The 106,469-nt window shown below is 33.3% G+C and carries 90 protein-coding genes and 1 pseudogene; 67 read left to right on the top strand and 24 right to left on the bottom strand.

Translation table 11 applies throughout. The annotated features are described in order from the left end of the window. Positions 1 to 230 precede the first annotated feature (230 nt). Complete coding sequence (gene trxB, locus AC13CQ_RS04020) at positions 231 to 1,199, bottom strand: thioredoxin-disulfide reductase (protein ID WP_008616214.1); 969 nt, start codon at positions 1,197 to 1,199, stop codon at positions 231 to 233. 594 nt (positions 1,200 to 1,793) lie between these two features. Between trxB and AC13CQ_RS04015 the strand changes: the two genes are divergently transcribed. Then, on the top strand, positions 1,794 to 2,237 hold the full coding sequence (locus tag AC13CQ_RS04015) for a hypothetical protein (RefSeq protein ID WP_008616212.1): 444 nt from the start codon (positions 1,794 to 1,796) through the stop codon (positions 2,235 to 2,237). A gap of 375 nt (positions 2,238 to 2,612) precedes the next feature. On the opposite strand, the gene AC13CQ_RS04010 is transcribed toward AC13CQ_RS04015, so the two are convergent. Together AC13CQ_RS04010 and galK are read right to left on the bottom strand one after the other, a co-directional pair. Next, positions 2,613 to 3,653, bottom strand: a complete 1,041-nt coding sequence (locus AC13CQ_RS04010; RefSeq protein ID WP_474507354.1) for a UDP-glucose--hexose-1-phosphate uridylyltransferase — start codon at positions 3,651 to 3,653, stop codon at positions 2,613 to 2,615. A 162-nt stretch (positions 3,654 to 3,815) separates the two neighbouring features. After that, positions 3,816 to 4,982 carry a galactokinase gene (galK, locus tag AC13CQ_RS04005; RefSeq protein WP_335588802.1) on the bottom strand — a complete coding sequence of 389 codons (1,167 nt, stop codon included), beginning with the start codon at positions 4,980 to 4,982 and terminating at the stop codon, positions 3,816 to 3,818. A gap of 83 nt (positions 4,983 to 5,065) precedes the next feature. Between galK and AC13CQ_RS04000 the strand changes: the two genes are divergently transcribed. The 21 genes from AC13CQ_RS04000 (at position 5,066) to AC13CQ_RS03900 (ending at position 31,335) form a co-directional block, all read left to right on the top strand. Continuing rightward, positions 5,066 to 5,770 carry an NUDIX hydrolase gene (locus tag AC13CQ_RS04000; RefSeq protein ID WP_474507777.1) on the top strand — a complete coding sequence of 235 codons (705 nt, stop codon included), beginning with the start codon at positions 5,066 to 5,068 and terminating at the stop codon, positions 5,768 to 5,770. 66 nt (positions 5,771 to 5,836) lie between these two features. Continuing rightward, a complete protein-coding gene (locus AC13CQ_RS03995; RefSeq protein ID WP_008616206.1) occupies positions 5,837 to 6,484 on the top strand; it encodes a DUF4159 domain-containing protein in 648 nt (215 codons plus the stop codon). Between the two features lies 1 nt (position 6,485). Further along, positions 6,486 to 6,995 carry a TrmH family RNA methyltransferase gene (locus tag AC13CQ_RS03990; RefSeq protein ID WP_474507355.1) on the top strand — a complete coding sequence of 170 codons (510 nt, stop codon included), beginning with the start codon at positions 6,486 to 6,488 and terminating at the stop codon, positions 6,993 to 6,995. Between the two features lie 129 nt (positions 6,996 to 7,124). Next, complete coding sequence (locus AC13CQ_RS03985) at positions 7,125 to 8,225, top strand: AI-2E family transporter (RefSeq protein WP_008616204.1); 1,101 nt, start codon at positions 7,125 to 7,127, stop codon at positions 8,223 to 8,225. A gap of 7 nt (positions 8,226 to 8,232) precedes the next feature. Continuing rightward, the gene (locus AC13CQ_RS03980; RefSeq protein ID WP_474507776.1) at positions 8,233 to 9,417 is read left to right on the top strand and encodes a THUMP-like domain-containing protein; all 1,185 of its coding nucleotides are present in this window, start codon (positions 8,233 to 8,235) and stop codon (positions 9,415 to 9,417) included. A 75-nt stretch (positions 9,418 to 9,492) separates the two neighbouring features. Next, positions 9,493 to 10,554: a LacI family DNA-binding transcriptional regulator gene (locus tag AC13CQ_RS03975; RefSeq protein ID WP_008616202.1), complete on the top strand. Its 1,062-nt coding sequence runs from the start codon at positions 9,493 to 9,495 to the stop codon at positions 10,552 to 10,554. Positions 10,555 to 10,848: 294 nt separating this feature from the next. Beyond that, complete coding sequence (locus tag AC13CQ_RS03970; protein WP_474507357.1) at positions 10,849 to 13,890, top strand: SusC/RagA family TonB-linked outer membrane protein; 3,042 nt, start codon at positions 10,849 to 10,851, stop codon at positions 13,888 to 13,890. A gap of 20 nt (positions 13,891 to 13,910) precedes the next feature. Continuing rightward, positions 13,911 to 15,518 (top strand): RagB/SusD family nutrient uptake outer membrane protein, encoded by a 1,608-nt coding sequence (locus tag AC13CQ_RS03965; RefSeq protein WP_482882707.1) that lies wholly within the window; start codon positions 13,911 to 13,913, stop codon positions 15,516 to 15,518. Positions 15,519 to 15,620: 102 nt separating this feature from the next. Next, positions 15,621 to 17,003 carry a 3-keto-disaccharide hydrolase gene (locus AC13CQ_RS03960; RefSeq protein WP_474507076.1) on the top strand — a complete coding sequence of 461 codons (1,383 nt, stop codon included), beginning with the start codon at positions 15,621 to 15,623 and terminating at the stop codon, positions 17,001 to 17,003. Between the two features lie 10 nt (positions 17,004 to 17,013). After that, positions 17,014 to 18,354 carry a Gfo/Idh/MocA family protein gene (locus tag AC13CQ_RS03955; protein WP_008616197.1) on the top strand — a complete coding sequence of 447 codons (1,341 nt, stop codon included), beginning with the start codon at positions 17,014 to 17,016 and terminating at the stop codon, positions 18,352 to 18,354. 30 nt (positions 18,355 to 18,384) lie between these two features. Then, the gene (locus tag AC13CQ_RS03950; RefSeq protein WP_008616195.1) at positions 18,385 to 18,717 is read left to right on the top strand and encodes a cupin domain-containing protein; all 333 of its coding nucleotides are present in this window, start codon (positions 18,385 to 18,387) and stop codon (positions 18,715 to 18,717) included. Positions 18,718 to 18,728: 11 nt separating this feature from the next. Continuing rightward, complete coding sequence (locus tag AC13CQ_RS03945) at positions 18,729 to 19,535, top strand: SDR family oxidoreductase (RefSeq protein ID WP_008616193.1); 807 nt, start codon at positions 18,729 to 18,731, stop codon at positions 19,533 to 19,535. Between the two features lie 168 nt (positions 19,536 to 19,703). Further along, the gene (uxuA, locus tag AC13CQ_RS03940) at positions 19,704 to 20,891 is read left to right on the top strand and encodes a mannonate dehydratase (protein WP_008616184.1); all 1,188 of its coding nucleotides are present in this window, start codon (positions 19,704 to 19,706) and stop codon (positions 20,889 to 20,891) included. A 558-nt stretch (positions 20,892 to 21,449) separates the two neighbouring features. Continuing rightward, positions 21,450 to 22,853 carry a glucuronate isomerase gene (gene uxaC, locus AC13CQ_RS03935; protein ID WP_008616182.1) on the top strand — a complete coding sequence of 468 codons (1,404 nt, stop codon included), beginning with the start codon at positions 21,450 to 21,452 and terminating at the stop codon, positions 22,851 to 22,853. Between the two features lie 125 nt (positions 22,854 to 22,978). Beyond that, positions 22,979 to 23,989, top strand: a complete 1,011-nt coding sequence (locus tag AC13CQ_RS03930) for a sugar kinase (protein ID WP_008616175.1) — start codon at positions 22,979 to 22,981, stop codon at positions 23,987 to 23,989. A 155-nt stretch (positions 23,990 to 24,144) separates the two neighbouring features. Next, a complete protein-coding gene (locus AC13CQ_RS03925; RefSeq protein ID WP_008616174.1) occupies positions 24,145 to 24,810 on the top strand; it encodes a bifunctional 4-hydroxy-2-oxoglutarate aldolase/2-dehydro-3-deoxy-phosphogluconate aldolase in 666 nt (221 codons plus the stop codon). A 228-nt stretch (positions 24,811 to 25,038) separates the two neighbouring features. Continuing rightward, a complete protein-coding gene (locus tag AC13CQ_RS03920; protein ID WP_008616173.1) occupies positions 25,039 to 26,019 on the top strand; it encodes a TRAP transporter substrate-binding protein in 981 nt (326 codons plus the stop codon). Between the two features lies 1 nt (position 26,020). Further along, the gene (locus tag AC13CQ_RS03915) at positions 26,021 to 26,479 is read left to right on the top strand and encodes a TRAP transporter small permease (protein ID WP_008616171.1); all 459 of its coding nucleotides are present in this window, start codon (positions 26,021 to 26,023) and stop codon (positions 26,477 to 26,479) included. 5 nt (positions 26,480 to 26,484) lie between these two features. Then, complete coding sequence (locus tag AC13CQ_RS03910) at positions 26,485 to 27,780, top strand: TRAP transporter large permease (protein ID WP_008616169.1); 1,296 nt, start codon at positions 26,485 to 26,487, stop codon at positions 27,778 to 27,780. 460 nt (positions 27,781 to 28,240) lie between these two features. Further along, complete coding sequence (locus AC13CQ_RS03905) at positions 28,241 to 29,686, top strand: tagaturonate reductase (protein ID WP_008616154.1); 1,446 nt, start codon at positions 28,241 to 28,243, stop codon at positions 29,684 to 29,686. Between the two features lie 35 nt (positions 29,687 to 29,721). Further along, positions 29,722 to 31,335, top strand: coding sequence for a UxaA family hydrolase (locus AC13CQ_RS03900; protein WP_008616152.1), 1,614 nt, complete (start codon positions 29,722 to 29,724; stop codon positions 31,333 to 31,335). Positions 31,336 to 31,631: 296 nt separating this feature from the next. On the opposite strand, the gene AC13CQ_RS03895 is transcribed toward AC13CQ_RS03900, so the two are convergent. Further along, a complete protein-coding gene (locus tag AC13CQ_RS03895) occupies positions 31,632 to 32,648 on the bottom strand; it encodes a LacI family DNA-binding transcriptional regulator (RefSeq protein ID WP_008616150.1) in 1,017 nt (338 codons plus the stop codon). A gap of 339 nt (positions 32,649 to 32,987) precedes the next feature. Between AC13CQ_RS03895 and AC13CQ_RS03890 the strand changes: the two genes are divergently transcribed. From AC13CQ_RS03890 to AC13CQ_RS03865, 6 genes are all read left to right on the top strand, one after another. Then, a complete protein-coding gene (locus AC13CQ_RS03890; RefSeq protein WP_008616148.1) occupies positions 32,988 to 36,092 on the top strand; it encodes a SusC/RagA family TonB-linked outer membrane protein in 3,105 nt (1,034 codons plus the stop codon). A 12-nt stretch (positions 36,093 to 36,104) separates the two neighbouring features. Further along, the gene (locus AC13CQ_RS03885; RefSeq protein ID WP_008616146.1) at positions 36,105 to 37,718 is read left to right on the top strand and encodes a RagB/SusD family nutrient uptake outer membrane protein; all 1,614 of its coding nucleotides are present in this window, start codon (positions 36,105 to 36,107) and stop codon (positions 37,716 to 37,718) included. Between the two features lie 117 nt (positions 37,719 to 37,835). Beyond that, a complete protein-coding gene (locus tag AC13CQ_RS03880) occupies positions 37,836 to 38,867 on the top strand; it encodes a DUF4861 family protein (protein ID WP_008616144.1) in 1,032 nt (343 codons plus the stop codon). Positions 38,868 to 38,894: 27 nt separating this feature from the next. Continuing rightward, positions 38,895 to 40,124, top strand: a complete 1,230-nt coding sequence (locus tag AC13CQ_RS03875; protein ID WP_008616143.1) for a glycoside hydrolase family 88/105 protein — start codon at positions 38,895 to 38,897, stop codon at positions 40,122 to 40,124. 1 nt (position 40,125) lies between these two features. Continuing rightward, complete coding sequence (locus AC13CQ_RS03870; RefSeq protein ID WP_008616142.1) at positions 40,126 to 41,127, top strand: pectinesterase family protein; 1,002 nt, start codon at positions 40,126 to 40,128, stop codon at positions 41,125 to 41,127. A 114-nt stretch (positions 41,128 to 41,241) separates the two neighbouring features. Continuing rightward, positions 41,242 to 41,976 carry a rhamnogalacturonan acetylesterase gene (locus AC13CQ_RS03865; protein WP_008616141.1) on the top strand — a complete coding sequence of 245 codons (735 nt, stop codon included), beginning with the start codon at positions 41,242 to 41,244 and terminating at the stop codon, positions 41,974 to 41,976. A gap of 212 nt (positions 41,977 to 42,188) precedes the next feature. Here AC13CQ_RS03865 and AC13CQ_RS03860 read toward each other — a convergent pair whose 3' ends face one another. Beyond that, a complete protein-coding gene (locus AC13CQ_RS03860; protein WP_008616140.1) occupies positions 42,189 to 43,460 on the bottom strand; it encodes a tetratricopeptide repeat protein in 1,272 nt (423 codons plus the stop codon). A 25-nt stretch (positions 43,461 to 43,485) separates the two neighbouring features. After that, positions 43,486 to 46,038 carry a DNA gyrase subunit A gene (gene gyrA, locus AC13CQ_RS03855; RefSeq protein WP_008616139.1) on the bottom strand — a complete coding sequence of 851 codons (2,553 nt, stop codon included), beginning with the start codon at positions 46,036 to 46,038 and terminating at the stop codon, positions 43,486 to 43,488. Positions 46,039 to 46,306: 268 nt separating this feature from the next. Between gyrA and AC13CQ_RS03850 the strand changes: the two genes are divergently transcribed. From AC13CQ_RS03850 to AC13CQ_RS03840, 3 genes are all read left to right on the top strand, one after another. Next, a complete protein-coding gene (locus tag AC13CQ_RS03850; RefSeq protein WP_008616138.1) occupies positions 46,307 to 48,859 on the top strand; it encodes an ATP-dependent Clp protease ATP-binding subunit in 2,553 nt (850 codons plus the stop codon). 459 nt (positions 48,860 to 49,318) lie between these two features. Continuing rightward, complete coding sequence (rimK, locus tag AC13CQ_RS03845) at positions 49,319 to 50,695, top strand: 30S ribosomal protein S6--L-glutamate ligase (protein WP_008616135.1); 1,377 nt, start codon at positions 49,319 to 49,321, stop codon at positions 50,693 to 50,695. Positions 50,696 to 51,033: 338 nt separating this feature from the next. After that, positions 51,034 to 51,417, top strand: a complete 384-nt coding sequence (locus tag AC13CQ_RS03840) for a SpoIIAA family protein (RefSeq protein ID WP_008616133.1) — start codon at positions 51,034 to 51,036, stop codon at positions 51,415 to 51,417. A gap of 89 nt (positions 51,418 to 51,506) precedes the next feature. Here the strand turns inward: AC13CQ_RS03840 and hutH are convergent, their stop codons facing one another. Together hutH and AC13CQ_RS03830 are read right to left on the bottom strand one after the other, a co-directional pair. After that, positions 51,507 to 53,018, bottom strand: coding sequence for a histidine ammonia-lyase (gene hutH, locus AC13CQ_RS03835; RefSeq protein ID WP_008616130.1), 1,512 nt, complete (start codon positions 53,016 to 53,018; stop codon positions 51,507 to 51,509). Positions 53,019 to 53,107: 89 nt separating this feature from the next. Beyond that, complete coding sequence (locus AC13CQ_RS03830) at positions 53,108 to 54,655, bottom strand: bifunctional ADP-dependent NAD(P)H-hydrate dehydratase/NAD(P)H-hydrate epimerase (protein ID WP_008616129.1); 1,548 nt, start codon at positions 54,653 to 54,655, stop codon at positions 53,108 to 53,110. A gap of 478 nt (positions 54,656 to 55,133) precedes the next feature. On the opposite strand from AC13CQ_RS03830, the gene thrA reads away from it, so the two are divergent. From thrA to thrC, 3 genes are all read left to right on the top strand, one after another. Beyond that, entirely contained in the window at positions 55,134 to 57,581 is a 2,448-nt protein-coding gene (gene thrA, locus AC13CQ_RS03825) for a bifunctional aspartate kinase/homoserine dehydrogenase I (RefSeq protein ID WP_008616127.1), read from the top strand. 114 nt (positions 57,582 to 57,695) lie between these two features. After that, a complete protein-coding gene (locus tag AC13CQ_RS03820) occupies positions 57,696 to 58,616 on the top strand; it encodes a homoserine kinase (protein ID WP_008616125.1) in 921 nt (306 codons plus the stop codon). Positions 58,617 to 58,712: 96 nt separating this feature from the next. Further along, positions 58,713 to 60,017: a threonine synthase gene (thrC, locus tag AC13CQ_RS03815; RefSeq protein ID WP_008616123.1), complete on the top strand. Its 1,305-nt coding sequence runs from the start codon at positions 58,713 to 58,715 to the stop codon at positions 60,015 to 60,017. A gap of 91 nt (positions 60,018 to 60,108) precedes the next feature. Here the strand turns inward: thrC and AC13CQ_RS03810 are convergent, their stop codons facing one another. From AC13CQ_RS03810 to AC13CQ_RS03800, 3 genes are all read right to left on the bottom strand, one after another. Further along, positions 60,109 to 62,046, bottom strand: a complete 1,938-nt coding sequence (locus AC13CQ_RS03810; protein WP_008616122.1) for a heavy metal translocating P-type ATPase — start codon at positions 62,044 to 62,046, stop codon at positions 60,109 to 60,111. 213 nt (positions 62,047 to 62,259) lie between these two features. Then, a complete protein-coding gene (locus AC13CQ_RS03805) occupies positions 62,260 to 62,670 on the bottom strand; it encodes a Fur family transcriptional regulator (protein WP_008616121.1) in 411 nt (136 codons plus the stop codon). 30 nt (positions 62,671 to 62,700) lie between these two features. Beyond that, a complete protein-coding gene (locus tag AC13CQ_RS03800) occupies positions 62,701 to 63,780 on the bottom strand; it encodes a Gfo/Idh/MocA family protein (protein WP_008616120.1) in 1,080 nt (359 codons plus the stop codon). A gap of 177 nt (positions 63,781 to 63,957) precedes the next feature. On the opposite strand from AC13CQ_RS03800, the gene gcvT reads away from it, so the two are divergent. Next, positions 63,958 to 65,043: a glycine cleavage system aminomethyltransferase GcvT gene (gene gcvT, locus AC13CQ_RS03795; protein WP_008616119.1), complete on the top strand. Its 1,086-nt coding sequence runs from the start codon at positions 63,958 to 63,960 to the stop codon at positions 65,041 to 65,043. A gap of 137 nt (positions 65,044 to 65,180) precedes the next feature. Further along, positions 65,181 to 65,996 carry a sugar nucleotide-binding protein gene (locus AC13CQ_RS03790; protein ID WP_008616118.1) on the top strand — a complete coding sequence of 272 codons (816 nt, stop codon included), beginning with the start codon at positions 65,181 to 65,183 and terminating at the stop codon, positions 65,994 to 65,996. Positions 65,997 to 66,005: 9 nt separating this feature from the next. On the opposite strand, the gene AC13CQ_RS03785 is transcribed toward AC13CQ_RS03790, so the two are convergent. Both AC13CQ_RS03785 and AC13CQ_RS03780 read right to left on the bottom strand, forming a co-directional pair. Beyond that, positions 66,006 to 66,890, bottom strand: coding sequence for a DMT family transporter (locus AC13CQ_RS03785; protein ID WP_008616117.1), 885 nt, complete (start codon positions 66,888 to 66,890; stop codon positions 66,006 to 66,008). A gap of 2 nt (positions 66,891 to 66,892) precedes the next feature. Beyond that, the gene (locus AC13CQ_RS03780; protein ID WP_008616114.1) at positions 66,893 to 68,437 is read right to left on the bottom strand and encodes a hypothetical protein; all 1,545 of its coding nucleotides are present in this window, start codon (positions 68,435 to 68,437) and stop codon (positions 66,893 to 66,895) included. 153 nt (positions 68,438 to 68,590) lie between these two features. Between AC13CQ_RS03780 and AC13CQ_RS03775 the strand changes: the two genes are divergently transcribed. The 4 genes from AC13CQ_RS03775 (at position 68,591) to leuB (ending at position 73,050) form a co-directional block, all read left to right on the top strand. Next, positions 68,591 to 69,763, top strand: coding sequence for a 2-isopropylmalate synthase (locus AC13CQ_RS03775; RefSeq protein ID WP_008616113.1), 1,173 nt, complete (start codon positions 68,591 to 68,593; stop codon positions 69,761 to 69,763). 5 nt (positions 69,764 to 69,768) lie between these two features. Further along, positions 69,769 to 71,166, top strand: a complete 1,398-nt coding sequence (leuC, locus tag AC13CQ_RS03770; RefSeq protein ID WP_008616112.1) for a 3-isopropylmalate dehydratase large subunit — start codon at positions 69,769 to 69,771, stop codon at positions 71,164 to 71,166. Between the two features lie 163 nt (positions 71,167 to 71,329). After that, on the top strand, positions 71,330 to 71,920 hold the full coding sequence (leuD, locus tag AC13CQ_RS03765) for a 3-isopropylmalate dehydratase small subunit (RefSeq protein WP_008616111.1): 591 nt from the start codon (positions 71,330 to 71,332) through the stop codon (positions 71,918 to 71,920). Positions 71,921 to 71,931: 11 nt separating this feature from the next. Further along, positions 71,932 to 73,050, top strand: a complete 1,119-nt coding sequence (gene leuB, locus AC13CQ_RS03760) for a 3-isopropylmalate dehydrogenase (RefSeq protein ID WP_008616110.1) — start codon at positions 71,932 to 71,934, stop codon at positions 73,048 to 73,050. Positions 73,051 to 73,360: 310 nt separating this feature from the next. Here leuB and AC13CQ_RS03755 read toward each other — a convergent pair whose 3' ends face one another. From AC13CQ_RS03755 to AC13CQ_RS03740, 4 genes are all read right to left on the bottom strand, one after another. Further along, positions 73,361 to 73,561: a hypothetical protein gene (locus AC13CQ_RS03755; protein ID WP_008616109.1), complete on the bottom strand. Its 201-nt coding sequence runs from the start codon at positions 73,559 to 73,561 to the stop codon at positions 73,361 to 73,363. Further along, on the bottom strand, positions 73,554 to 74,060 hold the full coding sequence (locus tag AC13CQ_RS03750; RefSeq protein WP_394359006.1) for an ATPase: 507 nt from the start codon (positions 74,058 to 74,060) through the stop codon (positions 73,554 to 73,556). The genes AC13CQ_RS03755 and AC13CQ_RS03750 overlap by 8 nt, the downstream gene beginning before the upstream one ends. A gap of 317 nt (positions 74,061 to 74,377) precedes the next feature. Then, a complete protein-coding gene (locus AC13CQ_RS03745; RefSeq protein WP_008616107.1) occupies positions 74,378 to 74,716 on the bottom strand; it encodes a gamma-glutamylcyclotransferase family protein in 339 nt (112 codons plus the stop codon). 1 nt (position 74,717) lies between these two features. Then, positions 74,718 to 75,083, bottom strand: a complete 366-nt coding sequence (locus AC13CQ_RS03740) for a hypothetical protein (protein WP_008616105.1) — start codon at positions 75,081 to 75,083, stop codon at positions 74,718 to 74,720. A 221-nt stretch (positions 75,084 to 75,304) separates the two neighbouring features. Here AC13CQ_RS03740 and AC13CQ_RS03735 point away from each other — a divergent pair, with 221 nt between their 5' ends. Continuing rightward, positions 75,305 to 77,518: a S41 family peptidase gene (locus tag AC13CQ_RS03735; protein ID WP_008616103.1), complete on the top strand. Its 2,214-nt coding sequence runs from the start codon at positions 75,305 to 75,307 to the stop codon at positions 77,516 to 77,518. A 141-nt stretch (positions 77,519 to 77,659) separates the two neighbouring features. Here AC13CQ_RS03735 and AC13CQ_RS03730 read toward each other — a convergent pair whose 3' ends face one another. After that, positions 77,660 to 78,037 carry a Fur family transcriptional regulator gene (locus tag AC13CQ_RS03730; protein WP_008616094.1) on the bottom strand — a complete coding sequence of 126 codons (378 nt, stop codon included), beginning with the start codon at positions 78,035 to 78,037 and terminating at the stop codon, positions 77,660 to 77,662. Positions 78,038 to 78,199: 162 nt separating this feature from the next. Here AC13CQ_RS03730 and AC13CQ_RS03725 point away from each other — a divergent pair, with 162 nt between their 5' ends. From AC13CQ_RS03725 to AC13CQ_RS03700, 6 genes are all read left to right on the top strand, one after another. Beyond that, positions 78,200 to 79,105, top strand: coding sequence for an NAD(P)/FAD-dependent oxidoreductase (locus tag AC13CQ_RS03725; RefSeq protein WP_008616093.1), 906 nt, complete (start codon positions 78,200 to 78,202; stop codon positions 79,103 to 79,105). A gap of 1 nt (position 79,106) precedes the next feature. Continuing rightward, positions 79,107 to 79,352, top strand: coding sequence for a hypothetical protein (locus AC13CQ_RS03720; RefSeq protein ID WP_008616092.1), 246 nt, complete (start codon positions 79,107 to 79,109; stop codon positions 79,350 to 79,352). A gap of 238 nt (positions 79,353 to 79,590) precedes the next feature. Beyond that, entirely contained in the window at positions 79,591 to 82,119 is a 2,529-nt protein-coding gene (locus AC13CQ_RS03715) for a PIG-L family deacetylase (RefSeq protein ID WP_008616091.1), read from the top strand. A 108-nt stretch (positions 82,120 to 82,227) separates the two neighbouring features. After that, on the top strand, positions 82,228 to 83,955 hold the full coding sequence (locus AC13CQ_RS03710) for a sodium:solute symporter family protein (protein WP_008616089.1): 1,728 nt from the start codon (positions 82,228 to 82,230) through the stop codon (positions 83,953 to 83,955). Beyond that, positions 83,939 to 84,928 (top strand): Gfo/Idh/MocA family protein, encoded by a 990-nt coding sequence (locus AC13CQ_RS03705; RefSeq protein WP_008616088.1) that lies wholly within the window; start codon positions 83,939 to 83,941, stop codon positions 84,926 to 84,928. The genes AC13CQ_RS03710 and AC13CQ_RS03705 overlap by 17 nt, the downstream gene beginning before the upstream one ends. 62 nt (positions 84,929 to 84,990) lie before the next feature. After that, positions 84,991 to 85,443, top strand: a complete 453-nt coding sequence (locus AC13CQ_RS03700; RefSeq protein ID WP_008616087.1) for a GNAT family N-acetyltransferase — start codon at positions 84,991 to 84,993, stop codon at positions 85,441 to 85,443. Positions 85,444 to 85,605: 162 nt separating this feature from the next. Here AC13CQ_RS03700 and AC13CQ_RS03695 read toward each other — a convergent pair whose 3' ends face one another. Further along, entirely contained in the window at positions 85,606 to 86,562 is a 957-nt protein-coding gene (locus AC13CQ_RS03695; protein WP_008616086.1) for a PhoH family protein, read from the bottom strand. Positions 86,563 to 86,750: 188 nt separating this feature from the next. Between AC13CQ_RS03695 and AC13CQ_RS03690 the strand changes: the two genes are divergently transcribed. The 4 genes from AC13CQ_RS03690 to dnaN all read left to right on the top strand — a co-directional run bounded on the left by AC13CQ_RS03690 (position 86,751) and on the right by dnaN (position 91,324). Next, positions 86,751 to 87,581: an SAM hydrolase/SAM-dependent halogenase family protein gene (locus AC13CQ_RS03690; protein WP_008616084.1), complete on the top strand. Its 831-nt coding sequence runs from the start codon at positions 86,751 to 86,753 to the stop codon at positions 87,579 to 87,581. A gap of 187 nt (positions 87,582 to 87,768) precedes the next feature. Further along, complete coding sequence (gene gldF, locus AC13CQ_RS03685) at positions 87,769 to 88,467, top strand: gliding motility-associated ABC transporter permease subunit GldF (RefSeq protein WP_008616081.1); 699 nt, start codon at positions 87,769 to 87,771, stop codon at positions 88,465 to 88,467. A 1-nt stretch (position 88,468) separates the two neighbouring features. Beyond that, complete coding sequence (gene gldG, locus AC13CQ_RS03680) at positions 88,469 to 90,133, top strand: gliding motility-associated ABC transporter substrate-binding protein GldG (protein WP_008616079.1); 1,665 nt, start codon at positions 88,469 to 88,471, stop codon at positions 90,131 to 90,133. 72 nt (positions 90,134 to 90,205) lie between these two features. Beyond that, positions 90,206 to 91,324: a DNA polymerase III subunit beta gene (gene dnaN / locus AC13CQ_RS03675; RefSeq protein ID WP_008616076.1), complete on the top strand. Its 1,119-nt coding sequence runs from the start codon at positions 90,206 to 90,208 to the stop codon at positions 91,322 to 91,324. 92 nt (positions 91,325 to 91,416) lie between these two features. Here the strand turns inward: dnaN and AC13CQ_RS03670 are convergent, their stop codons facing one another. The 3 genes from AC13CQ_RS03670 to AC13CQ_RS03660 all read right to left on the bottom strand — a co-directional run bounded on the left by AC13CQ_RS03670 (position 91,417) and on the right by AC13CQ_RS03660 (position 93,329). Beyond that, positions 91,417 to 91,758 carry a DUF4870 domain-containing protein gene (locus AC13CQ_RS03670; RefSeq protein WP_008616075.1) on the bottom strand — a complete coding sequence of 114 codons (342 nt, stop codon included), beginning with the start codon at positions 91,756 to 91,758 and terminating at the stop codon, positions 91,417 to 91,419. 118 nt (positions 91,759 to 91,876) lie between these two features. Then, positions 91,877 to 92,815, bottom strand: a complete 939-nt coding sequence (locus AC13CQ_RS03665) for a mechanosensitive ion channel family protein (RefSeq protein WP_008616074.1) — start codon at positions 92,813 to 92,815, stop codon at positions 91,877 to 91,879. A gap of 25 nt (positions 92,816 to 92,840) precedes the next feature. Further along, complete coding sequence (locus AC13CQ_RS03660) at positions 92,841 to 93,329, bottom strand: Dps family protein (protein ID WP_008616073.1); 489 nt, start codon at positions 93,327 to 93,329, stop codon at positions 92,841 to 92,843. A 162-nt stretch (positions 93,330 to 93,491) separates the two neighbouring features. On the opposite strand from AC13CQ_RS03660, the gene mnmE reads away from it, so the two are divergent. The 11 genes from mnmE (at position 93,492) to AC13CQ_RS03605 (ending at position 102,182) form a co-directional block, all read left to right on the top strand. Then, the gene (gene mnmE / locus AC13CQ_RS03655) at positions 93,492 to 94,916 is read left to right on the top strand and encodes a tRNA uridine-5-carboxymethylaminomethyl(34) synthesis GTPase MnmE (RefSeq protein WP_008616072.1); all 1,425 of its coding nucleotides are present in this window, start codon (positions 93,492 to 93,494) and stop codon (positions 94,914 to 94,916) included. Positions 94,917 to 95,194: 278 nt separating this feature from the next. Beyond that, entirely contained in the window at positions 95,195 to 95,575 is a 381-nt protein-coding gene (locus AC13CQ_RS03650) for a helix-turn-helix domain-containing protein (RefSeq protein WP_335587310.1), read from the top strand. 7 nt (positions 95,576 to 95,582) lie between these two features. Then, entirely contained in the window at positions 95,583 to 95,777 is a 195-nt protein-coding gene (locus tag AC13CQ_RS03645) for a helix-turn-helix transcriptional regulator (RefSeq protein ID WP_482882706.1), read from the top strand. 16 nt (positions 95,778 to 95,793) lie between these two features. Continuing rightward, the gene (locus AC13CQ_RS03640) at positions 95,794 to 96,942 is read left to right on the top strand and encodes a tyrosine-type recombinase/integrase (protein ID WP_337900173.1); all 1,149 of its coding nucleotides are present in this window, start codon (positions 95,794 to 95,796) and stop codon (positions 96,940 to 96,942) included. Continuing rightward, positions 96,943 to 97,683: a hypothetical protein gene (locus tag AC13CQ_RS03635; protein WP_337900172.1), complete on the top strand. Its 741-nt coding sequence runs from the start codon at positions 96,943 to 96,945 to the stop codon at positions 97,681 to 97,683. Positions 97,684 to 97,796: 113 nt separating this feature from the next. Beyond that, entirely contained in the window at positions 97,797 to 98,078 is a 282-nt protein-coding gene (locus AC13CQ_RS03630; protein ID WP_474507302.1) for a helix-turn-helix transcriptional regulator, read from the top strand. Between the two features lie 74 nt (positions 98,079 to 98,152). Next, the gene (locus AC13CQ_RS03625) at positions 98,153 to 99,358 is read left to right on the top strand and encodes a primase-helicase family protein (protein WP_474507303.1); all 1,206 of its coding nucleotides are present in this window, start codon (positions 98,153 to 98,155) and stop codon (positions 99,356 to 99,358) included. Positions 99,359 to 99,563: 205 nt separating this feature from the next. Further along, positions 99,564 to 100,418 carry a toprim domain-containing protein gene (locus AC13CQ_RS03620; protein ID WP_474507551.1) on the top strand — a complete coding sequence of 285 codons (855 nt, stop codon included), beginning with the start codon at positions 99,564 to 99,566 and terminating at the stop codon, positions 100,416 to 100,418. Between the two features lie 119 nt (positions 100,419 to 100,537). Further along, on the top strand, positions 100,538 to 100,855 hold the full coding sequence (gene mbpA, locus AC13CQ_RS03615) for a mobilization protein MbpA (protein WP_008616066.1): 318 nt from the start codon (positions 100,538 to 100,540) through the stop codon (positions 100,853 to 100,855). An 11-nt stretch (positions 100,856 to 100,866) separates the two neighbouring features. Next, positions 100,867 to 101,724 (top strand): relaxase/mobilization nuclease domain-containing protein, encoded by an 858-nt coding sequence (locus AC13CQ_RS03610; RefSeq protein WP_474507753.1) that lies wholly within the window; start codon positions 100,867 to 100,869, stop codon positions 101,722 to 101,724. A gap of 11 nt (positions 101,725 to 101,735) precedes the next feature. Next, positions 101,736 to 102,182, top strand: a complete 447-nt coding sequence (locus tag AC13CQ_RS03605) for a DUF6730 family protein (protein WP_474507752.1) — start codon at positions 101,736 to 101,738, stop codon at positions 102,180 to 102,182. A 48-nt stretch (positions 102,183 to 102,230) separates the two neighbouring features. Here the strand turns inward: AC13CQ_RS03605 and AC13CQ_RS03600 are convergent, their stop codons facing one another. After that, a complete protein-coding gene (locus tag AC13CQ_RS03600; protein WP_474507549.1) occupies positions 102,231 to 102,548 on the bottom strand; it encodes a hypothetical protein in 318 nt (105 codons plus the stop codon). A gap of 8 nt (positions 102,549 to 102,556) precedes the next feature. After that, complete coding sequence (locus tag AC13CQ_RS03595; protein WP_337900168.1) at positions 102,557 to 102,787, bottom strand: hypothetical protein; 231 nt, start codon at positions 102,785 to 102,787, stop codon at positions 102,557 to 102,559. On the opposite strand from AC13CQ_RS03595, the pseudogene AC13CQ_RS03590 reads away from it, so the two are divergent. The 5 genes and pseudogenes from AC13CQ_RS03590 to AC13CQ_RS03570 all read left to right on the top strand — a co-directional run. Next, positions 102,786 to 103,045, top strand: a pseudogene (locus AC13CQ_RS03590) (integrase core domain-containing protein); the annotation flags it as partial. The gene AC13CQ_RS03595 and the pseudogene AC13CQ_RS03590 sit on opposite strands and share 2 nt — an antisense overlap. A gap of 374 nt (positions 103,046 to 103,419) precedes the next feature. Next, positions 103,420 to 103,578 (top strand): HTH domain-containing protein, encoded by a 159-nt coding sequence (locus AC13CQ_RS03585; protein WP_474507548.1) that lies wholly within the window; start codon positions 103,420 to 103,422, stop codon positions 103,576 to 103,578. 88 nt (positions 103,579 to 103,666) lie between these two features. Continuing rightward, positions 103,667 to 104,392 (top strand): DUF6088 family protein, encoded by a 726-nt coding sequence (locus AC13CQ_RS03580; RefSeq protein ID WP_008616061.1) that lies wholly within the window; start codon positions 103,667 to 103,669, stop codon positions 104,390 to 104,392. Next, entirely contained in the window at positions 104,389 to 105,372 is a 984-nt protein-coding gene (locus AC13CQ_RS03575; protein ID WP_337900166.1) for a nucleotidyl transferase AbiEii/AbiGii toxin family protein, read from the top strand. The genes AC13CQ_RS03580 and AC13CQ_RS03575 overlap by 4 nt, the downstream gene beginning before the upstream one ends. A gap of 59 nt (positions 105,373 to 105,431) precedes the next feature. Further along, a complete protein-coding gene (locus AC13CQ_RS03570) occupies positions 105,432 to 105,620 on the top strand; it encodes a winged helix-turn-helix domain-containing protein (protein ID WP_040880281.1) in 189 nt (62 codons plus the stop codon). Positions 105,621 to 106,469 lie beyond the last annotated feature (849 nt).

Genomic DNA, 106,469 nt, shown 5'->3' with positions numbered 1-106,469 from the left:
AATCACCAAAAAATGGACGCAACCTATCCATAATTGGGGACTAATTTTAAATCAATTTTTAACTATATTTGAAAATAGGGTTCAACTCTAAATTTGAGCTAAACCCACTTTAAGCGTTTACACAAAATTTTGGATAGTGTCATTCAAAGGAACAGATTTAACTCATTTCTACCCAGAGCCCTCCGATAGACTCAAAACAGGCTCTGGGGAATTAGACCCTCTATGAGGGATTAAGCTTCTACTTCTTCCTTGCTTTCTACAGCAGCCAAGTAACGTTCTGCATCTAAAGCTGCCATACACCCAGTTCCTGCGGCTGTTATTGCTTGTCTATATTCTTTATCTTGAACATCTCCACTTGCAAATACACCAGGTTTATTGGTTTTAGTAGATTTTCCTTGAGTTATTATGTACCCTGTTTCGTCCATATCTAATTGACCTTTAAAAATATCGGTATTAGGTTTATGTCCAATTGCTATAAATAGTCCAGTTACTTCTATTTGTTCTTTTTCTCCTGTTTGATTATTCACCAAACGTAATCCTTCTACTACTTGCTCTCCTAAAACTTCTTCTATTTCTGTAAAGTATTTTACAACAAGATTGGATGTATTGTTTACTCTATGTTGCATTGCTTTAGAAGCTCTCATTTCTCCTTTTCTAACAAGTAAAGTAACTTTCTTACAGATATTTGCTAAATAAGTAGCTTCCTCAGCAGCGGTATCTCCTCCTCCAACTATAGCTACTTCTTGTCCTTTAAAGAAAAAACCATCACAAACAGCACAAGCAGATACTCCACCTCCTCTTAGGCGTTGCTCGCTTGGTAATCCTAAATATTTTGCAGTTGCTCCAGTAGATATAATTACAGATTCTGCCTCAATAGGGGTTACACTATCTACAACTGCTTTATGGATTCCTCCCACTTCTTTACTTAATTCAATAGAAGTAATCATTCCAATTCTTACTTCCGTTCCAAAACGTTCTGCTTGTTGTTGAAGTTGTACCATCATTGATGGACCATCTATTCCTTCTGGATATCCAGGAAAATTATCAACCTCTGTAGTAGTTGTTAACTGCCCACCTGGCTCTAATCCTGTATAAATTACTGGTTTCATATCTGCTCTAGCTGCATAAATAGCCGCAGTATAACCTGCAGGGCCAGAGCCTATGATTAAACATTTTATTCTTTCTACTTTTTCAGACATGGTAAATCCTTTCTATTTAATTACATAACAAAAGTAGTTTTTTTATAAAAAAGCTTACACTTAAACCATGAAAAGTTATTATCAAACAATAAACAAAGCTGATGATGAATAAAATCATTAATGTCCGAGTAAAAATGCAAGATCACTTTGCTATAAAAAAAACAAAGACTAAATCTTAACTATATCAAAATAAGTAGTTTAAAGAAATAACATTACTAAAATCCTATTTTAATAATTTTATTAATAGTAAGGAATCTATTTTGGAAACCTCATTTAAATCTTGATATAAGTGGAACCCAATAAATTTCGCTAACCTTTATCGGATAACAATAAATTAAAATATACATTTTTTAGTTTAAATTTTACTCTTTCTAAAGCTTTACTCTCCTTTTATAAAAACCTATTTTGAAGCAAAATATGAAGCCAAGAGTACTAAATTTTAAACCATTTTTGTCAAAAAATTGAAGCCTTAAAACCTTAATTATCATGCAGAATAAAATTTAATTAAGGATTTGATAATTTATTTTATTAATTGATTGAATATTCGTAACTTAACATAAGTATTATTATTAACCTTTAAAAAAATTAGCTGTTATGAAAACAATTTTATATCCTCTCGTGTTTCTATTAGCATTGACACTTCTCTCTGGAAGCTCAAAAGAAAAGGTTCAGAAAAATTCCCTACAGGGTGTATGGGAACTTGTTAGTAGATATTCTTACGATAACAATACTGTAATTGATACCGTTCAAAATACCGATGGTTACCGTCAAATTAAGATGTACAATAACGATAAAGTGATGTGGACTCGTTTTGTACCAAAAGATTCTGTAGAATGGTTTGGTTATGGTTCCTATCATATAACAGACAGTTCTTTGGTAGAACGTTTAGAATATGGCTCTGAGTCTATGATGCAAATTATAGATACCATGAGAGTTTTTTCTTTTAAATTGGAAATAGACAAAGAATCTTTTAGTCAGATTACTTTAGACGGCGAAGGAAACTCTATGTTTTCTGAGAATTATAAACGTATCGAGTAAAATACCTCGAAGCAAGCTATAAGTATATTAGATAGAATAATGTAAAAAATACTTCTAATACTAACACCTAGTATATTTAAACTTTTTATTAAACTATTGTTGTCCGATAAAAGTTAACAAAATTTATTGGACTCCACTTATATCAAGGTTTAAGTTTTCAAAATAGCCCCTTGCTATTAATAAAAATGAATAAAAAAAAGATTTCACTAAAGCTGTTTCTTCAAGCTATTCATTTTTAGGTAGTTAATATTTAGTCTTTGTTCTTCTCTCTTATAGCGAAGCGGTCTTGTATTTTTACTCGGACATGAATGTTATTAAATAAAAAATCCTCTTACTAAAATTAGAAAGAGGATTTTTTTATACTGAATATCATAACTATTGTTCGCTATAATGTATTTCTGAAAGTTTACGTAAATTTTCAGCAGCAGATTCTGCAGTAATATCTCGCTGTGGATTAGCAAACATTTCGTAACCTACCATAAATTTTTTTACTTCTGCTGAACGTAATAATGGCGGATAAAAAGACATATGAAAATGCCACTCTTCATGGGCTTTTCCATCGGTTGGGCGCTGATGAATTCCTGAAGAATATGGAAACGAAGTCTCAAAAAGGTTATCAAACATAATAGTTAATTTCTTAATTATGGAAGCAAAAGCAATCTCTTCCGTTTCGTTTAACTGACTAATATCTTGATAATGCTTTCTCGGAACTATCATAGCCTCATAAGGCCAAACCGCCCAATACGGAATAAGAGCTACAAAATGCTCATTTTCAACTAAAATTCGTTCCTTTAATTCTAATTCTTGTTTTAAATAATCTTGCAGAAGACTTCTCTTGTTAGTATCCCAATATTCTTTTTGATGTTGTTGTTTTTTTAAAACTTCTTGTGGAATAGACGATTGCGACCATATTTGTCCATGTGGATGCGGATTGCTACATCCCATAATTGCGCCTTTGTTTTCAAAAATCTGCACATGATTAATTGCTGGGTTACCTCCCAATTCTTTATACTCCTGCTTCCAAAGCTTTACTACATTGGTAATTTCTTCAACCTCCATTAAAGGAAGCGTTAATGCGTGGTTTGGAGAAAAACAAACTACTTTACAAATCCCCATTTCTGTTTCCGCTTTTAAGAGTCCGTTGTCATAAGTTTCGCTCTCAACATCTGGTAATAAAGCTGCAAAATCGTTTGTAAAAGCGTAAGTTCCTTTATAGTCAGGGTTAACATCTCCGCTTGCTCTTTCGTTAGTTGGGCACAAATAACAACTAGCATCGTATGTTTCCTTTTGTAATTCACTCTTTTGATCCTTTTTACCTTGCCAAGGACGTTTTGTTCGATGTGGAGAAACTAAAACCCACTCCCCTGTTAATATATTATACCTTCTATGCGGCTTATTATTAATTGTGTTTTTCAAACGAATAAATTTAAGTTAAACATTTAATTTTATATATAACTAAGTAAAGAATCACTCCCTTTTAAAAACATTCTCTTTATTCATTTCCTTTTATGGAGGCGATTATACATTAACTTAGCTCAGCATTTTGCTATGCTTAATCCCTTAATGAGGGTTTCATGCTTATATTTTTGATACCCCATTGCTAATTTTTACTTCAATTGGGCTTAATTCTATCTTGAATTTTTCTTGGTATGCTTTTGCAATGCTTTCAATATATTCAGCTACAAAATCTTGATGTACAATATTTATAGTACAACCTCCAAAACCGCCGCCCATCATTCTAGACCCCAAAACATACTCAAACTTTTTAGAGAAATCCACCATAAAATCTAATTCTGCACAGCTTACTTCATACATTTCACTTAATCCTTGATGCGACTGATATACTAATTTCCCAAATAAATCAAACAAATCATCTTCCAATGCATTGGCAGCCATTAGAGTACGCTTATTTTCTTGGATTACATACAAAGCTCTGTTATATGTTTTCTCCGGAAGTTTCTCTTTGAATTCATTTAAAACTTCTTCAGAAACATCTACTAAATACTTAGATGAAGGGTATTTTTGTTGAATTATTTCCAAAGCTTCTTCACATTCTTTTCTTCTCGTATTGTATTCGCTACTGGCCAAATTATGAGACACATTGGAGTTTAAAAGCACCAATTGATACGGTTCAATATCAGATTGGATTAACTCATACTTTAAATTTTGACAATTCAATAAAAGTAAATGGTTTACTTCCCCTCTAACTACAGCAAACTGATCCATAATTCCACATTTTGTTCCCACAAAATTATGCTCAGCATCTCTAGAAAGAGTTATTATTTCTTCAGAAGTTAAACCTATTCTGAAGAGTTCATTAAGTCCTTTTGCCATTCCACATTCTAATGCTGCGGAAGAACTCAATCCAGACCCCATAGGTAAATCGCTTTCAATAATACAATCAAACCCTTCTATACTACCCTTTTTTATTTCTTCTATAAAATGAACAACTCCTAAAATATAATTTTGCCATTCTACCTTACTAGGATTTACTTCAGATAAATTAAAACTAAACCCTGTATTGTAATTTTGAGACCAAATAGTACACGTATTTGAGGTATTCTTCCTAAAATACATTTTAATTTTTCTGTCAATTGCAGCAGGTAAAACATGTCCGCCATTGTAATCTATATGCTCACCAATTAAATTAATTCTTCCAGGAGAAGCTATTTTTACTTCGCTTTTAAAATCTTTTAAATTCAAAAAGTTTTCTTGCCTATTAACAGATTGCGTTGTATTTTTCAAATCATATATTTTTCTTTAACAAATATAATAAAAGTGATATGCACTTTTATTATATTTAATTAAAAAATTAAAAAAAATTGTAAATGACTTCATCAACTAGTAATTTTTACGCTGAAGAAAACAAAATATTTGTAGCAACAGACTGCATTGTATTTGGTTTTGATGATGGCGAATTAAAACTTTTAATCTTTAAAAGACGTGTAGCACCACATGAAGGCGATTGGTCTTTAATAGGTAGCTTTGTTAAGCCTAGTGAAGATGTAGATGAAGCTGCTCAAAGGGTTTTAAAAGAAATTACTGGACTTGATAATGTGTTCTTTGAACAATCTAAAACCTATGGAAAAGCAGATAGAGATGAAGGTGCTCGTTGCATTTCTGTAGCGCAATTTGCACTTATTCGGATTGATGAATACGATAGAAAACTCACAGAAAAACACGGCGCTTATTGGTATAAACTTGAAGATCTACCAAAGCTTGTTTTAGATCATGACCAAATGGTAACCGATGCGCTTAGCAAATTAAGAAGTCGCGCCAAACACCAACCTATTGGTTTTGAACTACTTCCAGAAAAGTTTACGATTCCACAGTTACAAAGTTTATACGAAGCTATTTTTCAAAGAAAACTAGATCCAGGAAATTTCAGAAAAAAAGTACTCTCTTTTGAAGTTCTAAAAAAACAAGCTGAAAAAGATAAAAGTGCCTCAAAACGTGGCGCATACTATTATATGTTTGATCATCAAAAATATCAAAACCTATTAGAATCTGGTTATAACTTTGAAATTCTATAAAAGATAACTTTTACAGCATACTTCTTTTAATTACTGTAAATTTGCTACTGAAAAAGTAAGTTTAAAATGAACAAGCAACTTCTATTGTCTATTCTATGTCTTAGCTTTAGTGTTTTTTTAAGTGCTCAAGAAATAGCTTTATTAAAGTACAATGGTGGTGGAGACTGGTATGCAAACCCTACAGCGCTTCCAAATTTAATTGCTTTTTGTAATACTAATATTCACACTACCATAAAAAGTAAACCTGCTACTGTAGAAACTGGAAGTATCGATATTTTTCAATATCCTTTTATACATATGACTGGGCATGGAAATGTTTTTTTTTCGGAAGAAGAAGCTATAAACCTTAGAAAATACCTTCTTTCTGGTGGGTTTTTGCACATTGACGACAATTACGGAATGGCTCCTTATTTAAAAAAAGAATTAGTTAAAGTTTTTCCTGATAAAGAACTAACAGAAATTCCTACCTCCCACCCTATCTTTAACGAAACTTATAAATTCCCAAATGGACTCCCTAAAATACATGAGCACGACGGAAAACAGCCACAAGCATTGGGAATATTTGATAACAACAGACTAATTCTTCTTTTTACCTTTGAAAGTGATCTGGGAGATGGATGGGAAGATGAAGAAGTCCATAACGACCCTCAAGAAATCCGACAAAAAGCATTAAAAATGGGGGCTAACATAATACAATACGCTTTTGAACATTAAAATGACAACACAACTGGAGCATACTAATACTAACTTCTCGGAAAAACAATTTCCAATCACCATTATATGCGACCATATTACCAGCGCTGCAAACATAGGTGCTATTTTTAGGCTAGCAGATGCTTTTGGTGTAGAAAAAGTTATATTTGTAGGAAACGAGCCTGTTTTTACAAGACGTATGCAAAAAACAGCTAGAGCAACTCATAAAACCGTTCCTTTTGAGCATCTTACAGAAGAAAATGATTGTATTGAATTTTTAAAAAAAGAAAAATATACCATTATAGCTTTAGAAATAACAAATAATAGCACTTCTATTAATAACCTAAAAATTTCTAATAAGAATAAAACTGCTATTATTATCGGAAATGAAAATTATGGAGTTTCTAAAAACCTCCTTTCTATTGCTAACCATACTACTCATATTGAGATGTTTGGAAAAAATAGCAGTATGAATTTAGCACAAGCTACAGCCATTTGCTTATATGAAGTAACCAATAATTATCAACTATAAATAATAAGACATTTTCCTTAATTTTATATTGAAATTGCTATTGTTTTAACAACTAGCAACACAACTAAAAACTAACCTTTTCGATATTAAATATCGGATAAAACCCTAAAAGGGAACAACGTAATTAAAATGGATTCTAAAACTATTTCTAACGGGATATTAAGAGCCCTAGCAACCATAATAGGAGTTTCGCTATTGCTCTTTTTTATATACAAAATCAAAGCAATAATAGCCTATATTATTATAGCCTTGGTAATTTCTTTAATTGGAAGGCCAATTGTAAGGTTCTTACGAAAGAAATGTAAATTAAACGACAACGTTGCAGTAATTATTACCATGGTTATCATGATTTTATTTACCGTTGGAGTTATAAGCCTATTTGTACCTTTAATTATAGAGCAAGGAAAAAATCTTTCTTTGCTAAATATTGATAATTTAAGAGCTAGTTTACAAGACGTATATAGAGAGATTTCAGATTATTTCTCTGTTAGTAGATACAAAGTTGAGCAATCTATAGAAGAGTCTATAAAAACTTCAGAGTTTATTTCTAATATAGATTTATCTGCTATTCCAAATATGTTTAAATACATTGTTGGAGGAATAGGATCTCTTAGTGTTGCAATTTTTACGGTTATCTTTATATCATTTTTCTTTTTAAAAGATAGTCGCTTATTTCAAAACGGACTCTTAACTTTCATTCCCCCAGAGAACGAACAAAGCGTAATAAATTCCCTAGAAAAAATAAAAAATTTACTCTCACGATATTTCATAGGATTATTACTTCAAATAGCTATATTATTTGTTATTTATACAGCCGTTTTAATCATCTTAGGAATAGACGATGCTATAGTAATTGCATTCCTTTGTGCGCTTTTAAATTTAGTACCATACATAGGTCCTTTAATTGGAGGGGTATTAATGATATCTTTAACGATGTCTAGTAATTTAGGAGCAGATTTTAGCACCGTTATTTTACCAAAATCCATCTATGTTTTAATCGGATTCATGATAGGTCAACTTATAGATAACTTCTTTAGTCAGCCGCTAATTTTTTCAAATAGTGTAAAATCACATCCTCTAGAAATCTTCTTAGTTATTATTATTGCAGGAATGATTTTTGGTGCTTTCGGAATGGTATTAGCTGTACCCATATATACCGCTTTAAAAGTGGTTTTAAAGGAGTTTTTATCCGAAAATAAGATTGTTGGTAAGCTTACAAAAAACTTATAGTTTTACTTTGAATAAAGAAATATTAAATACTGGTACACAATATTTTATAAATAAAAATATTAATACTGACATTTCGTCACTTTTACTAAAAGGTTTCGATTTAGAGGGAGTTGACACAAAAGAGGTTGTAGAACAAATTGAAGCTAAGAAAAAATCAGAAAAAAAACTTCCTACCTGGTTTAAAACTGACAAGATTTACTATCCTAACAAACTAAATATTGAACAAACCTCCTCAGAAATTACTGCTCACTACAAAGCCAGTTTAGTGAACGGAAAAAAACTAGTAGATCTTACTGGAGGATTTGGAGTCGACTCTTATTATTTTTCCAAACGTTTTAAAAAAGTTCTTCATTTTGAAATCAATGAAAATTTATCAAAAATAGCCACTCATAATTTTAAAGTTTTAGGTCAAAAAAACATCTTCACTTTTGCAGAGGACGGCATCTCTTTTCTTGAAAAAACAAAGGATAATTTTGATTGTATTTTTGTGGATCCTTCAAGAAGAGATAATAAAAAAAATAAAGTATTTTTACTACAAGATTGTACACCTAATATGCAGCTTGTTTTACCAGTACTACTAAAAAAATCTCCTACTGTAATTGTAAAAACCTCTCCTCTACTCGATATTTCTAAAGGAATTGAAGAACTAAAAAAGGTAGTGGAAATTCATGTTGTTGCTGTTAATAATGATGTAAAAGAACTTCTTTGGATTATAAAAGACAAGAAAACTACCACCCCTTTGATTAGAACCATCAATTTTTCAAAACATATAACAGAAGAATTTGATTTTCATTTAAATGAAGAAAGTAATACAAATACTGAGTTTTCGCTCCCAAAAAAGTATTTATACGAGCCCAATTCTGCAATTTTAAAAAGTGGCGGTTTTAATTCAATAGCAACAAAACTAAACCTCTCTAAGCTCCACTCAAATACTCATTTATACACTAATGACGAGCTAATTAACTTTCCAGGACGCTCCTTTATAATTAAAGACATTATTCCATACAACAAAAAAGCACTGAAGAAAATTCTTCCAGAAAACAAGGCCAATATTACCACTAGAAATTTCCCTGAAAGCGTTGCTCAAATTCGTAAAAAGACTAAAATTACAGATGGAGGAAACACCTACCTCTTCTTTTGTACTAATATTAATAACGAAAAAATTATTATTCTTTCTGAGAAAACAACATAATTGACTTCAAAATAAACAGCGTTAACGTACCTTATTCAATATTTTTGCTATTTTAGCAGATAAAATAGAAAGAATTTGACAATTAAAGAAATAGCTAAGCTAGCAAATGTTTCTCTAGGAACCGTAGATAGAGTACTGCATAAACGAGGAAAAGTATCTAAAGAGACTGAAAAAAAAGTGCTTGATATTATCGAAAAAGGTAATTATAAGCCAAATATATATGCTCGTGGTTTGGTTTTAAACCGATCTTATAAAATAGCCGCACTTGTACCAAACTATAATAATGGAGAATATTGGGAGATGCCCTCTAAAGGCATTAAAATGGCGGAGAAAAATTTAAGTCAGTTTGGAATAAACCTAAGCATTCTATACTTCGATCAAAACTCAGTTTCCTCATTTACAGAAAAGGCAGAAGAACTTTTAAAACTCAAACCAGATGGGGTTATCCTAGCTCCAGTTATAAATTTTGAAGCAGTAAAGCTTACTAAAAAACTAGACGAAGCTAAAATCCCTTTTAGCCTTATTGATTCTAACATCCCTAACAGTAACGCTTTGAGTTTTATTGGTCAGGATGCATTTCAAAGCGGGAAATTAGCTGCCAAACTATTATGTTCAGAAATTAATTCAAAAGGAACAATATCAATCATTTCCATTAAGAATAATGAAAACCATAATAAAACTTTACAACAACGAATTGAAGGTTTTAAAGATTATATCTACAACAGCAATTTTATAGCAAATATTACTTTAATAGAACACAACATTCATTTAGGAACTGCAAATTGGGAAGAAAACCTCACCCAAGCTTGTGCCCCAACCAATAATACTGTTGGAATATTTGTTCCCAGCTCCATGATACACCATGTTGCTAAATGTATTGAAAGTAATTTTGATACCATGAGCACTATAAAATTAGTAGGAAACGATTTAATTGCTAATAATGTAAAGTACTTAAAAAAGGGTATTATAAATTATCTAATTGGACAAAGACCTGAAAATCAAGGATATTTAGCTCTGGAGAGTTTCTATAAATATTTAGTGTTAGAGAAACAAGTTCCTCAAAAAAAATACCTCCCATTAGATATTATCACGCAAGAGAATTTAATGTATTACAATGATGATGTAGTTTCTAGTTAATTATGGCTCGTTTATCTTTTATATACATTATATGATAATCTCAACTTTTTACCCTTATTTTTAATTAAGTAATAAAATATCTGTCAGTTTATTATATATTAAAAAATGTTGTACGTACCTTATTTTAACATTCAAATTTATTTTTTTTCAAAAAAAACATTAACTTGGTCGATGTTTTCATATTAAAACCTGTATAAATTTCATTTAATCATTAATTTAAATCACATAGAATGAATCCTATTTAAAAAAATGTGCACGTACACATAAAAACTAACTCTAATAAAACTTAAAATTATGAAACACTTAAAACACCATGCATTGCATAATTCTAGTCCCTTTTTTAGGTATAAGAATCTATCTTTGCTATTTTTTATTATTAGTATAGGAATCGCCACACCCCTATCCGCATCTCCGCTTCAAGAGATTGATGTAACAGGAACCGTTATGGATGCTGAGGGCTTCCCGCTTCCTGGTGCTACTATTATTGAAAAAGGAACTCAAAACGGAACTCAAACAGATTTTGATGGTAATTTTCAATTATCTGTTTCCAATAAAAATGCTACGCTAGTTGTATCGTTTGTTGGTTTTTCTACTAAAGAAGTTCCCCTTTCAAACCAAAAAAATCTAACAATTACTTTAGAAACAGATGCAGCAGCTTTAGATGAAGTAGTTGTAATAGGTTACGGAACTCAAAAGAAAACAGATGTAACAGGCGCTATCTCTTCAATTTCTGGAGAAGATATAAATTCTACCAAAGAAGGAAATGCTTTTAACGCCATGGCTGGTAAGGTTGCTGGTTTAGATGTTGGCGTAACAAATGCTTCGCCAGGATCATCGCCAAGCTTATTGATTAGAGGAAGAAGTTCCCTTAATTTTTCTAATGAGCCTCTAATTGTTGTAGATGGAATTCCTATGGAAGGAAGTTTAAACGACATAAACTCTGCTGATATTGCTTCTATGGAAGTATTAAAAGACGCTTCTTCTACTGCTATTTATGGAGCAAGAGGAGCAAATGGGGTTATCTTAATTACAACAAAAAGAGGGAAAACTGGAAAAGCCAAATTTACTTATGATACTTATTACGGTTTTGCAGAAGTACCAGAAAATTACAAACTTCTTGATTCCGATGGTTATGTAAGTCTAAGACGTGAAGCAAGAAGAGCTGGACAAGAAGAAGAGCAAGGACTTATTCCGGGCACATTACCTTTACCCTCTATTGAAAGCTCTCTAGAACCGCTTCAATTAGCTGCATATCAAGATGGGGTTAATACAGATTTCCTTGATTTAGGAACTCGTGCAGGACAACAGGTTAATCACCAATTAGGCGTTTCTGGGGGTTCAGAAAAAATAAGATACAACCTTTCTTTGAGTTATTTTGATCAAAACGGGGTTTATAATTTAGCAGATTATGAGCGTTACACTTTTAGAGCCAATCTCGATATTAATGCTACCGATAAATTAAAAATAGGTTTATCTCAACAGGCAAATTTTTCAAAAACAAACAATTACAATCCTTTAGCAGATTTAATGAGCCAGCCTCCTCTTGTTACTCCTTTTGATGAAGATGGGGTTGCCACACTGGATCCATTAGCTGACGGACTTAATTGGAATCCTTTGAGTAATGAAACTCCTGGAAATTATATTGATGAAACTATAAATTACCGCTACTTTGCAAATATTTTTGCTAGTTATCAAATTCTAGATGGATTAAAATATACCTTAAATGTTCAACCTCAGTTTGAATCGCTTACCGATAATGATTTCCGCGCTTCTCTTTCAGATAGCCGTACAGGCGGACTTTCACAAGCTTCAAAAGCAACAAGGGTAAATACAGCTTATACTATTGAGAATATCTTAAATTATTCAAAAATGATTGGCGACAATCATTCTATTGACGCTACCTTCCTCTACAGTTTTCAAGAAACTAAAAGAGATTATTTATACTTACAGGTTTCTGGACTTGCAAACGACAGTCAGACATTTAACAATTTAAGTGATGGCTCTCAAGTAGACAATCGTGATAGTTCTTTACAGACCGAAGGTTGGGTTTCTTACATGAGTCGTATTAATTATGGTTTTAAAAACAAGTATCTCCTTACACTTACTGGTCGTTATGATGGTTCTTCAAAATTGTCTAAAGGAAAAAAATGGGGCTTCTTCCCTTCTGCTTCTTTTGCATGGAGAATTATTCAAGAGGATTTCCTAAAAAACCAAACTGTTCTAAGCGATCTTAAACTTAGAACTGGTTACGGGCAGGTAGGTCGTAATCCAATTGCTCCCTACGCTACCTTTGGAAGCATTAAAAGATTAGAAAACTCTTTTGGTGGAAATCCTGCTTTTGGTTTTCAACCAGAAGACATTGCAAATCCAGATCTTAAATGGGAAACCACTACCACTTTTGACATCGGTTTAGATTATGCTTTTGCTAAAAATAGAATTGCGGGGAGTATTGATTATTACACAGGAAAAACAACCGATTTATTATTAAATAGAGTTTTACCTTCTACTTCTGGATATTCTTCTATTCTTCAAAATGTTGGAGAAACTAAAAACTCTGGGATTGAATTAACATTAAGTACTGTTAATATTGAAACTGATAAGTTTAGATGGACAACCGATTTTAATTTTTCAGCTAATAAAAGTGAAATCGTAAAACTTTTGGATAGCCAATCGGATGATGTTGGAAATGGATGGTTTATTGGGCAGCCATTAAGTGTTTATTACGACCGAGTTTTTAACGGAATCTGGCAGCTTGATGAAAATGATGTTGCAAACAGCTACGGAAGAAGACCGGGAGATATAAAACTTGCCGATTTAAATAACGATGGAATGCTTAATGATGATGACCGAAAAATATTAGGGCAATTAGACCCAAAATGGATTGGTGGTTTTACCAGTAAAATGGAGTATTCAGGTTTTGATTTTTTAGTAACACTTTATACACGCCAAGGAAACTTAACTCGCTCACGAGCATTAGAAAATGTAACAATTTTTGGTAGAAATAACGATTTAGACCTTAATTATTGGACTCCAGAAAACCCAAGTAACGAATATCCACGTCCTAATATTAACAGAGAAAGACCATTGGATAATGGTGTGTTAAGTTATGTAGATGCTTCATTTGTAAGAATCCGAAACATTACATTTGGTTATACACTTAACAAAGAAGTAAGCGAGATTTTAGGTTTGGAAAGATTGCGTTTGTACGCTTCTGCACAAAACCCATTCCTATTTACAAAATCTGATCTGAAAGGTTTTGATCCTGAACTTGGTAGTGGTGATAATTTTATAGCATCGCCAAGAACCATTTTATTTGGTTTAAACGTTGCTTTTTAAAGAAATTAAATAAAATAGTCATGAAAAAAAATATACTATACATATTCGCATTAATCTCACTCATTTCTTGTAGTGATATTTTAGATGAAGAACTTACAGGCGACCTAACGGGCGATGGAGTTTTTATAGATGAAGAAGGAATCAACTTCGCCTTAAACGGAGCATATGCATCCCTTGGGCTCTTTATAGGAAACAGCCCAGATGGCAGAGACGGCACTAATAGAGAAACCGGATGGACGCTTATTGCCTTTGGAACAGACACCTATACAAACGCATCAGACGGTGGCTTTAAATATTTTAATACCTATGATTCCGACCTTAATGCTAGCTCCCAAATTGTAAGTGAGTCTTGGAATGAATTCTATAAAGGAATTAATGCTGCCAATACAGTTATTAGCAGAGCGCCAGAGGCAATCCCTAATAACCAGCAGAAACTCACAGAAGTTCTTGCTGAAGCTCGCTTTTTAAGAGCCTACTATTATTATTGGTTGGCTCGTATATGGGGACCTGTCCATTATACTGATGAAGAAACCACAACAGCCGAAACAGAAGCTCATAGAATGGCTTTAGATGAATTGTATCCAAAAATAATTGAAGATTTGGAGTACGCAGAAGCAAATCTACCAGGAGTTCAAGACGATTTTGGAAGGGCTACTTCTTGGGCAGCAAAAGCCACTTTAGCCGATTTGTATCTTACACGAAAAAATTACGATCTTGCAGCTAGTTATGCTGAAGATATTATAGATAAAGGACCATTTTCTTTGGTAAGTACGTATGCAGAACTATGGAATCTTGAAAATGAAGAAAATAGTGAAGTAATTTGGTCTACACAATTTGCAGACGAATTAGAGTACGATAACGGCGGAAACCCTGCACATCTTTTCTTTCTAATGGAGTACGACAAATTACCAGGAATGCAAAGAGATGTTGTTAACGGAAGACCATGGAAAAGGTTTAGACCTACAAATTATTTATTAAATTTATACGATATGGAAGATCAAAGGTACGATGGCACATTTACAACGGTATTTTATGCAAATAATCCAGATTCTGCTCCTTCAGGAGTAGCTGTTGGAGATACTGCTGTATACCTACCTCGTGTACCTTTATCTCAAGCTGAAAAAGATACTAAACCTTATGGAGCAAGTATTTATAATCAAGATGAATATACCGAGAAAATATATCCTTCTAGCAAAAAATGGGTACAACCAAACAGAGTCTCTACAAATGAAGAATCTGGAAGTAGAGATTTTATAGCGTATCGTCTAGCGGAGATCTATTTAATTGCTGCTGAAGCATATGCTTTAAAAGCAACTCCCAATCAAACTAAAGCTCTTTACTATCTAGACGAAGTACGCAAAAGAGCTTATGGAGTAGATAACGTATCCGATTTGCCAGTTATTTCTGCAGTAGACCTTAATGTTATTCTTGAAGAAAGAGCAAAAGAGTTGGCTCAAGAAGGAAAAAGATGGTTTGATTTAGTGCGTACCGGAAAACTAGTAGAACGCGTAAAAATGCACAACCCACAGGCCGCTTCTTTTATTCAAGAGTATCATAGTTTACGACCTATACCTTTAACACAAATAGATAGAACCTCTAACGAATTTCCACAAAACCCCGGATATTAATATTCAAAACATGAAAATTTAATGAAACATCCATGATTAACAATAAAACTTACTATAATTTGGATGTTTCATTAAACCATTAAAAACAATAAATACAAACAAATGAAATTAAGAGTTAAAAATTACCAACTTTATGCCTTAGCTATTGGTCTTACCATTGGATTATCAAGCTGCCAAGAGAGCGCCCCAAAAGACAACACTCCTTGGACTCCATTGTTTAATGGAGAAAATCTAAATGGCTGGACTCAAAAAGGAGGGGAAGCTAAATACAGAGTCGAAGACGGAAAAGTTATTGGTAGTACAGTCCATAATACTCCAAACTCGTTTATGACTACCAATAAAATGTATGACGATTTTATATTAGAACTCGATTATAAAGTAGATTCTACTATGAATTCTGGAATTCAAATCCGCAGTAACAGCACTCCTCAATATCAAAACGGACGCGTACATGGGTATCAAATAGAAATTGATCCTTCAGATAGAGCATGGAGCGCTGGTATTTATGACGAAGGTAGACGTGGTTGGCTTTTCCCTATTGAAAATGATAAAAATGCACAACAAGCATTTAAACAAGGAGATTGGAATCATTACCGAATTGAAGCTATTGGAGATACTATAAAAACATGGATTAATGGAGTTCCGGCAGCACATTTAATTGACGGGAAAACACACTCCGGATTCATAGCATTACAAGTGCATTCCATTGGAAAAGATGCTAAAGAAGGTACAGAAATTATGTGGAAAAATGTAAATATTCTTACCGATAGTTTAAGTAAATACAGTACAAAAACTCCTGTAGAACCTGTAGTCACTAAAAATAATTTAACCATAGACGAAAAGAAAAATGGTTGGGAAATGCTTTGGGACGGAAAAACTTCTAATGGATGGAGAGGCGCAAAACTTGAAGAATTTCCAGATAAAGGTTGGGTTATTGAAAACGGTATCTTAACTATAATGGAAAGTGATGGAAAAGAATCTGCTGCAGCAGGAGATATTGTAACAAAAAAACTATATCAAGATTTTGAGCTTAAAGTAGATTTTAAACTTACAAAAGGAGCTAATAGCGGTATTAAATATTATGTTGATACTGAAATTAATAAAGGGCCAGGCTCCTCTATTGGTTTGGAATATCAAATTCTTGACGACGATAATCATCCAGATGCTAAATTAGGAAATCACGACGGAAGTAGAACTGTAGCTTCTTTGTATGATTTAATTCAGGCAGATCCAAACAAACCAATCCACCCTGTTGGAGAATGGAATACTGCTAGAATTGTTTCAAAAGACAATCATGTGGAGCATTGGTTAAACGGAGTAAAAGTGCTTGAATATGAAAGAGGAAGTAAAGAGTATCGTAAACTGGTTTCAGAAAGTAAATATAAAAAATGGAAGAAATTTGGAGAGCTTGAAAAAGGAAGTATTCTTTTACAAGATCATGGAAATCGTGTTTCATATAAAAATATTAAAATTAAATCCTTATAAACCCTAAATAATGACAACTAGAAGAAACTTTATAAAAAACACCGTATTAAGTAGTACTGCTATTGCTGTTGGAAGCTCTGTAATGGGAATGCCTGCAAGTAGTTACAGAAGAATTATTGGATCCAACGACCGCTTAAATGTTGCTATTGCAGGTTTAGGGAGAAGATTAGGCGCTTATTATGATCCGATTGCACAAAAAGAGAGTAATGTAAACTTGATGTATTTGTGTGACGTTATGGAAAGTCAGAGGCTTAGAGCTAAGGAGAATTTTTCTAAAATAATTGACTATACACCAAAACTAGAAAACGACATCCGAAAAGTTATTGACGATAAAAAAGTAGATGTCCTCATAAATGCAACACCAGACCATTGGCATGCACCAGGCTCCATAATGGCGTTAAAAGCTGGAAAAAATGTATATGTTGAAAAACCATGTAGCCATAATATGAATGAGAATGAACTTCTGGTAGAAGCTTCTAAAAAATTCAATAAAGTGGTACAAATGGGGAATCAGCAGCGCTCTTCTCCTCACACCATTGAAATTATTAAAGAAATTCATAATGGAGTTATAGGAAATCCATACAAAGCTGTTGCTTTCTATAACAATTCAAGAGGAGAAGTGCCTCTTCAAACAAAAGCTGCCATTCCACAAGGTTTAGATTGGGAATTATGGCAAGGACCAGCAGTGCATAGAGAATATACAGATAATACATGGGACTATAACTGGCATTGGTACGGATGGAATTACGGAACTGCAGAAACAGGAAATAATGCTACCCATGAGCTAGATGTTGCACGCTGGGCATTACAAGTAGATTTTCCAGAATATGCAGAAGTAGAGGCCGATAAAAGACATTTTGTAAACGACGGTTGGGAAATGTATGATACCATGGAGGCTACTTTTAAATTTTCTGACAATAAAGTTATTCAATGGGATGGTAAAAGTAGAAATGGATATAGCACCTATGGAGGTGGACGTGGAACTCTTATTTACGGAAGTGAAGGAACTGTTTATGTTGACCGTGAAAAATATATGTTAATGGATAGAAGTGGAAAATTAGTTAAAGAAGTTAATTCTAATTCTAATGAAGCTGGAACTGCTCTTGGAGGAGGCGGAAGCATGTCCACTATGCATGTGGTAAACTTCTTTGAAACCATCCGCGGAAAAGAAAAATTGAACGCTCCAATTGACGATGCTAGTATAAGTATGGCTATGGTACATTATGCTAATGTTGCTTATAGAATTGGAAAAGGTTTCAAGATAAACAATAAAAACGGCCGTATGCTCGACGAAAATGCCATGAAATTATGGGGTCGAGAGTATGAAAAAGGCTGGGAACCTACCTTATAATTAGAAATTGCACAAAAATAAAAATTGCTTATGAATGATTTTTTTATAACGAAAGAAAACACTTGGGAGGATGTAGACAAAGGGATTAGTAGACAGATAACCAATTATAATAAAGACTTAATGATGGTAAAAGTTAAGTTTGAAAAAGGAGCTATTGGATACAAACATCACCATATACACTCGCAAGCATCTTACGTAGCTTCAGGAAAATTTGAGGTTACTATAGATAATAACACCAAAACATTAGAAACCGGCGATACTTTCTTTGCCAACCCTAATTTAGTCCACGGTGTAGAATGTATAGAAGCAGGCGTTCTCATTGATGTTTTTAACCCTGTTCGTGAAGATTTTTTATCACAATAAATAATAAATAAATGGATCAACTCAAAAATAAAGTTGCTATAATAACTGGAGGGAATGGAGTTTTAGGAGGCGCAATAGCCAAAGGCCTTGCATTACAAAAAGTAAAAGTTGCAATTCTAGGAAGAACAGAAAAAACAGTTTTAGATAGCGTAAAAGAAATTAAAGAAAACGGTGGAGAAGCCATTGCGCTTATTGCAGATGTTTTAAACCAAAAAGAGTTAGAAATTGCTAAAACAAAAGTTCTTGATACTTGGGGAAGCATAGATATTTTGGTAAATGCTGCTGGTGGAAACCGAAAAGGAGCCACCATAGCGCCAGATGAAAACTTTTTTGATTTATCGTTGGAGGATTTTGACAAAGTAAACGATCTTAATTTTAAAGGAACTGTGCTTCCTAGTTTTGTTTTCGGTAAAATAATGGCAAACAATGGTAGAGGAAGTATTATTAATATTTCATCTATGGCAGCACAACAAGCTATTACCCGTGTGGTAGGTTACAGTGCAAGTAAAGCAGCTGTAGATAATTTTACAAAGTGGCTTGCTGTTGAAATGGCTTTAAAATATGGAGATAAAATTCGGGTAAATGCTATCGCTCCAGGCTTTTTTATTGGAGAACAAAACAGAGCCTTGCTTTTAAATACAGACGGAACTCTTACTCAACGCGGACAAACAATTGTTGCTCAAACTCCTATGAAACGCTTTGGAGAACCCGAAGAATTACAAGGAGTAACAAATTGGTTAGCTGGAGATAATTCTTCCTTTGTAACAGGTGTTGTAATTCCTATTGATGGCGGATTTAGCGCTTTTAGCGGAGTGTAATAAAGTTATTTTGAATGTTGAATGTTGAATTGTTGGGTTTGCATCTTTTTGAAGTCGCAAAACTGTTTTTTGCCAAATCGCTTATTCATTGAACTTTCAACACTAAACTTTAAACCTTCAACATTTAAACTTTTAACTTTTAACTTCTTAACTTTCAACTAACAATAAATGAATACCAAATTAGAACAGACATGGCGTTGGTATGGGCCAAAAGACCCAGTATCGCTATCAGACATAAAGCAAGCAGGGGCAACAGGCATTGTTTCTGCCTTACACCATATTCCCAATGGAGAAGTTTGGACTGTAGATGAAATAATGGCACACAAAAAAACAATTGAAGCTGCAGGTCTTTCTTGGTCTGTGGTAGAAAGTGTTCCTATTCATGAAAGTATAAAAACTCAAAGTGGAGATTATATAGAGTACATCAATAATTACAAGCAAACTATTACAAACCTAGGGGAATGTGGCATAGATACTGTTTGTTATAATTTCATGCCTGTTTTAGATTGGACCCGTACAGATTTGGATTATTTATTAGAAGATGGGGCTACGGCACTTCGGTTTGATAAAACAGCTTTTGCTGCCTTTGAACTTTTTTTATTGAAAAGACCAGACGCTGAAAAAGATTATACCGAAGCCGAAATTGCTGCTGCTAATTCCTGTATAAATAATTTAACTTCAGAAGAAAAAAAACTACTTGTTACTAATATTATTGCAGGACTTCCTGGTGCTGAAGAAGGATATTCACTGGAAGAATTTAATGAAATATTAGCAACTTATAAAGATATTGATGCTGAAAAACTAAAACAACATCTTTTCTTCTTTCTAGAAAATATAATTCCTTCCGCAGAAAAAGCAGGAGTTAATATGTGTATCCATCCAGACGACCCGCCCTACCCTATCCTTGGACTTCCAAGAGTGGTTAGTACAGAACAAGATATTTTAGCTATTTATAAAGCTGTTGACAGTAAGAATAACGGACTCACATTTTGTACCGGATCTTTTGGAGTTAGAGCGGATAATAATTTAGCTGAAATGATAAAAAATCTTGGAGATCGTATTCACTTTACTCATTTAAGAAGTACTAAAAGAGATGAGCAAGGGAATTTTCATGAAGCAAATCATCTAGAGGGAGATGTTGATATGTTTAGTGTAATGAAAGCATTGATTGCGCAACAACAACAAAGAATTTCTGAAGGAAGAAAAGATATTAGAATGCCTTTTCGACCAGATCACGGACATAAAATGTTAGACGATTTAAAGAAACACACAAACCCTGGTTATTCTGCTATTGGAAGACTCCGCGGCTTAGCAGAATTAAGAGGTTTAGAATTAGGAATAAGAAAAACCTCTTAATAGAGTTACTCAAAAAAATCAACTACCTCGAGGCAAGCCTACGAGGTATTCAAAAGGAAAAATATTTTAATCCATTTCGACGTAGAACCCTTCGGTAAACTCTGGACAGGCTTTGGGGAATAAAACCCTCAATGAGGGATTTAATACAAAGAATTATTTATAATTTATTAGCAATATCTCCTTTATAGAACATGATATTAACGAATAACAAAAATTTTGTCAAGGTTTTTTTAATAAAATACAATTTTTAAAAAAATAAATTTATATTTGTGCAATCGATTACACAAATACCTGTTCAAGGTAAAAATATGAATCAAGTTAAAATATAAAAACAAATTAATACAAAGCTAGTTTCTTAAGTAGTTAAGAATAATCATAACTCAGTAAACTCCCTTGGAGCATGCTTAGGAAGCATTAAAAGGAAGGGCTAAAAGTATTTCGACGCAATCCCTTCGGGAAACTCAGGACAGGCTTTGGAGCATTCAAATCTCGATTATCGAGTAACATAAAATAGCTATAAACTCTCTTATGAGAGATTAAAATGAAGATTAAAACATTATGAACACTACTAAATTTATAAACGATAATTTTTTACTTCGTAACAAATATGCAGAAGAGCTTTATCATAACCATGCGAGTAAAATGCCAATTATTGATTACCATTGCCATTTATCTCCAAAAGATATAGCAGAAAATAGAGTTTTTGAAAATATTACGAAAGCATGGCTTGATGGCGACCATTACAAATGGAGAGCAATGAGAACCTTAGGTATTAATGAAAAATACATTACTGGAAATGCTTCCGATGAAGAAAAATTCCAACAATGGGCAAAAACTGTACCTTATACACTTCGTAACCCCCTATTCCATTGGACTCAATTAGAACTTGCTCGTTATTTTGATGTGTATGAGCTTTTAAATGAGAAAAATGCCAAGGAAATTTATAAAATCACTTCTGATAAATTAAATTCATCAGACTATAGTTGTCAACAATTACTTTCTAAAATGAATGTAAAAGTTGTTTGTACTACTGAAGATCCTATTGATACTCTAGAGCATCATCAGCAATTAGCAAAAAGTAATTTCGATACGCATATAAGCACTTCTTTTCGTCCAGATAAAGCTATCATGATTGGAAATGATGGTTTTATTGAATATTTAGGTAAGTTAGAAAAGGCTGCAGATATTAGTATTACGTCTTATCAAGATTTATTGGACGCTCTTGTAAAAAGAGTTCAGTATTTTAATGAGAATGGATGTAAAGTTTCCGACCACGGATTAAATAGCATTCCATTTGCTCCTTATTCTGAAGCTGAAGTAGATCAAATTTTAAAGAAACGTCTTAAAAATGAACAACTTTCATTCCTAGAAATAGAAAAATTTGAAAGTGCTGTTTTACAATTTTTAGCAGAACAATACCATTCGCTCGGTTGGATTCAACAATTCCACTTAGGAGCACTTAGAAATAATAACACCAGAATGTTAGCTAAATTAGGTCCTGACACAGGATGGGATTCTATTTCTGACTATCCACAAGCAGAGAAATTATCTAAATTTTTAAATAGTCTTGACGGAAAAGATAAACTTTCTAAAACTATTATCTACAATCTAAACCCTGCCGATAATGAGGTTATGGCAACTATGATTGGTAATTTCAATGATGGTTCTGTAAAAGGAAAAGTACAGTTTGGTTCTGGATGGTGGTTTCTAGATCAAAAAGACGGAATGACAAAACAAATGAATGCTTTGTCAAACATGGGACTTATAAGTTGCTTTATTGGAATGCTTACAGATTCTAGGAGTTTCTTATCTTACCCACGACACGAATATTTTAGAAGAATTTTGTGTAACCTCTTAGGAGAAGAAATTGAAAACGGTGAGCTTCCAAACGACATGGAATGGATTGGAAAAATTGTTGAAGATATTTCTTACAATAATGCTCAGGAATATTTTGATTTTTAAAAATAAATAACCTCGTTACAAAGTCCGCTGTGGATTTAAACGAAACAACATTAACCTACTTCGACATGAGTTGGAGATAAAAACCCTTTTTTGAGGGATTAAACAAAAAACTAAAACTTTAAATATTGAAAAAAGTAGTAGCCTTAGGAGAAGTTTTATTAAGATTATCAACCAAAGATCATCTTAAATTTTCGCAAGCGATAGAAATGAATGCCGATTATGGCGGAAGTGAATTAAATGTGCTTACGGGTCTGTCTAATTTTGGGATGAAGTCTGAAATGATTACGCGTCTCCCCGCAAACGATATAGCAGAAACTGCACTGATGCAAATGCGTAAATATAATGTTGGTACCAATTTTATCGCAAAAGGTGGCGACCGACTAGGACTTTATTTTCTAGAAAAAGGAGCCTCTGTACGAGGGAGTAAAATTATATACGACCGCGCTTATTCTTCTTTTGCACACATAGAAAAGGGAATGATTGATTGGAAAGCTGCTTTTAAAGACGCTACTTGGTTTCATTGGTCTGGTATTACGCCTGGCGTATCTCAAGGAGCTGCAGATGTTTGTATGGAAGCCATTGAAGTAGCTTCAGAGATGGGACTTACTATTTCTACAGATTTTAACTACCGTGCCAATCTTTGGAATTATGGGAAAACTCCTGGAGAAGTTATGGAAAAAATGGTTGCTAAATGTCAGGTTATTCTAGCAGGAGATTATGCTTCCAAACAATATTTTGATATTGATCCAGAGGGGGCTACAGAAAAAGAGCTCCAACAATCGCTTTGCGAAAAACTAAAAGAACGTTTTCCTTCATCAGAAAAAATAATTATTACCAACCGAAAAAATATAAGTGCTATGCACAACACATGGTCTGCTGTTTTATATGATGGAAAAAATCTTTTAGAGTCGGAATCTTATAATATTACCGATATTGTTGATAGAATTGGTGCTGGAGATAGTTTTATGGGAGCTTTGATATATGGTCTCAATTATTATGAAGATCAGAAAGCATTAGATTTTGCAGTAGCAGCTTCTTGTTTAAAACATACTATTTATGGAGATGCAAACTTGGTTTCAAAAGAAGATGTAGAAGATTTAATGGGAGGGAATGTTTCTGGAAGAGTGAAAAGGTAATTTTATTTTAAAATATACAGATGAAACCCTCATAGAGGAATTTATAATACCTCCACAAAAGGAGCTGAACAAATCAAAGGCTTTTAAAGGGTATTGACTTGTTACTTAATTATATAATGACATAAAAATCAATCGTTTAACTTAAATTTATTCATGTGAAAACATATACAAGAATAGAAGTGGCAACTAAAATGAAAGAAACTGGTTTAGTACCACTTTTCTATCATGAAGATGTAGCTATTGTAAAACAAGTTGTAAAAGCTTGTTATGATGGAGGTGCCCGCTTATTTGAGTTTACTGCTAGAGGAGCTTTTGCCCATGAAGTATTTTCAGAATTAATTAAATTTTGTGCTAAAGAATGTCCAGATTTAATTCTCGGTGTAGGTTCTGTAACAGATGCGGCAGCCGCTTCTTTATATATGCAAATGGGCGCTCAATTTATTGTAACCCCGGTACTTAGAGAAGATATTGCCCTTGTGTGCAATCGTAGAAAAGTATTATGGTCGCCAGGTTGTGCTACCCTTACAGAAATTGCAAAAGCAGAAGAACTTGGTTGTGAAGTAGTAAAATTATTCCCTGGTGGAATTTACGGACCAAAATTTGTTAAAGCAATAAAAGGCCCTTGTCCATGGACAAGCATTATGCCTACAGGTGGTGTTTCTCCAACTAAGGAAAACCTTAGTGAGTGGTTTAAAGCAGGCGTAACCTGTGTAGGAATGGGATCTCAACTTATTTCAAAGGAAATTATAGCAAATAAAGATTATAACCTTTTAAAAGAAACAGTAGCAAATGCCCTACAAATTATAAAAAAACTTAAATAAACGCTCTTTTGGTAAGTCCATAAGGGATTAAGAATAACCAACCAAAACTTAACATATTTTAAAAAAGAGCTTTAGTAAACTACCTCGGGGCAAGCCCTTGAGGCAAGTTCTCGAGGTATACAAACACAACAACCTTAATTCATTTCGATGCAGAGCCCTTCGACAAACTCAGGGCATGCTTCGGAGAATTAAGCCCTCTGTGAGGGATTAAAATATAATTAATAATACATGAAAGCTACCTTAAAAATCTCCCTAACACTGCTTACTTTTTTGATTTGCATTTCTTGCAATCAAATTAGTTCTCACAAAACCATTAAGCTAGCGCATGGTTTGGATGTAAACCATTCCGTACACAAAGCGATGCTCCAAATGGGAAAAGACTTAGAAGAAATTTCTGGCGGAAAAATGAATATCAAGATTTATCCCAATCAGCAATTAGGTTCTGAACGAGAATGTTTAGAACTTCTGCAAATTGGTAGTTTAGATATGACAAAAGTTTCTGTTGGAGTTTTAGAAAATTTTGCTCCTAAAATGAAGGTTTTAGGACTTCCATTTCTATTTAAAAGCAAACAACATTCTTTCAATGTTTTGGATGGTCCAATTGGAAAATCGCTCCTTAATGAAGGAACTCAATTTTGGCTCAAAGGCCTTTGTTATTACGATGCTGGAAGTCGTAGTTTCTACACTAAAGAAAGACCCGTAAATTCTCCTTCAGATTTAGAAGGAATGAAAATTCGAGTTATGGAAAGCGCAACTGCTATGAATATGGTTCGTAGTTTAGGAGGCTCACCTACTCCAATTTCATGGGGAGAATTATACACATCATTACAACAAGGCGTTGTAGATGGAGCAGAAAACAATCCTCCAAGCTTCTATTTATCAAAACATTACGAAGTGTGTAAATACTATTCTTTGGACGAGCATACTGTATTACCAGATGTTTTGGTAGTAGGAACCCATTTATGGAATAGTTTGAATGAACAAGAACAAGAATGGCTTCAAGAAGCAGCCGATAGATCTGTTGTAAATCAGCGTAAACTATGGGCTAAGTCGGAGAAAGAAGCTTTGGAAGCTGTGCAAAAAGAAGGCGTTGAAGTAATCTATCCTGATAAAGAGCCATTTGCAGAAGAAGTTCAAAGTATATATGACGCATATAAAAGCAATAAAGAAATGTATTCCCTAATCCAAGAAATTAGAAACACTAAATAAAATGAATTTTAGAAAGAAAGTAGACTTCGTTTTAAGTAGAGCATTAGTTTTTATAATGAGCCTGATGGTAATTAATGTTTTATGGCAAGTTTTCACACGCTATGTTACTGGTACTCCTAGCTCTTTTACAGACGAATTGGCACGATACTTAATGATTTGGGTTGGTATTTTAGGAGCAGCTTATGTATCTGGAAGAAATATGCATGTTGCCATTGATGTACTTCCTTCAAAATCTAGCGCAAAAACTCAAAAGAAATTAGCAGTAATTGTGAATGCACTCATCATTATATTTTCATTATTAGCTTTTGTTATCGGAGGTATCCGACTTGTATATATCAGCTACATTTTGGGTCAGCATTCTCCTGCTTTAAATATGCCGCTCTTTGCAGTATATCTAGTTATTCCTATTAGCGGATTGCTTATTATTTATTACAAAACCTCAGATATTTTAAAGAAATAATTATTATGGAATATATCCCAGTTCTCGTATTAGTCATAAGTTTTATATGCCTTTTAGCAATTGGTACTCCAGTTGCTTGGAGTATTACCATTTCATCCTTATTAACCATGCTGGTAACCATTCCAGCTATGCCAGCTTTTACCACTGTTTCGCAACGAATGGCTACTGGTCTCGATAGCTTTGCTCTCCTTGCCATTCCGTTTTTTGTCCTCTCTGGAGAGCTCATGAATAAAGGAGGAATAGCCCATCGACTCATTGCATTTGCTAAAACATTGGTAGGATCATTTCCTGGCGGACTAGCATTAATAAATGTAATTGCTGCAATGCTAATGGGAGCTATTGCTGGTTCTGCAATGGCATCTGCATCTGCTATGGGAAGTATTTTAGGACCTGAAATGGAAAAAGAAGGCTATTCAAAAGAATTTGGAGTAGCAGTAAATATTACCTCGGCAACAACTGGACTAATAATCCCTCCAAGTAATGTGCTTATTGTTTACTCGCTAGCTAGTGGTGGAGTTTCTATTGCCGCCCTATTTTTAGCAGGATACATTCCTGGTATTTTAACAGGTTTATTCTTAATGATAGTAGCCGCTATTTGGGCAAAAAAGAAAAAATATAATGTAGGAAAGAGAAGTACATTAAAACAAGTTTTTAGCACTTTTATAGATGCTGTTCCTAGCTTGCTTTTGTTAGTTATAGTTATTGGAGGTATTGTAATTGGAATTTTTACAGCTACAGAAGCTTCTGCAATTGCTGTTTTATACACCCTTATTCTAGGATTTATATACAGAGAGATTTCCTTTAAAAACCTCCCCGAAGTATTGCTTAATTCTGCTTCAACCACAGCTATTGTAATGCTTTTAATTGGCGCTTCTATGAGTATGTCTTGGGTAATGTCTTATGAGAATATTCCTCAAAATATAAGTAGCTTGCTTTTAGGATTAAGCGACAATCCTATTGTTATCTTATTAATTATAAATCTACTCTTACTTTTTGTAGGAATCTTTATGGATATGACGCCAGCAGTGCTCATCTTTACGCCTATCTTTTTACCTGTAGTAACTAAGCTTGGAATGGATCCAGTTCAATTCGGAATTATTATGGTTCTTAATTTATGTATTGGACTTTGTACCCCACCCGTTGGCTCAGTCCTCTTTGTAGGAGTTGGAGTAGCCAAAACGAGTATTCAAAAAGTAATAAAACCATTAATCCCTCTATTTCTAGCTATGATATTCGCCTTATTTTTGGTGACATATTTTCCACAACTTACATTGTGGTTACCTAGTTTGTTTGGGTTTTAATATATACTCTTGAAATTTATATAGTTTTTTTATAGCTATCTAAAAAGTAATTTATAGTTGTCAAAACAGAGCTTGTCAAAGTAGTGTCAAACTGAGCTTGTCAAAATAGTTGTCAAACTGAGCTTGTCGAAGTTTCTCTTAATGTTAGAAACTTCGACAAGCTCAGAACAACACTTACAGTTTAGGTACTTTTAAAAAAACTCTTATATAAAAACTTTGAAAATAAAAAAATAAGGTTCTTACCTTTTTTTTAAAATCGAATGTAATCGATTACCTTTGTTTCAGTGTTGTTTAAAATCAACTACCTCCGGACAAGCCCACAAGGTATTCAAAGGAAACAAATTTAATTAATTTCGACGCAGAGGGTCGGGAATCAGACCCACTATGAGGGATTAAAGGTTTAAGATTTTAGAACAAAAGAAGAACGTATGCTAAATCCGTTAAGAAAACACAATAAAAAATGAAAAATCTAAACAGAGAAAATACAAATTTGAAAGATACTCCCCCTATAAAAATTATACAATTTGGAGAGGGAAACTTTTTAAGAGCTTTTGTAGATTATGCAATCCAAGCGCTTAATAACTCGGCCAATTTTAATGCGGGAGTAGCTGTTGTACAACCTATAGACAGAGGTTTAATCTCACTTTTAAATGATCAAGATGGTCTTTATACATTATTCATGAAAGGAATATATAAAGGCGAAGAAATACAAGAAAAAGAACTTATTAGCAGTATTGTAAAAGGAATTAATCCTTATTCTGATTATGACCAATACAAAGCATTGGCCAAAGAAGAAGAACTCTCTTTTATTATCTCTAATACTACAGAAGCTGGAATTTCTTACAACGAGACTGACACGCCAAATATGCAGCCTCCCTCCTCATTTCCTGCTAAATTAACCATTCTTTTATATGAAAGATATAAGCATTTTAATGGTGCTTCTGATAAAGGATTAACAATCATTCCATGTGAATTGATTAATTACAACGCAGATAATTTAAAGAAAATCATCTTAAAGTATTGTGGTGATTGGAAACTTGAAGACGGCTTTAAAGACTGGTTATTAAACAGTAATAGTTTCCATAACACCTTGGTAGACCGTATCGTTCCTGGTTATCCAAAAGATGAAATTGAAGATTATAACCAACAGCTATCTTACAAAGACAACCTCATTGTTACCGCAGAAAAATTCTTTTTATGGGTTATAGAAGGGAATGATGAGTTGAGAGCAAAACTTCCATTTGATAAAACAGATTTGAATGTTTTAGTGGTTAAAGATATGCAACCTTATCGTACACGTAAAGTTAGAATTTTAAATGGTGCACATACGGTTATGGTTCCATTTTCTCTTCTCTACGGAAATGAAACGGTAAAAGAAACTATTGATACAGATTTTACAGGAAACTTTGTTAAAGACACTGTTTTTAACGAAATTATTCAAACGCTAGAACTCGACAAACAAGAATTAGAAACTTTTGCAAATGAAGTTTTTGATAGGTTTAGAAATCCGTTTATAAAACATCAACTCTCTAGTATTGCTTTAAATTCTGTTTCTAAATTTAAAGTTCGAGTGCTGCCTAGTTTATTAGAATACCAAAAAGGAAATAAGACATTACCGCTACATTTAACTTATGCTTTTGCTTGTTTAATACGGTTTTATAAAGGGAGTTGGAACGGAGTTTCGTTACCTGTTCAAGATGACGAAGCTATTGTTGCTACATTTAAAAAAGCATGGGAATTGAACGATTATGCTGAAACAGCAAGTACAATTCTTTCCAATGCATCCTTTTGGGACGAAGACCTTACCCAAATAGAAGGACTAACAACAGCTATTACTCTTGCTTTAGAAAAAATTGATACGAATGGTGTAGAACAAGGATTCAAAAATTTTAAAGCTGAAATTTAAAACCAATTTCGGTTTAAAATACTAAATTGTTTATTATGGAAAAAGAATTAATAAAAGTACATCCTGAAGATAATGTTGCGGTTGCTTTAAAAAATTTAAAAAGTAATACTACCGTTTCATTTGAAGGGGAAGATATTGTTTTAACTACGGATGTAAAAGCCAAACATAAAATTGCACTTACAACACTACATAAAGACGAAAAAATCTATATGTATGGAGTTCTTGTAGGAAGCGCAAGCGAAACAATTGAAAAAGGCGCTGTTATTACAACAGAAAATGTAAAACATAAAACAGAAAAAGTTACTGGTAAAACAGAAACTGTAAACTGGAATATTCCAGATGTAACTAAATGGAAAGACAGAACTTTTAATGGCTACCACAGAGAAGATGGACAAATAGGAACCCGTAATGTTTGGTTATTTTTTCCACTTGTATTCTGTGAAAACAGAAATATTGAAGTTCTAAAAGAAGTTTTCGAAAAGGAACTTTTAAATGAAGATGTAAACAAACATCGTTTATTATTAAGATCTCTTGTTAATCGGGATGGAACAACCGACAATTCAGATATTACTGGAGATACAGTTCCTGTTTTTGATAATATCGATGTAAAATTTATAACCCATCAAGGAGGCTGTGGAGGGATTCGTCAAGATTCAGAAAGTTTATCACAACTTTTGGCTGGTTACGTAAATAACCCCAATGTTGCTGGAGCAACTGTCTTGAGTTTAGGGTGTCAGAATCTACAAATCCAAATTTTAAAAGACGCTTTAAATAAAGTAGCTCCTAACCTAAATAAGCCTGTTTTAATCTACGAGCAGCAGAAAATGGGTACGGTTGAAGAAATGCTTAATACAATTATTAAGGACTCTTTTGCTGAAATAAAAAAGGCAAACCAAATAAAAAGAAAGCCTGCACCACTTTCAAAATTAAAAATTGGATTAGAATGTGGAGGTTCCGATGGATTTTCAGGAATTTCTGCCAACCCTACTTTAGGACAAGTTTCAGATATTATTACTGCATTAAAAGGGACAGCAATCCTTTCTGAATTCCCCGAGTTATGTGGGGTAGAGCAAGAACTTGTTAACCGTTGTGTAGACGAAAAGCAAAGTAGTAGATTTCTTCAATTAATGCAAGATTTTGAAAAATCTGTAGTAGATGCAGGCTCAGGATTTGATATGAATCCTTCTCCTGGAAATATTAAAGACGGACTTATTACCGATGCAATGAAATCTGCTGGGGCAGCAAAAAAAGGAGGCACATCCCCTATAGTAGAAATTTTAGATTACGGGGAATATGTAACTAAATCGGGGCTCAATCTTTTATGTACTCCCGGAAACGACGTGGAAAGTACCACTGCAATGGCTGGTTCTGGTGCCAATATTATATTGTTCACTACTGGTTTAGGTACTCCAACTGGAAATCCTATTACCCCAGTTATTAAAGTAGCTTCAAATAGTGAACTAGCTCTAAAAATGCCAGATATTATTGATATTGATACAGGTGCAATTATCCGCGGAGAAAAATCAATTGAAGAAATGGCCGATGTTCTAATGGAATATATTGTAGACATTGCTAGTGGGAAGAAAACCAAAGCTATGGAATTAAATCAAAACGATTTTATTCCTTGGAAACGAGGTGTTTCTCTTTAATTACAGTAATATTCTAACATTCTTTGTTTTAAGATTTTTTAAATTTTAGCCACAAATTCACGGATATATGATACTTCCCCTCCCTTCAGGAGATTGTTATTAAACGTAGGAAATAAAAATATATTTGTGAATTTAGTGGTAAACCTACATTAAATCTGTTAGAAATAGCTCTACCCCCTAGAATGGTTTAGATAACAACCATGAAACATTAGAAAACTAAAAATAGGTCGAAACCTATCTTCAGTATATTCAAGATAAACTTAAGTTTATTATAATCTCGTTGAGTAAATAAAATATTATTTTTTTGTAGAAGTAGCTCTAATTTTTAAATTGGGAGCTAAAACTACCTTCTTTTCAATTTTAACATTCGATTCTTTTACCTGCTCTAAAAATACCTTTGCCGACATTTTCCCCATTTCAACCGGTAATTGGTCTACAGTACTCATAGAAAGCTCCATAAACTTAGTAAAAGGCTCATTACTAAAACCTATCACACAAAAATCGTCTGGGATTTTAACTCCCATTTTTTTTAATTGCTGAATTGCGCCAAGTGCCACATAATCACTTGAGGAAAATATTGCATCAGGGGGAGTTTCTAAAGTCATCAATTTCTCAACCGATTTATGACCCGCTTTAATATCACTCTTCGTTTTAATAACATAATCTTTATTAAATGTTATTCCGTTATCCAGCAATGCCTGTTTATATCCTTTATATCTATTTTTATAAATCTCTAAAGCCCAGTCTCCAGAAAGGTGTGCTATTTTACTACACCCCTGCTCTATAAGATGTTTAGTAGCATTGTAACCCGCTTGATAATCGTCTATAGTAACCGTACTAACTCCCTTAACATCTTTTTTTCTATCAAAAAATACTAAAGGAACATTTTTATTTAAAACATGTTCAAAATGAGAGGTTTGTGTAGATAATTTAGAAACCGACATTAATATTCCGTCTACTTGCGCGTTTAAAAGTGCATTGATATTATCTATCTCGGCACTCTCTTGTTCATGCGTTTGGCAAATAATAACATGATAGCCCAATGGATATAACTCTTCTTCTATCCCTCTAATAATAGCAGAAAAGAAATTCCTATCAATATAAGGAACCACAACACCTACATTATTACTCTTCCCACTTTTAAGGGCTAATGCTAATTTATTTTGCTTATAATTCATTTTAGCAGCAGTTTCCATTACTAGTTTCCTAGTAGCTGCGCTAATTTTAGGATTATTATTTAATGCTCTTGATACTGTTGCTGCTGTTACATTTAACGCTTTGGCAATATCATAAATGGTAGTTTTCTCGTTCATTAAACTTTTCTTGGCTGTTGAATATTCTACAAATGTAACTAATTTAAAAAAACCTAAATTTCAAAGTGTTATCGATTACAATAACACTACTTTTCTTCAGATTGAATCCTAAAACCTATTGCAAAATAGTAAAAAATACTATAAACCTATTAAAAATTACGGAAAACAGTACTATTATGTTAAAATTCCTATGCTTAAATTGTCAATTTGGTATTTTTTTATATTAAAAATTTGTTTTTTAATAGTTATTGTTTAGATTCGTGCAATCGATTACAAAAATTAATTTTTAATGATTAAAAGTCAACTAACTGTATTTAAGAATTCAATCTAACAATTATTATGAAAACCAAACTATTGTTTAAAACAAAAAATTATTACTTGCTTTCAGTATTATTTATTTGCTGTTTTGCATTTAGTAACTTTAGTTACGGACAACAAAACACTACAATAACAGGTGTTATTACTGAAGCGGAAACTAGCACTCCGCTACCCGGTGTAAATGTTGTTGAAAAAAATACTTCAAACGGAACTACAACAGATTTTGATGGGAACTTTACTTTAAATGTAGCTTCACCAGATGCTGTATTAGTAATTACTTATATAGGTTTTAAGACTCAAGAGTATAGTCTTAATGGAACTTCCAATATAAATATTACTTTAGAACCAGATACGCAATCGTTAGATGAGGTTGTTGTTATTGGTTATGGAACTCAGAAAAAATCTGATTTAACAGGAGCTGTTGGGAGTTTAGATTCTGAATCGCTTACCGAGAGAAGCATGAATAATCCATTGGAAGCATTGCAAGGAAATGTTCCTGGGGTACAAATATCTCCATCTACAGGACGTATTGGAGATGGTTTTGACATTACCATTAGAGGTAAAAACTCTTTAAGCGGAAATACAAATCCGTTATTTGTTGTAGATGGAGTTCCTACAGACAATATAGATTTCTTAAACCCACAAGATATCCAAAGAATGGATATTTTAAAAGATGCATCTTCTACTGCTATTTATGGTTCTAGAGGATCCAATGGTGTTGTTATTGTAACTACAAAAAGTGGTGCAAATGCACCCTCAAATTTTACTGTAACCTTAGATAGTTATATGGGAGTAAAAGATGTTGCAAGACTTCCTGAAATGATGGGTGGGCAAAAATGGTGGTATTATCATCAATCGGCTTACCTAGCAACTGCAAGTAATGGTCCTAACGGATATGTTACCCCTGAGACATTATACGATGCAGTTATTGGAGACGCTAATTCTGAATTAGAAAGAAGAGCTTTAAACAATGAAACCTTTGATTGGTATGACGCTGTATTAAAAACAGGAATTCAACAAAACAATTATGTAAATGTTTCTGGAAGAACAGACGATGGGATGGGATATAACTTAGGAATAGGTGCCCAAAAGGAAACTGGAAATATTCAAAATGAAGAATTAAAAAAGTATACTTTTAAATCTGGATTGGATAAAAAAATAAACGATAAATTTTCAATTGGAGCAAATTTCACTGTCGCTTTAACAGAACAACAAGATGGTAGTGATAATGCCATGCAACAAGCTTTTAGGTTAAATCCATTCTTAGATCCTTATGGCTTGAACGATAATGAATTATTTCCATTACCAGGGAAACTTACCGATGCAAATGGAGATTTTGTTATTAACAAAACAAGTACCTATAATCCACTTTTAGAAATTGCAAACACTACTAATGAAACCAGAAGATGGACAGGGGTTGGAAATGTATACTTTCAGTATAATATTTTAGATTGGTTATCTTTTAAAACTACCTACTCTGCTGGATATTCTAGCTATAGAAACGGGCAAGCCTGGGGTGCTATGACTAGTGTTGGTGTAGATAATAATGACCTCCCTTCAGCAGAAATGAGTAAAGGAGAAAACTTCAATGGAACTTGGGATAATCAATTTAATATTGATTACACTTTCAATGATGCACATACTTTTAACTTCCTTGCATTACAAAGTTTGTATTACAGTAGAACCGAAACTTCTTTCCAAAGTTCTAGAAATATGCCTTTCGACACTGGTTTCTACAATATTGGCTCTGGAGAACAGGGTACATTTAACCTAGGTTCTAATTATTCAAAGCAGACACTTAGCTCTTATGCGTTACGTCTAAACTATTCTTATAAAGATAAGTATTTACTTACGCTTTCTAACAGATGGGATGGTTCTTCCCTCCTATCTCAAGATAAACAATGGGACACTTTCCCTTCTGCAGCTATTGGTTGGAGAGTTAGTGAAGAAGGTTTCTTAAAAGAATCTAATACCGTTTCTAATTTAAAATTAAGAGCTAGTTACGGTTATACTGGAAACAATAATGTTTCTCCTTATTCTACACAAAACAGTTTAGACAGACAATTATACTACGATTTTAACGGAACTTCTGCCAATGGATGGCTTCCTAGCGCTTTAGCTAATAAATCTTTAGGATGGGAAAAAACACGTGAAATGAACTTTGGTATTGACTACGGATTCTTTAACAACCGATTAAATGGTAGTGTTGATGTTTATGACAGATTATCTGATGATTTAATTCTTGAACAAAGACTTCCAATCGAGTCTGGCTGGTCTTCTATCAATGCAAACGTAGCTTCTGTAAAAAATACAGGAGTTGAGGCAAGTTTAACAGGAATACTTATTAATAACCAAAAAGTTACTTGGTCTACCACACTTACCTTCACTAAAAACAATAATTCTATTGAAGAATTATATGGACAAGATGAAGTTGATGATGTTGGAAACGGATGGTTTATTGGGGAAGATATTGATGCTATTTATAATTATGACTTTGACGGGATCTGGCAAGGAGATGAAGTTGCAGAAGCTACATCGTACAACCAAACAGAAGGTCAGGCTAAAGTTAGAGATATTAATAATGATGGTGTAATTGACCCCGCAGACGACCGTATTATTTTAGGAACTCCAAATCCTGATTGGTCAGGAAGTTTATTTACCAAATTAACCGTTGGAAATATCGATTTATCTGCTTCGCTTATTACCAACCAAGGAGTGTATGTTTATAGTCCTTTTCACGCAAATTTTACAAATACAGAAGATCGTGGGCGTCAAAAGTTAGATATCGATTGGTATGTGCCAGAAAATCAAGCTGGTGTTCCTGCTCAAGCTTCAAACAACTATCCACAACCACGTAATATGGGGACATTTTGGAGAAATGATGGCGTAGGGTATTACAGAGATGCTTCTTTTGTTAAAGTGAAAAACATTTCTTTAGGATACACTTTTGGTCAGAATATAATTGAAAAACTAAATATTAAACATTTTAGAATCTACGCAAATGTTTTAAATCCATTTGTATTTACAGATTATGATGGATACGATCCTGAATGGGCTGGAGCTGGTTTAGGAGTAGGACGAGTAAGTAATATTACGTATCAATTAGGAATCAATTTAAAATTTTAATCAATCATGAAAATGAAAAACATATTATTCGGTTTAGCTATTCTAAGCATCACATTATTTTCATGTGATGATTACTTAGAAGAAGATAATCTATCAAATGTAACTGCAGAAAGTTTTTATAATACTGCGGAAGGGTTTGAAACACTTGTAAATGCAAACTATGCACAATTAAAAGATATATATGGTGGTGATGCTTGGTTATTTGCTGCTGGTACAGATTTATATGCGGAAGGGCGTGACCAAGAACCGCCTGGATTAAGTCAATATACACAACTTACTCCTTCTTCTCAAGGAGTTGGGCAATTGTACAGCACTTGCTATAAAGCTATCCAAAGTGCAAATATGGCAATTTATTATAGTGATCTAACAGAACAAACTTCAGACCTTAGTAAGAGAATTGGAGAAGTTAAATATTTAAGAGCCAATGCTTATTTCTTATTAGTTCAAACTTATGGTGGTGTTGGTTTAGTAACAGACTATATTGATAGTCCTGTGCTAACATTCGACAGAAATTCTGCTGAAGAAGTGTACGCTTTTATTATTTCAGAACTAGAACAATCTCTATCTCTTGTTGATGGAAGTTCTTACAACGGAAGAGTAAACAAAAGAGCTGTACAACACTTATTAGCTAAAGTACACTTAACAAGAGCTTATGAAAGTTTTGCCGCTTCAGACGATTTTAGTAAAGCTGCTAGTTATGCAGATGATGCTATAAACGGACAAGCATTATCTATTCCTTTTGAAGAATTGTGGAGACCTGGAAATGAAATGAATGCTGAAACTATTTTTTCTGTACAGTTTAGTGAAGCAGCCAACAGTACTAATCCTACAGGATTAGGAAGTAAGCAACACTACTATTTTAGTTCTTATTTAGGCGGTTCTGAAGTTGCTGGAGACGCTCCATACCGCTCTTATACCCTATGCCCTACTGCATTTGCTGTAGGTTTATTTGAAGAAGGAGATGAGCGTTGGGAAGGAACTTTTATGACAGAGGTTTTTAATAGATATTATGACTATTTTGATGTTGATGACCATAGTGGCTTAACTGTTGCAGAATATTACGCCCCTAAATGGGCTAGCTCTGATGCAGATTTAGCTGCCTATGCAGCAGCAAATCCAGAAGCTACTATTCATCCATATGGAGAGTATGTACCTTCTCAAAATAGAAACTTTGATTACGAAACTATCCCAGTTAAAAAGTTTGACGATCCTAAAGCTCCATTTAGCAGTAATAGATCTAGTACGAGAGATCTTATTTTATCTAGACTAGCAGATACCTATTTAATTGCTGCGGAAGCTTATTTACAATCAAGTCCAGCAACTGCGCTGCAACGTCTTAATGCCGTAAGAGAAAGAGCTAATGCTACTCCTGCAACAGCAGCAGATTTAGATATTGATTATATTTTAGACGAAAGAGCTCGTGAACTTTTAGGAGAATACCACCGTTGGTTTGATCTTAAACGTACAGGGAAATTAGTAGAAAGAGCTTCTATGTATCATTATTTAATTAATGAAGGAAATTTTGCTGGCGCAAATGGAGAATTAAAAATATTAAGACCGATACCACAAGATGCTATTGACTTAAATCAAAATAAAGATTTTCCACAAAACCCTGCATACAATTAATCCACTTTAATAAAGCAACGAAGGTTGTAGTTAGCAATTATGAACTTGGTATCTTTAACGGTTATCAAGTTCATTTTTTTAAAAAATATCACTAATTAATCTTCAGAAAATAAAACTATGAAAGCAACTAAATTTATTATTCCGTTATGCTGTTTAACTCTTACTTTATCATGTAAAAAAGAAGTAGATAAAGAAAAAACAACCTCAGAAACTGTCATTGAAACATCTAAAGAAGATAAAATTACAGGCACATCTTATGCAGAAATTTCTATTGCTCAAGGTGGTAAATGGATAGATGGTTCTAGAAACCATAAAGAATATAGTAATGGAACTTCTTTTAAAAATGTTTCTGAACTAACTGTTCCTAAAGAACATACAGACCATTCTTGGTATATTAGATATGAAGGCCCAGGATGGGAAAGTAATAAAGTTGGTTATAGACTGTATTTAGATTGGAGAAATGCTATCGATATTTTTGGAAAAACTACAGAAGAAATTATTTTACCAAAAGTAGGGCAAGACAATTTTGATTCTTATCACGAAATGAACGATTGGGGAATGGATATCCTAAAAGCTGGGAAATCTATGGGGATTGGTTCTATTGGAAGGTATCTTGATGGAAAGGTTTTGCATTTTGAAAACGTAGATCAAACCAACGCAAAAATTGAGAATACAAATTCCTCTTCTTCTGTTAACATAGATTACAAAGGATGGAAAACTGGAAATGATAAAATTAACCTTCATTCAAAATTAACTATTACCCCCAACCATAGATATACAAAACATGATGTAACTCCCTCTAAAGCAATTGAAGGTATTGCCACAGGAATTGTAAAGTTTGACAACATTGAATTAACTAAAAAGACTTCAGAAAATAAAAAGTGGGCATATATTTCTACTTATGGGGAACAAACATTAGTTCCAGACAAATTGGGTATGGCTCTTTTTTACAAAACTGATGAGGTAGCACAAGCTGTAGAAGGAACAGATGATCATTTATTAGTATTTAAACCTACTACCAATACAATATCTTATTACTTTTTAGGTGCTTGGGAAAAAGAAAAAGACGGGATTACTAATAAAGAAGATTTTACAAATTATATAAACTCCCTATTAGAGCAGCTTAATAAAAATAACCAGTTAAATTAACTCTACCAAAACTATAATATTTTTAAAATGAAAATTAATAAAGTAAGTATATACACACTTTTTTTGGCAACAACATTTACGTTTACAACGAGTTGTAAAGAGCAAAAAAAGGAAAACACCAATGAAGAAACAACTCAGGAATTAGCTGTAGATAGCACAAAAAAATGGTCGGAACGCATGGCGCTTTCCATTATTCATAGAAATCCTGAAGCTTGGCAAATTGATCATGCTAAAAGGCCAAAATGGGATTATGTGCATGGCTTAGTTTCTCTTTCTATGCAGGCTTTGTATAAAGAAACATCTAATGATATTTATTATAATTATGCCAAGCAATATGCTGACGAATTAATAGATAGCACCGGAAAAATAATAAACTATGATTTGCAGAAGTATAACATAGACATGATTAATGCAGGAAAAATCTTATTCGATTTATATGCTAAAACGGAGGATGAAAGATATCGGATTGCTATGGACACCCTTCGTTTACAACTTAAAGGGCAGCCAAGAACAGAGTCTGGTGGGTTTTGGCACAAAAAAAGATATCCAAACCAAATGTGGCTAGATGGTTTATACATGGGAGCTCCTTTTTATGCTGAATACACTACTACTTTTGAAGATGGAAAAGCATTGGATGATATAGCAAAGCAATTTGAACTCATCCAAAAAAATGCCAAAGACAACGAAACAGGCTTGCTGTACCACGGATGGGATGAAAGTAGGGAAATGGAATGGGCTAACAAAAAAACGGGTACTTCTCCAAACTTTTGGTCGCGCTCCTTAGGATGGTATGGAATGGCGCTGGTAGATGTTTTAGATTTCTACCCAGAAGAACATCCAAAGAAAAAAGAACTTATAGAATACCTAAATGAACTAGCAGTTGCTGTTGTTAAAGTTCAAGATAAAACTGGATTATGGTACCAAGTTACAAACATGGGAGACCGAGAAGGAAACTACTTAGAAGCTTCTGGTACTGCCATGCTTACCTATATGCTTGCAAAAGGTGTTAATAAAGGGTATTTACCTAAAAGCTTCCAAAAAAATGCTGATTTAGGGTTTAACGGACTCACAGAAAAACTAATTAAAGTTGATGAGAAAGGTGTTGTTACTATTACAGAAGTTTGTGCTGTTGCTGGCTTGGGTGGGAACCCGTACAGAGATGGCTCTTATGAATATTATATCAACGAAACAAAAAAAGATAACGACCCTAAAGCCACTGGCCCCTTTATATTGGCGGCAATAGAACTAAATAAATAAAATGAAACAACAAATTCATTATACAATTTTACTCTCATTGTTTTTTTGTTTACTATTAAAAGCACACGCATTACCTAAAAATGATGTGTGCTTTTTTAATGATTTTGATATGATTGTTGCTAAAGATGGGAGCGGAGATTACAATTCCATCCAAGAGGCTATAAACAATACAAAATCGTATCCTTATGATAAAATAACAATTTTTGTCAAAAAAGGAGTTTATAATGAGAAAGTAAAGATTTATCAATGGAATCCAAAGGTTACCTTAATTGGAGAAAATAAGGAAAATACCATTATTAGTTTTAACGATTACTTTGACGGAATTAACCTTGGTAGAAATAGTACTTTTCATACTCCTACCCTACAGATTAATGGAAATGACTGTACTATAAAGAACTTAACTATTGAAAATACTGCGGGGGAAGTTGGGCAAGCTATTGCATTAACGGTTAACGCAAATCGTGTTCTCATTGAAAATTGCAATATAAAAGGGAATCAAGATACCGTATTCCTTTCTGGAGAAGGTTTTAAACAATACTTTAAAAACTGTTATATTGAAGGAACCACCGATTTTATCTTCGGACAAGCAACAGCCGTTTTTGAAGACTGTACTATTCACTCAAAATCCGATTCTTATATTACAGCAGCTTCTACAGACAAAAATACTAAATACGGTTTTGTTTTTATTAATTGTAAACTTACTGCAGATAAAGATGTTACTAAGGTTTATCTAGGAAGACCATGGCGAATCTATGCTAAAACTGTTTTTTTAAATTGTACTATGGGAAGCCACATTTTACCTATAAGATGGCACGATTGGAATAAAAATGAGAGTCACAAAAATAGTTTTTATGCTGAATACCAAACAAAAGGAGCTTCGGCTTCCAGTAAAAATCGTGTTAAATGGTCTCATTTATTAACCTCCTCGGAAGCTAAAAACTATACATTAGAAAGCATTTTAAAGGACAGAAACAGTATTCAGCCTTGGTACACTACTAATTAATAAATAATAGAAATTATAATATGAAACATCCATCCAAGTCTAATTTATAGACACACCACTAAATAATTATTTGGATGTTCCATATGGCTATTAACAAACAATAAAAATAAACATATGAAACTCAAATTATTCCTCATAGCACTTTCTTTTACCTTTAGTATAAACGCACAAGATATTACAATTTATACCATAGGAGATTCTACTATGTCCGATAAAAAAGATCCAGAAAACAATCCAGAACACGGATGGGCACAAGTATTACCCAATTATTTTAAAGATAATGTAACCATAATAAATAAAGCAGTTAATGGGAGAAGTTCTCGTAGTTTTATTACTGAAGGAAGATGGGACTCTATTTACAAAAAACTTGAACCTGGAAACTATGTTTTTATACAATTTGGGCATAACGATCAAAAAGTAAAAGATCCATCTCGTTACACCAACCCACATACAGCTTATAGACATAATTTAATGAAATTTATTAAAGAAAGTAGAGAGAAAGGCGCTATTCCAATTCTTTTCTCTTCTATTGTAAGACGTAATTTTAATGAAGAAGGAACCTTAGTAGACACTCATGGAGAATACCCATTAGAAGCTCGTTTAGTGGCACAGGAGCAAGAAGTTACCTTTATAGACCTTCAATATTTAACAGAACAATTGGAAGAATCTTATGGTTTGGAAGAATCAAAGAAACTACATCTGCATTTTGAACCTCAAGAAATTGCTTACTATCCAAAAGGCAAACACGACGATACCCACCTCTCTAATAAAGGAGCAAATGAAGTATCAAAACTTTTTATAAAAGAGTTACAGAAACAAAATAATGAGTTAGCAACTTATTTAAAGTAAGGAATTTATATTTTAAAAGGCATACAGAAATTGAGTATTTTAACTAAAAGTTTTTAACCACAAATTCAAATACATACCCTTTATTCCATACATAAGATGCTACTAGCGCAGAAAAAAATGAGATTTATATCTCTAATTTGTGACTAGAATTACTAAACCATAAAAAAAGCACCGTAATTACGGTGCTTTTTTATACAGTATTGAAAGATTTTTTATTGCTCTAAAGTAGCAAGTTTATCTTTCATTGCTTTATATTTTTCTGGCTCTCCAATTGTACCATAGATGTTCATAAGTGTTCTTACAGCATCTATATTATCTGGATTTACAGTAAGTAATTTTTCAAGATAAGGAACTGCAGATTTGTATAAACCTTCACGTTGAGCTTTTAACTCATCATAACGTTTGTTATCTGTAGAAGAATTCCCTAATCCATTCATTTCTTCAACAATTGATTTCTCATCAGAAAGAATTAAAGAAGCCATGTTTAAATAAACATTTTCATTTTCTGGATCCAATTCTAAAGCTTTTTCATAATATTCTTTAGCTTTTTCTTTATTTCCTTGTTCAGCAAGAATAACTCCTAAGTTGTAGTATAATGTAGGGTTATTAGGATCTTTTTGAATAGCTTCTTCCATTAAAGATTGGAACTTAGCTTTGTCTCCCATTTTGATATACATATTTGCTTCTGTAAGCAATAAGTTCATATCATCTGGATTAGCAGCACGCGCTTCTTTAATTGCAGCAGCAGCTTTATCTGTTTCTCCTTTTTCGTTATAAATTAAAGCTATATTTTTAACGATTTCTGGCATTCTAGATTCAGTTTTCTCCTCCGTAGGGTCTGAATATCCTCCAGTTTTAATCATTAAATCACGGTTTTGTTCAGAACCAAGATTTTCAACTTCTCCTGTTTCTTTATTTACCGCCAAATAAGAAGTAGATTCTCCTGTATATCCAGAATCTTTTAATTGCTCATAATATGTTAAAGCATTATCAAAATCTCCTCCGTTTACAGCACTAGATGCAGCAAAATAAAGATAATCTTCATTTCCAGTCATTTCATATGCCATATGCAGTTTATTTGCTGCACCAGCAAAATTCTCATTTTTATTATCTTCAACAGCAGCATTAACTACGTCTCCAGATAATTTTTCAAGAATTTCTTTTGCTTCATCGGTATACTTTGTTTTGTACCCTTTTTCAAATTCTATAAGTTCATTTAAAGAACTTACAGCTTTCTCATAATCGCTATCTGCGCCTCCTTTTTTAGCAAGGTCTGCATATGTTTTTCCTGTTAGAAAATAATATTCTGCTTTGTATTTGTCATCAGCAGATTCTATACTAGATGATAAACTTTCTAAAGTACTCTTTGCTTCTGCAGCACTTCCTTTATCTAAGGCTTTTTCAGCATCTCTAAGTTCGCTTTTCTGCCCTATAGCAAAAGAAGATACTAATATTGCAGATGCTAATAAAACTTGTTTTTTCATTGTTATAAATAATTTGTGTTAAGTATTATTCGTTATTATTTGGTTCCGTATCAGAATCGTTTTGTTCAATATCTGTGCCATCTTCAATAACATCGATATTTTCAACATCGTCAATTTCATCTTCTTCCTTCATCACTTTTGCAACTGCTGCAATAGAATCATTCTTAAGATTTATCAACTTAACTCCTTGTGTAGCTCGTCCCATAACTCTTAAATCCTCAATTGCCATTCGGATAGCAACTCCAGATTTAGTAATAATCATTAGGTCGTCTTCATCAGAAACATTTTTAATAGCTACTAATGCACCCGTTTTTTCGGTAATAGACATTGTTTTAACCCCTTTACCTCCACGGTTTGTAATACGGTAAACTGCTTCTCCATCTTCTGGATCGTCTAGGTAAGTACGTTTTCCATAACCTTTTTCTGAAACCACTAATATGTTTTCTTCCAAGTTATGAACAGAAACCATTCCTACTACCTCATCATTATCGTCTGCTAAAGTAATCCCTCTAACCCCAGAAGCATTTCTTCCCATTGGGCGGGTTTTACCTTCTTCAAAACGAATAGCCTTACCAGATTTAACAGCTAATAGTATTTGACTGTTTCCTGTTGTTAATTTAGCCTCTAAAAGCTCATCCCCATCTCGAACCGTAATGGCATTAATACCATTTTGACGTGGACGTGAATATTGTTCTAAAGAAGTTTTCTTAACAACACCCTTTTTGGTTGCCATTATGACAAAATGACTGTTTATGTACTCTTCATCTTTTAAATCTTTTGTGCAAATAAAGGCTTTCACCTTATCGTCTTGCTCTATATTTATTAGATTTTGAATAGCTCTTCCTTTAGAAGTTTTACTTCCTTCTGGAATTTCATAAACACGCATCCAGAAACATTTTCCTTTTTGTGTAAAGAACAACATGTATTGGTGGTTGGTTCCCACAAATAAATGCTCTAAGAAATCTTCAGTTCTTGTTGAAGTTCCTTTTTGACCAACACCTCCTCTATTCTGAGTTTTATATTCTGTAAGTGGAGTTCTTTTAATATAACCTGCATGAGAAATAGTAATTACCACTTGCTCATCTGGAATCATATCTTCTATACTTACATCTCCACCTGCATATTCTATTTGAGAACGTCTTTCATCACCATATTTTTCTCTTACTTCCTGAAGCTCTTCTTTAATGATATTCATTCTACGCTCTTTATTCGCCAAGATATCTTTACATTCTTGAATAAACTGCATAATATCATCATACTCAGAACGAAGCTTGTCTTGTTCCAGACCTGTAAGTTGTCTCAATCGCATTTCTACGATTGCTTTGGCTTGAATCTCACTTAATTTAAAGCGTTCAATCAACTTAGTACGTGCTTCATCAGCATTGTTAGAACCACGAATAATGGCAATTACCTCATCTATATTATCCGAAGCAATAATTAATCCTTCTAAAATATGAGCCCGCTCTTCTGCTTTTCTAAGCTCATATTCTGTTCTTCTAACTACTACTTCATGACGATGCTCCACAAAATGATGGATCATGTCTTTCAAATTCAACATTTCTGGTCTTCCATTCACCAATGCAATATTATTTACACTGAAAGAAGATTGAAGCGCTGTATATTTAAAAAGAGTATTTAAGACAATGTTTGGAATTGCATCTCGCTTAAGGATATAAACAATTCGCATTCCATTTCTATCCGATTCGTCTCGGATGTTAGAAATTCCTTCAATTTTCTTATCATTTACAAGGTCAGCAGTTTTCTTAATCATATCTGCCTTGTTAACCTGATAAGGAATTTCAGTAACAACAATACATTCCCTTCCGTTAACCTCTTCATTATGAGCTTTGGCACGCATTACAATACGTCCTCTCCCCGTTTTAAAGGCTTCTCTAACTCCATCATAACCATAAATAATCCCTCCAGTTGGAAAATCTGGAGCTTTTACATGTTCGATAAGTTCATCAATTTCTATATCGTTATTTTCTATATAGGCTATTGTTCCATCCACCACTTCTGTTAAGTTGTGAGGAGGCATATTTGTAGCCATACCTACAGCAATCCCTGATGCTCCATTAATTAATAAATTAGGAACTCTTGTAGGAAGTACTTTAGGTTCTTTTAAAGTATCATCAAAGTTTAACTGATGGTCAACAGTATCTTTGTCGATATCCGCTAGCATATCTTCAGATATTTTACGCATACGTGCTTCCGTATAACGCATTGCTGCTGGACTATCTCCATCTATAGAACCAAAGTTACCTTGGCCATCTACCATCATATACCGCAAGCTCCAACTTTGAGCCATACGCACCATGGTATCATAAACAGAAGTATCTCCATGTGGGTGATACTTACCTAATACCTCTCCTACAATTCTTGCAGATTTTTTATAAGAACTGTTAGATCTAACTCCCAATTCATGCATTCCGAACAAAACGCGTCGGTGAACTGGTTTTAATCCGTCCCTAACATCTGGAAGAGCACGTGACACAATGACCGACATTGAATAATCAATGTAAGCAGATTTCATCTCGTCCTCTATATTAATAGGGATCAGCTTTTCTCCTTCTGCCATATTTAATATATATTATGTATGTTTTAATTATAAATCGTGCCAATATACGCATTTTAAAGACGCTTTAGTACCATCCAAAAAGGTTTTTTCATGTTTTTATCAACAAATATAAGCCCTTAAAAGGTTAATAAAATACCTGTTAATTTTTTTGAATTTGAAAGTTTTTTTTGTCTATTAGCTAAAACTACTCCTTAACAGAAGAAAATAAGGTATAGTTTTTGCCTACTTATAGTTGTTTTACTATTTTTAATTGAAGAAAGGAAAAAGTATGGATGATAATTTTTCACCAAGAGTAAAAGATGTAATTGCCTACAGTAAAGAAGAAGCCCTACGTTTAGGACACGACTTTATTGGGACGGAACATCTTATGCTCGGACTTTTGCGTGATGGAAACGGAAAAGCAATAGATATATTAACAGCATTAAGTATAGACCTTGAACATTTAAGAAGAAAAGTAGAAATTTTAAGTCCGTCTAATCCTATAAGTGGTATTGCTGCAAACGACAAACGCAACTTACACCTTACTAGACAAGCAGAGCGTGCCTTAAAGACTACTTTCCTTGAAGCTAAATTATTTCAAAGTTCCTCAATAAATACTGCGCATTTATTACTTTGTATTTTAAGGAACGAAAACGACCCTACAACAAAGCTACTTAATAAGCTTAAGATTGATTACGATAATGTTAAAGAACAATTCAAGCTTATGATAACAAGTGACGACGATTATATAGATGCTCCTTCCGCTGAATCATTTTCTGATGAAACTGGTGCTGGCGATGAAGGAAGAGAGAATCCGTTTGGAAGCACAAGTAGTACTCCAAAATCTAATAAAAAATCTAAAACTCCTGTTTTAGACAACTTTGGAAGAGACCTTACACAGCTTGCCGAAGAGGATAAACTAGATCCTGTTGTTGGAAGAGAGAAAGAAATTGAACGGGTTTCTCAAATTTTAAGCAGAAGAAAGAAAAATAATCCGCTCTTAATTGGAGAGCCTGGGGTTGGTAAAAGTGCTATTGCCGAAGGGTTAGCATTGCGAATTATTAAAAAGAAAGTATCTAGAATTCTTTACAACAAAAGAGTGGTTACACTAGATCTTGCTTCTTTAGTTGCTGGCACAAAATACCGTGGCCAGTTTGAAGAACGCATGAAAGCGGTAATGAATGAACTCGAAAAGAATGATGATATTATTCTTTTTATTGATGAAATACATACTATTGTAGGTGCTGGCGGCGCTACCGGAAGCTTAGATGCTTCAAATATGTTTAAACCTGCACTTGCACGTGGAGAAATTCAATGTATTGGAGCCACCACTTTAGACGAGTACAGACAATATATTGAAAAGGATGGAGCCCTGGAAAGAAGATTTCAAAAAGTAATTGTAGAACCTACTACCGTAGAAGAAACAATTGAAATTCTTCATAATATAAAAGATAAATACGAAGAACACCATAATGTAACTTATACAGACGAAGCAATTAAAGCATGCGTTAAGCTTACAAATAGATATTTAACAGACAGATTTTTACCAGACAAAGCTATTGATGCTTTAGACGAAGCTGGCTCTAGAGTACATATAACTAATATGGAGGTTCCTAAACAAATTTTAGAACTCGAAAAACAATTAGAAGACGTAAAAGAGCTCAAAAATTCGGTCGTTAAGAAACAGAAATATGAAGAAGCTGCTAAATTAAGAGACGATGAAAAGCGACTTGAAAAAGATTTAGCTATTGCTCAAGAAAAATGGGAAGAAGACAGTAAGCTCCACAGAGAAACTGTTACAGACGAAAGTGTAGCCGATGTTGTTTCTATGATGAGCGGCGTTCCTGTTACTAGAATTGCTCAAGCCGAAAGCTCTAAATTAGCCAAATTACCAGAACTTATTAAAGGAAAAGTAATTGGACAAGATCAAGCGGTAGCCAAAGTAGTTAAAGCCATCCAAAGAAACAGAGCTGGATTAAAAGACCCAGACAAACCAATTGGTTCTTTTATCTTTTTAGGACAAACTGGAGTTGGAAAAACACAATTAGCAAAAGTATTAGCTAACAAATTATTCGATTCTGAAGATGCTTTAATCCGTATCGACATGAGCGAATACATGGAAAAATTTGCTGTTTCCCGATTAATCGGAGCGCCTCCAGGATATGTAGGTTACGAAGAAGGTGGACAACTTACCGAAAAAGTAAGAAGAAAACCTTATGCCGTAATATTATTAGACGAGGTTGAAAAAGCTCATCCAGACGTATTTAATATGCTTTTACAGGTTTTAGATGATGGTTATATTACCGACAGCTTAGGAAGAAAAATAGATTTTAGAAATACTATTATAATTATGACTTCCAACATTGGAGCGCGTCAATTAAAAGATTTCGGACAAGGTGTAGGTTTTGGAACTTCTGCCAAGAAAGCTCAAGCTGACGAACATTCTAGAAGTGTTATAGAAAATGCTTTAAAGAAAGCTTTTGCTCCAGAATTTTTAAACCGTATTGATGATGTGGTTGTCTTTAATCCATTAGAAAAAGAAGACATTCATAAAATTATTGATATTGAATTAGAAAAACTATACTTGCGTATTGAAGGTCTAGGTTATAATTTAAAATTAACCGATAAGGCTAAAGATTATATTGCAGACAAAGGTTTTGATAAACAATACGGCGCTCGACCATTAAAAAGAGCTATTCAAAAATACGTTGAAGATGCTTTAGCTGAAGAAATTATTACTTCTAAATTAACAGAAGGCGATAGCATTTTTATGGATTTAGATTCTGAAAAAGAAGAGCTTATCATTTCTATAACTAAAGCAGAGCAGTCTACTGAATCATAAATTATAGATTTAATAAAATATTAAAGCGCGCGACATAATAATCGCGCGTTTTTTTATTTAATTTTATTCCCTTAAAAATTCTTCTTAACTTAGAAGGGTTAGGCTTACCCTCTACGGAAAACATAGAGGTTTATTTTTAATATTTTTTTTCATTTGTCTCTAATTTAGAGTTACATTGATAAAGTATTCATAAAAATAAATTTAAGTTAAGCATTGAAATAAATAAATCTCGATTATCGAGCAAACACCTCGGAGTAATATCCTGAGGCATTAAAAAGAAAACTAAAAAATATTTCGGTGTAAAAGTCGAAATAAATAAATCTCGATTATCGAGCAAACACCTCGGAGTAATATCCTGAGGTATTAAAAAGAAAACTAAAAAATATTTCGGCATAAAAGTTGGAATAAATAAATCTCGATTATCGAGCAAATTCACTTTGTAGCACTAAAAAATTTTAAATGAGCAACAAAACTATTATAGGTAGCCAAGAATGGGTATCCTTGCCAGAATTAGATATATCAACCATTAAAGTACGTGTAGATAGTGGCGCTAAAACCTCTGCCTTACATGCTGTAAACATTCAACCTTTCCAAAGAAATAACGATACTTGGGTAACCTTTGATGTATACCCTATTCAGCATAATGGAAAAAAAGTAATTCATTGTGAAGCTGTTGTTGTTGATAAAAGAGTTATAAAGAGTTCTACTGGAAACCGAGAAAACAGGTATATCATTAAAACCAGCCTTAATATCAACGACACTTCGTGGGATATTGAAGTCTCTCTTACCAACAGAGACAGTATGGGCTACCGTATGCTTTTAGGAAGAGAAGCAATGATGGGAAGACTTATTGTGGATCCTGAGAGCAGTTTTATGCTTGGCGATTTAAGTGATGAAGATGTTAATAAAAGATATAAAGCTAACGTACAAATTCAAGGTGGATTAAAAATAGGGTTACTTGCTAGCAATCCAAATTTATACAGCAACCGAAGAATTATAGAGGCTGCAGAACGTATGGGACATGAAGTTGAATTTTTCAATATTCGCCAATGCTATATGAAGCTCGATGCTGAAACTCCCGAAATACATTATCGAGGCGGAAGAATTCTAAACGATTTAGATGCAATTATTCCTAGAATACGTCCTAGTATGACCTATTACGGCTGCTCCCTAGCCCGTCATTTTGAGTCTATAAATATTGCATGTTTAAATAAAGCAGAAGCCATTCGTCAATCTAGAGATAAGCTTTTTTCGCTTCAACTTTTATTAAAAAATGGTGTAAGTATTCCTACAACAGGCTTTGCTAATTCCCCATTAGACACCAACGACCTCATTAAAATGGTTGGCGGTTCTCCCCTTATTATAAAACTTCTTGAAGGAACTCAAGGGAAAGGAGTTGTTTTAGCTGAAACTAAGAAAGCTGCGGAAAGTGTTATCAACGCTTTTAAAAGCTTAAATGCCTATATTCTTGTTCAAGAATTTATAAAAGAAGCCGACGGAAAAGACCTTCGTATTTTTGTAATCGACGGAAAGGTTGTTGCTGCTATGCAAAGAGAAGCCCCTCCGGGAGAATTTAGAGCAAATATGCATTTAGGAGGAACTGCATCTCTTGTAAAATTAACTGCAGCCGAAAAGAAAATTGCTATAAAAGCCACTAAAGCCATGGGACTTGATGTTGCTGGAGTTGATATTATTCGTTCTTCAAAAGGACCTCTTTTATTAGAAGTGAACTCATCTCCTGGTTTGGAAGGAATAGAAACTGCAACAGATATTGATATTGCAGGACTAATGATTAAATCTATTGAGAAAAAATTAAATTGGAAACCTCAGAAATAGCATAATCAACTACCTCGAGGCAAGCCTACGAGGTATTCAAAGGAAAAATATTTTAGAACGTCGGGGAATAAAACCCTCAATGAAGGGTTTACTTTAAAAAAGCTATTTTTTGGTCATAAAAAACTCAAGGCTTATCTCTAAAAAGAGATAAGCTTTTTTATTTCAATACAATTTCCTTCTATACGCTCAAAATAAACACTGGAAAATCTGCCATTCCCTTACGGGGAAATCAAAATTTAAAAAAATAAAAAACATCAATTTAACTAACAATTAATGTAGTTAATCTAAAATTAAGCTTAAAAATAAAAAAAGAAATGGATTAGATTTACTTTTGCCGCATGACAGCGTTAGACACTACACACACTTTAATCAAAGCTTATGAGCTTGATTTTGGATATATAGAAATATATCCAAAGTTTGCTATTGGTGTAATTAACGATAGTATCGACCTCTCTCTTGAAAATTTATCCGATCTAACATCTATAGCCGATATGCATTTTCGAAATAAAGATTTTGCATATATCTCCCTTCGCAAAAATTCTTATGCAATAAATCCTGTCCTTTATAACTACATTAGAGAAATAGACAACCTTACAAAAATGGCTATTGTTTCTGACAAAGAATTATATAAACACAATTTCAAAATTGAAAAATATTTTTACGGAAAAGAAATGAAATTTTTTAAAAGTATTGAAAGTGCTGTAGAATGGGTTATTGATTAAATTTTATTCGATAATCAAAATATCACTACTCCAAAACTTCTACCTAAGTCGATATCTTATTTTCTTCTAATAAATAATTCCCCGCTTACTTAATCCTTATACATATCTGAAGTTACAACGGTAGTTTCCATAAACTTAATAGTTTTCATAATATCGTTATGAAACACTCTATCTTTATCTACAAATGGAACTTCTTTAGTATATGCTTCAAAGTAATTTTCAATAATAGAAGAAGACTTTACAGGGTGCCTAAATGCTAATGCCTGTGAAGCATTTAATAATTCTATCGCTAAAATAGATTTTAAATTCTCCATAATTTTAAAGCATTTGGTAGCCGCATTAGCTCCCATACTTACATGATCTTCTTGTCCATTTGAAGAAACTATTGAATCTACACTAGCTGGCGTTGCTAATTGCTTATTCTGACTCACAATACTTGCTGCGGTATATTGAGGAATCATAAATCCGGAATTCAAACCAGGATCGTTTACCAAAAAGGAAGGCAATCCTCTTTGCCCAGATATTAATTGATAGGTTCTTCTTTCCGATATACTCCCCCATTCTGTCAAAGCAATCCCCAAATAATCTAAAGCCATTGCCAAAGGCTGTCCATGGAAATTTCCTCCGGACAGTATTTCGTCTTGTTCAACAAAAATATTAGGATTGTCGGTTACCGAATTAATTTCAGTTTTAAACACCTTCCGCACATGCGCTAACACATCTTTGGATGCGCCATGCACTTGCGGCATACATCTAAAAGAATACGGATCTTGGACTTGTGTTTTTGGTTGCACCGCTATCTCGCTCCCTTCAATAAACTCAAGAATTCTGGCCGCTGTTTTAATTTGCCCTCTGTGAGGACGCACTAAATGGATTAGTTTATTAAAAGGCTCTGTTAGACCATTAAAAGCATCTAAAGACATTGTCCCGACTAAATCTGCCAAATAAGAAAGCCTATAACCATTTATAATACACCATACTCCATAAGCACTCATAAATTGAGTCCCGTTTAGTAAAGCCAAACCTTCTTTAGACTGTAAAATAATAGGATTCCAGCCTTTCTCTTTAAGTACTTTCTCTGAAGCTACTTTTTTTCCTTTATAATTTACCTCTCCTTTTCCTAATAATGGCAATGCTAGATGAGCTAAAGGAGCTAAATCTCCAGAAGCCCCTAAAGAACCTTGCGTAAAAACAACAGGAAGAATATCTTCATTATAAAAATCTATTAACCTACAAACGGTGTCTAGCTGCACCCCACTATGCCCATAACTCAAAGACTGAATTTTAAGCAACAACATCAACTTAACTATTTGCTCTGGAACCTGTTCTCCTGTTCCACAAGCATGAGACATCACCAAATTTTCTTGTAGTTTACTTAGGTGACTATCGGCTATTTTTACATTACATAAAGACCCAAAACCAGTGTTAATTCCATACACAGGCTTTTTATTAGTCGTAATTTTATGATCTAAGTACTTTCTACAATTTTCAATATTAACTTTAGCTTCATCAGAGAGTTTCAGCTTTAGTTTATTATCTATTACATTAGAGATTGTTTCAATATCTAATACATCGGCACTTATATAGTAAAAATTATCCATTCCTTTTTAAATAGTTAAAAACACCCAAAAATCTGCATTACAAAATACTTATACAAGTAAATACAAATAATTAACCTAATCCTTATTCTTTATGAAGCATTATCAGGTTTTTCTTGATAATCTTTTTTGTTTTTTTTCAATAAATCAAGAAAAGCATCCCCTGTAAAATCTATAATATCGGTAGCTGTTAAAGCCTCTACCCCCGATCTAAGTACTGCCAAATCCCCTGCACGACCGTGAATATAAACTCCTACAAAAGCCGCGTCAAAAAGACTATAGCCTTGTGCTATTAATCCTGCTATAATTCCCGTTAACACATCGCCACTACCTCCAGTTGCCATCCCTGGATTACCTGTAGAATTAAAAAATACTTTGTCATGATATACTGTAGCGGTATAGGCTCCTTTTATCAAAATAACTACATCATTTTCTTTTGAAAACAGTTTTGTTTTCTTCAATTTATCAAAATCATCCTTCCAGCTCCCTATAAGTCTTTCCAATTCTTTTGGATGCGGCGTCAATACAGCTCTTCCTTTTATGTAGGGGAGTAATTTTTTATTTTCTGAAATAATATTTAAAGCATCCGCATCCACTACTAAAGGTTTTTCATTCTGAAGTAAAAATTGATGGAAAGCATCAACTGTTTCTGCATGTTTCCCCATCCCTGGTCCAATTGCAATTACAGACGGATTAATATCAAATTTAATATCCGAAACATACGCTTCATTTTTATCTGTCACAACCATAGCCTCTGGAAATGCAGTTTGAACAGTTTGATAACCGCATTTAGGAATAAAAACAGTTACTAAACCTGCTCCAGCATGCATAGAAGCCTCACTTGACATAAGTACTGCCCCAATTTTTCCGTAGCTTCCTCCTATAATTAATGTATGTCCATAATTTCCTTTATGAGAAAAACGCCCTCTAGGCTTATACACTTGCAATACATCAAATTTACTAACATAATTCTCATTGGCAGGCTCTTTAAATATATACTCAGCATCTTGACCAATATCTAAAACCTCCCAATACTCCGTATAAATCCCAGTTTCTGGAAGCAAAAAAACAAGCTTTGGCAACTGAAATGTAAGCGTGTAATTTGACTTGATAATTGCATCATTTTTTCCTACAGCTTTATCCATATAAAGTCCTGATGGAATATCTACAGAAAGTACAAACGCTTTTGATTTATTAATATGAGTAATAAGTGCAGCCACCCAATTTTCTGCAGGTCGGTTAAGTCCTATTCCAAAAATGGCATCAACTACAACATCATTAATTCCTATAGAAGGTAAATCGTCATTTTTTGTTAAAAGTTGTGGCCAATATTTTAAATTTTTAATTCTGTCAAAATTCAGTAAAAAATCTTGCGACCTGTTATCGCTAAAATTTACAACATACACATTTACATCATAACCTTGTTCAAGCAAAAGGCGCCCAACCACCAAACCATCTCCTCCATTATTTCCTACTCCACAGAAAATGTGAATTTTTACTCCACTGTTTGCTAATTGCCTATTCATCCAATTATAAATAGCTTTTCCTGCTCTTTCCATTAAGGCATCACTAGTTATATTTTGTCTTTCGATTGTTAATTTATCAGCAACACGTATCTGTTCCGTTGAAAAAATCTTCATTATACAATAATTCTTTAGTTAAATTATTAAATTCTTAATAATAAACATTTAGTTTTTTTAATACTATAAAAGTACTACATTTGAACTCTATTACGAGTAAACACATGCAAAGTTTTAATAACATACATACTACTTCTATATTCTCTTCTGAGAATACGTGTATTATTGCAATTATTCGTAACACTACTATTATTACCCCTTTTGGGGTATAACTTTTTTCATATCGTCCATATATTATATTTGTTTGAATCCAAACATAAAAATTTTCAGTTATAGAAATTTTACCAATGCAACAATACAAGCATCAATATAATAAAGTAGCTTATTGCAGCATTCAAAACAAATTTTTAACGTTGAGTTTTCGTACAAATTATAATTATCTCATAAACGCCATAAAATTTAAATCAACCAAACTAATAAATACCATTTTGGGTTGTTTTCAAAAAGGAAGACCCCGAAATACAAAAAAAACTAACAGATGAAAGTATTAAAATTTGGCGGCACTTCGGTCGCTAATGCACAGAATATAGAAAAGGTGAAAAATATAGCTGCAAAAGCTTCTAACACAGAAAAAGCTGTTATTGTAGTTTCCGCTTTTGGTGGAGTAACAGATATGCTTGTAAAAGCTTCTCTACTAGCTGCTGCTCAAGACGAAACATACAAACAAGTTCTTGAAGAAATTGAAGCAAGACATATCAATACAGCGCAAGAGTTAATAGACATCAACAATCAAAGTAAAGTAATAAGCAACATCAAGCGTGAGCTAAATGTACTAGAAACCTTACTTGAAGGCGCTTTTTTAATTGGCGAAATTACTCCTAAGCTTTTGGATAAAATTGTTGGCTATGGAGAATTACTTTCTTCCTTTATAATTAATGAATATTTTATAAAAGAAGGATTAGAAAGCGTTCATAAAGACAGCAAAACACTCATAAAAACTGATGATGATTTTGGTAAAGCAACAGTAGATTTTAAAACTACAAACGAACTTTGCGAAAATTATTTTGGAACAGTTACCTATCAATTAATTGTAGTTCCTGGCTTTGTTGCCTCTTCCTCAAAAGGAGAATCCACAACTTTAGGTCGCGGTGGATCCGACTATACCGCTGCTATTATTGCTGCGGCTGTTCAGGCAGATGCACTAGAAATATGGACAGACGTAAGTGGTATGTATACTGCCAATCCTAAATTGGTTAAACAAGCTTTTGCTATTCCACACATTTCTTATGAAGAAGCTATGGAATTATCGCATTTTGGAGCCAAGGTTTTATATCCACCAACTATCCAACCTGTACTTTCAAAAGGAATTTCAATACACATAAAAAACACATTTGCTCCAGAAGAGGAAGGCACATTAATTACTAAAAACACCAACGGGAAAGCCCGTGCTGTTAGAGGAATTAGTCATGTAGAAAACATCTCTTTAATCTCTCTAGAAGGAACAGGTATGGTTGGAATCCCTGGTATTTCCAAGCGTTTCTTTGAAGTATTATCTGAAGCAAAAGTAAGTGTTGTATTTATTACACAAGCATCATCAGAGCATTCTATTTGCATTGGAGTAGCTTCTACGGATGCTGAAAAAGCTAAAAATGCTCTAGAAAAAGCATTTGAATATGAAATGAGTCTGAAGAAAATCAACCCTGTTGTGGTTGAAAATGATTTAGCAATTGTTGCCTTGGTGGGAGACAACATGAAGAGTCACCAAGGACTTAGCGGACGCATGTTTAGCGCTTTAGGAAAAAACAATGTCAATATTCGTGCTATTGCACAAGGAGCTTCTGAGAGAAACATCTCGGCAGTTATCAATAAAAACGATGTTAAAAAAGCATTAAACACCCTACATGAACAATTTTTTGAAGACAACGTAAAACAACTAAACTTATTTGTTATGGGCGTTGGTAATGTAGGAGAGAAATTTTTAGCTCAGATAGAAAAACAACGTAAGTTTTTAAAGAAACAATTAAAACTCAATATTCGTGTTGTAGCCTTATCTAATTCTAGAAAAATGGTTTTCAATGAAAACGGACTCGACTTGCAGAATTGGAAAGAACAGTTGGAAAATGGAGAACAAACAGGTTTAGATGTTTTTTTCAGTAAAGTAAAAGAACTCAATTTACGCAACAGTATTTTTGTAGACAACACAGCAAACGAAGTGGTTGCAAACACCTATGAAAAGTATTTAAACGATAGTATTTCTGTAGTTACTTGTAATAAAATTGCCGCTTCCTCGCCATATAAGAACTATATTCATTTAAAGGAACTTTCTAGACAATACAACGCCCCTTTCCTATTCGAAACTAATGTTGGTGCGGGACTTCCTATTATCGACACCCTAAAAAATCTAATCGCTTCGGGGGATAAAATCACTAAAATTCAAGCAGTCCTTTCTGGAAGCTTAAACTTTGTATTTAATAACTTTAATGATCAAACTAATTTTGATGAAGTGGTAAAACAAGCGCAAGAAGAAGGATACACAGAACCAGATCCAAAAATCGATTTAAGTGGGGTTGATGTAATGCGAAAAATATTAATCCTTGCTCGAGAAAGTGGTAACGAACTGGATATCGAACAAATCGAAAATGAATCTTTTCTTCCTCAGGAAAGCTTGGAAACAACAAATGTTGAAGACTTCTTAAAATCTTTAGTTAAATATAAAGATCATTTTGATAGTATTTATAAAGCCGCTGCCGATAAAGATTGTCGTTTAAAATATGTAGCACAGTTTGAAAATGGAAAAGCAAAAGTTGGACTACAACACATCCCAATAGACCATCCATTTTATAATTTAGAGGGTAGCGACAATATAGTATTATTTTTTACGGAAAGATATAGCGAGCAACCTCTATTAATTAAAGGAGCTGGTGCTGGTGCAGATGTTACTGCTTCAGGTATTTTTGCAGACATTATAAGGATTGGTAATTTTTAATCGACTAATTAAGGTTTACAAACACCCAAGGCTTAATCAATTCCCTCATGATTATATTTCGAGGCATTAGAAAGAAGCTTTAAAATCTCACTTAGTGAGTTAATTTTTATAAAAATGAATGAGATAAAATTATTCTGCCCAGCAACCATAGCCAATGTTTCTTGTGGTTTTGATGTTTTAGGACTTTGTTTAGACAGTACTGGCGATGAAATGACGATTAGAAAAATGCCAGAAAAGGGCGTTCGAATTTCCAAAATAATAGGTCAAGATTTACCACTTGAAGCCGAAAAAAATGTAGCAGGAGTTGCTGTACTTGCATTGCTTAAAGAAGTAGAAACCACCTTTGGTTTTGAAATCGAAATAAATAAAAAAATAAAACCAGGAAGCGGAATTGGAAGTAGCGCAGCCAGTGCAGCAGGAGCCGTTTTTGGAGTAAACAAACTCCTCGGTGAGCCTTTTTCAAGAGAAAAACTAGTAGAATTTGCAATGATGGGAGAAGAGCTTGCAAGTGGCGCTCCACATGCCGATAATGTAGCTCCTGCCCTACTTGGCGGTTTTACACTGGTAAAAGGATATGAACCTTTTGAAGTTTTAAAATTACATACTCCAAAAGAGATTTTTGCTACCGTTATACATCCGCAGATAGAAGTAAAAACTGCCGATGCACGGTCGGTAATTAAGCAGAATATACCTCTTAAAAAAGCAATTATCCAATGGGGAAATCTGGCAGGTTTAGTAAGCGCTCTTTATACTGAAGATTACGGATTACTTTCTAGATGCCTACACGACGAAATTGTAGAACCTATGCGCAGCCCTTTAATTCCAGGCTTTTATAAGGCAAAACAAGCTGCTAAGGATGCTGGAGCGCTGGGTAGCGGAATTTCAGGTTCTGGGCCTTCTATTTTTGCATTATCTAAAGGAGAAGAAACAGCTAAAAAAGTTGCAAAAGCAATGGCTGAAGTATATAAAGATTTTGGTGTTGATTACGATATACATGTATCTAAAATTAATACCGAAGGAGTTAAAGAATTATGAATTTGAATGATAAATTTCCGAATTTATTTATAATTCTATCCTCCTATTTTGGCAAATAGACCCAAATAAAAAATAACGATTAGCAAAAAATAAAACATGAAATATTATAGCCTTAACGATACACAAGAAAACAAAACCTTTACAAACTTTGAAGACGCTGTAGTAAAAGGGATAGCTCCAGATAGAGGTCTTTATTTTCCTAATGAAATAAAACCGTTAGATAAAAACTTCATTGAAAATATTGAAGATTTTAGTAATGAAGAAATAGCTTTTAAAGTTATTCAACAATTTATAGGTAACGAAATCCCTACAGCTATTTTAAAAGACATTGTAAAAGAAACATTATGTTTCGATTTTCCAACAGTAAAAGTAGAAGAAGATATCTATTCCTTAGAACTCTTCCACGGACCAACTATGGCTTTTAAAGATGTAGGAGCTCGGTTTATGGCACGCTGTTTAGGGTATTTTAATAAAGACAAAAAAGAAGAAACCGTAACTGTTTTAGTAGCTACTTCTGGAGATACTGGTGGCGCTGTGGCAAGCGGATTTTTAGGGGTAAAAGGTGTAGAAGTAGTTATTTTATATCCTAGCGGAAAAGTGAGCGATATTCAAGAAAAACAACTTACCACTCTCGGTCAAAACATCACTGCCTTAGAAGTAGACGGCGTATTTGACGATTGTCAGGAAATGGTAAAAACTGCTTTTTTAGATAGCAATTTAACAGCAGAGAATTTAACTTCTGCAAATTCTATTAATGTGGCACGTTGGCTCCCTCAAATGTTTTACTTTTTCTTTGCGTACAAACAATTAAAATCGCAAAACAAAGAGTTGGTTTTTTCTGTTCCTAGCGGAAATTTTGGAAATATTTGTGCCGGAATGATGGCTTACAAACTAGGCTTACCAGTTAAGCACTTTGTAGCTTCTACAAATATTAACGATACCGTTCCTCAATATATGGCTACGCAAGAATACAGTCCGAAGCCTTCAAAGCAAACCATATCAAACGCAATGGATGTTGGAAATCCAAGTAATTTTATTCGTATTCAAAGACTATTTGATAATAATTTTGAAGCATTAAATCAGCTATTTTCTTCTTTTAGTTATACTGATGAAGACACTAAAAAAACAATGCAAGCTATTTACAAAACTTCTGGTTATGTAGCCGATCCACATGGGGCGGTTGGTTATTTAGGACTTAAAAAATATTTAAATGCTGACACTAACAGTACCGGTGTTTTTCTAGAAACAGCACATCCTGTTAAATTTTTAGATGTAGTTGAAAATACGTTGGATGTTACAATTCCTATTCCAGAACAGATTAAATCGGTTATTGATAAGAATAAAAAAAGTATTACCATAAAAAGCTATGACGATTTAAAAGCCTATTTAAAAAATCGATAAAATTATTTTTTTTAATTCACTTTTGGTTTTGCTGCAGTATAGTTCGTTTAGATATTACTGCAACAAAACCATTTTCTCTCTCATTTTATATTTAATCCCATTTCATTTTCTGTAATCTTACAGCATTCAAGATTGCTAACAATGCTACCCCAACATCGGCAAATACTGCTTCCCACATTGTTGCCAATCCACCAGCTCCTAATATTAATACTATCACTTTTACTCCAAAAGCCAACCCGATATTTTGCCATACAATTTTTCGGGTGGATCTTCCTATATTTATTGCTTTTACTACTTTGGAGGGTTGGTCTGTTTGGATAATAACATCTGCAGTTTCTATAGCAACATCACTCCCTAAACCTCCCATTGCAATTCCCACATCACTTGCGGCTAGTACAGGAGCATCATTTATCCCATCCCCTATAAATGCAATCTTACTACTTTCAGAATTCTTTTGTAAAAGCTCAACTTCATTTAGTTTATCCTCAGGTAACAAACCACCTTTAGCCTGTTCAATATTTAGTTCTGATGCCACTTTTTGAGTAATAGAATCCTTATCACCAGAAAGCATTATAATATTTGTAATACCTACTTTATGTAAGTTGATTATTGTTTCTTTAGCATCTTCTTTCAACTCATCTGCAATTACTACATAACCTGCAAAAACCTCATCTATAGCTACTAAAACAATTGATTCTTTAATACTTTCTGTTTCTTTGGTAACTTGAATATTATTAGTAGTCATCAACGATTTGTTACCTACTAAAACGGTTTTATTATTTACAGTTCCTTTTAATCCTTTTCCGGCAATTTCCGAAACTTTGTTAGCCTTAAAATATTCATTCCCTATTTTATATTCTAAAATTGCTTTGGCTATTGGATGCGTAGACTGCTCTTCCATTGCCATAAGATATTTCATAAATTCTGCTTCTTCATATCCAATAGCCTTAACTTTTTTTATTTTAAAGACACCTTTGGTTACTGTTCCTGTTTTATCCATTACTAAGGTGTTTACTTTAGTTATTGCATCAAGAAAAGAAGCTCCTTTAAATAATATCCCATTATTAGATGCTGCCCCTAATCCGCCAAAATAGCCCAATGGAATCGAAATTACTAAAGCACAAGGGCATGATATTACAAGAAAAATTAAAGCTCGATATAACCAATCTCTAAACACATAATTATCTATAAAAAAATATGGAAGAAACGTTACTCCTATAGCTAAAACCACCACAATAGGTGTATAAACTCTTGCAAATTTTCTAATAAATAATTCGGTTTTTGATTTCCGTGCCGTAGCATTTTGAACCATATCAAGAATCCGAGCAATAGAACTATCTTTAAATTCTTTGGTAGTTTGAATTTCAATTACACCATCCATATTGATACTTCCTGCAAATACTCTCTCTCCTTTCAAAACACTATCTGGTTTACTCTCGCCTGTCAAAGCTGCTGTATTAAAAGAACCTTTTTTGGAAAGTAAAATTCCATCTAATGGCACTTTTTCTCCAACACGAACTTGTACTTTCTCACCGATAGCAACCGTTTCAGGGCTTACAGAAATATAATTATTAGTACGATAAACTAAAGCTTCATTTGGACGAACGTCTAACAATGCTTTTATATTGGTTTTTGCTCTCTTTACTGCAGCGCCTTGGAATAATTCGCCTATACTATAAAACAACATTACGGCAACTCCTTCTGGATATTCACCAATGGCGAAAGCGCCAATAGTAGCAATGGACATCAAAAAGAATTCTGTAAAAACATCTCCTCTTCGGATACTTCTCCAACCCTCTTTTAAAACAGGATATCCAACTGGTAAGTAAGCTATGGTATACCAAACAATCTGAGTCCATTTTTCAAAAAAATCAACATCAAAATAGTTTAATGCAATGCCAATAATGAGCATTGTAAAACTTATTACTGCTGGAATATAAGTCTTAAATCCACTTGAGGAACCATCATGATTATGACCATTTTCAGAATTAGATTTAATATCTTTTAAATTGACTTTCTTTTTTTTCATAGTTTCTTTAATTTACTACCTCGTGGTAAACTCACGCGGTCTTTATAGAATAATAATTTAATCCATTTTGACTTAAAACGTTAGGAAATAAAACCCTCAATGAGGGATTTAATCCATTTCGGCGTAAAACATCTAGGAATTAAACCTTCAATGAGGGATTAAATATTTTGTAAAACTATGGGAAAATAAGATGCAATGGAAGTGCATTTATTGTTAGCTACACTTATCGCAAATACCTTTTACAACAAGGTTTACATCTTCTGAAACAAAACCTTTAGGGACTTTTATTTGTGGTATTTTATGTTGCGTTAAACAAATAGTTTCATTACAATTATTACAATGAAAATGTAAATGTAAATCGGTTCCTATTTCACAATTACAGCCTTCTTCGCAAAGTGCATACTTTGTAATTCCTGTACCATCATCTATTTGGTGTACAACGTCTTTTTCTTCAAATGTTTTTAAGGTTCTATATAAAGTTGTTCTATCTGCCTTATCAAAAGCATTTTGAATATCGCTTAATGTTACTGCAACTTCCTTTGAAGCTAAAAACTTATAAATTAGTAAACGCATTGCAGTAATACGGATATCTTTTGACTCTAAAAATTGTTCTATTGTTGCCATATCTCGGATTCATAGATTAACACTACTTCACTACAATCTAACCACTTCTCCCGTTTTAACAGATTCATCACAAGCCAAAGCTACTTTTAAACTATTAACTGCATCTTCCAAATGACTTGCCAAATCATTGTTATTTTTAATAGCATCTATAAAAAAACGCTGCTCTCTATTACATAACTCTTGATGATCTGGTTCGTCTTGTAGATTGATAAACTCATCTGGCTTTGTAAATTCATTTTCAGCATCAATATCCGCATAATGCACTTTCAAACTTTCGGTTTTTGTATGACTATCAATATGGTCGGAAGCTCCCTCTGCGCTTGCTTTATTTGCTACGATGGAAACACTCCCTTTGGGTCCAAAAATATCTTTTATAAAAAAAGCGGTATCGCTAACCATAGGTCCCCAACCAGCTTCATACCAGCCCACAGAACCATCATCAAAACGAATCTGTAATTGTCCGTAGTTATAGTTATTTGTAGGAATATCATCCGTTAATCTAACCCCAATAGCACTTACTTGCACAGGTTTGGCGTTTGTCATTTGGCACATTACATCAATATAATGTACGGCACAATCTACAATAGGGCTCAGACTTTTCATCAGATTTCTATGTACATTCCACATATAACCATGACTCTGCTGATTCAAATTCATCCGCATAACCAAAGGTTTCCCCATATTCTGTGCTAGTTCTATAAATTTCTGCCAAGAAGGATGGTGTCTCAAAATATAACCTACTACTACTTTTTTATTTACTTTATTAGCTACGGCCACTACCCTTTCGGCTCCTTCGGCAGTACTGGCAATTGGCTTTTCTAAAAATACATGACACCCATTTTCTAAGGCCGCAATACTATATGCTTCATGTGTATCTGGATAAGTGGAAATACAAACCGCATCGGGTTTTGTTGCTTCTAATGCTTCATAATAATCGGTAAATAATTTATATTTATTTTCTAATTCAGCATTTAGAACCTCTTTACTTTTTCCTGTTGAAACTAAGCCACAAATTTCTACTTCACTCTCCATTTGATGATAGGCTTTAGCATGAGAAGCTCCCATGTTTCCACAGCCTACTACTAATATTTTTATTTTTTTGTTTTCCATGTTTCGATTTTAAAAAAGTTACGCTGTTATACAGTTATAGTCTTACGTTGAAATCTTTCAACTTTACAAACTTTCCAACTTTTAACTTATTAGCGCAAGTTTGTTTTATTCCTGAGATTATTTTAAATAATTTTGCAGCGCCAAATAGTAGGTACAATAATTTTTAAATATACAAAAATGAAGAATACAGCATTAACTGATATCCATATTGAATTAGGGGCAAAAATGGTTCCTTTTGCTGGCTATAACATGCCAGTACAATACGAAGGGGTGAATATTGAGCATGAAACGGTTAGAGAACATTTAGGTGTTTTTGACGTTAGCCACATGGGAGAATTCTTGATTAGTGGTCCGAATGCTTTAGCGCTAATTCAAAAAGTGAGTAGTAATGATGCTTCCAAATTAACTATTGGAAAAGCACAGTATTCTTGTTTACCGAATGAAAATGGCGGAATTGTAGACGATTTGATTATCTACCAAATGAAAGAGGAGCAATACCTTTTAGTGGTTAATGCTTCTAATATTGAAAAAGATTGGAACTGGATTTCTAAATATAATGATACTATTGGAGCAGAAATGCGCAATATTTCTGACGATTATTCGCTTTTAGCTATCCAAGGTCCTAAAGCTGTAGAAGCCATGCAGACGATAACCCCTATTGATCTTTCCGCTATTAAATTTTACAATTTTGAAGTGGGGGAATTTGCAGGGATTGAGCATGTTATTATTTCTGCTACTGGATATACTGGAAGTGGTGGATTTGAAATTTATTGTAAAAATACTGATGTTGAGCAGGTTTGGAATAAGGTTTTAGAAGCAGGAAAAAACCACGGTATTAAACCTATTGGACTTGCTGCTAGAGATACTCTTAGATTGGAAATGGGGTATTGTCTTTACGGAAATGATATTGACGACACTACTTCTCCGCTTGAAGCAGGTTTAGGGTGGATAACAAAGTTCTCTAAAGATTTTGTAAACTCTGAGGCTTTAAAACGACAAAAAGAAACTGGGGTAACCAAAAAATTAGTTGGTTTTGAAATGATTGAACGTGGAATTCCAAGACACGATTATGAGATTTTAAATACCAATGAGGAAGTTATCGGAAAAGTTACTAGCGGAACTATGGCTCCTTCTTTAAACAAAGGAATTGGTATGGGATATGTAACTACAGAAAATGCTGAAGTTGGAACTACAATTTACTTACAAATAAGAAAGAAAAAAGTAGAAGCTAAAGTAGTAAAGCTTCCGTTTTATAAAAAATAAATTAGTGCTCAAGACATTGCTGGAAAGAACAAAAAATCTAAACGCAAGTGCCTGAGCACATAAAGCTCGATTATAGAGTAAATTTATTTAAGAAAGAGCGTATACAAACACTCTTAAATACAAAAAGGTAACGCTTATTGAAAAGGATATTAATTTTAGGAGCAAGCGGATTTATTGGAGGGACACTTTACAAAGAACTCTGTCCTTACTTTGATACCTATGGCACCTACCACACAGGAAAAATCTATTCTAATAACAAGCATTTTTTTCATTTTGATATGGAAAACGATGATTTGTTTGAGATTTTAACCCAAGTGCGACCAACAATTATTATCTCGGCGCTACGTGGAAATTTTGAAGCTCAAATAGATACACATCTCGATTTGGTAGATTATTGTCGTGCTAGCAACAGTAAGCTTATATTTTTATCTTCTGCCAATGTTTTTGATGCTTTTAGTAATTTCCCTTCTTATGAGTACGACAAGACTTTGTCTATGAGTACCTATGGGAAGTTTAAAATAAAAATAGAAACTGCGTTGATGCAACTTCCAGAGAAAAATTATGTAATTGCAAGATTACCAATGGTCTTTGGAAGTAGCTCCCCGCGGATGAAAGAACTCAGGTATTTTATTGATAAAAACGATGCCTACGAAGTTTTTCCAGATTTGGTAATGAATGTTACCAATGCAGATAAACTCTCCCAACAAATCCACTATATTGTTAATAGAAACCGAAAAGGAATTTACCATTTGGGAAGCTCAGACCTAATTCATCATGATGAGTTTATTAAAGAAATTCTCGATACTTTAGGATATGAAAAACCATTACTTAAAAATGTATATACCTCAAATTTTGATAGGTTTTTGGCGGTGCTTCCTAAAGACAACAAACTTCCAAAGCATTTAATTTTCGGTCATTTTGATATTATAAATGAGTTGAAGGCTAAGAATTAGTATTCTTATTTATTTTTCTATCGCTTTTTTAGAAGCTTTTACCGTGCGGATGCTTTCAATAAAAACAGCACTTAATATTAAAGCACCTCCAATAATAGTGTGCCATGCAGGGAATTCTCCTAAAAACAACATTCCCATTAAAATTCCGTAAATGGGCTGTACACTGCTCATAATACTTGCTGTGGTAGCGCTAAAGTATTTAAAACTCATTAGCAATAACGTATGTCCAATTGTAGTTGTTACCAAAGCTAAAAATGCTATAGGAAGTATTTGAGATTTTACCTGAAGAAAATTAGCATTAAACAATAGTGGACTCATTAAAACAACTATTACACAAAGCTGATATAACATCAAAACAGAGCCGTTATAAGTGGCCACTTTTGGTTTCATGAGGATATTGCGGAGCGCATAAAAAAATGCAGAGGTTACTCCAAATAAAACCGCTATAAAATGTTGATTTTTAAAGCTTACTTCTGGCACTAAAAAGTAAACCCCTGTAAGCACTAAAACTGCTAATGCTAAATGCGATTTTTGAAAACGACTTTTTAAAATAATCGGTTCTAGAAAAGAAGTAATTACAGGGTAGGTATAAATAGAGAGCATTCCAATTGCTACACTAGAAAGTTGTAAAGCATAAAAATAGGTTACCCAATGGATCCCAAAAAAAACGCCACAGAGTAATACAATTTTTAAATCTTGTTTAGCATTTATTTTTAAATTAAACTTTTTGTACCTACAAAAAAGGTAGATAAAACCAACAGCCAAAATTGCTCTAAATAAAATAATCTGTTCTGCTGGCAGGGCTATATAACGTCCTAAAACTCCAGAAGTACTAATTAAAAGTACCGCTAAATTTAGTTCTAGAATATGTTTAAAATGATTTTTTTCTTCCAAAACTAACGAACTAATTCTTTAGCTTTCTCTTTAATAATCTCCCCTACTGGTCGGTTTTGAATATTACTTTCTAGCCATGAGATAATATCTAAATATAAAAAGGCACGTTTTTCATACGGGTGATTTTCATATTTCTTTAAAGTTGCATGCAGTTTTTTAAATTCATCTTTTAACTGACTAGGAAAGATTTCTCCTAAATTTCTAAGAAACTTAATCATTTCCTTTTGCACCTCATGGAGATCATTCATTTTTAATAAAAATTTATAGGTGCTTTTTAATTGAACTTCCAAATGGTAATCCATACCAGCTTCATAATGCGCAACCAAACTCAATACACGAGCAAAGCACATTAAATCTTCACGCATGGTAAGGTTTTTATTATCTATTATTTTTTTCAGATAAGAGATACACTTTTTATTATTGCCAACCCCAAAATACAAACACGCAATTTTATAGTAGAGAACCATAATATGGTGTTCGTCTAATTTATCGCTGTGTAATTTTATTCCATCTATAATTTCCTTTTCTAAATGCAATCCTTCTTCAAAAGTACCTTCTAGAAAATGAAGATTAATTTTGCTACTATATTTATAATGAAAAATTAAAACCTCTAAATTATCATTCTTCGGAAACTTATCATCCGTAACGATATGTTCTAATTTCTGTAATGCTTCCCTAAATCCACGACGATTTTTTACATAAAACATCGATTCTAACAAGTAATTATTTCCTTTTAAAAAGAATACAGGATTTAAATAAATCATTTGTTCGTTTTCATAGAAAAGTTCTACCCAACGCAACGAATATTTATAACACGATAAAAAGTCCTGAATTAAAAAACTATACCATAGTTGCGCTTTATACAACCATAATTTTTCTCTAAAATCTAATTCTGAAACTTTAAAAGTAGGTAAGTGAGATTTGTAGTATTCTGTAACCCATTTATATTCTTCATCACTTTTTACATACCCAAACTTCAACATAATTCCATATAATTGAAGCGATAGATTAGAAAGTTTACTTGTCAATACATTTTGCATACTCAATTCCTTTGCTTGAATTGCTAATTCGTCGGCACGCCCACTTATACTTCTAGTAATGTATTGTGTTTCTATAACTTTTTCTAGTTCTACAATTTCATAGGCAACTACTTTTTCTTGATTTTCAATAGCCAAAGACTTGGCCTTATCCAAAATTTTTAAGCTTTGTTTATACAATCCTTTATGGTACAAAATAGTTGCAAAGTCAAGTTGCTCCCTAATTTGAAGTCGTATATTTTGATTTACGGGATTTAAACGTAAGCTTACCAGAATTTGCTTATAAAGATGTGCCTTTAAATTGGAGAGTTGTTGTTTTTTAACAATTCCACTTTTTAAAATTTCAGCCTCTTTATAATCATGCATCTTATCCAAAAGATTGAATAAAGCTAAAAATTTTGCATCTGCATTTACCCCTAACCTATTCACATAAAGCTTAAATTGTCTCTTTTCAGATTTAGAAAGAGATTTAACCAGTATAAATAATGTGTCTTTTTGCTGACTTGTCATTGTAAAAATAAAAATTCAATTAACTGAATATCAATTATTTAACTATATAAAAGAACACTTAAGCATTGTAAAGAAATGGTTAAGTGAACTTAAAATTACGTTCACAAAATATAAATTCGTATAACAAATTTCAAATTACATTAAAAAATCAAGATGAGTAAAGAAAAAGTTCAAATCTTTGACACGACATTAAGAGACGGAGAACAAGTACCTGGATGCAAGCTTAACACAGAACAAAAGCTTGTCATTGCAAAGCGTCTTGACGATCTGGGAGTTGATGTTATTGAAGCTGGTTTCCCTATTTCTAGTCCGGGAGACTTTACATCTGTAGCTGAAATCTCTAAAATTGTAAAAAATGCAACGGTTTGTGGTCTTACACGTTCCGTTAAAAAAGATATCGAAGTAGCAGCAGAAGCAATAAAGCATGCTGTAAGACCTAGAATACACACTGGAATTGGAACATCAGATTCTCATATAAAATATAAATTCAAATCTACTCGTGAAGAGATTATTGAACGTGCTGTTGCTGCTGTAAAATATGCTAAGACGTTTGTAGAAGATGTTGAGTTTTATGCTGAAGATGCTGGTCGTACCGACAATGAATATTTAGCTCGTGTTTGTGAGGCAGTTGTAAAAGCAGGAGCTACCGTATTAAATATTCCAGATACTACAGGATATTGCTTACCTGAAGAATATGGGGCTAAAATGCGGTATTTAAAAGAAAACGTTACGGGTATTCACAAAGCAATTCTTTCTTGCCACTGTCATAACGACCTTGGTTTAGCTACCGCAAACTCTATTGCTGGAGTTATTGGAGGAGCACGACAAATAGAATGCACTATCAACGGAATTGGAGAACGTGCTGGAAATACGTCTTTAGAAGAAGTCGTCATGGTTTTACGCCAACACCCGAATTTAAATTTAGACACCAACATCAATTCACAACTCCTTTACAGCACCAGTAAAATGGTTTCTGAAAGTATGGGAATGCCTGTACAACCAAATAAAGCCATTGTAGGAGCTAATGCTTTTGCGCACAGCTCTGGAATTCATCAAGATGGGGTTATTAAAAACAGAGAGACCTACGAAATTATAGATCCTGCAGACGTAGGCGTTACCGAATCTGCAATTGTTTTAACCGCCCGTAGTGGTCGTGCTGCTTTAGCATATAGAGCTAAAAAAGTAGGTTATGAGTTAACAAAGCTTCAGTTAGACGAAGTTTATCAAGAATTTTTAACCTTTGCAGATAGAAAGAAAGAAGTTTTAGATGAAGATATTCATCAAATTATTGAAATCAGTAAAATAGATATTAAAGCAATTGCTTAATTATAATGAGTAAAACATTATTTGATAAAGTTTGGGATAGCCATGTGGTTCATACAGTAGAAAATGGACCTCAGGTATTATATATTGATAAACATTTAATCCATGAAGTTACGAGTCCGCAAGCTTTTAATGAGCTTGAAGAACGTAATATTCCCCTATTCCGTAAAAACCAAATTGTAGCTACAGCAGACCATAATGTACCTACAAAAGATCAACATTTACCTATTCAAGACCTCTTGTCTAAAAAACAGGTAGAAATGCTGACAGAAAACTGTAAAAAACACGATGTAACCCTTTACGGCTTAGGGCACCCATACCAAGGAATTGTTCATGTTATGGCTCCAGAACTAGGAATTACACAACCTGGAATGACTATGGTTTGTGGAGACAGCCATACCTCTACTCACGGAGCTTTTGGTACTATTGCTTTTGGAATTGGAACAAGCCAAGTAGCGCAAGTTTTTGCGAGCCAGTGTTTATTACTTTCGAAACCAAAAAGTATGCGTATTACCGTAAACGGAAAGGTTAAAAAAGGTGTTTTACCAAAAGATGTTATTCTATATATTATTGCTAAACTAGGTACCAATTCTGGTACTGGATATTTTGTAGAATATGCAGGTGATGTTTTTGAAGCCATGACTATGGAAGGCCGCATGACGGTTTGTAATATGAGTATTGAAATGGGAGCTCGTGGCGGAATGATTGCTCCAGACGAAACTACTTTTGAGTATGTAAAAGATCGTGAATTTGCTCCTAAAGGAGAGGAATTTGATAAAAAAGTAGCTTATTGGAAAACGCTTCCTACAGATGCAGATGCTAGCTTTGATAAAGAATATTCTTTTGATGCTGAAGACATCGAACCTATGGTTACTTACGGAACCAACCCTGGAATGGGGATAAAAATAACAGAAGCCATTCCGAGTAAAGACGATGTTTCTTTTGAGAAATCCTTAGATTATATGGGCTTTAAAAAGGGAGAAAAGCTCTTAGGAAAAGAAATCAATTATGTTTTTATAGGAAGTTGCACCAACTCAAGAATTGAAGATTTTAGAATTGCTGCGGAATACATTAAAGGAAAACAAAAGGCAACCAATGTAAATGCCTTAATTGTTCCAGGATCTCAACAAGTAGCCAAACAAATAAAAGAAGAAGGAATTCAAGATATTTTTGAAGCTGCAGGCTTTGAAATGCGCCAAAGTGGATGCTCGGCTTGTTTAGGAATGAATGAAGATAAAATTCCTGCGGGCGAATATTGCGTATCTACTTCCAATAGAAATTTTGAAGGTAGACAAGGGCAAGGTGCACGTACTATTTTAGCTAGTCCGTTAGTAGCTGCTGCCACTGCAATAGCAGGAAAAATAATAGATGTAACCGAAGAAGTTGAAGAATTAGAACTAGTTTAGAAAAGTACAGAGTTTAGATTTGCTAACTTATAGAGTAAACAGCTTCGAGGTGGAGCATTAGAAAAAATCTTGAAAACATTTCGATGCAAACCCAAGCTCTTCAATAAACTCAAAACAGGTTTTAGAGCATTAAAATCTCACTTAGTGAGTTTAATTTAAGATTATGGAAAAATTTGTAACATTACAATCAACGGCAATTCCATTGCCAATTGAAAATATAGATACCGACCAAATAATCCCTGCCCGATTTTTAAAAGCAACAAGCAAGGTTGGTTTTGGCGAAAATTTATTTAGGGACTGGCGTTACAACAAAGACGGTTCTGAAAATGAAGAATTTGTACTGAATAATAAAACATACGAAGGAAAAATACTTGTTGCTGGCGATAATTTTGGGTGCGGTAGTAGTCGTGAACACGCTGCATGGTCATTAACAGATTTCGGTTTCAAAGTAATTGTTTCTAGTTATTTTGCTGATATTTTTAAAGGCAATGCACTAAATAATGGCTTGCTTCCCATTCAAGTAAGTCCAGAAACGCTTAAAGCTATGCTTACTGCAATTCAAGATAACCCAACTACAGAAATTGTAGTAAACCTTGAAGAACAAACTATTACAGTTGCAGGAACGGCTATAAAAGAGAGCTTTGAAATTGATGCTTATAAAAAAATGTGCATGATGAATGGTTATGACGATATCGATTTTTTAGTCAGTAATAAAGATAAAATTGAAGCTTACGAAGCTTCTAGAACATTTTAATACACAAGAATATGAATTTAGATATAGCTGTATTATCGGGAGATGGAATTGGTCCAGAAGTTACCAAACAAGCCATTAAAACATTAAAAGCCGTTGGCGAGGTATACAATCATACGTTTACTTTTAAGGAAGCTCCAGTAGGCGCTATCGCTATTGATCAAACTGGAGATCCTTTACCAGAAAAAACATTACAATTGTGTTTAGATTCTGATGCCGTTTTATTTGGTGCTATTGGACATCCAAAATACGACAACGATCCAAGTGCAAAAGTACGTCCTGAGCAAGGTTTATTAAAACTAAGAAAGTCTTTAGGATTGTTTACCAATATCCGCCCTATTAAAGCTTTTCCTACACTTATTGAAAAGTCTCCTTTAAAAGAAGAGCGTATTTTAGGAACCGATCTTACCATTTATAGAGAACTAACCGGAGGAATCTATTTTGGAGAGAAAAAGTTAAATAAAGAAGGAAGTGTAGCTTCAGATTTATGTGAATATTCTGATTATGAAATAGAACGCATTGCTCATTTAGCTTTTAAAGCAGCCCGTACTCGTAGAAAAAAATTAACCTTGGTTGATAAAGCTAATGTATTAGAAACTTCTCGTTTGTGGCGTAAAGTAGTTACCAATATTGGTAAAAGTTATGCAGATGTAGAATTAGACTTCCTTTTTGTTGATAATGCAGCGATGCAAATGATATTAAATCCGAGTCAGTTTGACGTTATTTTAACTGAAAACATGTTTGGAGACATCATTTCTGATGAAGGAAGTGTTATTGGAGGTTCTATAGGATTATTAGCGTCGGCATCTGTAGGAGACGAAAATGCGATGTTTGAGCCTATTCACGGTTCTTTTCCACAAGCTACAGGAAAAAATATTGCTAATCCAATTGCTTCCATCCTATCTGCTGCAATGCTTTTAGAACATTTTAAATTATTTGAAGAAGCAAAAGCCATAAACAAAGCTGTTGAAAAAGCTTTAGAAATGAATGTTGTTACTCCAGATATCGATGCAGATAGTAAGAAAACAACTTCTGAAGTAGGGAATTTTATAGCAGATTACATAGCGAATGCTGAAGAAATAATTAATTACAATCAGGAAAATATAGATTACGGAAAGTCTACTATTATATAAAATAGTACTTTTTTAACAATTTATAAAAGAGGCTGTCTAAAAAGTATCCAAACACTAAGTGCTATCCTGAGTTTATCGAAGTTAACTACTGATTGTCAGTTGTTTAAGACTCAGGCAAGCTCAGTTTGACAACTACAAATTACTTTTTAGACAGTCTCTTTTTTTAGTAAGCCGTCAGAGTATATTTTATTTCAACAATAAAGTAACTTCATGAACTAACATATAAAAAAGTACTGGACAAATAAGCAAATAGCATTCTGTAAAATACAAATCAGATTTCCTTAAACACATCAAAATTCAACACCCATAACTAAACCTCTCTATCATAATTTGTTATGTACACAGTAGTAGGTTGTATATTTTCTGGTGCTATTTCTTGAATCTCTCCATTCTTAGCAATAATCAATGGACTTTTTTTATAACGCTTAAATTCCACTAATTTTTGATAAGCTTTTTCAAGTCCTGCAATTATTTTTTTTCGATCTTCCTTTAATTCACTTTTTTTATCCATTGTATCTGTCTTTTAACTTTTCCCAAATTTTAATATTTCCTACTTCAACATCATCTTTACCTCCTTCTGCTATAATTTGATATGGTTCTCCAGAATTATCAATAAATATCCAATCATCGACCAAGCCTTTAAAGATAGTAAAAAAGTTATTTAATCCATTTTCATACCTTCTACGAATTATATATTCTGGAATATTATGTCCTCCTTCTTTCACTCTCGTTTCAACCCGCTTTATGGCAAGGGCTTGAGAACTGAGCCAAAAAAAATAAAGTGATACAAAAAATCCATTTTTCTGAGCTTCAACAACTAAGCTCCTATAACTTTTTGTAGCTAAAGTTGTTTCAAATGCAAAATCCTGTTCTGAGTTAATTAGGGTTTTAATTCTATATAGCATTAATCTTCCTGCCTGAATTCCTTCCTTTTCAGGTTTAAAAGGAGACAATCCTTTAGCAATTTCATCAGCATTAATAAATTCATCACATTCTAAAATTTCAGGCAAAATAGTATATGAAGCAGTTGTTTTTCCTGCTCCTTACACCCTGCTATAATGTATAGTTTTTTCAACTTTTTCGTGATTCCTTATAACGATTTACAAAAAATAGTATGAATTATCTAACATTGATTATTCAAAAGACAATCAGCTAAATATTTTCAATTTAAACCTTTTAAACGATATTTTTCAGGAAATAGTGTAGTTTTATTTACGGTTATAAATTAGCTTAAAAACACGTCAGTCGCTTCTTCATTTTACATCTATTTTCATGTATATACCCATAATCAGACTTCCATTTAGACACCATAAGAAACACCAATACTTTATGTAGCCTTTTTTACATACACCCATGCTTTCGTACCAGATTCAAAGGTTTCGAAAACTCTTTCATAATCATCAACTTCATACAAATCTGTTTGCGCTAACTCTTCATCTGTAATTTCAAAAATCACCCCTTCTACTTTATCTTCAGAAGAAAAACTTTTAATTAAAATAGGATGAAATTCCTTATTACTTTTTGCTAAAACTATTGGATCTGTAATTCGTAATTGTTCAATTTTATGATTAAAAAGTACATCATTATTCCCCTTTAATAAGCGACCATAAGTTTCTAGCTGCACTTTTTCTAATTGCAACGTACCATATGAAAATAACTTATGCATTTTAACTTGTTGGTAAAGGCGCGCCTACTGCAATATCACAACGGTGACCAGGTTGTCCATGCTCTGGGTTTAACATGCTATTGGAATTAAGTATAGAACTGTTACCCGACGGTGATGTAAGTGGAGCTCCCACAGCAATATCACAACGATGTCCAGGTTGCCCGTGTGCTGGATTTAATCCATTACCCGAATTGGACTGTACATTGTTGTTTTGAAAAGATTCTACTGGCGTTTCCTCTGCAGCAGCTTTACTATCATATCCATCCAATGTTTCTGTTGTAGACCATGTGCTACTCTTTGCTGAAAGGTAATAACCACCTATTCCTACAAAAACAATAGCTAAAAGTATAATTCCTATTTTCTTCATGAAAGCTTGTTTTAGATAATAAAAATAAGAAAATCATTTTAAATGGGAGGCGGGAGACAGGAGATTGAAAGATTTTATGACACTAGACACTATTCTATAAACATAGTAACTTTTTAACTTTTCTACTCGTCTACTCGACAAGTAATTCATTAAATTAGGAGTTTAATAACCAACCTCATAACAATATAACTTAAGAAAAGTTATTTTATATTATTTAAATGATGAAAAAAACACTAGTATTATTAGTTACAATTATCTCTATTGTTTGTCAAGCACAAAAGTCTGAAAAATATAATCTAGGATTTGAAAACCAGAGCTATGAAAAATTTCTTTCTGATGGATGGTTAAAATGGGGAAGCTATGAACTAAAAATAGATTCTATTGCTCATTCGGGTGAAAAATCTGGGAAAATTACATCTCCAGAATTAGGAGGTTCTTTTGGAAGTATTGCCTATAAAATTCCAGCATATTATTCAGGTGAGAAAATTCAGCTTGAGGGCTATATGAAAATCAAAAATGTTGAAAATGGATTTGCAGGTTTGTTATTAAGAATTGATGGTAACGGAAGTTCATTAGCTTTTGATAATATGCAAGACCAAAACATAAATGGCACTAAAGATTGGCAGAAATATACTATCACTCTGGATTTTCCTGAAGGAGCAGAAAATATATTTATAGCAGGAATACTTACAGGAAAAGGAGAAGCTTGGTTTGATGACTTTGCTCTTTTAATTGATGGTAAAAATATTCAAACGTTAAAAGAAGAAGAAAAAAAATTATCAAAAGTACAACTTGATAAAGAATTTGATAATGGTTCATTAATTGAATTTCCTAGCCTAACAACCAAAGACATTACAAATCTTGAATTATTAGGTAGAGTTTGGGGCTTTCTTAAATATCATCATCCTGAAATTGCAAAGGGCAACTATAATTGGGATTATGAACTTTTTAGATTTTTACCAAAATATATTGAAACACAAAATGATAATGAAAGAGATAAGTTAATAATTAATTGGATTGACTCTTTAGGAACGATTAATAAATGTAATAATTGTGAACCAATAGATGAAAATGCTTTTCTGAAACCTAGTTTAAACTGGATTGATAATCAAAATGAAGCTTTAAAAAACAAATTATTATTTGTCTATAACAATCGTTCACAAGGCAAACATTATTACATTAAAATGATAGCAAATGTTGGTAATCCTGAGTTTAAAAATGAAAATCCATATTTGAGAATGACCTACCCTGATGATGGTTTTAGATTGTTATCGCTATATAGATATTGGAATATGATTAACTACTTTTTCCCATATAAACATCTAATTGACGAAGACTGGAATAAAAAAATAAGAGAATACATTCCACAATTTATTAATGTAAAAGACGAATTAGAATATGAATTGGCTGCCATTCAAATTATTGGAGATATCCAAGATACACATGCCAATATTTGGGGTGGTAATGATAAAATTGAGGAATGGAAAGGTTTAAATTATCCCCCAATACACTTGCGCTTTATAGAAAATCAATTGGTTGTAACCGATTATTATAATGAAGAATTAAAAGACGAAATTGGGTTAAAAATAGGAGATATAATATCCAAGATAAACGGTACAACAGTTAAAGAAATAGTAAAAGAGAAATCTAAATATTATCCTGCTTCAAACCAACCTACCATGTTAAGAGATATTTCAGCAGACCTCTTACGCTCAAACTCCAATGAGATTGAAGTTGAGTTTATATCAGATAATTCCAAAGCTCAATCAAAATCCCTTAAACTATATCCAAAAGATAGTCTTAATATTTACCGTTGGTACAAAAAAAGTGAAGATAAATCATACAAATTATTAGAAAAAAATATAGGATATGTTACACTTCAAACTATAAAGGACACTGATATTTCCAAAATAAAAAATGATTTTAAAAACACAAAAGGAATAATAATAGACATTCGAAATTATCCCTCTACTTTCGTTCCATTTAATCTAGGTTCTTATTTTGTTTCTTCATCCACGCCATTTGTGAAATTTACGAATGGAAGCATTAACAATCCGGGAGAATTTACCTTCACAAATAATATAGAGATACCAAATCAAGGAGAAGCATACAAAGGGAAGTTAATTGTATTAGTTAATGAACTATCCCAAAGTCAAGCAGAATATACCGCAATGGCTTTTAGAGCAGGAAATAATACCACAATAATTGGAAGCACCACAGCAGGAGCAGATGGAAATGTATCAACTATTATGCTACCTGGAGGACTCAGAACAATGATTTCAGGAATTGGGGTTTATTACCCAAATGAAGAAGAAACGCAACGTGCTGGGATTGTACCTGACATTGAAGTTAAACCAACAATTGAGGGTATTAGAAAAGGAAAAGACGAATTAATTGAAAAAGCAATTGAAATTATTTTAAGTGAGAGGTTATAGTTGGAAGACGGAAGACGGGAGATTGAAAGATTGAAAGATTGAAAGATTGGAAGATTTTTATGATACTAGACACTATACCTTTAAACATAGTAACTTTTTAACTTTCTACTTTCTTACTTACAACTTTAAACTCCACAACAGCTATAACGAACAATCGTTGCATGTACCTGTAAGTACACAATTTGCATTTTGAACTTCATACCCTTCTGGAATAGAATATTGAACAGGGATTTTTAAACATTCTATGGTGTCGCAAGACAAACATCTAAAGTGAAAATGATATTTAGTCTTTTCCGATGGTTCACATTTTTTACAAATAGCAAAATATTGCTTTCCATCTTCCGCAACAATTCTATGTACTAAATCGTCCTCACAAAATCTATTCAGTACCCTGTATATCGTAGCTCTATTAATTTTAATATCAAGCTGTCTTTCTATAGCATCCTGACTCAACGCTTTTTTTGAGCTTGAAAGTAAGCTTAATACTGCTTCTTTTGTAGGTGTATTTCTTCTATTCATTTTATTGCGATTATGTTGCAATAATACGAAAAAATAGTATATTTGTCAAATATACTATTGCGACTATATCGCAATTAAATATTATAATAACTAAAAGAGTAAGACTTAGTGTAGAAATTCTATGCTAGAATCGCTACTCTTTTCAAATAAAAAATCAATAAAATGGATACAAATCAATTTGAAGTAATTATAATAGGCGGCAGTTACGCAGGACTTTCTACAGCTATGACCTTAGGCCGTTCTCTAAGAAAAACTCTGATTATAGATGCCGGAGAACCTTGTAACAAACAGACTCCACATTCTCATAACTTCCTAACTCAAGATGGAAAAACTCCACGAGAGATAACTGAAGTATCAAAAAAACAAGTTTTAAAATATGATACCATAACATTTTATGACGGTACCGCTTTAAAAGGAAGAAAAGTTTCAGAAGGATTTGAAATCACTACTAATAATGGAGCTGTTTTTAAAGGAAAAAAAGTAGTGTTTGCAACAGGAATTAAAGATCTATTGCCAGCTATAAAAGGAATTGAGCAATGTTGGGGAATTTCTGTTGTGCATTGTCCATATTGCCATGGATATGAGATTAGAGACAAAAAAACAGCCATCATTGCCAATGGCAATAAAGCTTTTCATTTAGCGTCCTTAGTAAACAATCTAACTAAAGAAATTACCATCTTAACTTCTGAAAAAAAGAACTTTGATGAGAGTCAGCTTCAAAAACTTAAACAACATAATATTAAAATTATTGAAAAGGAAATTTCAGAAATAATACATAAAAAAGGAATCCTAGAACAGATTATTTTTACAGACGGTTCCAAAGAAATTTTTGAATGTGCTTATACGGCAACAACATTCAAACAGAGTACTTCTATTCCTACAGAATTAGGCTGCAAACTTACCGAAAATGGATATATTGAAGTTGATATCATGCAAAAAACAACCGTAAATGGAGTTTTTGCTTGCGGTGATAATAGCGCTATGATGCGTTCTGTAGCAACTGCTGTTTATAGCGGAAACATAACAGGGGCGATAATAAATAAAGAATTAACTGAAGAAAGCTTTTAGTATGGTTGAAGTATTTATGACAAACATTCAGTCTGAAATTCTCTCAAAAGAAATTCTTATGCTATTAGAGGGAAATTATCCTAGTTTAGAAATTAATTTTGATCTAGAAGATTATAATAAACCCTATCCCTGCGGGCATTCGATTTTAAGAATTGAAGGAACTTTTATTAATTCTGATTCTATTATACAACTCTTAAAATCTAAAGGAATTGAATGTGGTATTTTAGAAGACAAAATATGTAATTAATATGCTTTATCCTTAGTAAGATAAAAACAGTTCTAGGCATAAAAATAATAGAGATAAGTTTTAACAACTCAAAAAACAAAGCACTCCAACGGAAGTGTAAGAAAGTTAAACCTTGATTATCGAATAAATCATACAACTTATTTTAAAACTTTTAAAGTTGTACTTTTTTTCCGTTGCAACAACTAACGGGCAACCAACAATTATTTCTATATTTGAACAAATACCTAAAACTTATAGCATGCAAAAAATATTATCCTTTCTTTTTATTGGATTAGTATTTACATTTTCTACGTATTCACAGAAGCCAAAAACCTATTCTTCTGCTGATATTTATCAAGCAGTACAAAAGCTTAATTTCCTTGGAACAGCGCTCTATATTGCCGCACACCCCGATGATGAAAACACGCGGTTAATTTCTTATCTTTCTAATGAAGTAAAGGCAAGAACTGGCTATTTATCGCTTACAAGAGGAGATGGAGGGCAGAATTTAATAGGAGCAGAATTACGAGAACTTTTAGGAGTTTTAAGAACTCAAGAGCTTCTAGCGGCTAGACGTGTGGACGGTGGCGAGCAATTTTTCTCGCGTGCTAACGACTTTGGGTTTTCGAAACATCCAGATGAAACCTTAGAGATTTGGAATAAAGACGAGGTACTTTCTGATGTTGTTTGGGTTATTAGAAACTTTAAACCCGATGTAATTATCAACCGTTTTGACCATAGAAGTCCGGGTACAACACACGGTCACCATACTTCTTCGGCCATGTTAAGCGTTGAAGCATTTGACCTTGTGAATGATAAAAATAGCTATCCAGAACAATTAAAATATACAGACCTTTGGCAGCCAGAACGTATGTTTTTTAATACTTCTTGGTGGTTCTATGGAAGTCAGGAAAAATTTGAAGAGGCCAATAAATCAAAAATGCTAAGTGTAGATATTGGCACCTACTACCCTACACTTGGGCAAAGTAATAACGAGATTGCTTCCATTGCTCGTAGCCAACATTTAAGTCAGGGATTTGGTGGGATTTCTGCCCGTGGTTCTGAAAAAGAATATATTGAACTGTTAAAAGGAAGTTTTCCAAGAAACAATACTATTTTTGATGGTATTAATACTACTTGGGGGCGTGTAGAAGGCGGAGAAGCTATTGCCGAAATATTATTAGATATAGAAGCTAATTTCAATTTTAAAAATCCATCAGAACATCTTGCAGATTTAGCAAAAGCCTATCAATTAATTTCTAATTTAAAAGATGATTATTGGCGGGAAATTAAATTAGAAGAGATTAAAAAAATTATAGAAGCCTGTAGCGGCTTATTTATAGAAGCAACAACTGCACAAGCTTCTGCTGTACCTGGAGAAAACATCAGTATTAACGCTTCAATTATTAATAGATCGTCCTCCAATATAACGCTTAAAAACATAAGTATCTCTCCTAGTGATGTTGTACAAATTATCAGTAAAAAATTAGAAAACAATAAATTTATAACTACCAATCAAAAAATTACTATTCCTGAAAATAGTGAATACACAGCACCCTATTGGTTAAAAGAAGAAGGTACATTAGGAATGTACAAAGCGCCGCAATTACTAAGAGGAAAACCAGAAACTCCTAGATTAGTTAAAGCTACATTCACCATAAATATCGAAGGAGTTAGTATTCCTTTTGAAAAAAATATCGTTTATAAATTTTCAAAGCCTGATAAAGGTGAAATTTATCAACCCTTTGAAATTCTTCCTAGGGTTTCCACTTCTGTAGCTAATAAAGTAATTATTTTTTCTGATGAAAAATCTAAGGACATTCCAGTAACCATTACTTCTGGAGCAGATAATATTTCAGGAAACATACATTTAAAATACAATAGCGGATGGAATGTGAGTCCTCAACAAATAGATTTTTCCATTGCTAAAAAGGGTGATACAAAAACAGTTATTTTTACAGTAACCCCTCCAGCAGATGAAAATCAGGAAACTATTACACCTATCATAAAAATAGATGGAAAAGAATATACTCAGGAACTAGTAACCATAGCTTACGACCATATTCCTACGCAATCGGTTTTACTTCCTGCTAGTTTTAAAGTGGTGCGTTTAAACATAAAGAAAACAGGAGAAAACATTGCTTATGTTGCTGGTGCTGGAGATGAAGTACCAGAAAGTTTACGTCAAATAGGATATACTGTAACTGTAATACAGCCAGAAAATATTAGTAGTGGATACTTAAAAAATTTCGATGCAGTAGTAATGGGGATTAGAGCATATAATATTCATGAATCTCTTAAATTTAAACAACATATTCTTTTAAATTATGTAAAGGAAGGTGGCAATTTAATTGTTCAATATAATACTGCCGGGAGAAACGGACTTGGAATGGATAATCTGGCACCCTATTTGTTGCAATTATCTCGAGACCGTGTAACCGATGAAAATGCTGAAGTTACTTTTAACGCACCAAACAATCCGTTATTAAATACTCCCAACAAAATATCTCAAAACGATTTTACTGGTTGGGTACAAGAACGAGGATTATATTTCCCTGACAAATGGGGAGAGGAATTTACCTCAATTTTTTCGATGCACGACAAAGGGGAAAGTAAAAAAGACGGTAGCTTATTGGTTGCTCCATATGGAAAAGGATATTATATTTACTCAGGATTGAGTTTCTTTAGAGAACTCCCTGCTGGTGTTCCAGGGGCTTATAAAATATTTGCCAATATGCTTTCTATTGGAAAAGAAGAAAGTACAAATTTAAACCCAATAAAAGGATAGTCATGCTTAGTAAGTTTGTTTGGAAAAGAGAGTATTCTATTGTATTGATTATGAATGCGATTTACATTTTTGTTTTTTATCTAATTATGATTTCAAACAAATAGTACTATGGAATTAATCGATTGGATAGTACTAACGGGTACCCTACTATTTATTGTAGGGTACGGTTATTTAAAAACCAAAGGAAGTCAAAACGTATCCGACTATATTTTAGGTGGTAATGAGGCAAAATGGTATACCGTTGGCCTTTCTGTAATGGCAACACAGGCTAGTGCTATTACTTTCTTGTCTACTCCTGGACAAGCTTTTCATGACGGAATGGGGTTTGTGCAATTCTACTTTGGACTTCCACTGGCCATGATAATTATCTGTGTGGTCTTCGTCCCTATTTATCATAAATTAAAAGTCTATACTGCCTATGAATTCCTAGAAAATAGATTCGATTTAAAAACACGTTCCTTAGCTGCCATTCTCTTTTTAATACAACGTGGATTGGCTGCAGGAATTACCATATATGCGCCTTCTATAATATTATCTGCGGTTTTAGGCTGGGAAACAAAAACTCTAAATATTGTTATTGGGATTTTGGTAATAATATATACTGTTTCTGGTGGGACAAAAGCGGTAAGTGTTACGCAAAAGCAGCAAATGTTTGTTATAATGACAGGAATGTTTACGGCTTTTTATTTAGTAATGAGTTACCTCCCAGAAGATATAACCTTTAGTAAGGCTATGAAAATAGCGGGTGCTAACGACAAACTTAACATCCTTGATTTCTCTTTAAACCCTAAAAGTCGTTATACATTTTGGAGTGGAATTACGGGAGGCCTCTTTTTAGCCCTCGCCTATTTCGGAACCGACCAAAGTCAGGTACAACGCTATTTATCGGGGAAGTCAGTTAGAGAAAGTCAGTTAGGACTTATTTTTAACGGTCTGTTTAAAGTACCGATGCAATTTTTTATACTGTTAGTTGGAGTTATGGTTTTTGTGTATTACCAATACAATCATTCTCCTTTAAATTTTAATCCTGCTGCAGTAGAAGCGGTACAACAATCGGAATATGCCGATCAATATCAGCAATTAGAAAAGCAACATTTGGCGCTCGAAAAAGATAAAAAAATGGCTCAAGAGCGATTTTCCGCAGTTTTAGATGTTAAAGATTACGAATTAATTGTAGCTGCTAAAAAGCAAATTCAAGATATCAATAAAAAAGAAATAAAAAGTCGCCAAGACGCTAAAGCTCTTATTCAAAAAGTAGATGAAGATTTAGAAACCAACGATAAAGATTATGTTTTTATACATTTTATACTGAATAAAATTCCAACAGGACTTATGGGGTTATTGTTAGCTGTAATATTTTCGGCTGCCATGTCTTCTACAGCATCCGAATTAAATGCTTTAGGAACCATTACTACCATTGACCTTTTTAGAAGAAGACAAAAGAAAGAACACGATGAAAAATACTATTTAAATGCTACTCGTTGGTTTACATTTGGATGGGGGATTATAGCCATTTTGTTCGCTAATTTTGCTTCGCTTTTAGATAATTTAATCCAATTAGTAAATATTATCGGTTCTATTTTCTACGGAAATGTACTCGGAATATTTTTAATAGCATTTTTTATAAAATTTATTCGTGGAAATGCCGTTTTTATAAGCGCCATTGTCACACAAATAGCCATCATCCTTATTTACTATTTTGCCATTCATCGATATGATGCAGGAGATGAAAAACTAGGATATTTATGGCTAAACTTTATTGGTTGTGCCATGGTCATTATTATTGCTATAATCTTAGAAATTTTAAACAGAACAACCAATGCTATCAAGAAATAAAAAAATAAAATGGGGAATTCTAGCCCCTGGTCGTATTGCTACTAAATTTGCTCAAGACTTACTAACGGTTAAGGATACAGAATTATATGCTGTTGCATCTAGAACACTAGAAAAGGCTGAAGAGTTTAAAGAAACCTATGGCGCTAAAGTAGCCTATGGAAATTATATGGATTTAATTACAGATCCTAACGTTGATGCCATTTACATTGCCACACCTCATACTTTTCATAAAGCATATTCCATTGATTGTTTACTGAATAAAAAAGCGGTACTCTGTGAAAAGCCCTTGGCTTTAAATAGTGCCGATGTAGATGTGATGCTGCAAACGGCAAAGCAAGAAGGTGTTTTGTTAATGGAAGCGTTATGGACTGCTTTTTTACCTCATTACCAAGATGTTCTTAATTTTTTAGAGGAAGGGAATTATGGAAAAGTAGTATCTATTGATGCTGATTTTGGGTTTTATCGTGAATTTGATGCCTCTACTCGATTATTCGACAAACAATTAGGTGGCGGAAGTTTATTAGATATTGGAATCTATCCTATTTTTTGCGCAATGTCTATTCTAGGCAAGCCAGATGACATCCAAGCAAATGGCACCTTTTTTGAAACAGGAGCAGACTCTTCTTGTAACATGATTTTTTCTTATAAAAATGGAGCTGTTGCTAGGCTTTCTTCAACATTAAAAGAAGAAACTCCCACAGAAGCTACCATAAAATGTGAAAAAGGAACTATAAAATTACATACGCAATTTCACAGACCTACTTCTGTAACTTTTACTGATGCAGATGGAAAACAGACAACCAAGGATTACGATGTAAATACATTAGGATATAATTTTGAAATAGCTCATTTTAACGAACTTTTACGCAGTGGAAAAACAGAAAGTCCTATTATGACTCATAAGTTTAGTCATCAACTCATGGAAATTATGGATAAAGTAAAAGAAGAAATTGGCTTGAGTTACTGCTATTAAATTGTAAGTAAAAGAAAAAGCAACTACCTAGAGACAAACATAGGTATATTCAAATCTAAATAATGAATTTAGTTAAAGCTGCTATTAACGACAATAAGTTACTCACAGAAATAACTATTGCTTCCAAATCTCATTGGGGCTATTCTGAAGTTGAAATAAAAAAATGGATTCCAGAGCTTACTATCACTTCGGAGTATCTACAAAAGAATTATGTATACAAACTTATAGCTTCTGATAAGCTTGTTGGCTTTTTTGCTTTTATTATACGAAGTAAGGACACTATTGAATTAGATTTCTTTTTTGTTTCTCAAAAACATATTGGAAGTGGTTATGGTGCAGTATTAATGAATCATTTTTTAGCAAAAGTAAAAGAACTAAAATATCACAAAGTATTTTTAATTGCCGACCCAAATGCTGAAAAATTTTACGCCAAATTTGGTTTTAAAGTAACCAATTATAAAAAGAGTAATATTATAGGAAGATTACTACCTGTAATGGAAAAAACATTTGAATAGGAAACTAAAATTTTCTAATCAACTACCTCGAAGCAAGCCTACGAGATATTCAAAGAAAAATAATTTAATCCATTTAGACGTAGAGCCCTTGGGTAAACTCAAGACAGGCTCTAGGAATAAAACCCTTAATGAGGGATTCAAATGTCTTTTTAGGCTTGCTTATTAAGCATTATTATGTTCAATGGTTTTATAAGATGCAATAATATCTTTTACCAAACGGTGGCGAATTACATCTTTATCATCTAAGTATAAAATTCCAATTCCTTGCACGTCTTTTAACACCAAAATAGCTTCTTTAAGTCCCGAAGTAATTCTACGAGGTAAATCTATTTGTCCTGGGTCTCCAGTAATAATAAACTTAGCATTTTTCCCCATTCTGGTAAGAAACATTTTCATTTGTGCATGACTCGTATTCTGTGCTTCATCTAAAATAACAAAAGCATTATCCAATGTACGTCCACGCATAAAAGCCATCGGAGCAATTTGTATTACTCCTGTTTCTATATAATTAGCAAGTTTTTCAGCAGGAATCATATCTCGTAATGCATCATAAAGAGGCTGCATATATGGATCCAATTTTTCTTTTAAATCTCCTGGCAAAAACCCAAGACTCTCCCCTGCTTCTACAGCTGGGCGTGTTAATATAATTCGGCGTACTTGCTTTTCTTTTAATGCTTTTACAGCCAGCGCAACCCCTGTATATGTTTTTCCAGTTCCAGCAGGACCTATAGCAAAAACCATATCATTTTTACGCATCAACTCAACTAAGCGTTGCTGGTTGGCTGTTTGCGCTTTTATAAGTCTTCCGTTAGCACCATGCAATAAAATTTCGCCATGGATTTTAGCATCTATTTCTTCTTGCCCACCTTCACTAGTTAGAATTCGCTCAATGGTATTTTCATCTAGCTTATTATACTTACCAAAATGCGTGACCAACATATCTAGTCGCTTATCAAATTCCTCTAACAATTCTTCATCGCCATAGGCCTTTATTTTATTTCCGCGAGCTACTAATTTCAGCTTCGGATAATACTTCTTTAATAAGTCAATGTTAACATTGTTTGGTCCAAAAAAGTCTTTTGGATTAATTTCTGTGAGTTCGATGATAAGTTCGTTCAAAAGCCAATTTTTAAGTGAGTATTCATCTAAAAGTATTCGTATAAAAAATACGTATAAAAATGGAAAATCTATTACTTTTTAGTAGGTTTGTGCTAAACATTTATCCAAACCTAAGTTTGTTACCATTTCTAACAAACTTAAGCAAAAAAACACTTTCTTAAATTAAAAAAATATCAACATTTCAATAAATGGCTATAATAACTTTAACTACAGATTTTGGTGTGCGAGACCACTTTGTAGGCGCTATAAAGGGATTTATACTCAGTGAAATAGAAGGTGCTACCATTGTTGATATCTCACATTTAGTAAGTCCTTTTAACATCGTGGAGGCTTCTTATATCTTAAAAAATGCCTACAAAACATTTCCAGAAGGAACTATACATATTATTGGGGTAGATTCTGAATTAACTCCAATAAACAAACATGTAGCTGTAAAAATAGATGGACATTATTTTATTGGTGCAGACAACGGAATCCTTTCTTTTTTAGCTAAGGAAATAAACCCTGAAAAGATGGTCGAAATTAATATTCACGACCGTATTGAGAGTGTGTTCCCCGTTTTAGATGTTTTTGTAAAGGTTGCAGGACATATTTCAAGAGGTGGTACTTTGGAAGTAATTGGAAAATCGATAGGTGAATTGAAAATGTTGAAAGGTTTATCGCCAATTATTAACAATGAAGAAAACCAGATTACGGGAACTGTAATTTATGTTGACAATTACGGAAATATAATTACCAATATTTCAAAGCAAACTTTTGAACGCTATAAAAGGGGACGTAATTTTGAACTATGGGCAAGGAATCATAAATTCACAAATATTTATTTTAAATACAGTGATAGTATTAACTTTGATGCAGAAAACGTAACCAATAAAGATGGTGAGAAATTGGCTATTTTTAATTCAGCAGGACTAATAGAGATTGCCATTTATAGAAGCAACTTAGATACCGTTGGAGGAGCTTCTACGCTTTTAGGCCTTTCTTATAGAGATACGATTACGGTAAATTTTAAGAATTAAGGGAGCGAATTTTGAATTTTGAATTTTGAAAAAAGTATTGAGCATGAAAAACTCACAAAACAATTTAACATTTTAACTAGATCACTCTTAGGTTTTTAACATAAAAAGCTTTCAACCAAAAAATATAAACCATTAACTATCAACTTTCAACCTTTAACTTTTTAACTATAAACTATAAACTAACTAAGTGACAGCAATTATAAAAAGAGAAATAAGTAGTTTTTTTTCCTCCCCCATTGCCTATTTGGTTATTGGGTTATTTTTAGTTCTTAACGGCTTATTTTTATGGGTATTTCAAGGGGATTTAAATATTTTTGAAAGCGGATTTGCAGATATGAATCCCTTTTTTCAATTAGCACCTTGGGTTCTTATATTTTTAATTCCGGCGGTAACTATGAAGTGTTTTTCCGAAGAGAAAAAAACAGGAACTTTAGAATTACTACTTACCAGTCCAATTAGCAAAACACAAATTGTTTCAGGGAAGTTTTTAGGGACTTTTTTACTGATTTTTATCGCCTTAATCCCTACATTACTATATGTGTATACCATTTGGCAACTTTCCAATCCAGTAGGAAATATAGATTTAGGAAGTATTATAGGTTCTTATTTTGGACTCCTATTTTTGGTATCTAGCTATACAGCTATTGGTGTTTTTACCTCTTCTCTTACAGACAATCAAATCATAGCTTTTATTGCTGCTGTTTTTCTCTGTTTTATTATGTATTATGGCTTTTCAGGGATTGAAAAGAGCTCATTTATAGAAACTTTCAGCTTAAAATACCATTTTGATAGTATTAGTCGCGGTGTAATAGACGTTCGAGATATTATTTACTTTATAAGTATTACAGTTTTCTTTTTAGTAGTAACCATTTTTAAATTAAAGTAACTTGAAAACTATTAAAAATAACGCTACAAAGATTGCCCTATTAATTCTAATCCTTATTGGAATTAATTTTTTAAGCTCTTTTTTAGTATGGAGGTTCGATCTTACAAAAAATAAAAGATATACACTTTCGGAAGCTTCAAAAAATACTGTAGAAACAGCAAATCAAGTTATTATAATTGATGTTTTACTCTCTGGAAATCTCCCTTCAGAATTTAAACGTTTACAAACCGAAACAAAACAACTACTAGAAGAGTTTACGACTGTAAATAATAAAATTAGAGTCAATTATATAAACCCATTAGATAACAACAATTCAAAGCAACAAAATATACAATCATTACAAGAACTAGGCCTCACCCCTGCTTCTGTAACTGTTGAAGAAGGAAATAGCATGTCTCGAGAAGTAGTTTTTCCTTGGGCTTTGGTAAATATGGGGGAGAAAACCGTTAAAGTTTCGCTATTACAAAATACTTTAGGTTCTAATAGTGAGCAACGAATTAATAATTCGGTACAGCAATTAGAATACGCTTTTGCAGATGCTTTCAAACAGCTTACCATTACCGAAAAAAAGAAAATTGCAATCTTAAAAGGGAATGGAGAAATTCAAGATAAATATTTAATTGATTTTCTAATTAATCTTCGTAATTACTACCAACTAGGAGAATTTAATTTAGATTCCCTTAAAAACAATCCGAAGCAAGTACTAGAAAATCTAAATCGTTTTGACGCTACTATTATTGCTAAACCAACAGAGAGATTTTCTGAAAATGAAAAATATATTTTGGATCAATTCGTAATGAATGGAGGAAAAACCCTTTGGATGGTAGACGAAGTGGTGGCCGATCTAGATAGCCTTCAAAACGAAAATTTTTCATCTTTTGCATATCCCCAAGATTTAAATCTTGACGATATACTGTTCCGATATGGGGTGAGAATTAATAAAACCCTGATCCAGGATTTAATCTCCTCACCCGTTACCGTTACCGACCAAAATGGGGAAATTCCTATCAATTGGTTTTACTCGCCTATGGTTTCACCAACCAATAATCACCCAATAAACAAAGGCGTTAATGTAGTAAAATTAGAATTTGCCAATGGTATTGATACACTTCCAAATGCCATAGATAAAACTATTTTATTACAAAGTTCCCCACAGTCTAAAGAAGTTGGAGTTCCTAGAGCCTATAGCTTAGACGAGTTTGATACACAGCAGGACATTGCTACTTTTAATGACGGAAATAAAACTTTAGGAGTTCTATTGGAAGGAAACTTTACTTCAGCATTTAAAAATAGAATTAAACCATTTAAAATTGACGGAAATAAAGAGAATGTAGGATCTAAAAATAAAATGATTGTTATCTCCGATGGAGATATTGTAAACTACAATTATGTTAATAAAAAGCCATTAATTAATGGTGTTGATAAGTGGACCAAACAGGTTTATGGAAATAAAGATTTCTTAATAAATAGCGTTAATTACCTTTTGGATGAAGATGGACTTATAAACATTCGTTCCAAAGAGATTGCCTTATCATTTTTAAACAAGGAAAAAGTGTATCAACAAAAAACAACGTGGAAGCTTATAAATATTGGACTTCCCATAGTTTTAATAGTTCTTTTTGGCATGTTATTTAATTACTTCAAAAAGAAAAAATACACAGTTTAAATGTTGATAAGTTATTTTCTGTAAAAAAATCAATTAAGATATCTTTGTAAGTGTTAGAAAACTGAGAATTCAATGAAATTTATAGTATCAAGTTCATATTTATTAAAACAACTTCAAGTATTAGGAGGTGTAATCAACAACAGCAACACATTACCAATACTCGATAATTTTTTATTTGAATTAAATCAAAACCAACTTACAGTATCGGCTTCAGATTTGGAAACAACAATGAGTTCGGTGCTAGAAGTAGATTCAGATTCTGAAGGAAGTATTGCTGTACCAGCAAAATTATTGTTGGACACCTTAAAAACCTTTCCAGAGCAACCACTTACTTTTGTGGTTGAGAACAATAATACCATAGAAATAAGCTCCAATCATGGTAAATATGCGTTGGCATATGCGGATGGTGCTGAATTTCCTAATTCTGTAGAGTTAGCAGACGCCAGTTCTACCACCATTTTAGGAGATATTTTAGCAACAGCAATTAGCAAGACTATTTTTGCTTCTGGAAATGATGATTTACGCCCTGTAATGAGCGGAGTATTTTTCCAGTTTTCTCCAGAAAACTTAACATTTGTTGCTACAGACGCTCATAAATTAGTAAAATATCAACGTCATGATGTTACTGCTTCTCAGGTTGCAGAATTTATCATGCCAAAAAAACCTTTAAATCTTTTAAAAGGGATTTTAGCTGGTAGTGAGAGTGATGTTACGATTGATTATAATGAGAGTAATGCTAAATTTACTTTTGATAATATCGAATTAGTTTGTAGACTTATTGACGGTAAATATCCTAATTACGAAGCTGTAATTCCAAAAGAAAACCCAAATAAACTTACTATAGACCGTTCACAATTTTTTGGTTCTGTAAGAAGGGTTTCTATTTTCTCAAACAAAACAACACATCAAATACGTTTAAAAATTGCTGGAGCTGAATTAAATATCTCTGCAGAAGATGTAGATTATAGCAACAAAGCAGAAGAACGTTTAACGTGCGATTACCAAGGAGATGATATGGAAATTGGGTTTAATTCTAGATTTCTAAATGAAATGCTAAATAACTTAACTTCAGATAATGTATCTTTGGAAATGAGTTTACCAAATAGAGCAGGTATTTTAACTCCTATTGATGGTTTAGATGAAGGAGAGCATGTAACAATGCTGGTAATGCCTGTTATGTTGAATAACTAGTAAACAAACACTAACTAATTATATTTAATAAACCCCGTTTAAATTGTGTGTTAATTTATAACGGGGTTTTTATATTTTAAAAAGCTACGATCCTATTTTATAATTTGTAAACTAAAAGGATAGTATACCTCTTCTCCATTATTTACTTTAATTGCATTTACAATAGGGAATACAAAAGCAATAATTCCGACCGCAATTAAGGTTAAAATTCCTAATCCGAAAAAGAAAATCAACGGAATACTTACCAAAGAGTAAATAATAATACTTAATTGAAAATTGATAATAGACTTTCCATGATTGTCCATATTCATTACACTTTCCTTATTACAGAGCCATAAAACTAATGGTACAATAAGTCCGCCAAATCCAGTTATATAATCTAATAACTGACTCAAGTGTGCGGCTACTAATAATTGATTGTCTGTTCGTTGCATTTTAATTATGATTGATGGTTTATATTTAAAAGACGAACAGAAATAAAAAATGTTACAAAATATTACTCAATAATTAAGATTTATTATTTAAACACTCAAAAATGTACACTAACACGGTTTACTCCTTTCCGTATTTTTCTTCACTTACAATACCTTCCTGAGAGTCTTCCTCATTAGAATTTTTCTGGTTTTTAATACTTAATTTATTAGAAAAATCAATTGTTCTAATTGGAAATGGAATAGTAATACCATTTGCATCAAAAGCTTTTTTAATTGCTATAATTGCATCTCCTTTAGCTTTAGCTGTTTGCAATCCGGTGGTAGAATTCATCCAAAATCGGGTTTCAAAATTTATAGAGCTATTATCAAACTCCGTATAAAAAAAGATAACTTCCTCTTTATTCTTAACAGAATCGAATTTTTCTGATATTGTTTTAATCACTAATTCTTGAACAAATTCCAAATCAGAATCATACGCAACACCACATGAAACGGAAATTCTAGTTTTAGAAGTTATTGAATAATTTTTTAGAGGATTTTCAATCACCATTTTATTAGGTATAGAAACCATATTATTATCCTTTTCACGGATAGTTACTGTACGTAAGTCAATATCTACAACTTCCCCTGAATAATCATTACATTCTATCCAATCGCCCATTTTAATATAATCAACAAACGAAAGTACAATCCCAGAAAAAGTATTCGCAATAGTTCCTTGTAGTGCTAAACCAATTGCCAAACCAGCTACCCCTGCTCCCGCTAAAAGCGAAGTAAGCACTTTATTAAGATTAAGTATCCCAAGAGCCAAGAAAAGTCCAGCTAAAATAACGGTAACAGAAATTAATCTAGCAGAAACTTTTTTAACGGTTCCTTGCATTGAAGATTTAGCAAGGAGCCTTAACATTAAAGAGTTTACATAACGTGAGAGAAAAAACGAACCTGCAAATACAATAATTGCTAGTATAACATTAGGAAGGCTCACAACTATTACATCTAGCCATGAGCCTAACTGTTCTATCATTTTATCCCACGCACTTTCTAATCTTTCTTCCATAGAATAACGTGAAAATTAGTGTTAATTATTTTAATCCTTGGTTTGTTTTCATTCTCCAAGCGTCTAGCATCCAAGAAGTTTTCTCCAATTCTCTAATGTATGCGCCAATTAAATCAATAGTACCCTCATCTCCACCTTTATCTGCTGTTTCAACCACTTTACGCATCTGTTTTAGAATAATTCCATGGTCTTCTAATAAAATTTCAATCATCTCGATATCAGTTTTATCACTATCAGATTCTTTAATACTAGAAGTCTTTAAATAATCAGAGAAATTACTTACTGGTTGATGTCTTAAAGTTAAAATTCGCTCAGCAATCTCATCTACTTTCAATTTTGCATCATCATAGAGTTCTTCAAACTTTTCATGTAAGTCAAAAAAGTTTTTCCCAAAGATATTCCAATGGAAATTTCTAAGCTTTTGATAGTATAAATGATAATCTGCTAATAGAACATTTAACTCTTTAACTGTATCTTGTGTTTTATCTTTATCTAAATTCAAATAATTTTTCATTGTATTTTTTTTGGTTTTAAAATTATATCCTAAAGATACAAATTACACCTACAAAAACTTCCATTTTAACAAGATTTAACTTGCAATGTTAACCAAATTAATAAGTTATTTTTTACAATATTACTTCATATAGTATTTGTATTTTTACACAAATTTTTGTGTATGAATATTCAAGACAATATTATTGCCTTGGCAACCCCATCGGGAGCTGGAGCAATTTCTGTACTACGTATTTCTGGAAAAGAAGCTATTTCTATTGCTGATGCTCATTTTAAATCCATCAGAAAAAAGAAACTATCAGAACAGAAATCGCACACCATACACTTAGGACATATAATAGATGGGCAGAAAATACTTGATGAAGTTTTGGTTTCCATTTTTAAGGGACCTAATTCTTACACTGGGGAAAATGTTATAGAAATATCCTGCCATGGTTCTCCATTTATTCAGCAAGAAATTTTACAACTTTTTTTAAGGAATGGCTGTAGAATGGCAGATGCTGGAGAATTTACCATGAGAGCTTTTTTAAACGGAAAATTAGATTTGAGTCAAGCCGAAGCTGTAGCCGATTTAATTGCATCCGACAACGAAGCGAGTCACCAAATAGCCATGCAACAAATGCGTGGTGGATTTAGTAGTGAAATTAAAAAGCTTCGGGAGGAGCTCTTAAACTTTGCCTCTTTAATTGAATTAGAACTTGACTTTGCTGAAGAAGATGTTGAATTTGCAGACAGAACTCAGTTTATTGAATTACTTAATAAAATTCAGCTTGTATTAAAAAGGTTAATCGACTCCTTTGCTGTAGGAAATGTTATAAAAAATGGAATTCCAGTAGCCATTGTTGGAGAGCCTAATGTAGGAAAATCCACGCTTTTAAATGCTCTTTTAAATGAAGAAAGAGCAATTGTAAGTGATATTGCTGGAACTACCAGAGATACTATTGAAGACGAAATAAGCATTGGAGGCATAGGATTCCGTTTTATAGATACCGCTGGAATACGAGACACCAAAGATGTAGTAGAAAGCATTGGTATTAAAAAAACCTTTGAGAAAATAGAACAAGCACAAGTAGTTGTTTATTTAATAGACAGCACCAAACTTATAGGAAACAAAGATTTTATAAAAAATATCCGCCTTGAATTAGAGAAAATCAAGAATAAATTCCCACAAAAGCCCTTGGTAATTATTGCCAATAAAAAAGACCAAATCTCAGAAGATTTACAGGATTTTATACTCACCGAAATAGCAGATATAGCCCATACAAATGCTAAAACTAAAGCTTTATTAATAGCTGCCAAAGGAAACTCTGGAGTTGAGGAGTTAAAAAATATACTTTTAGAATTTGTAAATACAGGGGCACTAAGAAATAATGAAACCATTATTACCAATTCTCGTCATTATGACTCTTTATTAAAAGCTTTAGAAGAAATTAATCATGTACAAGATGGAATGGCAAATGGTATTTCTAGCGATTTATTAGCCATTGATATCCGCCAAGCACTATACCATTTTGGAGAAATAACTGGAGAAATAACCACAGACGATTTATTAGGAAATATTTTTGCTAATTTCTGTATTGGGAAATAGACATGTTGTTTTTTACTTTCCTTTAGCATCTTTTTATTTATAATAACCTATTAATCAATTAATTATTATATATTTTTGAGATGATAACTTTCTTTAGTTACTCATTTTTTCACTATTTTTGTACCCTATTTACACCTCGTCCATATTTTTTTTAGCATGAGATACAAATTTTACACCTCGTTAGGTCAAATGTGGCACTTAATTAACTAATATTATACAATATCACCTGATATTAACTAATGTAATCTAATAATAGAACTAATAAAATGAACACTTGAATGAGTTCAAATATTGAAATAATCCGGGTTTGTGAGTTTTGTAAAAAGGAATTTAAAGCGCGGACAACGGTAACCAGATTCTGTTCTCATAACTGTAACAGAAAAGCATATAAAGCAAGAGTTAAGTCTGAAAAGATTCAGAAATCTAATATTGAAACGACTAGGAAAAGAACCAGGTCGCACCAAGAAAAGCCTCAGGATATTGAGCTTATTCAAACGAAGGAGTTTTTAACTGTAAAGGATATAGCCCTACTTATGAATTGTTCTAGGCAAACTGTTTACAAAATAATTAATTCAGGAAAGCTGAAACCGGCAGATTTAAATATTAAGAAGTTCATTATTAAACGATCAAGCCTGGATAAATTATTGAGTAATGAATAAGGTTTATATGCAAATACTAAATGAGAAGGAGGTTCTAACAGTAAAAGAAGTGGCAAGCTTATTAGATTGTTCTGTAAGAACGGTATATCGGAAAATTAATAAAGGGCACCTTAAAGCAGTAAATTTGTCTTATAGGTTAACCAGAATCAAACGTTCGGATATCGATAGCATCATTAGTAATATGCCTTCTAAAGGAGATTAACTTAAAATTGTTGATTATGAAAGTACACCTTAGAAAGAAAAAACTGAAAAGTGGGAAAACCAGTCTCTATATTGAATATTATAAAGGCCATACAACCAACTCAAAAGGAAAGGTCGTACCCCTTCGAGATTTTGAATATCTGGAACTCTATTTGATTACGTCCCCTGAAACAGCAGCTGAGCAAAGGAAGAATAAAGAACAACTTGAGTTAGCTCAACAGATTCTGGCTATTCGAAAGGCAGAAGTATATCAGGGTAAATTCAAAATTCAGAACAATCATAAAGGAAAAGTAAGCTTTTTGGACTTTTATGAGCAAAAGAAAGAAGAACGATACCAAACCAAAGGCAATTATGATAATTGGGATGCAGCACAAAAACATTTAGAGCGGTATTGTCCCAAACATATGACATTTAATGAAGTTGATGTTGAATTCATCAAAGGATTTAAAAAATATCTTGATACGGTTGCCGTTACCAAGAGTCAAAAAAAGCTCTCACAAAATACCAAACATACCTATTTCAATAAATTCAAGGCTTGCCTGAATGCCGCTTTTGATGAAGGATATCTGAAAGAAAACCTCATTAAAAAAGTCAAAGGCTTTTCTATGGGAGAGTCGACCAGAGAATACCTCACATATGATGAGCTTCAAAGATTATCGCAAACCCTTTGTAAGATCCCTTTACTAAAACGAGCCTTTATTTTTTCAGCATTGACCGGAATCCGGTGGTCTGATGTTAATAAATTAAAATGGTCTGAGGTACGTGACGAAGGTATGGATGACTCCGGTAATCCTACTTTCAGAATTGTTTTTCAACAAAAGAAAACCGAGGGAGTTGAATATTTGTATATCTCTCAACAAGCCAGAGACCTTTTGGGAGAACGCAAAGATTCCAAGCAACGTGTATTCAAGGGGCTACGTTACAGTGCCCACATGAACCTTCAATTGCTCCGTTGGTGCATGGCTGCTGGTATAACAAAACATATCACTTTTCATTCTGCCAGGCATACCAATGCGGTATTGTTGTTAGAAAACGGTGCAGATATTTACACAGTTTCAAAACGTCTGGGACATAAAGAGATCAGAACAACAGAGATTTATGCCAAGATTATTGATAAAAAAATGAAGGAAGCTGCATATCTGGTTCCCAACTTAAACATAGAATAGATGATGGATAACTACATTTTCAAAGCTTTGATTACCCTAATTATGCTCTACACCATCGGCAGAATAGCATTTAAGTACTTCAAAATCCTTACTCTGTTTATGTTCAATGAAGCCATTCATTGGGATAAGTATGTAGAAAAACCTAGACTATTTCTTCATTGCTTTGGAATTTTTATGATGTTCCTTGCTTTAAAAACAAGTAAACTTTGGGAAGATCCGGGAATCCTGAATAGTATTACTCAAATCCTGTTTTTACTCGTATTTATTTTGGGTGCTTTAACCTGTCATTTTACCTGGACAAAAAAATTCGAAAGTACCTTCATTCAGAAAGTAAAACAGACTCTTAATCCGGTATCCAAACTATCCACATCGATTACCAATCAAACTATGATCCAGGGTATTTGGAAAACTTTTGTAAGCAAAGGATACTTCTCATGTAATCTTGAAACCTTTGAAGCTTTATTAAAGCTAAAGAATCCAGACAAACGAATCCAATGGAATTATACTATAATGAAGAATCCAAATGAGTTAAACCGCCAACCACTCTTCGAGATCCTTAGCTGCATTTTTACAGAATTTGAAAGCTTAAGTAATTCTGAGATTATCCGGTTTTGTAATAAGTATTTCTGTGATCCCAATAACAATACAATCAGTATTACTTCTAAAAATGTAACCGACTGGAAAAATAACACCTCCGATTACCTAAAGGAAATCTCAGATATATTTAAGGGTAATTACTGATATTTTACCTTTACCCTATTGGTTTTCAGCTTCCTTTACTTATATCTTTATTTCAGAATTCTACTAAAGAAAACAAAGCGCTTTGTTCATTATTAATCTTTAAATCGGATAAAATGGACAACATCAAATTAGAAGAGAAACTCGATAGGATTGAGAACCTCCTGTTGGGCTCTAAAAAAGTACTCACCCTGGAAGAAGCTTGCGATTACACCGGTATATCGAGAAGCTATCTTTACAAGTTGACCTCTGCTGGAATTATACCCCATAGCAAGCCTAACGGGAAAATGATATTCTTCGACATCGACCGCCTTAATGAATGGCTTTTAAGGAACGACCGTAAATCCAAATGCGAGATCAAAAACCAGGCATTGGATTATGTCCTGAAGAAACGATAGTTTTTAGCTCTAATCGCTATTTACATTTACCTCATTAGCCTGTATTTCACATGCAGGTTATAAATCATAGTTATATGAAAACAATACCATACATAAGGGTAGGTACTACATTTTACAAATTGGTGAAAGCACCCACAATAGCAGGACATTTTGATGAATTACTTGTCCCCTGGAACGAGCATCTGATCAAACAGGATCACGGGAAGGATTTTCTGGGCAAGGTACCCAAATATGACGGATTTACCTGCATCCCAAACCATACCGGTTTCAAAAAGGAGTATCACAACTTTTATAATATCTATTCGCCGCTTAGAAATACTCCTAAAGAAGGAAATATTGAAAAGACCTTATCCTTTATACATCACATTTTTGGAAAACAAAAAGAACTTGGTTTGGATTATTTACAATTATTGTATCAAAAACCAACGCAAATTCTCCCTATACTTTGTTTGGTTTCCAAAGAAAGAATTACGGGAAAAAGTACTTTTTTAAAATGGTTAAAAGAGATATTTGAGAATAATCTTACTTACCTAACCAATGACAGTTTTGGGAGTCAATTCAATTCTGATTGGACAAACAAGCTCCTTATCTGCATAGATGAAGTGCTTTTCAATAAAGAAGAACTGACCGAGCGTATTAAATACCTCAGTACCACCAACAGGAATAAATTAGAATCCAAAGGCAAAGACAAAAGAGAAGTTGAGTTTTTCGGGAAGTTTATTCTCTGTAGTAATAATGAAGATAACTTCATTAAAATAGATGCCAATGAGACCCGATTTTGGATTCGGAAAATACCTTCCTTAAAAAAGGAGGATACTAATTTTTTGGAGGCACTTATTCTGGAAATTCCTGCTTTCCTTTATTTTTTAAAGAACCGTAAACTTCAAACCAGACAAACCACTCGGATGTGGTTTACACCAAAGGATATTTACACCTCTGCACTTCATAGGTTGATTAAGCATAACAGAAACAGAGTAGAAAAGGAATTGGCGAGTATTCTTTTAAGCGCCATGGATAAGTATGAACTCGATTCCATTGCTATATGTCCTATTGATGCCTTGCACATGTTAAACAAGACAAGAGTAAGAACAGATCTTACACAATTAAGGAGGTTGTTCAAAAGAGAGTGGAAACTGGAGAACCAAAAAAATTCCAATAGCTATCAAAGAATTACCATTTGGAGCAATGGCGATATCAATATGGAAGATGCTAAAGGAAGGTACTTCACGGTGGAAAAAGAATTTTTAATTAAAAATTTTGATGATTTGATGACAGAATAAGCGAATGTCAGGTTTTATAAGGGCTACGGTTGTCATCAAATTGTCATCATTCTTTCATCAAAATAAAAAGTGATGACAGAAATTTAGGTATTATAATCAAAAATGATGAAATGATGAAAAATTGATGAAGCTGTGAGGTCAATCTATTAAAGGGATGAACGTGTTTTTTCATCAAATCATCAAAAAAACTTACAAAATAAAGCATATGAAAAAAGAACTATTGAATTGTGAAACAGCCCGCAATATTTGCATTGTTCAAACATTGGCGAAACTAGGGTATTTTCCCACTCGGAAATCAGAGAAAGAAGCTTGGTTTTTAAGTCCTTTTCGGTCTGAATCAAAAGCCTCTTTTAAAGTGTCTTTACGTTTAAACCGATGGTATGATCATGGAGCTGGTATTGGAGGCAATGTTATTGACCTTATCTGTCTGATAAAACAATGTTCGGTTAAAGAGGCTTTGGAATTATTGGATCATGAAGCTTTTAATTTTTCTTTTCATCAGCCGCCTCGTCTAGAAAAAGAGTCAGGGATTAAGGTTGTTCAAGTGAAGCCCATCCACCACCCTGCCCTACTCGATTATCTTAAATCACGAAGAATTAAACCGTCAGCAGCACGGTGTTATTGTAAAGAAGTTCATTATAAGCTGGAGGATAAAAAGCATTTTGCCATGGGTCTTGAAAATGTTTCTGGAGGTTATGAGCTTCGAAACAAATTATATAAAAGCAGCGTTTCTCCCAAGGACATCACCCTTATTAAAAATCAACAGTCCAAGCTCCTCATATGTGAAGGCATGTTTGATTTGCTTTCCCTGACTTGTTATGACCCTACCCTTTCTAAAAAAGCAGACCTCCTTGTTTTAAACTCGGTGGCATTTGTTAAAAGAGCTGCTGATTACTTGAAAGATTACAAGCAAGTAGCCCTCTATTTGGATCGGGATAAGGCAGGTAAAAAAGCGACCGAATTTTTATTGGGTGTACATTCAAGGGCTGTAGATAAATCTGAATTATATAAAGGCTATGATGATGTAAACCAGTGGTGGATAGCTAAAGCGGGTGGGTAATTGCGAAGCAATTTCAAGATGTGTTTTTGTTGCCACAAAAACCATCTTGCTTTACTCCCGAAGGTCGCAAAGGGTGCAGCATTAAAAGTGAAATACTTCCTCATATAAATAATTAAATCATGGCAAAAGCCAAAGTAAAAATAAAAGCAACCTATGTCAAATTTCGGTGTACCCGATTTGAAAAGAGATTGTTACAGGTCAAAGCAAAAAGAGCGAACCTCAGTTTGAGTTCTTATTGTCGGATGACGGCTTTGGATGACAAGATCATTGAGCGGTTTACCGAAGAACAAATAGAAGTTTATAAAACCCTTATTCAGTACCATCATCACTTTAAACGCATTGGGAACATGTTTAAAAAAAGGAATCCCAAGCTAACCGATGAAGTTTACCAACTCGCTGAAGAAATCAAAAACCATTTGCAAAATTTTAAAAAATGATAGGAAAAGGAATGGCTATAGCACATACAGGGGCTTCTATGCGTTATGGAATGAATCAGGAAAAAATGTCAGAAGTGGTCTATAAAGCACACTTAGCTGGAGAGACTCCATCAGCGGTAACTCAGGAATTTAAGATTATACAAGATACCAATTCCCGTTGCCAGAAAAACACCTTGAGTTTTGTACTCAGTCCAACTGTGGAAGATGGAAAGAAATTGAGTGTAAAAAAGCTGGAGGAGCTTACCAATAGGTTTGTAAAACAAATGAAACTACAACAGCATCAAGCCATGGCTTTTGTACACCGAGATAAACAACACCTTCATGTTCATTTGTATGTAAATCGCATTGGATTTGATGGAAAGGCTTATAATGACAGTTATATAGGAAAGCACAGCCAAATGGCAGCAGAGAAAGTGGCTAAAGATATGCATTTAACCACCGCTAGAGAGGTGCAACAAGCAAAACAACAATCGCTATTACACATTCGGGCACTTATCAAACAACAACACTTAAAAACTTTACAAACCAGACCCAAAACCGTAGATCAGTATATAAAACGCATGCAAAAACAAGGAGTTAAAGTGATTCCTGTGATTAATAAATCCAAGCAATTGCAGGGGTTTCGGTTTGCCTATAAATCGCATAACCTAAAAGGAAGTGCTGTGCACAGAGAAATGTCAGGCGGTAAAATACTACAAGCGATTTCTTATAACAATGCAAAGGGACTAAAACTATCAAAAGATAATACCCTTAAAATAGTAAATCAAACAGTAACTCTTAATACTAATCTAGCAGCATCCATCGCTAAAAAAGTAGCAAAACATGTTATTAAAAAAGCTATTGACACGGGGATTGGGATTGGTTATTAAAATAGAAAGCAATGGCAAAATTAGAAGAAATAGCAGCTTTGCTGACGGAGGAAATTGAAGAATTTAATGTATCGGTAGCTAAATTAGAAGGGCTGTCAAAAAAGCTTCGTGAAGTAAAAGTGAAAGCTGATACTTCACAGATTGAAGATCTGTTGGAAACACATCTAAAAAGGCAAGCGCAATTTGAAGAAGCTCAGGCTACAAACACAAAAGACTTAATTCATAGTATGGATAAGTCCATGCTATTTCCGAAATGGATAGTGGTATGTAGTATTATATACATCGTGCTTTTATTAGTATTGGGTTTTAGCACGCTAAGTTACCGACATACGAATCAGCAGCTAAAAAACAAAAACGAACGTATAAAAAGACATTATCAAAGTTTTATAAAGGCATCTCCTGAAGTTGAAGCACACTATTTGAATTGGATAAACCCTCCTAAAAACCAAACGAAATAGTATTAGTTATGGTAAGATTTGGGGATTCATTTTCCCAGTAAAGAAAGCCTAGTTTTCTTTTTTCAAAAGCTTGTATGACTCATCCAAAAATCCCCCTTCTTCAAAGGGCAAAAGATTGTTTGCCAGTTCTAAAGTCCTACGAATATCTATACCATGATCTTTAATCCTGGGCGGTGAAAATGTATCGCCTTGTGCCGCCAAGATACTTACATTGATCAATGCTTCAATGGTAATAAACAAATCGGTATATCCATCAAATTCCAAAAAGGAGGGTTTATATTTTTCTTTCCGCAAATTGGAAGGCTCCAATGTGTTTAATTTATTTTTGGCCAATACTCGTAATTCCTTGATTTGTTTCTTTTTCATAGCGTTTATTATTTTAATTCTAATTGTTTCATCATAATGTTCACCTCGTCCAAAAACTCCATTTCTTCATATGGCATAAGCTGGGTAATCAATTTCAGAACTTCACTCGTATTGAATTCCGGCTCCCCTATAAACTCATTAGTAACATAATCTGCATGTAAAGCCATAATACATGTCTTAAGCAAATACAAAATAAGATCCATGGCTTCCTTATAGCTGTCCAATGGTAATAGCATCATATCCCTTAAATATATACAGCCAGGAAAACCAACACAAAATGCATTTATAGAACGGTTTAATGGATCCTACAGAAGAGGCGTCCTTAATAAATATATTTTTGATAACTTAGATCAAGTACGAGAGCAAACACAAATTTGGATGGATGATTATAACCATTATCGTCCACACAATACTTTAGATAATCTATCCCAGTAGCCTATGCAAAACTTAACAGTTCTGTCGATATCGACAGAACTGTTAAAAACAAGTATCTTTGACAATCTAGCAGTTCTAATTGGGGGGAGTCTACACTTGGCCGAAAATGCCGGCTATGGCTTCGACAAGATCGAAACCAACTGGGAACAATACAACCATACAGCACCCGAGTATGATATTAGTTTTGATGCTACCATTTTAAAATTTTATACCCAAAAAGAGGAAGCTGGAGCCAAAACTTCGGGGAAACTTCGGAGAAGCTTCAGGAAGCACTTAAAAGCGACACCGTTGATAAGGGGTTGATATTAAGTATTTTAAATACGGATGCTGAAAAATATATAAATGCATTAACTTCAGATTTTCCAAAAACTTCGGAGAAACTTCGGAGAAGCTTTTAAAGGGTAGCAGCTTTAACACAGTGAAATTATTAATGCTTATGGAAGCTGATAGCACCATAACAGCAGAAAGAGCAAGTAAAATACTTGAGGTTTCTTCAAGAACCATAGAAACATATATTGCTAAATTGAAAGAATCACAATTAATAGAACGACAAGGGTCTTATAAAGAAGGGACTTGGAATACTATAAGGGAATAAACCTACATTTTAGGCAATAAAAAATAATTTGTCCAGTTTTTTATAAAATTAACTGGACATTTTTTATATTTACAAAAAGTTAAATCCATTGAAAGTTACTGATTATATAGTAGATATTATAAATAGATTCCCAAAAGGCTATGTATTCACCTATGAAGATTTTTCAGTCGAGGTGAATAAAAAGGAAGCCGTGATTAAGGCCCTTAATCGTATGGCAGCTTCAGGGCGTATTACAAAACTCTCAAAAGGAAAATATTACAAACCGGAAAAAACCGTATTTGGTGAATTGGTTCCGGAGCAATATCAAATTGTAAAAGACATCTTGGAAGATGATGGAAAGATAATAGGGTATCTCACAGGATTAAGTATTTACAATAAATTGGGGTTGACGACTCAGGTAAGTAATACTATTCAAATAGGGAAAAATGAAATCCGTCCAACCTTTAGCCGTGGGCGCTATACTATTGCTTTTATTAAGCAAAAAAATACGATTACTAAAGAAAACATTCCTTTATTACAGTTATTGGATGCCATTCGATACATCAAAAAAATTCCTGATACTACAATGGTGTCTGCATGTAGAAGGTTATTTGCCATAATAAAAGATTTGCCCAAGGAAGATTTATATACAATGGTTCGTTTATCTAAAAAATACCCTCCATCTACCCGGGCGCTTCTTGGGGCTATACTAGATGAACTTGGACAAGTTGAAATAACAGAAATACTGCAAAAGACGTTAAATTCAATTACATCATATAAGTTTCCGGGAATAAATACAGTATTATCGAACACCGAAAACTGGAATATTAAATGAAACTACACGAAAATAAAAAGCTCTTTACACAGGCTGTCAGGTTTACAGCCCAGGAAATGGACATCCGAGACGTTTATATAGAAAAAGATTACTGGATTACTTATGCTTTATATACTATTTTTACCCATGAAATTGGAAAAGAAGCTGTTTTTAAAGGTGGAACAGCATTGTCCAAATGTTTTGGTTTAATTGACCGGTTTAGTGAAGATATTGATCTAGTTGTTCTAAGGAATGAAGGAGATTCTGGTAATAAACTCACTAATAAAATTAAGAAAATCAGTAAGGTAGTATCTTCTGTACTGAATGAGGTAGAGTTAGAAAATGTTACTCAAAAAATGGGCATGAACCGAAAAACAGCTCACTCCTATAACAAAGAGTTTAAAGGAGATTACGGTCAGGTTCGAGATGTGATAATTGTAGAAGCTACCTGGTTGGGATATTTTGAACCCTATACCGAGAAAATGGTAAACTCCTATGTTTATGATATGATGAAAAATACTGGCCAGTTACAAATGATTTCGGAATATGGATTGGAACCTTTTGAGGTAAAAGTACTCGATCCCAAAAGAACCTTATGTGAGAAAATAATGAGTTTGGTTCGGTTTTCCTATGAAGAAAATGCAATAGAGGACTTAAAAAAGAAAATACGCCATACTTATGATTTATGCCTAATGCTTCAAAATGAAGGGCTTTCAAAATTCTTTTATTCAAGAGCTTTTGAATCTATGTTGCTTAAAGTCGCTAACGACGACGTAGAAAGCTTTAAAAATAATAATGCCTGGTTGGTCTACCATCCAAATGAAGCCTTGATTTTTTCCAATTTGAAAAATGTGTGGAGTCAATTAAAAAATATTTATAGTGGCAATTTTAGAAAGTTGGTTTATACCAATGGCAGGTTTCCTAATGAAAGTGAAGTTGAAGAAGCATTGATGAAAATTAAGGAAAGATTGAGTTCAATACCATGGGATATTAAAATTTAAATTATCCTATTTAATGAAGATAAGTAAGTGGTGCAATATGTAATGCAATAGGAGGCGCAATGGAAAGTTTAACCGAAAGACAGGTAGAAATCTTAGAATTAATAAAGGAAAACAACAAAATAGCTTACCTGGACGTCGCCCAACGATTAGAAATAAACAATTCTGCTGTACAAGCACATTTCAACACTCTAAAGGAAAAAGGCATCATCAAAAAATTGGAAGTACTAGAAGGTATTGGGAAGTTTTAAAAAGATAAAGTCCATCATAAAAATTTGTAAGCCTATAATCTTAATATTAAGATATTTTTGTCAGGTTATAATCTTACTTTTAACGGAAGTTTGTCAGGATAAAACCTTACGTTTTGAACTAAAAGCAGTTCAACAACCAAATAGAACTATTGATAACCTTTGAAAATGACAATCCCGGACTAGCCAAAAAGTAGTAAACAAAAATATAGGTTAACGGAAAAAGGAAAACAGATTAAATGATTTTGAAGGCGATTTTATAAATTTCAACTTGAGTATAAATTTTAGCCAAAAAATGAAAAAGATATTACCGGCTTAAAAAAACAGTATTAATTTTTTGTTTCTCATTTGTACCTTATACCCTGTTAACTCCTGTAAAATAAGGAAAGTTACATATTGTATCGGGAAATAGAAATTAATTAAAACTAAAAAAATAATAAATGTTATCTATAACTCAACTATCACAAATATAAACGCAGGCATTATTATTAAGTATCATATGCAAATTTTAAGCTTTTTCTGTTAATTCATTATATCCTGTTTTTTGTAATATTATTTCGTTATTCAAAATATGGTTTTATCTTTGCTTATCAGTAATTGAAGTTTAAACGATGCGAATAGTTACCTACAAAAGAATAAAGGAGTTTATAGTATTGCACGCAGACAGTGAAAACCCTTTAAACTTTTGGTATCATACGGTAACTGGATAGAGCGGGCAAAGTGAACCACCTACAGCGGATGAAAGTGAGCATAGCAAAGTAAGTGCTCAAAATCGATTCATTTGTGGTTAAATTTAGTCTTTATTTTTCATTTTTTTACGCATAGATTCTCCTTTAATATCTATTCTGTGTG

This window comes from Galbibacter sp. L-19, from assembly GCF_056857615.1.
Note: the sequence above shows the minus strand (reverse complement) of the source record. Positions and strands in the feature narration are given on the sequence as shown.

Coding starts and splice junctions, on each gene's coding strand:
- AC13CQ_RS03575 (WP_337900166.1), top strand. CDS start 104,389: ATGAAACTACACGAAAATAAAAAGCTCTTTACACAGGCTGTCAGGTTT.
- AC13CQ_RS03640 (WP_337900173.1), top strand. CDS start 95,794: ATGAAAGTACACCTTAGAAAGAAAAAACTGAAAAGTGGGAAAACCAGT.
- AC13CQ_RS03620 (WP_474507551.1), top strand. CDS start 99,564: ATGAAAAAAGAACTATTGAATTGTGAAACAGCCCGCAATATTTGCATT.
- AC13CQ_RS03865 (WP_008616141.1), top strand. CDS start 41,242: ATGAAACTCAAATTATTCCTCATAGCACTTTCTTTTACCTTTAGTATA.
- AC13CQ_RS03710 (WP_008616089.1), top strand. CDS start 82,228: ATGGAATTAATCGATTGGATAGTACTAACGGGTACCCTACTATTTATT.
- AC13CQ_RS03745 (WP_008616107.1), bottom strand. CDS start 74,716: ATGCATAAGTTATTTTCATATGGTACGTTGCAATTAGAAAAAGTGCAG.
- AC13CQ_RS03995 (WP_008616206.1), top strand. CDS start 5,837: ATGAACAAGCAACTTCTATTGTCTATTCTATGTCTTAGCTTTAGTGTT.
- AC13CQ_RS03625 (WP_474507303.1), top strand. CDS start 98,153: ATGAAAACAATACCATACATAAGGGTAGGTACTACATTTTACAAATTG.
- trxB (WP_008616214.1), bottom strand. CDS start 1,199: ATGTCTGAAAAAGTAGAAAGAATAAAATGTTTAATCATAGGCTCTGGC.
- AC13CQ_RS04000 (WP_474507777.1), top strand. CDS start 5,066: ATGACTTCATCAACTAGTAATTTTTACGCTGAAGAAAACAAAATATTT.
- AC13CQ_RS03840 (WP_008616133.1), top strand. CDS start 51,034: ATGACAGCGTTAGACACTACACACACTTTAATCAAAGCTTATGAGCTT.
- AC13CQ_RS03600 (WP_474507549.1), bottom strand. CDS start 102,548: ATGAAAAAGAAACAAATCAAGGAATTACGAGTATTGGCCAAAAATAAA.
- uxuA (WP_008616184.1), top strand. CDS start 19,704: ATGAATACCAAATTAGAACAGACATGGCGTTGGTATGGGCCAAAAGAC.
- AC13CQ_RS03660 (WP_008616073.1), bottom strand. CDS start 93,329: ATGAAAAATTATTTGAATTTAGATAAAGATAAAACACAAGATACAGTT.
- AC13CQ_RS03870 (WP_008616142.1), top strand. CDS start 40,126: ATGAAACAACAAATTCATTATACAATTTTACTCTCATTGTTTTTTTGT.
- AC13CQ_RS03905 (WP_008616154.1), top strand. CDS start 28,241: ATGAAAAATCTAAACAGAGAAAATACAAATTTGAAAGATACTCCCCCT.
- AC13CQ_RS03895 (WP_008616150.1), bottom strand. CDS start 32,648: ATGAACGAGAAAACTACCATTTATGATATTGCCAAAGCGTTAAATGTA.
- mbpA (WP_008616066.1), top strand. CDS start 100,538: ATGGCAAAAGCCAAAGTAAAAATAAAAGCAACCTATGTCAAATTTCGG.
- AC13CQ_RS03780 (WP_008616114.1), bottom strand. CDS start 68,437: ATGACAAGTCAGCAAAAAGACACATTATTTATACTGGTTAAATCTCTT.
- AC13CQ_RS03725 (WP_008616093.1), top strand. CDS start 78,200: ATGGATACAAATCAATTTGAAGTAATTATAATAGGCGGCAGTTACGCA.
- AC13CQ_RS03605 (WP_474507752.1), top strand. CDS start 101,736: ATGGCAAAATTAGAAGAAATAGCAGCTTTGCTGACGGAGGAAATTGAA.
- mnmE (WP_008616072.1), top strand. CDS start 93,492: ATGAATATTCAAGACAATATTATTGCCTTGGCAACCCCATCGGGAGCT.
- AC13CQ_RS03875 (WP_008616143.1), top strand. CDS start 38,895: ATGAAAATTAATAAAGTAAGTATATACACACTTTTTTTGGCAACAACA.
- AC13CQ_RS03960 (WP_474507076.1), top strand. CDS start 15,621: ATGAAATTAAGAGTTAAAAATTACCAACTTTATGCCTTAGCTATTGGT.
- gcvT (WP_008616119.1), top strand. CDS start 63,958: ATGAAGAATACAGCATTAACTGATATCCATATTGAATTAGGGGCAAAA.
- AC13CQ_RS03890 (WP_008616148.1), top strand. CDS start 32,988: ATGAAAACCAAACTATTGTTTAAAACAAAAAATTATTACTTGCTTTCA.
- AC13CQ_RS04015 (WP_008616212.1), top strand. CDS start 1,794: ATGAAAACAATTTTATATCCTCTCGTGTTTCTATTAGCATTGACACTT.
- AC13CQ_RS03985 (WP_008616204.1), top strand. CDS start 7,125: ATGGATTCTAAAACTATTTCTAACGGGATATTAAGAGCCCTAGCAACC.
- AC13CQ_RS03830 (WP_008616129.1), bottom strand. CDS start 54,655: ATGAAGATTTTTTCAACGGAACAGATACGTGTTGCTGATAAATTAACA.
- AC13CQ_RS03755 (WP_008616109.1), bottom strand. CDS start 73,561: ATGGATAAAAAAAGTGAATTAAAGGAAGATCGAAAAAAAATAATTGCA.
- AC13CQ_RS03850 (WP_008616138.1), top strand. CDS start 46,307: ATGGATGATAATTTTTCACCAAGAGTAAAAGATGTAATTGCCTACAGT.
- AC13CQ_RS03690 (WP_008616084.1), top strand. CDS start 86,751: ATGGCTATAATAACTTTAACTACAGATTTTGGTGTGCGAGACCACTTT.
- AC13CQ_RS03610 (WP_474507753.1), top strand. CDS start 100,867: ATGGCTATAGCACATACAGGGGCTTCTATGCGTTATGGAATGAATCAG.
- AC13CQ_RS03880 (WP_008616144.1), top strand. CDS start 37,836: ATGAAAGCAACTAAATTTATTATTCCGTTATGCTGTTTAACTCTTACT.
- AC13CQ_RS03885 (WP_008616146.1), top strand. CDS start 36,105: ATGAAAAACATATTATTCGGTTTAGCTATTCTAAGCATCACATTATTT.
- AC13CQ_RS03735 (WP_008616103.1), top strand. CDS start 75,305: ATGAAAAAAACACTAGTATTATTAGTTACAATTATCTCTATTGTTTGT.
- AC13CQ_RS03805 (WP_008616121.1), bottom strand. CDS start 62,670: ATGGCAACAATAGAACAATTTTTAGAGTCAAAAGATATCCGTATTACT.
- leuB (WP_008616110.1), top strand. CDS start 71,932: ATGAATTTAGATATAGCTGTATTATCGGGAGATGGAATTGGTCCAGAA.
- AC13CQ_RS03955 (WP_008616197.1), top strand. CDS start 17,014: ATGACAACTAGAAGAAACTTTATAAAAAACACCGTATTAAGTAGTACT.
- rimK (WP_008616135.1), top strand. CDS start 49,319: ATGAGCAACAAAACTATTATAGGTAGCCAAGAATGGGTATCCTTGCCA.
- AC13CQ_RS03730 (WP_008616094.1), bottom strand. CDS start 78,037: ATGAATAGAAGAAATACACCTACAAAAGAAGCAGTATTAAGCTTACTT.
- AC13CQ_RS03645 (WP_482882706.1), top strand. CDS start 95,583: ATGCAAATACTAAATGAGAAGGAGGTTCTAACAGTAAAAGAAGTGGCA.
- AC13CQ_RS03950 (WP_008616195.1), top strand. CDS start 18,385: ATGAATGATTTTTTTATAACGAAAGAAAACACTTGGGAGGATGTAGAC.
- AC13CQ_RS03990 (WP_474507355.1), top strand. CDS start 6,486: ATGACAACACAACTGGAGCATACTAATACTAACTTCTCGGAAAAACAA.
- AC13CQ_RS03965 (WP_482882707.1), top strand. CDS start 13,911: ATGAAAAAAAATATACTATACATATTCGCATTAATCTCACTCATTTCT.
- AC13CQ_RS03910 (WP_008616169.1), top strand. CDS start 26,485: ATGGAATATATCCCAGTTCTCGTATTAGTCATAAGTTTTATATGCCTT.
- AC13CQ_RS03900 (WP_008616152.1), top strand. CDS start 29,722: ATGGAAAAAGAATTAATAAAAGTACATCCTGAAGATAATGTTGCGGTT.
- AC13CQ_RS03595 (WP_337900168.1), bottom strand. CDS start 102,787: ATGATGCTATTACCATTGGACAGCTATAAGGAAGCCATGGATCTTATT.
- AC13CQ_RS03820 (WP_008616125.1), top strand. CDS start 57,696: ATGAATGAGATAAAATTATTCTGCCCAGCAACCATAGCCAATGTTTCT.
- AC13CQ_RS03800 (WP_008616120.1), bottom strand. CDS start 63,780: ATGGAAAACAAAAAAATAAAAATATTAGTAGTAGGCTGTGGAAACATG.
- AC13CQ_RS03915 (WP_008616171.1), top strand. CDS start 26,021: ATGAATTTTAGAAAGAAAGTAGACTTCGTTTTAAGTAGAGCATTAGTT.
- AC13CQ_RS03920 (WP_008616173.1), top strand. CDS start 25,039: ATGAAAGCTACCTTAAAAATCTCCCTAACACTGCTTACTTTTTTGATT.
- AC13CQ_RS03635 (WP_337900172.1), top strand. CDS start 96,943: ATGATGGATAACTACATTTTCAAAGCTTTGATTACCCTAATTATGCTC.
- gyrA (WP_008616139.1), bottom strand. CDS start 46,038: ATGGCAGAAGGAGAAAAGCTGATCCCTATTAATATAGAGGACGAGATG.
- AC13CQ_RS03775 (WP_008616113.1), top strand. CDS start 68,591: ATGAGTAAAGAAAAAGTTCAAATCTTTGACACGACATTAAGAGACGGA.
- thrA (WP_008616127.1), top strand. CDS start 55,134: ATGAAAGTATTAAAATTTGGCGGCACTTCGGTCGCTAATGCACAGAAT.
- AC13CQ_RS03705 (WP_008616088.1), top strand. CDS start 83,939: ATGCTATCAAGAAATAAAAAAATAAAATGGGGAATTCTAGCCCCTGGT.
- leuD (WP_008616111.1), top strand. CDS start 71,330: ATGGAAAAATTTGTAACATTACAATCAACGGCAATTCCATTGCCAATT.
- hutH (WP_008616130.1), bottom strand. CDS start 53,018: ATGGATAATTTTTACTATATAAGTGCCGATGTATTAGATATTGAAACA.
- thrC (WP_008616123.1), top strand. CDS start 58,713: ATGAAATATTATAGCCTTAACGATACACAAGAAAACAAAACCTTTACA.
- uxaC (WP_008616182.1), top strand. CDS start 21,450: ATGAACACTACTAAATTTATAAACGATAATTTTTTACTTCGTAACAAA.
- AC13CQ_RS03970 (WP_474507357.1), top strand. CDS start 10,849: ATGAAACACTTAAAACACCATGCATTGCATAATTCTAGTCCCTTTTTT.
- AC13CQ_RS03700 (WP_008616087.1), top strand. CDS start 84,991: ATGAATTTAGTTAAAGCTGCTATTAACGACAATAAGTTACTCACAGAA.
- AC13CQ_RS03945 (WP_008616193.1), top strand. CDS start 18,729: ATGGATCAACTCAAAAATAAAGTTGCTATAATAACTGGAGGGAATGGA.
- leuC (WP_008616112.1), top strand. CDS start 69,769: ATGAGTAAAACATTATTTGATAAAGTTTGGGATAGCCATGTGGTTCAT.
- AC13CQ_RS03715 (WP_008616091.1), top strand. CDS start 79,591: ATGCAAAAAATATTATCCTTTCTTTTTATTGGATTAGTATTTACATTT.
- AC13CQ_RS03860 (WP_008616140.1), bottom strand. CDS start 43,460: ATGAAAAAACAAGTTTTATTAGCATCTGCAATATTAGTATCTTCTTTT.
- AC13CQ_RS03740 (WP_008616105.1), bottom strand. CDS start 75,083: ATGAAGAAAATAGGAATTATACTTTTAGCTATTGTTTTTGTAGGAATA.
- AC13CQ_RS03810 (WP_008616122.1), bottom strand. CDS start 62,046: ATGAAAAAAAAGAAAGTCAATTTAAAAGATATTAAATCTAATTCTGAA.
- AC13CQ_RS03570 (WP_040880281.1), top strand. CDS start 105,432: ATGGAAAGTTTAACCGAAAGACAGGTAGAAATCTTAGAATTAATAAAG.
- AC13CQ_RS03585 (WP_474507548.1), top strand. CDS start 103,420: ATGGAAGCTGATAGCACCATAACAGCAGAAAGAGCAAGTAAAATACTT.
- dnaN (WP_008616076.1), top strand. CDS start 90,206: ATGAAATTTATAGTATCAAGTTCATATTTATTAAAACAACTTCAAGTA.
- AC13CQ_RS03670 (WP_008616075.1), bottom strand. CDS start 91,758: ATGCAACGAACAGACAATCAATTATTAGTAGCCGCACACTTGAGTCAG.
- AC13CQ_RS03665 (WP_008616074.1), bottom strand. CDS start 92,815: ATGGAAGAAAGATTAGAAAGTGCGTGGGATAAAATGATAGAACAGTTA.
- AC13CQ_RS03650 (WP_335587310.1), top strand. CDS start 95,195: ATGAGTTCAAATATTGAAATAATCCGGGTTTGTGAGTTTTGTAAAAAG.
- AC13CQ_RS03720 (WP_008616092.1), top strand. CDS start 79,107: ATGGTTGAAGTATTTATGACAAACATTCAGTCTGAAATTCTCTCAAAA.
- AC13CQ_RS03630 (WP_474507302.1), top strand. CDS start 97,797: ATGGACAACATCAAATTAGAAGAGAAACTCGATAGGATTGAGAACCTC.